At 72.8% G+C, this 102,512-nt stretch carries 85 protein-coding genes, 2 pseudogenes and 1 riboswitch (1 of these 88 running past the window's edge); of the genes and pseudogenes, 57 read left to right on the top strand and 30 right to left on the bottom strand.

What is annotated here, in order from left to right; all coding sequences use genetic code 11:
• Nucleotides 1-76: 76 nt before the first annotated feature.
• The 5 genes from BIV25_RS00970 to tsaE all read left to right on the top strand — a co-directional run bounded on the left by BIV25_RS00970 (nt 77) and on the right by tsaE (nt 6,002).
• The gene (locus BIV25_RS00970; protein ID WP_079176354.1) at nt 77-1,513 is read left to right on the top strand and encodes an NAD(P)H-hydrate dehydratase; all 1,437 of its coding nucleotides are present in this window, start codon (nt 77-79) and stop codon (nt 1,511-1,513) included.
• Nucleotides 1,514-2,008: 495 nt separating this feature from the next.
• On the top strand, nt 2,009-2,923 hold the full coding sequence (locus tag BIV25_RS00965; RefSeq protein WP_071370125.1) for a L,D-transpeptidase family protein: 915 nt from the start codon (nt 2,009-2,011) through the stop codon (nt 2,921-2,923).
• A 36-nt stretch (nt 2,924-2,959) separates the two neighbouring features.
• Nucleotides 2,960-4,123, top strand: a complete 1,164-nt coding sequence (gene alr / locus BIV25_RS00960) for an alanine racemase (RefSeq protein ID WP_071370124.1) — start codon at nt 2,960-2,962, stop codon at nt 4,121-4,123.
• 135 nt (nt 4,124-4,258) lie between these two features.
• Nucleotides 4,259-5,524 carry an alpha/beta fold hydrolase gene (locus BIV25_RS00955; RefSeq protein ID WP_071370123.1) on the top strand — a complete coding sequence of 422 codons (1,266 nt, stop codon included), beginning with the start codon at nt 4,259-4,261 and terminating at the stop codon, nt 5,522-5,524.
• Nucleotides 5,481-6,002 (top strand): tRNA (adenosine(37)-N6)-threonylcarbamoyltransferase complex ATPase subunit type 1 TsaE, encoded by a 522-nt coding sequence (gene tsaE / locus BIV25_RS00950; RefSeq protein WP_079176353.1) that lies wholly within the window; start codon nt 5,481-5,483, stop codon nt 6,000-6,002. Before BIV25_RS00955 ends, tsaE begins: the two co-directional genes overlap by 44 nt.
• 326 nt (nt 6,003-6,328) lie before the next feature.
• Here tsaE and BIV25_RS00945 read toward each other — a convergent pair whose 3' ends face one another.
• Entirely contained in the window at nt 6,329-6,883 is a 555-nt protein-coding gene (locus BIV25_RS00945) for a L,D-transpeptidase (protein ID WP_071370121.1), read from the bottom strand.
• Nucleotides 6,884-7,006: 123 nt separating this feature from the next.
• On the opposite strand from BIV25_RS00945, the gene tsaB reads away from it, so the two are divergent.
• The 4 genes from tsaB to BIV25_RS00925 are packed head-to-tail and all read left to right on the top strand — an operon-like array spanning nt 7,007 to nt 9,504.
• Entirely contained in the window at nt 7,007-7,663 is a 657-nt protein-coding gene (gene tsaB / locus BIV25_RS00940) for a tRNA (adenosine(37)-N6)-threonylcarbamoyltransferase complex dimerization subunit type 1 TsaB (protein WP_071370120.1), read from the top strand.
• Nucleotides 7,664-7,689: 26 nt separating this feature from the next.
• Nucleotides 7,690-8,169: a ribosomal protein S18-alanine N-acetyltransferase gene (gene rimI, locus BIV25_RS00935; protein ID WP_071370145.1), complete on the top strand. Its 480-nt coding sequence runs from the start codon at nt 7,690-7,692 to the stop codon at nt 8,167-8,169.
• A complete protein-coding gene (tsaD, locus tag BIV25_RS00930; protein WP_071370119.1) occupies nt 8,162-9,250 on the top strand; it encodes a tRNA (adenosine(37)-N6)-threonylcarbamoyltransferase complex transferase subunit TsaD in 1,089 nt (362 codons plus the stop codon). Before rimI ends, tsaD begins: the two co-directional genes overlap by 8 nt.
• Nucleotides 9,247-9,504: a hypothetical protein gene (locus BIV25_RS00925; RefSeq protein WP_071370118.1), complete on the top strand. Its 258-nt coding sequence runs from the start codon at nt 9,247-9,249 to the stop codon at nt 9,502-9,504. The genes tsaD and BIV25_RS00925 overlap by 4 nt, the downstream gene beginning before the upstream one ends.
• Before the next feature lie 198 nt (nt 9,505-9,702).
• On the opposite strand, the gene BIV25_RS00915 is transcribed toward BIV25_RS00925, so the two are convergent.
• Nucleotides 9,703-10,557, bottom strand: a complete 855-nt coding sequence (locus BIV25_RS00915; protein WP_071370117.1) for a hypothetical protein — start codon at nt 10,555-10,557, stop codon at nt 9,703-9,705.
• Between the two features lie 413 nt (nt 10,558-10,970).
• On the opposite strand from BIV25_RS00915, the gene BIV25_RS00910 reads away from it, so the two are divergent.
• The 4 genes and pseudogenes from BIV25_RS00910 to BIV25_RS00895 all read left to right on the top strand — a co-directional run bounded on the left by BIV25_RS00910 (nt 10,971) and on the right by BIV25_RS00895 (nt 15,366).
• Nucleotides 10,971-12,002, top strand: coding sequence for a LacI family DNA-binding transcriptional regulator (locus tag BIV25_RS00910; protein WP_071370116.1), 1,032 nt, complete (start codon nt 10,971-10,973; stop codon nt 12,000-12,002).
• Nucleotides 12,003-12,278: 276 nt separating this feature from the next.
• Entirely contained in the window at nt 12,279-13,337 is a 1,059-nt protein-coding gene (locus BIV25_RS00905) for an LCP family protein (protein ID WP_177235111.1), read from the top strand.
• A gap of 99 nt (nt 13,338-13,436) precedes the next feature.
• Nucleotides 13,437-13,790, top strand: coding sequence for a YciI family protein (locus BIV25_RS00900; protein ID WP_071370115.1), 354 nt, complete (start codon nt 13,437-13,439; stop codon nt 13,788-13,790).
• 289 nt (nt 13,791-14,079) lie between these two features.
• Nucleotides 14,080-15,366, top strand: a pseudogene (locus BIV25_RS00895) (RNA polymerase sigma factor).
• Nucleotides 15,367-15,382: 16 nt separating this feature from the next.
• On the opposite strand, the gene BIV25_RS00890 reads toward BIV25_RS00895, so the two are convergent.
• Nucleotides 15,383-16,546 (bottom strand): class I SAM-dependent methyltransferase, encoded by a 1,164-nt coding sequence (locus BIV25_RS00890; RefSeq protein WP_071370143.1) that lies wholly within the window; start codon nt 16,544-16,546, stop codon nt 15,383-15,385.
• Between the two features lie 91 nt (nt 16,547-16,637).
• Between BIV25_RS00890 and BIV25_RS00885 the strand changes: the two genes are divergently transcribed.
• The 4 genes from BIV25_RS00885 (at nt 16,638) to groL (ending at nt 20,773) form a co-directional block, all read left to right on the top strand.
• Entirely contained in the window at nt 16,638-17,582 is a 945-nt protein-coding gene (locus tag BIV25_RS00885) for a polysaccharide deacetylase family protein (protein WP_071370114.1), read from the top strand.
• A gap of 44 nt (nt 17,583-17,626) precedes the next feature.
• Nucleotides 17,627-18,499, top strand: a complete 873-nt coding sequence (locus BIV25_RS00880) for a polysaccharide deacetylase family protein (protein WP_371272970.1) — start codon at nt 17,627-17,629, stop codon at nt 18,497-18,499.
• 224 nt (nt 18,500-18,723) lie between these two features.
• Nucleotides 18,724-19,032 carry a co-chaperone GroES gene (gene groES / locus BIV25_RS00875; RefSeq protein ID WP_057584642.1) on the top strand — a complete coding sequence of 103 codons (309 nt, stop codon included), beginning with the start codon at nt 18,724-18,726 and terminating at the stop codon, nt 19,030-19,032.
• A 118-nt stretch (nt 19,033-19,150) separates the two neighbouring features.
• The gene (groL, locus tag BIV25_RS00870; protein WP_071370113.1) at nt 19,151-20,773 is read left to right on the top strand and encodes a chaperonin GroEL; all 1,623 of its coding nucleotides are present in this window, start codon (nt 19,151-19,153) and stop codon (nt 20,771-20,773) included.
• 75 nt (nt 20,774-20,848) lie between these two features.
• Here the strand turns inward: groL and BIV25_RS00865 are convergent, their stop codons facing one another.
• The 3 genes from BIV25_RS00865 to BIV25_RS00855 all read right to left on the bottom strand — a co-directional run bounded on the left by BIV25_RS00865 (nt 20,849) and on the right by BIV25_RS00855 (nt 23,194).
• Nucleotides 20,849-21,556 carry an ester cyclase gene (locus tag BIV25_RS00865; protein ID WP_071370112.1) on the bottom strand — a complete coding sequence of 236 codons (708 nt, stop codon included), beginning with the start codon at nt 21,554-21,556 and terminating at the stop codon, nt 20,849-20,851.
• Between the two features lie 120 nt (nt 21,557-21,676).
• Nucleotides 21,677-22,450, bottom strand: coding sequence for an SDR family oxidoreductase (locus tag BIV25_RS00860; RefSeq protein ID WP_071370111.1), 774 nt, complete (start codon nt 22,448-22,450; stop codon nt 21,677-21,679).
• Nucleotides 22,451-22,525: 75 nt separating this feature from the next.
• Nucleotides 22,526-23,194 (bottom strand): MOSC domain-containing protein, encoded by a 669-nt coding sequence (locus BIV25_RS00855; RefSeq protein ID WP_071370110.1) that lies wholly within the window; start codon nt 23,192-23,194, stop codon nt 22,526-22,528.
• An 80-nt stretch (nt 23,195-23,274) separates the two neighbouring features.
• Here BIV25_RS00855 and BIV25_RS00850 point away from each other — a divergent pair, with 80 nt between their 5' ends.
• Complete coding sequence (locus BIV25_RS00850) at nt 23,275-24,216, top strand: LysR family transcriptional regulator (RefSeq protein ID WP_071370109.1); 942 nt, start codon at nt 23,275-23,277, stop codon at nt 24,214-24,216.
• Nucleotides 24,217-24,281: 65 nt separating this feature from the next.
• Here the strand turns inward: BIV25_RS00850 and BIV25_RS00845 are convergent, their stop codons facing one another.
• Nucleotides 24,282-24,611, bottom strand: a complete 330-nt coding sequence (locus BIV25_RS00845) for a WhiB family transcriptional regulator (RefSeq protein WP_071370108.1) — start codon at nt 24,609-24,611, stop codon at nt 24,282-24,284.
• Between the two features lie 381 nt (nt 24,612-24,992).
• On the opposite strand from BIV25_RS00845, the gene BIV25_RS00840 reads away from it, so the two are divergent.
• The 4 genes from BIV25_RS00840 (at nt 24,993) to BIV25_RS00825 (ending at nt 29,767) form a co-directional block, all read left to right on the top strand.
• A complete protein-coding gene (locus BIV25_RS00840; RefSeq protein ID WP_003948568.1) occupies nt 24,993-25,604 on the top strand; it encodes a response regulator transcription factor in 612 nt (203 codons plus the stop codon).
• A 665-nt stretch (nt 25,605-26,269) separates the two neighbouring features.
• Complete coding sequence (locus tag BIV25_RS00835) at nt 26,270-26,857, top strand: sigma-70 family RNA polymerase sigma factor (RefSeq protein WP_071370107.1); 588 nt, start codon at nt 26,270-26,272, stop codon at nt 26,855-26,857.
• A gap of 163 nt (nt 26,858-27,020) precedes the next feature.
• Nucleotides 27,021-28,526 (top strand): IMP dehydrogenase, encoded by a 1,506-nt coding sequence (gene guaB / locus BIV25_RS00830; protein ID WP_071370106.1) that lies wholly within the window; start codon nt 27,021-27,023, stop codon nt 28,524-28,526.
• A 116-nt stretch (nt 28,527-28,642) separates the two neighbouring features.
• A complete protein-coding gene (locus BIV25_RS00825) occupies nt 28,643-29,767 on the top strand; it encodes a GuaB3 family IMP dehydrogenase-related protein (RefSeq protein ID WP_071370105.1) in 1,125 nt (374 codons plus the stop codon).
• A gap of 60 nt (nt 29,768-29,827) precedes the next feature.
• Here BIV25_RS00825 and BIV25_RS00820 read toward each other — a convergent pair whose 3' ends face one another.
• The 3 genes from BIV25_RS00820 to BIV25_RS00810 all read right to left on the bottom strand — a co-directional run bounded on the left by BIV25_RS00820 (nt 29,828) and on the right by BIV25_RS00810 (nt 32,704).
• Complete coding sequence (locus BIV25_RS00820; protein WP_071370104.1) at nt 29,828-30,973, bottom strand: RNA polymerase sigma factor; 1,146 nt, start codon at nt 30,971-30,973, stop codon at nt 29,828-29,830.
• Nucleotides 30,970-31,389 carry a YciI family protein gene (locus BIV25_RS00815; protein WP_071370103.1) on the bottom strand — a complete coding sequence of 140 codons (420 nt, stop codon included), beginning with the start codon at nt 31,387-31,389 and terminating at the stop codon, nt 30,970-30,972. Before BIV25_RS00815 ends, BIV25_RS00820 begins: the two co-directional genes overlap by 4 nt.
• A gap of 106 nt (nt 31,390-31,495) precedes the next feature.
• Nucleotides 31,496-32,704 (bottom strand): nucleotide sugar dehydrogenase, encoded by a 1,209-nt coding sequence (locus tag BIV25_RS00810; protein WP_071370102.1) that lies wholly within the window; start codon nt 32,702-32,704, stop codon nt 31,496-31,498.
• A 279-nt stretch (nt 32,705-32,983) separates the two neighbouring features.
• On the opposite strand from BIV25_RS00810, the gene BIV25_RS00805 reads away from it, so the two are divergent.
• The 5 genes from BIV25_RS00805 to BIV25_RS00785 all read left to right on the top strand — a co-directional run bounded on the left by BIV25_RS00805 (nt 32,984) and on the right by BIV25_RS00785 (nt 43,412).
• Nucleotides 32,984-34,690, top strand: coding sequence for a glycerol-3-phosphate dehydrogenase/oxidase (locus tag BIV25_RS00805; protein WP_079176352.1), 1,707 nt, complete (start codon nt 32,984-32,986; stop codon nt 34,688-34,690).
• Between the two features lie 165 nt (nt 34,691-34,855).
• Entirely contained in the window at nt 34,856-36,901 is a 2,046-nt protein-coding gene (locus BIV25_RS00800) for a serine/threonine-protein kinase (protein WP_107485828.1), read from the top strand.
• 163 nt (nt 36,902-37,064) lie between these two features.
• Nucleotides 37,065-39,719 (top strand): protein kinase, encoded by a 2,655-nt coding sequence (locus BIV25_RS00795; RefSeq protein ID WP_071370141.1) that lies wholly within the window; start codon nt 37,065-37,067, stop codon nt 39,717-39,719.
• A 162-nt stretch (nt 39,720-39,881) separates the two neighbouring features.
• Nucleotides 39,882-41,576, top strand: a complete 1,695-nt coding sequence (locus BIV25_RS00790; protein WP_071370099.1) for a serine/threonine-protein kinase — start codon at nt 39,882-39,884, stop codon at nt 41,574-41,576.
• Between the two features lie 102 nt (nt 41,577-41,678).
• On the top strand, nt 41,679-43,412 hold the full coding sequence (locus BIV25_RS00785) for a serine/threonine-protein kinase (protein WP_071370098.1): 1,734 nt from the start codon (nt 41,679-41,681) through the stop codon (nt 43,410-43,412).
• Nucleotides 43,413-43,498: 86 nt separating this feature from the next.
• On the opposite strand, the pseudogene BIV25_RS46185 reads toward BIV25_RS00785, so the two are convergent.
• Nucleotides 43,499-44,344, bottom strand: a pseudogene (locus BIV25_RS46185) (AraC family transcriptional regulator); the annotation flags it as partial.
• Nucleotides 44,345-44,429: 85 nt separating this feature from the next.
• Here BIV25_RS46185 and BIV25_RS00780 point away from each other — a divergent pair.
• The 4 genes from BIV25_RS00780 to BIV25_RS00765 all read left to right on the top strand — a co-directional run bounded on the left by BIV25_RS00780 (nt 44,430) and on the right by BIV25_RS00765 (nt 50,126).
• Entirely contained in the window at nt 44,430-45,341 is a 912-nt protein-coding gene (locus tag BIV25_RS00780; RefSeq protein WP_071370097.1) for an MBL fold metallo-hydrolase, read from the top strand.
• Between the two features lie 71 nt (nt 45,342-45,412).
• Entirely contained in the window at nt 45,413-46,543 is a 1,131-nt protein-coding gene (locus BIV25_RS54035) for a serine/threonine-protein kinase (protein ID WP_079176351.1), read from the top strand.
• A 136-nt stretch (nt 46,544-46,679) separates the two neighbouring features.
• Nucleotides 46,680-48,293: a succinic semialdehyde dehydrogenase gene (locus BIV25_RS00770; protein WP_071370096.1), complete on the top strand. Its 1,614-nt coding sequence runs from the start codon at nt 46,680-46,682 to the stop codon at nt 48,291-48,293.
• Nucleotides 48,294-48,347: 54 nt separating this feature from the next.
• Nucleotides 48,348-50,126 carry a GMC family oxidoreductase N-terminal domain-containing protein gene (locus BIV25_RS00765; RefSeq protein WP_071370095.1) on the top strand — a complete coding sequence of 593 codons (1,779 nt, stop codon included), beginning with the start codon at nt 48,348-48,350 and terminating at the stop codon, nt 50,124-50,126.
• 97 nt (nt 50,127-50,223) lie between these two features.
• Here the strand turns inward: BIV25_RS00765 and BIV25_RS00760 are convergent, their stop codons facing one another.
• Complete coding sequence (locus BIV25_RS00760; RefSeq protein ID WP_071370094.1) at nt 50,224-51,294, bottom strand: LAETG motif-containing sortase-dependent surface protein; 1,071 nt, start codon at nt 51,292-51,294, stop codon at nt 50,224-50,226.
• Between the two features lie 248 nt (nt 51,295-51,542).
• On the opposite strand from BIV25_RS00760, the gene BIV25_RS52270 reads away from it, so the two are divergent.
• A complete protein-coding gene (locus BIV25_RS52270) occupies nt 51,543-51,665 on the top strand; it encodes a hypothetical protein (RefSeq protein WP_256255497.1) in 123 nt (40 codons plus the stop codon).
• Nucleotides 51,666-52,042: 377 nt separating this feature from the next.
• Here the strand turns inward: BIV25_RS52270 and BIV25_RS00755 are convergent, their stop codons facing one another.
• Nucleotides 52,043-52,327, bottom strand: a complete 285-nt coding sequence (locus tag BIV25_RS00755; RefSeq protein ID WP_071370093.1) for a chorismate mutase — start codon at nt 52,325-52,327, stop codon at nt 52,043-52,045.
• A gap of 282 nt (nt 52,328-52,609) precedes the next feature.
• Here BIV25_RS00755 and guaA point away from each other — a divergent pair, with 282 nt between their 5' ends.
• Nucleotides 52,610-54,190: a glutamine-hydrolyzing GMP synthase gene (gene guaA / locus BIV25_RS00750; RefSeq protein WP_071370092.1), complete on the top strand. Its 1,581-nt coding sequence runs from the start codon at nt 52,610-52,612 to the stop codon at nt 54,188-54,190.
• Between the two features lie 20 nt (nt 54,191-54,210).
• Here the strand turns inward: guaA and BIV25_RS00745 are convergent, their stop codons facing one another.
• A complete protein-coding gene (locus BIV25_RS00745; protein ID WP_177235110.1) occupies nt 54,211-54,684 on the bottom strand; it encodes a pyridoxamine 5'-phosphate oxidase family protein in 474 nt (157 codons plus the stop codon).
• Nucleotides 54,685-54,824: 140 nt separating this feature from the next.
• Between BIV25_RS00745 and BIV25_RS00740 the strand changes: the two genes are divergently transcribed.
• The 3 genes from BIV25_RS00740 (at nt 54,825) to BIV25_RS00730 (ending at nt 57,856) form a co-directional block, all read left to right on the top strand.
• On the top strand, nt 54,825-55,619 hold the full coding sequence (locus BIV25_RS00740; RefSeq protein ID WP_071370091.1) for a class II aldolase/adducin family protein: 795 nt from the start codon (nt 54,825-54,827) through the stop codon (nt 55,617-55,619).
• A gap of 222 nt (nt 55,620-55,841) precedes the next feature.
• Nucleotides 55,842-57,122 (top strand): hypothetical protein, encoded by a 1,281-nt coding sequence (locus tag BIV25_RS00735; RefSeq protein ID WP_071370090.1) that lies wholly within the window; start codon nt 55,842-55,844, stop codon nt 57,120-57,122.
• Between the two features lie 209 nt (nt 57,123-57,331).
• Nucleotides 57,332-57,856, top strand: a complete 525-nt coding sequence (locus BIV25_RS00730) for a TQO small subunit DoxD (protein ID WP_071370089.1) — start codon at nt 57,332-57,334, stop codon at nt 57,854-57,856.
• 23 nt (nt 57,857-57,879) lie between these two features.
• Here BIV25_RS00730 and BIV25_RS00725 read toward each other — a convergent pair whose 3' ends face one another.
• Both BIV25_RS00725 and BIV25_RS00720 read right to left on the bottom strand, forming a co-directional pair.
• Complete coding sequence (locus BIV25_RS00725; RefSeq protein ID WP_071370088.1) at nt 57,880-58,089, bottom strand: hypothetical protein; 210 nt, start codon at nt 58,087-58,089, stop codon at nt 57,880-57,882.
• The gene (locus tag BIV25_RS00720; protein ID WP_071370087.1) at nt 58,076-59,521 is read right to left on the bottom strand and encodes a PspC domain-containing protein; all 1,446 of its coding nucleotides are present in this window, start codon (nt 59,519-59,521) and stop codon (nt 58,076-58,078) included. Before BIV25_RS00720 ends, BIV25_RS00725 begins: the two co-directional genes overlap by 14 nt.
• Before the next feature lie 211 nt (nt 59,522-59,732).
• On the opposite strand from BIV25_RS00720, the gene BIV25_RS00715 reads away from it, so the two are divergent.
• Entirely contained in the window at nt 59,733-61,019 is a 1,287-nt protein-coding gene (locus BIV25_RS00715; protein ID WP_071370086.1) for an ATP-binding protein, read from the top strand.
• Nucleotides 61,016-61,726, top strand: coding sequence for a response regulator transcription factor (locus BIV25_RS00710; RefSeq protein WP_071370085.1), 711 nt, complete (start codon nt 61,016-61,018; stop codon nt 61,724-61,726). The genes BIV25_RS00715 and BIV25_RS00710 overlap by 4 nt, the downstream gene beginning before the upstream one ends.
• Nucleotides 61,727-61,797: 71 nt before the next feature.
• Here the strand turns inward: BIV25_RS00710 and BIV25_RS00705 are convergent, their stop codons facing one another.
• The gene (locus BIV25_RS00705; protein WP_071370139.1) at nt 61,798-62,859 is read right to left on the bottom strand and encodes a C40 family peptidase; all 1,062 of its coding nucleotides are present in this window, start codon (nt 62,857-62,859) and stop codon (nt 61,798-61,800) included.
• Between the two features lie 475 nt (nt 62,860-63,334).
• Between BIV25_RS00705 and BIV25_RS00700 the strand changes: the two genes are divergently transcribed.
• Nucleotides 63,335-63,688: a hypothetical protein gene (locus tag BIV25_RS00700; protein ID WP_071370084.1), complete on the top strand. Its 354-nt coding sequence runs from the start codon at nt 63,335-63,337 to the stop codon at nt 63,686-63,688.
• On the opposite strand, the gene BIV25_RS50180 is transcribed toward BIV25_RS00700, so the two are convergent.
• Together BIV25_RS50180 and BIV25_RS00690 are read right to left on the bottom strand one after the other, a co-directional pair.
• Nucleotides 63,666-63,950, bottom strand: a complete 285-nt coding sequence (locus tag BIV25_RS50180; protein WP_143076557.1) for a hypothetical protein — start codon at nt 63,948-63,950, stop codon at nt 63,666-63,668. The two genes, BIV25_RS00700 and BIV25_RS50180, sit on opposite strands and share 23 nt — an antisense overlap.
• A gap of 167 nt (nt 63,951-64,117) precedes the next feature.
• On the bottom strand, nt 64,118-65,314 hold the full coding sequence (locus tag BIV25_RS00690) for an NlpC/P60 family protein (RefSeq protein ID WP_071370082.1): 1,197 nt from the start codon (nt 65,312-65,314) through the stop codon (nt 64,118-64,120).
• 7 nt (nt 65,315-65,321) lie between these two features.
• Nucleotides 65,322-65,494: riboswitch (cyclic di-AMP (ydaO/yuaA leader) on the bottom strand.
• Between the two features lie 211 nt (nt 65,495-65,705).
• Here BIV25_RS00690 and pcrA point away from each other — a divergent pair.
• Nucleotides 65,706-68,198 (top strand): DNA helicase PcrA, encoded by a 2,493-nt coding sequence (gene pcrA, locus BIV25_RS00685; RefSeq protein WP_071370081.1) that lies wholly within the window; start codon nt 65,706-65,708, stop codon nt 68,196-68,198.
• 73 nt (nt 68,199-68,271) lie between these two features.
• Here the strand turns inward: pcrA and BIV25_RS00680 are convergent, their stop codons facing one another.
• Both BIV25_RS00680 and BIV25_RS00675 read right to left on the bottom strand, forming a co-directional pair.
• Nucleotides 68,272-69,705, bottom strand: coding sequence for a M23 family metallopeptidase (locus BIV25_RS00680; RefSeq protein ID WP_071370080.1), 1,434 nt, complete (start codon nt 69,703-69,705; stop codon nt 68,272-68,274).
• Between the two features lie 213 nt (nt 69,706-69,918).
• A complete protein-coding gene (locus BIV25_RS00675; RefSeq protein ID WP_071370079.1) occupies nt 69,919-70,770 on the bottom strand; it encodes a triacylglycerol lipase in 852 nt (283 codons plus the stop codon).
• Nucleotides 70,771-70,996: 226 nt separating this feature from the next.
• On the opposite strand from BIV25_RS00675, the gene BIV25_RS00670 reads away from it, so the two are divergent.
• Nucleotides 70,997-71,419, top strand: a complete 423-nt coding sequence (locus tag BIV25_RS00670) for a cobalamin B12-binding domain-containing protein (RefSeq protein WP_071370078.1) — start codon at nt 70,997-70,999, stop codon at nt 71,417-71,419.
• Here BIV25_RS00670 and BIV25_RS00665 read toward each other — a convergent pair.
• Both BIV25_RS00665 and BIV25_RS00660 read right to left on the bottom strand, forming a co-directional pair.
• Entirely contained in the window at nt 71,395-73,080 is a 1,686-nt protein-coding gene (locus BIV25_RS00665) for a DUF5691 domain-containing protein (protein ID WP_071370138.1), read from the bottom strand. The genes BIV25_RS00670 and BIV25_RS00665 overlap by 25 nt on opposite strands.
• A gap of 50 nt (nt 73,081-73,130) precedes the next feature.
• Nucleotides 73,131-74,477, bottom strand: a complete 1,347-nt coding sequence (locus BIV25_RS00660) for an SWIM zinc finger family protein (RefSeq protein ID WP_071370077.1) — start codon at nt 74,475-74,477, stop codon at nt 73,131-73,133.
• Between the two features lie 132 nt (nt 74,478-74,609).
• On the opposite strand from BIV25_RS00660, the gene BIV25_RS00655 reads away from it, so the two are divergent.
• The 6 genes from BIV25_RS00655 to sucD all read left to right on the top strand — a co-directional run bounded on the left by BIV25_RS00655 (nt 74,610) and on the right by sucD (nt 83,204).
• On the top strand, nt 74,610-75,776 hold the full coding sequence (locus tag BIV25_RS00655) for an AAA family ATPase (protein ID WP_071370076.1): 1,167 nt from the start codon (nt 74,610-74,612) through the stop codon (nt 75,774-75,776).
• Entirely contained in the window at nt 75,773-78,313 is a 2,541-nt protein-coding gene (locus tag BIV25_RS00650) for a DUF5682 family protein (protein WP_071370075.1), read from the top strand. The genes BIV25_RS00655 and BIV25_RS00650 overlap by 4 nt, the downstream gene beginning before the upstream one ends.
• Complete coding sequence (locus BIV25_RS00645; protein WP_071370074.1) at nt 78,310-79,479, top strand: VWA domain-containing protein; 1,170 nt, start codon at nt 78,310-78,312, stop codon at nt 79,477-79,479. The genes BIV25_RS00650 and BIV25_RS00645 overlap by 4 nt, the downstream gene beginning before the upstream one ends.
• A gap of 118 nt (nt 79,480-79,597) precedes the next feature.
• The gene (locus BIV25_RS00640) at nt 79,598-80,524 is read left to right on the top strand and encodes a hypothetical protein (protein ID WP_143076556.1); all 927 of its coding nucleotides are present in this window, start codon (nt 79,598-79,600) and stop codon (nt 80,522-80,524) included.
• 585 nt (nt 80,525-81,109) lie between these two features.
• The gene (gene sucC / locus BIV25_RS00635) at nt 81,110-82,291 is read left to right on the top strand and encodes an ADP-forming succinate--CoA ligase subunit beta (protein WP_071370072.1); all 1,182 of its coding nucleotides are present in this window, start codon (nt 81,110-81,112) and stop codon (nt 82,289-82,291) included.
• Nucleotides 82,292-82,319: 28 nt separating this feature from the next.
• Nucleotides 82,320-83,204 carry a succinate--CoA ligase subunit alpha gene (gene sucD, locus BIV25_RS00630; protein WP_071370071.1) on the top strand — a complete coding sequence of 295 codons (885 nt, stop codon included), beginning with the start codon at nt 82,320-82,322 and terminating at the stop codon, nt 83,202-83,204.
• 107 nt (nt 83,205-83,311) lie between these two features.
• Here the strand turns inward: sucD and BIV25_RS00625 are convergent, their stop codons facing one another.
• A complete protein-coding gene (locus BIV25_RS00625) occupies nt 83,312-84,157 on the bottom strand; it encodes an RNA polymerase sigma factor (protein WP_071370070.1) in 846 nt (281 codons plus the stop codon).
• Nucleotides 84,158-84,253: 96 nt separating this feature from the next.
• On the opposite strand from BIV25_RS00625, the gene BIV25_RS00620 reads away from it, so the two are divergent.
• Nucleotides 84,254-86,032, top strand: a complete 1,779-nt coding sequence (locus BIV25_RS00620) for a DUF6350 family protein (RefSeq protein ID WP_071370069.1) — start codon at nt 84,254-84,256, stop codon at nt 86,030-86,032.
• A 27-nt stretch (nt 86,033-86,059) separates the two neighbouring features.
• Here the strand turns inward: BIV25_RS00620 and BIV25_RS00615 are convergent, their stop codons facing one another.
• Complete coding sequence (locus tag BIV25_RS00615) at nt 86,060-86,920, bottom strand: hypothetical protein (RefSeq protein WP_071370068.1); 861 nt, start codon at nt 86,918-86,920, stop codon at nt 86,060-86,062.
• A gap of 269 nt (nt 86,921-87,189) precedes the next feature.
• On the opposite strand from BIV25_RS00615, the gene purN reads away from it, so the two are divergent.
• Both purN and purH read left to right on the top strand, forming a co-directional pair.
• The gene (purN, locus tag BIV25_RS00610) at nt 87,190-87,828 is read left to right on the top strand and encodes a phosphoribosylglycinamide formyltransferase (RefSeq protein WP_071370067.1); all 639 of its coding nucleotides are present in this window, start codon (nt 87,190-87,192) and stop codon (nt 87,826-87,828) included.
• Nucleotides 87,825-89,423, top strand: coding sequence for a bifunctional phosphoribosylaminoimidazolecarboxamide formyltransferase/IMP cyclohydrolase (gene purH / locus BIV25_RS00605; protein WP_071370066.1), 1,599 nt, complete (start codon nt 87,825-87,827; stop codon nt 89,421-89,423). Before purN ends, purH begins: the two co-directional genes overlap by 4 nt.
• Nucleotides 89,424-89,483: 60 nt before the next feature.
• Here the strand turns inward: purH and BIV25_RS00600 are convergent, their stop codons facing one another.
• The 4 genes from BIV25_RS00600 to BIV25_RS00585 all read right to left on the bottom strand — a co-directional run bounded on the left by BIV25_RS00600 (nt 89,484) and on the right by BIV25_RS00585 (nt 93,061).
• A complete protein-coding gene (locus BIV25_RS00600) occupies nt 89,484-89,969 on the bottom strand; it encodes a hypothetical protein (RefSeq protein ID WP_256255495.1) in 486 nt (161 codons plus the stop codon).
• Between the two features lie 100 nt (nt 89,970-90,069).
• Nucleotides 90,070-91,647, bottom strand: coding sequence for a protein kinase (locus BIV25_RS00595; protein ID WP_071370065.1), 1,578 nt, complete (start codon nt 91,645-91,647; stop codon nt 90,070-90,072).
• Nucleotides 91,644-92,381: an FHA domain-containing protein gene (locus BIV25_RS00590; RefSeq protein ID WP_071370064.1), complete on the bottom strand. Its 738-nt coding sequence runs from the start codon at nt 92,379-92,381 to the stop codon at nt 91,644-91,646. The genes BIV25_RS00595 and BIV25_RS00590 overlap by 4 nt, the downstream gene beginning before the upstream one ends.
• A gap of 137 nt (nt 92,382-92,518) precedes the next feature.
• Nucleotides 92,519-93,061, bottom strand: a complete 543-nt coding sequence (locus BIV25_RS00585; RefSeq protein ID WP_071370063.1) for a hypothetical protein — start codon at nt 93,059-93,061, stop codon at nt 92,519-92,521.
• A 265-nt stretch (nt 93,062-93,326) separates the two neighbouring features.
• Here BIV25_RS00585 and BIV25_RS00580 point away from each other — a divergent pair, with 265 nt between their 5' ends.
• The 4 genes from BIV25_RS00580 (at nt 93,327) to BIV25_RS00565 (ending at nt 97,549) form a co-directional block, all read left to right on the top strand.
• The gene (locus BIV25_RS00580; protein ID WP_071370062.1) at nt 93,327-94,184 is read left to right on the top strand and encodes a bifunctional methylenetetrahydrofolate dehydrogenase/methenyltetrahydrofolate cyclohydrolase; all 858 of its coding nucleotides are present in this window, start codon (nt 93,327-93,329) and stop codon (nt 94,182-94,184) included.
• Complete coding sequence (locus BIV25_RS00575) at nt 94,171-94,644, top strand: DUF3017 domain-containing protein (RefSeq protein ID WP_071370061.1); 474 nt, start codon at nt 94,171-94,173, stop codon at nt 94,642-94,644. The genes BIV25_RS00580 and BIV25_RS00575 overlap by 14 nt, the downstream gene beginning before the upstream one ends.
• Before the next feature lie 145 nt (nt 94,645-94,789).
• A complete protein-coding gene (locus tag BIV25_RS00570) occupies nt 94,790-96,124 on the top strand; it encodes a helix-turn-helix domain-containing protein (protein WP_071370060.1) in 1,335 nt (444 codons plus the stop codon).
• Nucleotides 96,125-96,559: 435 nt separating this feature from the next.
• Nucleotides 96,560-97,549, top strand: coding sequence for a malate dehydrogenase (locus BIV25_RS00565; RefSeq protein WP_071370059.1), 990 nt, complete (start codon nt 96,560-96,562; stop codon nt 97,547-97,549).
• Between the two features lie 109 nt (nt 97,550-97,658).
• On the opposite strand, the gene BIV25_RS00560 is transcribed toward BIV25_RS00565, so the two are convergent.
• On the bottom strand, nt 97,659-98,513 hold the full coding sequence (locus BIV25_RS00560) for a hypothetical protein (RefSeq protein ID WP_071370058.1): 855 nt from the start codon (nt 98,511-98,513) through the stop codon (nt 97,659-97,661).
• A 222-nt stretch (nt 98,514-98,735) separates the two neighbouring features.
• Between BIV25_RS00560 and BIV25_RS00555 the strand changes: the two genes are divergently transcribed.
• The 3 genes from BIV25_RS00555 to BIV25_RS00545 form a co-directional block, all read left to right on the top strand.
• Nucleotides 98,736-99,227, top strand: a complete 492-nt coding sequence (locus tag BIV25_RS00555) for a MarR family winged helix-turn-helix transcriptional regulator (RefSeq protein ID WP_071370057.1) — start codon at nt 98,736-98,738, stop codon at nt 99,225-99,227.
• 180 nt (nt 99,228-99,407) lie between these two features.
• Nucleotides 99,408-100,928, top strand: coding sequence for an aldehyde dehydrogenase family protein (locus BIV25_RS00550; RefSeq protein ID WP_071370056.1), 1,521 nt, complete (start codon nt 99,408-99,410; stop codon nt 100,926-100,928).
• Nucleotides 100,929-100,971: 43 nt separating this feature from the next.
• Nucleotides 100,972-102,512, top strand: partial view of a GMC family oxidoreductase gene (locus tag BIV25_RS00545; RefSeq protein WP_071370055.1) — the 5' portion only. Its footprint extends 16 nt past the window's final position; 1,541 of the gene's 1,557 nt are visible here — the first part of the coding sequence; it begins with the start codon at nt 100,972-100,974; its stop codon lies beyond the right edge, outside the window.

Raw genomic sequence — 102,512 nt, 5'->3', positions numbered from 1 at the left:
GTCAGGGGTGGGGTGGTGCCGGGGCCCGGGCAGGGGTGGGTGTGACGGGTGGGGGGTGCGGGGCAGACTCGGTGCCATGCGTACTGCGTACAGCGTGGAGACGGTAAGGGCGGCCGAACGGGCCCTCATGGCACGGCTGCCGGAGGGCGCGCTGATGCAGCGGGCCGCCGCGGGACTGGCCGCGGCCTGCGCGGAACTGCTCGGACGGGTGTACGGCAGCCGGGTGGTGCTGCTCGTGGGCAGCGGGGACAACGGCGGGGACGCGCTGTACGCGGGGGCCCGGCTGGCCCGGCGCGGAGCCGGCGTCACGGCCGTGCTGCTGGCGCCCGAGCGGGCGCACGCCGGGGGACTGGCCGCACTGCGGCGGGCGGGCGGCGCGGTCGCGGCCGACTCCGCCGCCACGGCCGAGGAGTTGATCGAGCGCGCCGATCTGGTCGTGGACGGGATCGTCGGGATCGGCGGGAAGGGCGGGCTGCGCGCCGAGGCGGCGGCGCTCGCCGAGACGGCCGAGCTGTCCCGGGCCGCCGTGGTGGCCGTGGATCTGCCCAGCGGGGTCGAGGCCGACACCGGGGAGGTGCGCGGGGCCGCCGTGCGGGCCGATCTGACCGTCACCTTCGGCACGTACAAGCCCTGCCTGCTGGTCGATCCGGCGCGGGAGTACGCCGGGGTCGTACGGCTCGTCGACATCGGGCTCGAACTGCCCGGCGAGGGCGAGCTGGAGGCCTTGCAGCACGCCGACGTGGCGCGGCTGCTGCCGGTGCCGGGGGCGGAGAGCGACAAGTACCGGCGGGGCGTCGTCGGGATCGCGGCCGGGTCCGCGCGCTATCCGGGGGCGGCCGTGCTCGCCGTGTCCGGGGCGCTGCGGGGCGGGGCCGGAGCCGTACGGTACGTCGGTCCCGCCGGGGACGCGGTCATCGCGCGCTTCCCCGAGACGCTGGTCTCGGACCGGGGGCCGGCGAAGGCGGGGCGCGTGCAGGCGTGGGTGACCGGACCCGGCGCCGGGGAGGACGCGGCGACCGTGGCCGAGGTGCTCGGCGCCGACGTGCCGGTGCTGCTCGACGCGGACGGGCTGCGGCTGGCCGAGCGGGACGCGGTGCGGGGGCGTACGGCACCGACGCTGATGACCCCTCATGCCGGGGAGGCGGCCGCGCTGCTGGGGGTGCGGCGGGAGGAGGTCGAGGGCCGCCGGCTGGCGGCCGCGCGGGAGCTGGCGGCGGTGTACCGGGCGACCGTGCTGCTGAAGGGGTCCACGACGCTGGTCTCCGACGCCGGGGGCGGCGCGGTGCGGGTGAACGCCACGGGCACCTCCTGGCTGGCCACGGCGGGCAGTGGTGACGTGCTCTCGGGGCTCGCCGGGTCACTGCTGGCGGCCGGCCTCCGGGCGCTGGACGCGGGGAGCACGGCCGCGTATCTGCACGGTCTCGCCGGAAGGTTCGCGGCGCGGGGGGCTCCGGCGGGGGCGCACGACGTCGCCGGGCGGATCCCGGAGGCGTGGCGGGATGTGAGGTATTGAGGGGTGGGCGGCGGCGTCGGCAGGTCGGTGGTGGGCCGGTCGGGGCGGGGCGGGCTCCTCAGGCGCGGCGGCACCGTCGGTGTGCCGGTGCCGGGCCGGTTGCGGCGGGAGGTTCGCGGCGCGGGGGGCTCCGGCGGGGGCGCACGACGTCGCCGGGCGGATCCCGGAGGCGTGGCGGGATGTGAGGTATTGAGGGGTGGGCGGCGGCGTCGGCAGGTCGGTGGTGGGCCGGTCGGGGTGGGGCGGGCTCCTCAGGCACGGCGGCACCGTCGGTGTGCCGGTGCCGGGCCGGTTGCGGCGGGAGGTTCGGGGCGCGGGGGGCTCCGGCGGGGGCGCACGACGTCGCCGGGCGGATCCCGGAGGCGTGGCGGGATGTGAGGTATTGAGCGGATCCGTGACGCCGGGCGATCCGGCTCGGCGGGGTCCTGAACCGCTCGGGTGACCCCGTCCGCGCGGCATCGCCGAACCGGCGGGGCCGCACGTTTGGCTGATCGCATGATCAGCAGACGAATCGCGTCCCGGGGTGTCGCCGTGCTGCTCGCCACCGTGACGGCGCTGCCGGCCGGCACCCTCGCCGCGGGCGCCGCGCCCGCCCGGGTGGCCAGGCCGGCACCCCCCGCCCCCCGCACCGAACCCGAAACCGAACTCGTCCCCGGTGTGGCCCCGGTCGGCCAGCCCGGGCAGATCGACACACCCGACCAGGTGCTGGCGCCGGACGTGTACGCGCCGACCCCCCGCGAGGACCGCATCGAGCCCAGGCAGGCGGCGGCCGGGGCGTACGACCTCATCGAGTACGTGCCGCTCTCCGACGCCGTCGCCAAGGTGTCGTGCAGCAAGCAGACCGGGCCGTACCAGCGCCAGGTCGAGCGCTGGCTGAAGCTGAGGGTGGACGGCAGGCAGTCCGCCGCCGACTGCAGGGCCGTCCGCGCCTTCCAGCTGAAGTACAAGATCAAGCCCGCGAGCGGCTTCGCCGGGCCCGTCACCTGGGCGACCATGATGCTGGTCTCGGCCCGGAAGGACCCGAACGCGGACCGGAAGTGCCCCGTCCGGTCGTACACCGTCGCCTGTGTCGATCTGGACCGGCAGCTCACCTGGGTGCAGCGGGGCTCCCGGGTGGTGTTCGGGCCGGTGCCGATGCGCAGCGGACGCCCGGGGCACCTCACCCGCAAGGGCTGGCACACGGTCTACTGGCGGCACAAGAACCACGTGTCGAGCCTCTACCACCAGCCCATGCCCTACGCCCAGTTCTTCGACGGCGGCGAGGCCTTCCACGCCGTCTACGGCACCGTCTACACCACCGTCGGCTCCTGGGGCTGCGTCAATCTGAGGCTCGGCGACGCGAAGACACTGTGGGGTGTGCTGAAGAAGGGCGACCACGTCTATGTGTGGGGGCGCAGGCCCGGTACCTGAGGAGCCGGCGAGGTCCTCTGAGACACTGGGGGCGCCATGAGTGAGACAGCAGCTGAGCCGACCGCCCCCCTGCGCGCCCGCGCCGAGATCGACCTGGGTGCCCTGAGCGCCAATGTGCGCACCCTGCGCGCCCGGGCGAAGGGCGCCGCCGTGATGGCCGTCGTCAAGTCCGACGGGTACGGCCACGGGGCGCTGCCGTGCGCCCGCGCGGCCCTCGCGGCGGGCGCGACCTGGCTCGGTACGGCCACGGCCGAGGAGGCCCTCGCACTGCGCGCGGCCGGGCTGCCCGGGCGGATCCTGTGCTGGCTGTGGGTGCCCGGCGGGCCCTGGCGGCAGGCGATCGAGGCCGACATCGACGTGTCCCTGAGCGGGATGTGGGCGCTGCGCGAGGCCGTCCTGGCGGCCCGCGCGGCCGGCCGGCCCGCGCGGGTGCAGCTCAAGGCGGACACCGGGCTCGGCCGCAACGGCTGCCAGCCCGGGGCCGACTGGGCCGAGCTGGTCGGCGCGGCCCTCGCCGCCGAGGCCGAGGGACTGGTGCGGGTCACCGGACTGTGGTCGCACTTCGCCTGCGCGGACGAGCCCGGGCATCCGTCCATCGCCGCCCAGCTCGACCGGTTCCGGGAGATGGTGGCGTACGCCGAGGAGCAGGGGGTGTGCCCCGAGGTGCGGCACATCGCCAACTCGCCCGCCACGCTGACCCTTCCCGAGACCCACTTCGACCTGGTTCGCACGGGTATCGCCGTGTACGGCATCTCGCCGAGCCCCGAGCTGGGCACGCCGGCCGACTTCGGACTGCGCCCGGTGATGACGCTCAGCGCCTCCCTCGCCCAGGTCAAGCACGTCCCCGGCGGACACGGCGTCAGCTACGGCCACCACTACGTCACACCCGGCGCGACGACCCTCGGCCTGGTCCCGGTCGGCTACGCGGACGGCATCCCGCGGCACGCCTCCGGCACCGGTCCGGTGCTGGTCGACGGCAAGTGGCGCACGGTCGCCGGACGGGTCGCCATGGACCAGTTCGTGGTGGACCTCGGCGGCGACGAGCCCGCGGTGGGCAGCGAGGCCGTGCTGTTCGGGCCCGGTGACCGCGGCGAGCCCACCGCCGAGGACTGGGCGCAGGCCTGCGGCACGATCGCGTACGAGATCGTCACGCGCATCGGAACCCGCGTTCCCCGCGTCTATGTGAACGCGGACATGTGAACGAGTCCCCGGGAACGGGGAAGACTCCGTTAGTCCGTTGGGCGGAACGCGACCCGTATCACGTGTAACACCGGTCATACCTGTTACGGCGGCGACAACGGCACCATCGATCGCACCCGGCGAAGAGGAGCGGCAGTGAGCGAGAGCAGTGCGGAGGCCGTGGCGGGCGTCATCGCCTCGGCGGCCGCCGCCTCCGCGGGAGCGGCCGGCGGCTGGCGCCGGGCGACCGGCATCGCCGGTGCCGCGATAGGCGTGCTCGCGGCGGGCGCGGCGGCCGGCGTCGCGGTCGAGCGGATGACGGTCGGCCGCGGCATGCGCCGCAAGGCCCGGCTGGCCCTGGACTCCGCGGGCCCCTACGGCACCCTGCGCGGCACCCCCGGCAAGGCGATCGCCGACGACGGCACCGAGCTGTACTACGAGGTCGAGGAGGTCGAGCCGGACACCGGCCCACACGTCTCGCCGCGCCGGCGAAGGCTGTTCGGCCGCAAGGCGCCCGCTCCCGTCACCGTCGTCTTCAGCCACGGCTACTGCCTCAACCAGGACTCCTGGCACTTCCAGCGGGCGGCGCTGCGCGGCGTCGTGCGGACCGTGCACTGGGACCAGCGCAGCCACGGCCGCTCCGGCCGGGGGGTGGCCCAGACCCGGGACCGGGTGCCGGTCACCATCGACCAGCTCGGCCGTGATCTGAAGGCGGTACTCGACGCCGCCGTACCGGAGGGGCCGGTCGTGCTGGTCGGGCACTCGATGGGCGGGATGACGACGATGGCCCTCGCCGCCCAGTACCCGGAGCTGATCCGGGACCGGGTCGTCGCCACCGCCTTCGTCGGCACGTCGTCCGGACGGCTCGGCGAGGTGAACTTCGGGCTGCCGATCGCCGGTGTCAACGCGGTGCGCCGCATCCTGCCGGGCGTGCTGAAGGCGCTCGGGCAGCAGGCGGAGCTGGTGGAGAAGGGGCGCCGGGCCACCGCCGAGCTGTTCGCCGGGATCATCAAGCGGTACTCGTTCGCCGGGCGGGAGGTCGATCCGGCCGTCGAGCGGTTCGCCGAGCGGATGATCGAGTCGACGCCGATCGACGTGGTCGCCGAGTTCTACCCGGCCTTCACCGACCACGACAAGACCGAGGCCCTCGCCTCCTTCCAGGACATGCCCGTGCTGGTGCTGGCCGGGGTGCAGGACCTGGTCACGCCCAGCGAGCACAGCGAGGTCATCGCCGACCTGCTGCCCGAGTGCGAGCTGGTGCTCGTGCCGGACGCCGGGCACCTGGTGATGCTGGAGCACCCGGAAGCGGTCACCGACCGTCTCGCCGACCTGCTCACCCGCGCCGGTGCCGTGCCGGCAGGGGCTACGGTTAGTGGCTATGGAACGACCGGCAGCACCAGCAGCACCGCAGGGCCCCGTTGAGACGCGGCTGACGATCACCTCGCCCGAGCAGATGCGGGAGCTGGGCCGCCGGCTGGCCAAACTGCTGCGCGCGGGCGACCTGGTGATGCTCAGCGGGGAGCTGGGCGCGGGCAAGACCACGCTGACCCGCGGGCTCGGCGAGGGCCTGGGCGTGCGCGGCGCGGTCACCTCGCCGACCTTCGTGATCGCCCGCGTCCACCCCTCTCTCGGCGACGGCCCGCCCCTGGTCCACGTCGACGCCTACCGGCTCGGCGGCGGCCTGGACGAGATGGAGGACCTGGACCTCGATGTCTCGCTGTCCGACTCGGTGATCGTCGTGGAATGGGGCGAGGGCAAGGTCGAGGAGCTGACCGAGGACCGGCTCCAGGTCCTCATCCACCGCGCCGTCGGCGACACGACCGACGAGGTACGGCACCTGACCGTGACCGGACTGGGAGAGCGCTGGGCGGAGGCCGGCCTGGAGACGCTGGCCGCCTGAGCCTCCGCCTGGGCGGGGAACATCAGGATTCCGACAGGCCGTCGGCAAGATATTGCGCAGGACGTCCCGGGCGTGGTCATATGGTACCCAGCCCGTAGTTAGGCGTACCTAACTTCGCCCGCCCCCGCACCTCAGGAGGCGTCCATGACCGCGACCGGCCCCACCCGGGTCTCGATGCACGAGCTGCTGGCGTCCTGCGCGGCGGCGGACGCAGTCTCCAGACCGCCGGAGCGCCCCGAAGGGGCGCGGGGAACTGCGCGAGAAACCACGACGCGGCCGCACCCGCACGACGGCCTCCCCCGATCCCCCGCGGAGCGCCCCGCCGCCTAACGGATCACGACGACCGGCACCCCGATCGTCGCGAACTTCCACATCTCCTCGCCGTCCGCCCGGTTCTCCCGGACCCCTCCGGTCCGCACACCGGGATCGGCCGGAGGCGGTGTGCCCACCGCCGCGCTGAAGCCGATCGCCAGCCCGTCGACACTGGTGAACCGCACGACGTGCTCGATCGGCGCGCCGTCGGTGCCGATGACCGCGCTGGAGCGGGAGGTGATCCAGTACGAGCCGGGCGGCGGGTCGACGGTGCCCGGGTTCACCGCGAAGGTGCGCTCCACCCGGTCCGTGCGGTCGACCAGCCAGACCCGGTCGTCGTCCAGCGAGTACACGACCCGTTCACCCCTGCCGGAGCCGCTCGGCAGGGCCGTCGGGTGCCGACGGTCCCGGGGTGCCTTGCCGGGGGTGACCGAGGGTGAGGCCGTCGCCCCGGGCCGCCCGGCCGGGCTCACCGGCCCGGCCGTGTGGGCCTGGTAGGCGAGGAAGCCGACGGCACCGACGGCCAGCGCGGTGAGGCCGGCCACGATCCCCGAGCTGGTCCCTGCCACGTGTCTCACCTCTGCCTCGGTCCGCCCTCATGCGATATGTCGTACTTCGTACAGACCGTAGCAGTCAGTGACCGTCCGACCGGGACGGCGATGCCCGAGCCGTCGGCGCCGTAGGCTGTTCGCGTGCTCTTGCTCGCTCTGGATACCGCAACACCCGCTGTCACCGTCGCGCTGCACGACGGCACGGACGTCGTCGCCTCGTCGTGCCAGGTGGACGCGCGCCGGCACGGAGAGCTGCTGCTGCCGGCCGTCGACCGGGTCCTCGCCGAGGCCGGACTCGCGCTGGAGGCGGTCACCGGCATCGTCGTCGGCGTCGGGCCCGGCCCCTACACCGGTCTGCGCGTCGGTCTGATGACCGCCGACACCTTCGGCCTCGCGCTCGGCGTCCCCGTGCACGGCGTGTGCACGCTGGACGGCCTCGCCTACGCCGCCGACATCGAGAAGGGCCCGTTCGTCGTGGCGACCGACGCCCGGCGCAAGGAGGTCTACTGGGCCACGTACGCCGACTCGCGCACCCGGCTCACCGACCCGGCCGTGGACCGGCCGGCCGACATCGCCGAGCGGGTCGCGGGGCTGCCCGCGGTCGGCGCAGGAGCCCTGCTCTACCCGGACACGTTCCCGCACGCTCTCGAACCCGAGCACGTCTCCGCCGCCGCGCTCGCCGCGCTGGCCGCCGAGAAGCTCGCCGCGGGCGAGGAACTGCCCGCCCCCCGGCCGCTGTACCTGCGCCGCCCGGACGCGCAGGTGCCCAAGAACTACAAGGTGGTCACCCCGAAGTGACCGACGTGACCGTGCGACTGCGCGAGATGCGCTGGTGGGACATCGACCGGGTCCTGGAGCTGGAGAAGGACCTGTTCCCCGAGGACGCCTGGTCCCGGGGCATGTTCTGGTCCGAGCTGGCCCACTCCCGGGGCCCCGAGGCGACCCGCCGCTACCTGGTCGCCGAGGGGGAGGGCGGGATCGTCGGGTACGCGGGCCTCGCCTCGTCCGGCGAACAGGCCGACGTGCAGACCATCGCCGTCGCCCGCGAGCAGCAGGGCACCGGCCTCGGCGGGCGGCTGCTGGCCGAACTGCTGCGTGCGGCGACCGCGTTCGAGTGTCACGAGGTGATGCTGGAGTGCCGGGTCGACAACGTCCGCGCCCAGAAGCTCTACGAGCGCTACGGCTTCGAGCCCATCGGCTTCCGGCGCGGTTACTACCAGCCGGGCAACGTGGACGCGCTCGTCATGCGTCTGATCACCGACCAAGCCACCGAAGAAGCGACCGAAGAGAAGAACCATGGCTGACGAACCTCTCGTCCTCGGCATCGAGACCTCCTGCGACGAGACCGGCGTCGGCATCGTCCGGGGCACCACCCTGCTGGCGGACGCCGTCGCCTCCAGCGTCGACGAGCACGCCCGCTTCGGCGGTGTCGTCCCCGAGGTGGCCTCCCGCGCCCACCTGGAGGCGATGGTCCCCACCATCGACCGCGCGCTGAAGGAGGCGGGCGTCTCGGCGAAGGACCTCGACGGCATCTCCGTGACCGCGGGCCCCGGCCTCGCGGGCGCGCTGCTCGTCGGCGTCTCGGCGGCCAAGGCGTACGCCTACGCCCTCGGCAAGCCCCTGTACGGCGTCAACCACCTCGCCTCGCACATCTGCGTCGACCAGCTGGAGCACGGCCCGCTGCCCGAGCCGACCATGGCCCTGCTGGTCTCCGGCGGCCACTCTTCGCTGCTGCTGTCGTCGGACATCACCTCCGACGTACGGCCCATGGGCGCGACCATCGACGACGCGGCCGGCGAGGCCTTCGACAAGATCGCCCGCGTGCTGAACCTGGGCTTCCCCGGCGGCCCGGTCATCGACCGGTACGCGCGCGAGGGCGACCCGACGGCGATCGCCTTCCCGCGCGGCCTGACCGGTTCGCGCGACCCCGCCTACGACTTCTCCTTCTCCGGCCTGAAGACGGCCGTGGCCCGCTGGATCGAGGCGAAGCGCGCGGCCGGCGAGGAGGTCCCGGTCCGCGACGTGGCCGCCTCCTTCCAGGAGGCCGTCGTGGACGTGCTCACCCGTAAGGCGGTCCGCGCCTGCAAGGACGAGGACGTCGACCACCTGATGATCGGCGGCGGTGTCGCGGCCAACTCCCGGCTGCGTGCCCTCGCCCAGGAGCGCTGCGAGGCCGCCGGGATCCGGCTGCGCGTCCCGCGTCCCAAGCTGTGCACGGACAACGGCGCGATGGTGGCGGCCCTCGGCGCCGAGATGGTCGCCCGGGGCCGCGCCGCCTCCGGCTGGGACCTGTCGGCCGACTCCTCCCTGCCGGTGACGGACACCCATGTCCCCGGCGGCCACGACCATGTGCACGAGGTCAGCAAGGAGAACCTGTACTCGTGACGGTCGCGCTGATGTGGGAGGCCCGGGCCGTCGCCGGCCGGGGTGAGGAACTGCTGGCCTGGGTCCGCGAACAGCCGCTCGCCGCCGAGCCGTTGCGCCGCGAGACCCTCCGGGCGCCGCAGGACCGGGTGCTGGTCATCACGTGGTGGGACGCGCCGTACGACGCCGAGCTGCCCGAACTGCCCGAGCCGGACACGGAGTTGGTGACCCGGGGCGTGCATCGCTGGCGGTTCGAAGCAGTGGCCGAGGGCTGAGGTTGAGAGGTCCGGCCGAAGTGCGCTATGATCATCACACAGCGAACGGCCGGAAACCGGAAACGGAAACCGACCCGGACGCAGTGCGTTGGTGGTCCAAGGAAAGACGTCCCGCTTCCTGCGGGGAGATGCAGGTGCAAGGCCTGCCCGGCGCTCCAGAGAAACCCCGCCCCGGATCTTCCGGGGCGGGGTTTCGCGTTACCGGCGCCCGGCCCGCTGCGGCCGCGGCGTCTCCGCCTGAGGGGTCGGTACCGCCGCCCGCCGTTCCTTCAGCTGCGCGTACGCCATCATGCCGAACAGCACGGCCAGCAGCACCGCCGAGGAACCCGCCGTACCCAGGTCGAGCCCGCCCTTGGCGACCGGCTTGGTCAGCAGGTCGCCGGCCGTGGCGCCGAGCGGGCGGGTCAGGACGAAGGCGATCCAGAAGAGCAGGACGTTCGGCACCGCCGGGACCTTCATCAGGGCGACGAGGAGCAGCAGGAGACCGGTCACCAGCGCGGCACCGCCCAGGTAGCCGAGGCCCGAGCTGTCGGACAGGAAGTCGCCCATCGAGGTGCCCAGCGTGTTGGAGACCAGGATCGCCGACCAGAAAAGGGCCTCGCCGCGGAACGTGACGATCTCGGTGATCTGGAAGGTCATCCCGCTCAGCTTCCAGCCGAGGAAGATCAGCAGCAGGAGGGAGATCAGGATCGCGGCGCCCTCCGGGTAGCCGAGGCCGAGGCCCTGCGGGCCCCAGCCGAGCGAAGTGGCGCCGCCGGAGAGGTACTTGGTGCTGTCGTCCCGGTTCATGAAGTCGGACATGGTGGTGCCGGCCATGGAGGTCGACAGGATCACGGTCCAGTAGAAGAACGGGTTGTAGCGCGTCGAGCGGAGCTGGATCACCAGCGTCACCACGAAGACCGCGAACAGGGCGATCGTGGTGAGGAAGTAGCCGAGCCTCAGGGTCTGGGCGAACAGGTCGCCCGCGGTCTCGCCCAGGGTCGTCGCCGCGATCTTCATGATCCAGAACGCGAGTGTGACCTCGGGCAGCTTCTTCATGACGGATTTCGTCATCGGGGACGTCGTCGAAGGCATCGTCGTCAAGGGTGCTCCTGTGGGGGGAGTCGCGTGCGGCCCGACCCTCCCAGGGGCAACCTGAACGCTTCCTGAACACGCGCGGCACAGGGCTTGCTTTTTGCCAAGGTTCGCGCTGTTCGCGCACGCCTCGTCGGACGGGACCTCGCAGCGCAGCCGCCGCTGTGCCCCCACCACCCGGACCGGCCCGGTCGGTTCGAGCCGGGCGGTGTGCCGTACGTCCGTGCCCGAGGGCCAGCCGCAGCTCCAGCGCGCCCGGCTCCACCACCCGCACGCCCGTGCGGTCGGTGAAGGAGGATCGCGAATGTTTCGTAAATTATCTCGAATGTTCCGGGAATCTATGGCGCGCACCGGCCTTCGTCAAGAGGCCCGGCCGGGATACGATCCCGGGCATGAAACCTTCGAAGCCCACAGAAACCCAGACGGCGACCCTCGCCGAAATCGCCCGTGAGGCCGGGGTGTCCGCTCCGACTGTTTCGAAGGTGCTCAACGGCCGTGCCGATGTCGCCCCGGCGACCCGCACCCGCGTCGAGGAGCTGCTGCGCGCCCACGGGTACCGGCGCCGGCGCGCCGAGGCGTCCCGCTCCCCGCTGATCGACCTGGTCTTCCACGAGCTGGAGAGCGCCTGGGCGATGGAGGTCATCCGGGGCGTGGAGAACGTGGCCCGGGACGCCGGGCTGAGCGTCGTGCTGTCGGAGTCGGCCGGGCGGCTCACTCCGGGCCGGACCTGGGCCGACCAGGTCGCCGCGCGCCGCCCGCACGGCGTGGTCCTCGTACTGTCCGGGCTCGACGAGTCCCAGCGGGCGCTGCTGACCAGCCGGTCCATCCCGTTCGTGGTGATGGACCCGGCCGGCGACCCGGGCCCCGACGTGCCCTCCATCGGCGCCACCAACTGGCAGGGCGGCCTCGCCGCCACCCGCCACCTGGTCGAACTCGGCCACACCCGGATCGGTGCGATCAGCGGCCCGTCCCGGATGATGTGCAGTCGCGCCCGGGTCGACGGCTACCGGGCCGCACTGGAGACGGCCGGGCTGCCCGTCGACCCCTCGCTGATCGTGGGCGGCGACTTCCACCACGACGCCGGCTACCGGCTCGGCCTGGAGCTGCTGCGCCGCCCCGACCGGCCCACCGCCGTCTTCGCGGGCAACGACCTGCAGGCGCTCGGCCTGTACGAGGCCGCCCGCGAGCTGGGGCTGCGCATCCCGGAGGACCTCAGCGTGGTCGGCTTCGACGATCTGCCGGTGGCCCGCTGGGTGGGCCCGCCGCTGACGACCGTACGGCAGCCGCTGACCGAGATGGCCGAGGCGGCCGCCCGGCTGGTCCTGGAGCTGGGGCGCGAGCAGGCGGAGCGGGCGGCGACCCGGGTGGAGCTGGCGACGAGCCTGGTGGTGCGGTCGAGCACGGATGCGCCTGCGGCGGTCTGAGCGGGTCCGGCGAAGTCCGGTGCGGTTCGGCGGCGCCCCGAAGGGCGCGGGGCTCCATCGATACGCGGCTCCGCCGCGTGGGCGCGACCAGCCGCGACGGACCCGCGGATGACCGACGGCACATTGCGGCACTTCCAGCGGAGCGCTCAGCGGCGCCTGCCGAGACGTCAGTCGGTCGGGCGGCCGAAACATGCGGGATGAGAATTTCCGAAGAAAACCGACTCCCACCGCTTCCGCTAACAGTCCCCTAATAATTCGGACTTACCTTCCTGTGCCGTGACGCGACACGAGGGGCACGGCGAGCAGGACGACACGGGCAGACCGGCGGGCCGGCGGTCGAGAGCGCTGAAGATCGTCGGCCTCGCTCTGGCGGGGGTGCTGGTGCTGTGCGGGGGCACCGTCGGCTGGGCGTACTGGCATCTCGACCACAACATCCGAAGCGTCGACGTCGACGGCGCGCTGGGCGGCGACCGCCCCGCCCGGCCGATGACCGCCCCGTCCCCCTCGGCCTCCGCCTCCCCGCTGCCCTCCGGCGCCCTGAACATCCTCGTCCTCGGCTCGGACTCGCGCAGCGGCACGGCCAACCGCAAGCTGGGCGGCGGCGACAGTTCGGGCGCCCGCTCGGACACGGCGATGGTCGTGCACATCGACGCGGGCCGGACCCGGGCCACCGTGGTCAGCATCCCGCGCGACACCCTCGTCACCCGCCCGTCCTGCCCGCTGTCCGCGGGCCGGTCCACGGCGGTGGCGTACGGCGCGATGCTCAACACCGCCTACGAGGTGGGCGGTCCGGTGTGCGCCGTGAAGACCGTCGAGTCGATCACCGGCGTCCGCATGGACCACTTCATGGAGATCGACTTCTCCGGCTTCGCCAAGCTGGTGGACGCCCTCGGCGGGGTCGATGTCACCACCGACCAGGACATCCACGACGCCGACAGCCACCTCGACCTCGCCGCCGGCGCCCACCACCTCGACGGCACGCAGGCCCTGGCCCTCGCCCGCACCCGGCACGGCATAGGGGACGGCAGCGATCTCGGCCGGATAGGGCTCCAGCAGAAGCTGGTCAAGGCCCTGCTGGAGCAGATGGCGAGCACCAGCCTGCTCACCGACCCGGCCCGGCTCTACCGGGTCGCCGACGCGGCCACCGCCAGCCTCACCACGGACACCGGCCTCGGCTCCCTGAACGCGCTGATGAGCCTCGGCGAGAGCCTGAAGGGCCTGACCGCCGGCCAGGTGACCACGGTGATGATGCCGGTCGTCACCGCCCCCTCCGACCCCAACCGGGTGATCGCGAAGGAGCCGGCGGCGAGTGCGCTGTGGGCGTCCCTGCGCTGAAGAAAATATTTCCGGAGGTGTGTCGATTCCCGGTCTCTCCGTTCGACGCATGGGTGAGTGGCGGGGACGGACCCCACCACCCGGACCGAAGGAGTCACCATGCCCCGCTATCTGTCGATCGTGCACATCGACGAGTCCACCGCCCCCGCCGGCCCCAGCGAGGAGCTGATGCAGCGGATGGGCCAGTTGATCGAGGAGGTCACCAAGGCCGGCGTGATGCTGGAGACCGCCGGGCTGACCCCCGCCGTCCAGGGCACCACGGTGCGCTGGCAGGGCGGCAAGCTCTCCGTCACCGACGGGCCGTTCACCGAGTCCAAGGAGGTCGTCGGCGGCTACGCGATCATGCAGTGCAAGGACAAGGCCGAGGCCGTCGAGTGGGCCAAGCGGTTCCTGAAGGTGCACGAGGACTACTGGACCGTCTCGTGCGAGGTGCGGGAGATCGCCGAGGCCTAGGGTCTGTCGTCACATCACCGCCTGCCGCGCGGCGTCCGGTACGCACCGGACGCCGCGCGGCCCGCCCGCCGGGCGGACGACGGGAAGGTGACGACAGGGCCCAGGGCTTGCCCGGCGGGTCATGGCGCAGACGCGAGGCCTGGCACGCCCTCCCCCAGGGGGCACCCCCAGCGCGGGAGGGACCCCACGGCCCCGCTCGCCTGGCTGATCGGCGCCGTTGCTGGCCTGCGCCTTGATCCGCCGGACAGGACCTCGTGTTCGCTGGCCCCCCGGCAGCATGGGGTGTTGCATGTGGGCTGTGGAACCACAGCCCACCCCGGCACGGGCCGGCACCCCGGACCCCGCTGCGGCGCACGCCATCGAGACCGTCTTCCGGCTGGAGTCCCCGCGCGTCGTCGCGGGCGTGGCCCGGATCGTCCGGGACGTCGGCATCGCCGAGGAGCTGACCCAGGACGCCCTGGTCGCCGCCCTGGAGCGGTGGTCCCGCGACGGCGTGCCCGACAACCCGGGCGCCTGGCTGATGGCCACCGCCCGGCACCGCGCCGTCGACCTGATCCGGCGCCGCGAGACCTACGCCCGCAAGCTCGCCGAGATCGGCCGGGACCAGCCGGCGACCGTGCCGGCCGAGGAGCCGGCCGACCCGGACGACATCGACGACGACCTGCTCCGGCTGGTCTTCACCACCTGCCACCCGGTGCTCTCCCCGCAGGCCCGCACCGCGCTCACCCTGCGCCTCGTCGGCGGCCTGACCACGGCCGAGATCGCCCGCGCCTATCTGGTGCCGGAGCCGACGATCGCCCAGCGCGTCGTCCGCGCCAAGCGGACCCTCGCCACGAGGAACGTCGCCTTCGAGCTGCCGTAGGGCCCCGACCGCGAGGCCCGCCTCGGCTCGGTCCTGGACGTCATCTACCTGATCTTCAACGAGGGGTACGCGGCGACCGTCGGCGACGACTGGCTGCGCCCCGCCCTGTGCGAGGACGCGCTGCGCCTGGCCCGCGTCCTGTCCGCCCTGATGCCCAAGGAAGCGGAGGTGCACGGCCTGACCGCGCTGCTGGAGTTCCAGGCGTCCCGCACGGCCGCCCGCACCGGCCCGCAGGGCGAACCGGTCCTGCTGGCGCAGCAGAACCGCCGCCGCTGGAACCGGCGCCTCATCGCCCGCGGCATCCACGCCCTGGACCGCGCCACCGCGGCGGGCGCCCCGGGCCCGTACGCCCTCCAGGCGGCCATCGCCGCGTGCCACGCGCACGCGTACCGCTACGAGGACACCGACTGGCGTGCCATCGCCACCCTGTACGCCCTGCTGGCGGCCCGTGCGCCGTCCCCCGTGGTCGAACTCAACCGCGCGGTCGCAGTGTCGATGGCCGACGGCCCGGCGGAGGGGCTGCGGCTGGTCGACGCGCTGGCCGCCGACCCCGCCCTGCGCGACTACCACCTGCTCCCCAGCGTCCGCGCCGACCTCCTGGCCCGCCTCGGCCGCACGACGGAGGCCCACGCGGAATTCACCCGGGCGGCGGCTCTGGCGCGCAACGCGCAGGAACGGGAACTGCTGCTGCGCCGGGTCGCCGAACTGCCGTAACCAACAGGGCGCGGGGCTAGGCAGGATGCCCCACGAGCATCGTCGGTGCTCCTGCCACCCGGGTCAGGAACACCGTCGCCGCGTTCGGTCCCTGTGGCTTCACCTTCTTGCGCAGTTCCTCCGGCTCGACCGCCGACCCGCGCTTCTTCACGGTCAGCGTGCCGACCTCGCGCTCGCGCAGCAGGGCCTTCAACTTCTTTACGTTGAAGGGGAGTTGGTCGGTGATCTCGTAGGCGGTGGCGTACGGGGTCGGGCGCCGCTCGTCGGCGGTGACGTACGCGATGGTGGGGTCGAGCAGGCCGCCGTCCAGCTCCTGCGCGACCTCGGCGACCAGATGCGCCCGGATCACGGCGCCGTCGGGCTCGTACAGGTACCGCCCCACCGGCCGGACGTCCGGGTCGGGCAGCCCCCGGCCGGGCAGGGTGCGCGGGCCGGGCAGCAGGGTGGCCCGCACGGCGCCCGGCGCGCCGGTGCCGAACCACAGCACCGCCTCCTTCACGTCCCCGCCGTCGGAGATCCACTCGGCCTCGGCCTCGGCGGGGACCGCCTCGTGCGGGATGCCCGGAGCGATCTTCAGGGCGGCGCGGGGAGCCGTACGGGCCGTGCCCACCGCCCAGGACAGGGGCGGCGAGTACGCCTCGGGATCGAAGATCCGGCCGCGGCCGCCCCGCCTCGCCGGGTCGACGAAGACGGCGTCGTACCCGGCGGTGTCCACCTCCGTGACGTCGGCCTCGCGGACCTCGATCAGGTCGCCGAGGCCCAGCGCCTCGGCGTTCGCCCGGGCCGTGGCCGCCGTCACCGGGTCCCGGTCCACGGCGAGCACCCGGATCCCGGCCCGGGCCAGCGCGATCGCGTCCCCGCCGATCCCGCAGCACAGGTCGGCGACGCAGGTCACGCCGAGCGCCGTGAACCGCTCGGCGCGGTACGCCGCCACGGCGGCCCGCGTCGACTGCTCGACCCCGTTCGGCGTGAAGAACATCCGCCCCGCGTCCGCCGCCCCGAACTTCGCCGCCGCCCGCTGCCGCAGCCGGGCCTGGCCGAGCGCGGCCGACACCAGCTCGGCCGGGTGGTCGCGGCGCAGCCGGGTGGCGACGGCGAGTTCGTCCGCCGGTGCGGTGTCGCGCACCTCGTCGAGGAGGGCGCGGCCTTCGGGGGTGAGCAGGAGAGCGAGGTCGTTCACCGGGTCATTGTGGGCCAGTCGGTGGACGGCGCGCCTGCGGGCCGCGGTGTCGGCCGGGGATCCGGGTGCGCTCCTGGGAGGATCCGGCATCATGCGAGCAGTCGTACAAAAGGATAAAAATGGGTCGCGCTGCGGGCGCCTCGCCCTCGGCTGCGGAGCCGCCGCCCTGGCCTCCGCCGCTCTCCTCTCCGGCTGCGCCGGCCCCGCCGAGGTCCGTCCCGTCCAGACCCGCCCCGCCGGGACCCGCCCCGCACCCGGCGGCCGGGGCGCCCCCGAGCAGGCCCTGATCCTGCGGGCCCGGCAGGCCGCCGAGCACGCCCGCCTCGTCGCCGCCGCCAGGCGCTGGGGTCTGAACGAGGTCCCGCTGACGCCCCCGCCGCCGCCCAGGGTGAAGCCGGAGATCAGGGCGCGGGCCGGCTTCGAGGTGAAGCACCAGGTGGACTGGGACCTGCCCCCGGTCTTCACCACGATCCCCACCGACCAGAAGATCGTCTTCCTCACGATCGACGACGGCTCGGAGAAGGACCCCCGCTTCCTGCGCATGATGCAGGACCTGAAGATCCCGTACACCGCCTTCCTCAGCAACTACCTGGTGAAGGACGACTACGGCTACTTCCGCACCATGCAGGCCGAGGGCCACACCCTCAACAACCACACCCTGCACCACCCCTACCTGCCGAGCCTGTCCTACGAGGACCAGAAGGCCGAGATCTGCGGCATGCAGGAGATCATGAAGAAGCAGTTCGGCAGGGCGCCCACCGTCATGCGCTTCCCGTACGGCAACTACAACCAGGACAGCCTGCGCGCCGCCAAGGCCTGCGGCATCAGGTACGCGCCGATCTGGAACGAGGAGGTGTACGTCGACCACTGGGAGTACCGCGAGGACGACCAGAAGATGCGCCGCGGCGACATCGTCCTCACGCACTTCCGCGGCCGCTCCGAGTGGGACGGCACGATGGTCGACGACATGCGCCGCTTCCTGAACAAGGTCACCCGCGAGGGCTACGCCGTGGCCCGCCTGGAGGACTACCTGTGACGCGCGGGAGGAGCCCATGGGCCCGGCCCCACCGGCGAACTCCCGTGCCCGCGCCCGGTCCTGTCCCCGGCGGCGCCCCCGCCCGCCGCACGCGCCGGGCGCTGACCGCCGCCCTCCTCCTTACGGGGTGCACCCTCCTCACCGGCTGCGCGCAATCCGTCGATCCCATCGAACGCCTCGGCCGCAAGGCCGCCGAAGAGGTCCGGCCGCACGCCCCGCAGGGCCCCGACACGGACCGGCGCTACCGCCGCTGGGGCCTTTCCGAGCCCCTGGCCCGCCCGCCCCGGCCGGACGCCCGCACCCTCGCCCTGAGCCCGCACAGCGCCGGCCGCTCCCTGCCCCGGGTCATGGACCACGTCCCCACCCGTGACCCGGTCGTCTTCCTCACCTACGACGACGGCGCCGACAAGGACCCCCGCTTCGTCGACATGGTCCGCGAACTGCGGCTGCCGGTCAGCATGTTCCTCACCGACAGCGTGGCCGGCCCCCGGTACGACCACTTCGCCCGCCTGCGCGAGCTGGGCGCCGGCATCCAGAACCACACCCTCGACCACCGCGTCCTGGCCGGACTGCCGTACGCGGGCCAGCGCGCCGAGATCTGCGGTCAGCAGGACCGCCTCAGGTCCCGGCTCGGCCTGCGCGCCCGCCTCTTCCGCCCGCCCTACGGCTCGTACGACACGACCACCCTGCGCGCCGCCACCGACTGCGGCATCTCCGCGTTCGTCCTGTGGCGCGCCGTCACGACCCCGGCCGACCTGGCCTACACCCGGGGCGAGCACCGCCTTCGCCGGGGCGACATCGTCCTGGTCGGGCCGGACGAGACGACGGGCCGGACCCTGCGGGACCGCACGATCAGGGTGCTGCGCAGGGCCCAGCAACGGGGGCTGACGGTGGGGCGCCTGGAGGACTACCTGTAGGCGACCGCGGAGGCGGTTCCGGATCGTCCTTCGGCCGACGCGCCGCACGGATTAGCAGTCCGCTTGACCGAGTGCTAATCGCGGTCATAGTCTCGGCTCTGGCACTCGACGCGTGAGAGTGCCAAACACGCGACGGGCAGGTCCGGCACCCGCGACGACGGATCCACCTGGTCGCCACCTCAGACAGTTAACCCCGTGAGATCTCCGAAGGGGGAGGTCGGATCGTGACGACCACCAGCTCCAAGGTTGCCATCAAGCCGCTCGAGGACCGCATCGTGGTCCAGCCGCTCGACGCCGAGCAGACCACCGCCTCTGGCCTGGTCATCCCGGACACCGCGAAGGAGAAGCCCCAGGAGGGCGCCGTCCTCGCCGTGGGCCCGGGCCGCTTCGAGAACGGCGAGCGTCTTCCGCTCGACGTCAAGGTCGGCGACGTCGTCCTGTACAGCAAGTACGGCGGCACCGAGGTGAAGTACAACGGCGAGGAGTTCCTCGTCCTCTCGGCTCGCGACGTGCTCGCGATCATCGAGAAGTAATCACCTCGAGCATTCCACTGCTCTGAGCTGCGCCCCTGGCCCCCGCGACCGATAAGAAGCCGGGCGCCCGGGGCGCAGCTTTTTTCACCCACAGATTTCCGAGAGGGCTTCCGCTGTCATGGCGAAGATTCTGAAGTTCGACGAGGACGCCCGTCGCGCCCTTGAGCGCGGCGTCAACAAGCTGGCCGACACGGTGAAGGTGACGATCGGCCCCAAGGGCCGCAACGTCGTCATCGACAAGAAGTTCGGTGCCCCCACCATCACCAACGACGGTGTCACGATCGCCCGCGAGGTCGAGATCGAGGACCCGTACGAGAACCTCGGCGCGCAGCTGGTGAAGGAGGTGGCGACCAAGACCAACGACATCGCGGGTGACGGCACCACCACCGCCACCGTGCTCGCCCAGGCGCTGGTGCGCGAGGGCCTGAAGAACGTCGCCGCCGGCGCCTCCCCGGCCTCCCTGAAGAAGGGCATCGACGCCGCCGTCAAGGCCGTCTCCGAGGACCTGCTCGCCACGGCCCGCCCGATCGACGAGAAGTCCGACATCGCCGCCGTCGCCGCGCTGTCCGCCCAGGACCAGCAGGTCGGCGAGCTCATCGCCGAGGCGATGGACAAGGTCGGCAAGGACGGTGTCATCACCGTCGAGGAGTCCAACACCTTCGGTCTGGAGCTGGACTTCACCGAGGGCATGGCCTTCGACAAGGGCTACCTGTCGCCGTACTTCGTGACGGACCAGGAGCGCATGGAGGCCGTCCTGGAGGACCCCTACATCCTCATCAACCAGGGCAAGATCTCCTCCATCCAGGACCTGCTGCCGCTGCTGGAGAAGGTCATCCAGGCCGGCGCCTCCAAGCCGCTGCTGATCATCGCCGAGGACGTCGAGGGCGAGGCCCTGTCGACCCTGGTCGTCAACAAGATCCGCGGCACCTTCAACGCGGTCGCGGTCAAGGCCCCCGGCTTCGGCGACCGCCGCAAGGCGATGCTCCAGGACATGGCCGTCCTCACGGGCGCCACCGTCATCTCCGAGGAGGTCGGCCTCAAGCTCGACCAGGCCGGCCTGGACGTGCTGGGCTCCGCCCGCCGCGTGACGGTCACCAAGGACGACACCACCATCGTCGACGGCTCCGGCAAGACCGAGGACGTCCACGGCCGCGTCGCCCAGATCAAGGCCGAGATCGAGAACACCGACTCCGACTGGGACCGCGAGAAGCTCCAGGAGCGCCTCGCGAAGCTGGCCGGCGGCGTGTGCGTGATCAAGGTCGGCGCCGCCACCGAGGTGGAGCTGAAGGAGAAGAAGCACCGTCTGGAGGACGCCATCTCCGCGACCCGCGCCGCGGTCGAGGAGGGCATCGTCTCCGGTGGTGGCTCCGCCCTGGTCCACGCCGCCAAGGTCCTCGAGGGCAACCTCGACAAGACCGGCGACGAGGCCACCGGTGTCGCGGTCGTCCGCAACGCCGTGGTCGAGCCGCTGCGCTGGATCGGCGAGAACGCCGGCCAGGAGGGCTACGTCATCGTCTCCAAGGTCAAGGACCTGGAGAAGGGGCAGGGCTACAACGCCGCCACCGGCGAGTACGGCGACCTGGTCAAGGCCGGCGTCATCGACCCGGTGAAGGTCACCCGCTCCGCCCTGGAGAACGCCGCCTCCATCGCCTCCCTGCTGCTCACGACCGAGACCCTGGTCGTCGAGAAGAAGGAAGAGGAGCCGGAGGCCGCGGGCCACGGCCACAGCCACGCCCACTGAGGCGAACGCTCGTCAGCGAAGGCCCGGCGCCCCGGAAGGGGGCCGGGCCTTCGCCCTGTCCGCCGCCGCGCCGGGCTACTGCTCCAACTCGTCCAGCGCGCCCAGCTGCTGCAGCAGCCCCAGGGTGTCGTGCTGCCACCAGGTCTCGGCGATCTTGCCGTCGGTGCCGAACCGGAACATCGTGGTCCCGCTCATGGCGACCTGCCGGCCGGTGGGCGCGATCCCCAGGAACTCGCCCTTGTGCGTGGCGCTGCCGGTCCAGCGCGCGCAGGCCCGCTCGCCCTGCACGAGCAGGTCCTCGATCGTGAACGTGAGGGCGAAGCCCGCGCGCCACATCCGGTACTCGGCACGGGCGTTGTCCAGCCCCAGGGTGTCCTGCGGGTTGAACGGGTCGTGGCTGTGGATGTCCTCGTCCAACAGGTCGTTGAGCGGCGGCAGTTCGCCCGGAGCCGTCAGCGCCGCGAAGAACCGCCGCACGGTCTCCTCGGCCAGCCGCTCGTCCCGCACGACGTCCAGGTCCGTGAACGTCGGCATCCCGTCGCACAGGGCGAGAAGCCCCTGGAAGACGCGGTCGGTCTCCGGGAGGTTCGAGTTCCGCATCGCCTCCTCGTACGACGGGAACTCCACGAACTCCACGATGTGCGACGCGTCCGAGCGGTCCTTGCCGACCAGCGCGTGCGTCGCCGTCCGCCTCCCCTTGGTCTGCGCGACCCAGTCGTCCAGGAGCCGGTTCATCTCGTCCAGCCGGCTCGTCCTGCACTCGATGAGTTGTACGAAGGTCATGACGCCGCCTCCCGGCCCCCCTGGCCCGGTTTCCGTCACGCCCATTTTCGCCCCGTTCGCGCAGCGGGGCGACGGCGTCGTCCGGGCCGGCCCGGGGACCACCCCGTGCCCGCCCGGGGGCTACTGCGGCCCGTACTTGCGCCCCGTCTTCGAGGTGACCCCGCCCAGCAGGCCCCGGGGCGTGACCTTCACCAGGCCCATCAGCGCCTTGTACCTCGGGTCGGGGATCGACAGCGACTTGCCGCGCGCCAGATCGGCCAGGGCCGCCGCGACCAGCTTGTCCGCGTCCAGCCACAGCCAGCCCGGGATGTTGTCCGTGCCCATCCCGGCCCGCTCGTGGAACTCGGTGCGCACGAAACCGGGGCACAGGGCCATCAGCCGCACCCCGCTGCCGGCCAGGTCCCTGGCCGCGCCCTGGGTGAACTGCACGACCCAGGCCTTGGAGGCGCCGTAGGTGCCGCGCGGCACGAAGGCGGCCACGGAGGCGACGTTGACGATGCCGCCGCGGTGCCGCTCGCGCATCGCCTCGGCCGCCGCCGACGTCAGCCGGAGCACCGCCTCGCAGTGCACCTTGAGCATCTTCAGCTCGTCGGCCATGGACACGTCGAGGTAGCGCCCCTTGTTGCCGAAGCCGGCGTTGTTGACCAGCAGGTCGACCGGGTTCTTCCGGTCGCCCAGCCGGTCCGCCACCGACTCGATGCCCTTGTCCTCGGACAGGTCGGCGCTCAGCACCTCGACCTCGATGCCGTGCCGGTCGTGCAACTCGGTGGCCTGCTCGCGCAGCCGCTTGGCGTCCCGCGCCACCAGGACGAGGTCCTGCCCGTCCGCCGCCAGCCGCCGCGCGAACGCGGCACCGATCCCCGCGGTCGATCCCGTAATCAGAGCCGTTGTCATGGCCCAAGGGTAGTGACCCGGACCGACAGCCTCCGCTGCCGCGGGCCCCCGCGCGGGAACCCGGCTGACAGCCGCTCAGCCCCGCTGCTGCGCCACGTACTTGCGCGCCCGCGCCAGGGCCTCCGAGTGCAGCGCCTCGCCCGCCGCGAGCAGCTGCGGCAGCAGCTCCCGCTCGGTGGTGGCCGCGCGGAACTCCATCGCCGCCGTCACCCCGTGGTCGGGGCGGTGCACGATCTCGACCGGATCGCCCGAGCGGATCTCGCCCGGTTCGATCACCCGGAGGTAGGCCCCCGTCGCGGCCTTCCGGGTGAATCTCCTGACCCAGCTGCGCTCGCCCAGATGGCCCTGGAACGTACGGCACGGGATCCGGCCCGAGGTCACCTCCAGGACCAGCTCGGCGCCGACCCGCCAGCGCTCGCCGATCAGTGCCCCGGAGACGTCCAGCCCGCGCGTCGTCAGGTTCTCCCCGAAGCAACCGTTGGCCAAAGATCTGCCGAGTTCGCGCTCCCAGTCGTCGAGATCCTCGCGTGCGAACGCGTACACCGCCTGCTCGTCCCCGCCGTGATGGCGCAGGTCGCACACCGCGTCCCCGGCGAGCCCGCTCGCGCCGGTCCCCTTGGGGCCCGGCGCCGTCACCCGCACCGGACCGTCGGCCGGCTTCTTGTCGATGCCCGTCACGCCCTGCGCCTGGTCCGTGTACGGCACCGGCTGCGGGCGGCCCAGATTGACCGAGAGAACCTTCATGGGCGTACGGTACGGGAGGCCATCTCAAAGCGTCGAGCGAATATCGGGCGCGATCTCCAAGCAGGGCTTATACTCGAAAGGTGATCGAGGCCCGCCATCTCCGCGTCCTGCGCGCCGTCGCCGCCACCGGTTCCTTCTCGGCGGCGGGGCGCGAACTGGGCTGCACCCAGCCCGCCGTCAGCCAGCAGATGAAGGCCCTGGAGACCTCGGTCGGCACCCCGCTCCTGGTCCGCACCGGCCGAGAGATGCGCCTGACCCAGGCCGGCGAGGCCCTCGTCCGGCACGCCTCCGGCATTCTCGCCGGGCTCACCGCCGCCGAGGAGGAGGTCGCCGCCATCGCCGGCCTGCGCGCCGGCCGGGTCCGGCTGGTCTCGTTCCCGAGCGGCAGCTCCACCCTGGTCCCCACCGCCCTGGCCGCCCTGCGCGCCGCCCACCCCGGCACCCGCGTCTCCCTGGAGGAGGCCGAGCCCCCGAAGTCGGTCGAGCTGCTCCGCGAGGGTGACTGCGACCTGGCCCTGGCCTTCCGTTACGCCGGGGCGGCCGCCGCCGAGGACTGGGACGACCTCGTCGTACGGCCCCTGCTGACGGACCGGCTGGTCGCGCTCGTGCCCGAGCGGCACCGCCTCGCGCGCGCGGAGAGCGTCGCCATCGGCGAGCTGGCCCACGAACCCTGGATCGCGGGCTGCCCGCGCTGCCGGGGCCAGCTGGTCGAGGTCTGCGAGGGGGCCGGCTTCACCCCGCGCATCGACTTCGCCACCGACGACTACCCGGCGGTGGTCGGTCTGGTCGGAGCGGGCCTCGGCGTGGCCGTACTGCCGCAGCTCGCGGTGGAGTCGGTGCGGCCGAGGGGCGTGCGCACGGTCCGGCTGGAGCCGGCGGTACGGCGCGAGATCGTCGCCCTCACGCTGCCCGACCTGGCCCAGGTGCCGGCCGTGGCGGCGACCCTGGAGCAGCTGGCCCGCGTGTCCCTGCGCGCACAGGGGCACACGCAGGGCCACGAGGGCACGCCCACGCGCGCGTAGGCGGCGCGGCGGCACCGGTCACGGGCGCATGTGGTCGTGCCCGAAATAGTTGAAGAAACGTTCCTTCAGTGACTCGGGGCGGTGTTCCCGCTGGTGGTCGATGCCGACACCAGGCGGTTGCGAGCCCGCCCCATCAACTCTTCACGCTCGTCCTCGGTCAGGCCGCCCCACACGCCGTACGGCTCGCGCACCGCCAGCGCGTGCGCCGCGCACTCCGCACGGACAGGGCACCTCATGCAGACCTCCTTGGCCGAGTTCTCACGAGCGCTCCGAGCCGCCCCGCGCTCACCCTCCGGGTGGAAGAAGAGCGAGCTGTCCACCCCGCGGCAGGCAGCCAGCAGCTGCCAGTCCCACAGGTCAGCGTTCGGTCCGGGAAGGCGGGAGAAATCTGCCATTACGTGACCCCTTGTAGCCGTTCTGGGCGGATACGGTGCCAACGACCGTACATCTCCGGTCTAAGGAGATGAAAATATGACTCATTGCGAATCTAGCCTCGGACATCCCGAAACGGGAAGAAAAGCGGCCGAATGGGGCACGGGTTGTGATGAAAAGTTGAGGGTCTGTTGGTCGCGTCTGCACCGTGTCGAGACCCTCACGTAGAGTGCCGATGACCGTATGCAGCCCCGTAACTCTTTCGAGTGACCGTCGTTGAGAGTGTGGAGGCGGTTGAGAACACCGGCACTCGGGCAGGCGTCCGGGGCGGTCGACCGCACAGGTGACGATTCCGTACCAGCCTGGAGGCTCAAGGTGACGCGCATCAGCTGCGGAGGGCGGTCATGACTTCCGTCCTCGTCTGCGACGACTCCCCGCTTGCCCGAGAAGCGCTGCGCCGCGCGGTCGCGACCGTGCCCGGTGTCGAGCGCGTGACGACGGCGGCCAACGGCGAGGAAGTCCTCCGCCGCTGGGGCGCCGACCGTTCCGATCTCATCCTGATGGACGTGCGCATGCCCGGCCTGGGCGGCGTGGAAACCGTCCGCCGGCTGCTGTCCGCCGACCCGGGCGCGCGCATCATCATGCTCACCGTCGCCGAGGATCTCGACGGCGTGGCCCTCGCGGTCGCCGCCGGCGCCCGCGGGTACCTGCACAAGGACGCCTCGCGCGCGGAGCTGCGCGCCACGGTCACGCAGGCGCTGGCCGACCCGACCTGGCGGCTGGCCCCGCGTCGGCTCCGCTCGGCCGAGATGGGTGCCGCGCCCACGCTCACCGCGCGCGAGATCCAGGTGCTGGAAGGCATGAGCCACGGCCGCTCCAACGCGGAGATCGGGCGCGAGTTGTTCCTCTCCGAGGACACGGTCAAGACGCACGCGCGCCGCCTGTTCAAGAAGCTCGGCGCCTCGGACCGGGCCCACGCCGTGGCGCTCGGCTTCCGCTGGGGACTGGTCCGGTAGCCGGTGCCCGGCCCCGCGGGGCCGGGCGGGACCGGTCGGCCCCGGGCGGTTCGCCCGAGGCCGGCGACGGCCCCGCCGCCCCGGGCAGCCGCCGCGCGCGCACCGGGACTTGACGCGCCCCCGGGAGCGCTCGCGAACACCCCCGGACGCGTGTCCCGGCCGCCCGGGGGAGTCGTTGTGAGGCGTCGTCACGGGGTGGACCCGGTCACATTTGGGGGCGTCTGCGCCGACTCGTCGGCAGGGTGGTCCCCCGCGTGCGGGACCTTGATCGTGCGCCGCGTGACGGGCGCCGTCACGCACCGGTCCGCAGGAGCGACGCCGCCCGGCAACGCCCAGGTCGGCGGGGTCCGCCGGTCCGGAGCGGAGCATCCAGGGCCGGTGTCGTGCGGGGCCGTTCGGGGTACGGGCGCACGAGTGGCGTGCCCCGGGCGTACGCCCTCGTCGGACATCTCGGCGAGTGGCGCGCAAGGCGGCCCGCCGTACGCGCGACGCTCGTTTCGGCGCGGATGCCGCATCCTTGAGATGTGGAGTCTCTCGGGGACGAGTCGGTCGAGCGGAAGGGGAGGGCGCAGGAGATGAGTGCCGGCGCACCTGCTCATAACGCTTCGGTGCACAACCACGAGCACAATGCGACGGACCGGACGGCCGCAAGGCACCATGGACCGATGCGCGACGAGGATGCGGGCACGGCCCAGGGGGCGATCGGTGCGCTCGTGCATCGTGCCGTCGACGGGGACGAGCAGGCCACGCACGATCTGCTCGCCCATGTCCACCCCTTGGCGCTGCGCTATTGCCGCACCCGGCTGTCCCGGCTGCCGGGCGACGCGCGTCACTTCGTCGAGGACCTCGCCCAGGAGGTCTGCGTCGCGGTCCTGCTGGCCCTGCCGCGCTACCGCGACACCGGCCGCCCCTTCGAGGCGTTCGTCTTCGCCATCGCTTCGCACAAGGTGGCCGACCTCCAGCGTGCGGCGATGCGTCACCCGGGCTCCACGGTCGTCCCCTCGGACGAGATGCCGGAGCGCCCCGACGACTCCCTCGGTCCCGAGGAGCGCGCCCTGCTCAACAGCGACGCCGCGTGGGCCAAGAAACTGCTGGCCAACCTCCCCGAGAACCAGCGCGAACTGCTCCTGCTGCGCATCGCCGTGGGCTTGACCGCGGAGGAGACGGGACAGATGTTGGGAATGTCACCCGGCGCGGTCCGGGTCGCCCAGCATCGCGCGCTGAGCCGCCTGAGGGCGCTCGCCGAGCAGTGACACCTTGAGCGGAGCCCCTGCAGCTCCCCTTGTTGAACCGTCACGCTTCCGCTTCCGTACGAACATACGAAGCCTGAAGCCACCCCGTACCGTGGAATTTGCTAGCGGCGCTTCCCGTTAGCATGGACATCCGCACCGATCAAGGCCATTTGGGGAAGGTGTCATGACTGCCAACGTCGACGGAGTGCCCGGAAAATTCGCGACACTCGGGCTGACCTACGACGACGTGCTGCTGCTGCCGGGCCCGTCGGACATGGCGCCCGACGAGATCGACACCGCCTCGTACGTCTCCAAGAACGTGCGGGTCAACATCCCGCTGCTGTCCGCCGCCATGGACAAGGTGACCGAGTCCCGCATGGCGATCGCGATGGCCCGCCAGGGCGGCGTGGGCGTGCTGCACCGCAACCTCTCCATCGAGGACCAGGCCAACCAGGTCGACCTGGTGAAGCGCTCCGAGTCCGGCATGGTCACCGACCCCATCACCATCCACCCGGAGGCCACGCTCGCCGAGGCCGACGCGCTGTGCGCCAGGTTCCGCATCAGCGGCGTCCCGGTGACGGACGGCGACAAGAAGCTCCTCGGCATCGTCACCAACCGCGACATGGCCTTCGAGAGCGACCGCAGCCGCCGCGTGCACGAGGTCATGACCCCGATGCCGCTGGTCACCGGCAAGGTCGGCATCTCCGGCGCCGAGGCGATGGAGCTGCTGCGCAAGCACAAGATCGAGAAGCTGCCGCTGGTCGACGGCGGGGGCGTCCTCAAGGGCCTGATCACCGTCAAGGACTTCGTCAAGGCGGAGCAGTACCCGAACGCCGCGAAGGACTCCGAGGGCCGGCTGCTGGTCGGCGCGGCGGTCGGCGTGGCCGGTGACTCCTACGAGCGCGCCCAGGCCCTGGTCGAGGCCGGTGCCGACTTCATCGTCGTGGACACCGCGCACGGCCACTCCCGTCTGGTCGGCGACATGATCGCCAAGATCAAGTCGAACTCCTCCGGCGTCGACGTCATCGGCGGCAACGTCGCCACCCGCGACGGCGCCCAGGCGCTGGTCGACGCGGGCGCCGACGGCATCAAGGTCGGTGTCGGACCGGGTTCCATCTGCACCACGCGCGTGGTCGCCGGTGTCGGCGTCCCGCAGGTCACCGCGATCTACGAGGCCGCGCTCGCCGCCAGGGAGGCCGGTGTCCCGGTCATCGGCGACGGCGGTCTGCAGTACTCCGGCGACATCGCCAAGGCCCTGGTCGCCGGCGCCGACACGGTGATGCTCGGCTCGCTGCTCGCGGGCTGCGAGGAGTCCCCGGGCGAGCTGCTGTTCATCAACGGCAAGCAGTTCAAGTCGTACCGCGGCATGGGCTCCCTGGGCGCCATGCAGACCCGCGGCGACCGCAAGTCGTTCTCCAAGGACCGCTACTTCCAGGAGGGCGTCGCCTCCGACGAGCAGCTGATCCCCGAGGGCATCGAGGGCCAGGTGCCCTACCGCGGCCCGCTGGCCTCCGTCGTCCACCAGCTGGTCGGCGGCCTGCGCCAGTCGATGTTCTACGTCGGCGGCCGGACCGTGCCGGACCTCCAGTCGGGTGGCCGGTTCGTGCGGATCACCTCGGCGGGCCTGAAGGAGAGCCACCCGCACGACATCCAGATGACGGTCGAGGCGCCGAACTACAGCAGGAAGTGACGCACGCGCACGCGTGACGGCAGGAAAAGGGCGGCCCCGGAGCATCCGGGGCCGCCCTTGTCGTACCCGTCGGCGATACTGGGAGACGCTGAAACGCATCAGGGAAAGGCCAAGACGTGACTGAGATCGAGATCGGGCGCGGCAAGCGCGGCCGCAGGGCGTACGCCTTCGACGACATCGCCGTCGTCCCCAGCCGCCGTACGCGGGACCCGAAGGAGGTCTCGATCGCCTGGCAGATCGACGCCTACCGCTTCGAGCTGCCCTTCCTGGCCGCCCCCATGGACTCGGTCGTCTCCCCGGCCACCGCGATCCGCATCGGTGAGCTGGGCGGCCTGGGTGTCCTCAACCTCGAGGGCCTGTGGACGCGGCACGAGGACCCGCAGCCGCTGCTGGACGAGATCGCCGGGCTGCCCGCCGAGCGCGCGACCCGCCGCCTCCAGGAGATCTACGCCGCGCCGATCAAGGAGGAGCTGATCGGCGCGCGCATCAAGGAGGTGCGCGACTCCGGTGTGGTCACGGCGGCCGCGCTCTCCCCGCAGCGCACGGCCCAGTTCTCCAAGGCGGTCGTGGACGCGGGCGTGGACATCTTCGTCATCCGCGGTACGACGGTCTCGGCGGAGCACGTCTCGTCCTCGCACGAGCCGCTGAACCTGAAGCAGTTCATCTACGAGCTGGACGTCCCGGTGATCGTCGGCGGCTGCGCCACGTACACCGCGGCCCTGCACCTGATGCGCACGGGTGCGGCCGGTGTGCTGGTCGGCTTCGGCGGCGGCGCCGCGCACACCACGCGCAACGTGCTGGGCATCCAGGTCCCGATGGCCACGGCCGTCGCCGACGTGGCCGCGGCCCGCCGGGACTACATGGACGAGTCCGGCGGCCGGTACGTGCACGTGATCGCGGACGGCGGCGTCGGCTGGTCCGGCGACCTGCCCAAGGCGATCGCCTGCGGCGCCGACGCGGTGATGATGGGCTCCCCGCTGGCCCGCGGCACGGACGCGCCCGGCAAGGGCCACCACTGGGGCATGGAGGCGGTCAACGAGGAGCTGCCCCGCGGCCAGAAGGTCGACCTCGGCACGGTCGGCACGATCGAGGAGATCCTCACCGGCCCGTCCCACACCCCCGACGGCTCGATGAACTTCTTCGGTGCCCTGCGCCGCGCCATGGCCACGACCGGCTACAGCGAGCTGAAGGAGTTCCAGCGGGTCGAGGTCACCGTCGCGGACAGCCAGCACCGCCGCTGACCCGTACGACGCCGAGGGGTCCCGTCCACCGGTGTGGAGGGCGGGGACCCTCGAGGCCTGTCAGTGACCCCGGCGGGCGTTGAGCCGGGCGGCCTGGCGCGTCAGGTGGTCGCGTTCGGCGAGATGGGGTGCCCGGTGGGCCGCCTCGGCGTACAGCCGTGCCGCCGTCGCCAGATCGCCGTCGCGCTCGTGGAGGTACGCCGCCACGGCGGTGTGGCGGGGCAGCGAGTCGTCCAGCTCCGCGAGTGCCGCGAGGCCGGCGCGCGGCCCGTCGGCCTCGCCGACGGCGACCGCGCGGTTGAGCCGGACGACCGGGCTGTCGGTGAGACGCGCGAGTTCGTCGTACCACTCGACGACCTGCACCCAGTCGGTCTCCTGCGCCGTGGGCGCGTCCGCGTGCAGCGCCGCGACGGCGGCCTGGGCCTGGAACTCGCCCAGCCGGTCGCGGGCGAGGGCCGACTGCAGGATGCCGACGCCCTCGGCGATCAGTGCGGTGTCCCACCGGCCGCGGTCCTGCTCCGCGAGCGGTACGAGGCTGCCGTCGGGCGCGGTCCGCGCGGCGCGCCGGGCGTGGTGGAGCAGCATCAGGGCGAGCAGCCCCGCCGCCTCGGGGTGGTCGACCCGGGCCGCGAGCTGCCGGGTGAGCCGGATGGCCTCGGCGGCGAGGTCGACGTCGCCGGAGTAGCCCTCGTTGAAGACCAGGTAGAGGACGCGCAGCACGGTGGCCACGTCACCGGGCTGGTCGAGGCGCACGCCGGAGACGGTGCGCTTGGCCCGGCTGATCCGCTGGGCCATGGTCGCCTCGGGCACCAGATAGGCCTGGGCGATCTGGCGGGTGGTCAGCCCGCCGACGGCGCGCAGCGTGAGCGCGACCGCGGACGACGGGGTCAGCGAGGGGTGGGCGCAGAGGAAGTAGAGCTGGAGGGTGTCGTCGGCCGCGGGCGCGGGACCGGCGGGCGGTTCCGCGTCGACGCGGTCCTCACGCCGGCGGCGCGCGGTGTCGGCGCGGGTCGCGTCGAGGAACCGGCGCCAGGCCACGGTGACCAGCCAGCCCTTGGGATCGCGCGGCGGCTCGGCCGGCCAGACGCGGACCGCCTCGACCAGCGCGTCCTGTACGGCGTCCTCGGCCGCCGCGAAATCTGCTCCGCGGCGGACGAGGGCGGCGAGCACGCCCGGCGTGAGGCTCCTCAGCAGGGCCTCGTTCATGTGTGAGGGCACCCCGTGATGGTGGGCGACGCGGTCAGGAACGGGCGCACCTCCAGCCACTCGTGGATCGGCTGCCCGCCCGCGCCGGGGGCGGCCGACAGCTCCCCGGCCAGCTCCACGGCGCGGTCGTAGCTGTCGACGTCGATCACCATCCAGCCGGCGATCAGGTCCTTGGTCTCGGCGAACGGGCCGTCGGTGACCGGCGGGCGCCCCTCACCGTCGTAGCGGACCCATGCCCCTTCGGGGGCGAGTGCCTGGCCGTCGACGAACTCGCCGGTCTTTTCGAGCCGGTCCGCGAAGTCGCTCATGTACTGCATGTGCGCCGAGATCTCCTCCGGCGTCCACCGGTCCATCGGCACGTCGTTGACCGCAGCCGGGGCGCCACGGTAGTGCTTCAGCAGCAGGTACTTGGCCATCGTGTCTCTCCTCGCCGGGTGCGACCCATTGTGGTCGCGTTCACCCCGGGGACGGAGCCGGGCACGGGTTCTCGACATCGCCGGCCGAGATTTTTTTCGGCCCCGCTCAGAGCCGGTGCGCCGCCCCCGTCGGCGTGGCGCCCCGGGTGTCCAGGAGGAGCTGGGCCTTCACCGACAGGCCCTGCAGGTCGTACGTGCGGTGCTGCTGGAGCAGGATCGTCAGGTCGGCTTCGGCGGCCGCCTCGTAGAGCGAGTCCGCACGCGGGACCGGGCGGTCCAGGACGTTCCACGCGGCCACGTAGGGGTCGTGGTAGCTCACCGAGGCGCCCATCTCCATCAGCCGGATCGCGACCTCCTGGGCCGGGGTGGCCTGGAGGTCGGCGAGGTCGGCCTTGTAGGTGACGCCGAGCAGCAGCACGCGCGCGCCCCGGGCGGACTTGCCGTACTCGTTGAGGAGGGTGGCGGCGCGCTGGACGACGTAGCGCGGCATGCGGTGGTTGACCTGCTGGGCCAGTTCCACGATGCGCAGCGTGCGGGTGGCGTGGCCGGTGAGGTCCTGCGGGACGCCGTGCCCGCCGACGCCGGGGCCGGGGCGGAAGGCCTGGAAGCCGTAGGGCTTGGTCTCCGCGCAGCGGATGACGTCCCAGAGGTCGACGCCCAGCTCGTAGCAGAGGACGGCCATCTCGTTGACGAGTGCGATGTTGACGTGCCGGAAGTTGGTCTCCAGCAGTTGCACGGTCTCCGCCTCGCGCAGTCCGCGCGCGCGGACGACCTTGTCGGTGATCCGGGTGTAGAAGGCGGCGGCCGACTCGGTGCAGGCGGGGGTGAGGCCGCCGATGACCTTGGGGGTGCCGGCGGGGGTGTGGTCGCGGTTGCCGGGGTCGACGCGGCTGGGCGCGTAGGCGAGGTGGAAGTCGCGTCCGGCGCGCAGCCCCGAGCCCTTCTCCAGCAGCGGCCGCAGGAACTTCTCCGTCGTGCCGGGCAGGACGGGGGACTCCAGGATGACGGTGGTGTGCGGGCGCAGCCGTTCGGCCAGGGTGCGGGCGGCCGCCTCCACCTGGCCGAGGTCGAGCCCGCCGTCGGCGTCGCGCGGGGTCGGCGCGCAGATCACGGCGGTGCGCACCCGGCCGAGCTGGGCGGCGTCGGTGCCGGGCCGGAAGCCCGCGGCGTGCATCCGGCGCAGCTCGGCCGGGCTGAGCGAGCCCACCTCGGGGCCGGTGGCGTAGCCGATGGTGGAGATGCCGGCGGCGACGGCGGCCTGGGCGAGCGGCAAGCCGTAGGGACCGAGTCCGATGACGGCGAGGTCTGCGGGCATTGGCGTGAGCCGTCCTTCCCAGTAGCCGAAGCGGGACAGGTGCGCAACCGCTGTGGACAGCCTGAGCGGGCACGATGTCAGCCTAGGTAGAGATATGACCGTTATGTGTGATTGTGTTCGTGTGTCTTCCGAGGGTTGTGCGCGAGTTGTCCACAGGTTGGAAGTCCGTGGTGGCTGAAGCCGGGCAAGCCGGTCAGAATTTGGGCATGAGGAGGGATGAACCGGGCTTCGCCCGCCGGGTGCGGCCGACGCGAGCGAGTGCGACAGCGGGAGGCAGCGGTGAGGACAGCGACTCTGGGGCCTGAGCAGCGCGCCGAAGCGCTGGCGGCGATGGCGGAGCGGGAGCTGGACGTGCTGGTGGTCGGCGCCGGGGTCGTCGGTGCCGGTACGGCGCTGGACGCGGTCACGCGCGGTCTGTCCACCGGTCTCGTCGAGGCCCGCGACTGGGCGTCCGGCACCTCCAGCCGGTCCAGCAAGCTGATCCACGGCGGCCTGCGCTACCTGGAGATGCTCGACTTCACCCTCGTACGGGAGGCGTTGAAGGAGCGCGGGCTCCTGCTGGAGCGGCTCGCCCCGCACCTGGTCAGGCCGGTGCCGTTCCTCTACCCGTTGCGGCACAGGGGCTGGGAGAGGCTCTACGCCGGCTCGGGCGTGGCCCTGTACGACGCGATGTCCATGGCGCGCGGACACGGCCGGGGCCTGCCCCTGCACCGGCATCTGACCCGCCGTCACGCCCTGCGCGCCGCCCCCTGCCTGAAGAAGGACGCGCTGGTCGGCGCCCTGCAGTACTACGACGCCCAGGTGGACGACGCCCGCTTCGTGGCCACCTTGGTGCGCACCGCCGCGTCCTTCGGCGCGAAGGTGGCCAACCGCGCGCGCGTGACCGGGTTCCTGCGCGAGGGCGACCGGGTCGTCGGCGCGCGTGTGCAGGACGTCGAGGGCGGCGGGGAGTACGAGATCCACGCCCGGCAGATCGTCAACGCGACGGGCGTGTGGACCGACGACACCCAGGCCATGGTGGGCGAGCGCGGCCAGTTCCACGTCCGCGCCTCCAAGGGCATCCACCTCGTCGTGCCCAAGGACCGCATCCACTCCACCAGCGGTCTGATCCTGCGCACCGAGAAGTCCGTCCTGTTCGTCATCCCCTGGGGCCGGCACTGGATCATCGGCACCACCGACACCGACTGGGACCTCGACAAGGCCCACCCGGCCGCCTCCAGCGCCGACATCGACTACCTGCTGGAGCACGTCAATTCGGTGCTGGCGGTGCCGCTCGGCCGGGACGACGTCCAGGGTGTGTACGCGGGTCTGCGCCCGCTGCTCGCCGGGGAGTCGGACGCCACGAGCAAGCTGTCCCGGGAGCACACGGTCGCCCATCCGGCGCCGGGGCTCGTGGTCGTCGCGGGCGGCAAGTACACCACCTACCGCGTGATGGCCAAGGACGCCGTCGACGAGGCCGTGCACGGTCTGGACATGCGCGTCGCCGACTGCGTGACCGAGGAGACCCCGCTGCTGGGCGCGGAGGGCCACCAGGCGCTGTGGAATGCACGCGCGCGCATCGCCGCCCGCACCGGAGTGCACGTGGCCCGCGTCGAGCATCTGCTGAACCGGTACGGCTCGCTGGCCGAGGAGGTCCTGGACCTCGTCGCCGCCGACCCCGCGCTGGGCGCGCCGCTGACCGGCGCCGACGACTATCTGCGCGCCGAGGTGGTCTACGCCGCCTCCCACGAGGGCGCCCGGCACCTGGACGACGTCCTCACCCGCCGCACCCGCATCTCCATCGAGACCTTCGACCGTGGCACGCGCTGCGCCCGCGAGGCGGCCGAGCTGATGGCGCCGGTCCTCGGCTGGGACAAGGACCAGATCGAGAGAGAGGTCGAGCACTACGACAAGCGGGTGGAGGCCGAGCGCGAGTCCCAGCTCCAGCCCGACGACCTGACGGCGGACGCGGCCCGGCTCGGGGCACCGGACATCGTGCCGCTGTAGCCACGTCAGGCACTGAAGCCGCGTCAGAGTGCCGGTTTCTCCCTTCTTGCGACCCCTCATCCCGATAAGCGGAACAGCTGCTTCAGGTAGGCCCCCTGGGCGTCGGGCACTTGTCGGGTGAGAGACAATGGAGGCTCTGTCAGGGCGGGTTGCATGAGGGGACGCATGTCGGAGGCGGAGCGGGCGGGCACTTCTCGTCAGGAGACTCGTCAGGACAAGAGCGAGCGTCGTCTCCTCGCCGGGCGGTACCGGCTGGGAGATGTGCTGGGCCGCGGCGGCATGGGCACCGTGTGGCGGGCCGATGACGAGACGCTGGGCCGGACGGTGGCCGTCAAGGAACTGCGGTTCCCGTCGAACATCGACGAGGAGGAGAAGCGGCGCCTGATCACGCGCACCCTGCGCGAGGCCAAGGCGATCGCCCGGATCCGCAACAACAGCGCGGTGACGGTCTTCGACGTCGTCGACGAGGACGACCGGCCCTGGATCGTCATGGAGTTGGTGGAGGGCAAGTCCCTCGCCGAGGTCATCCGCGAGGACGGCCTGCTGGAGCCGAAGCGCGCCGCCGAGGTCGGGCTCGCCGTCCTCGACGTGCTGCGCTCGGCGCACCGCGAGGGCATCCTGCACCGGGACGTGAAGCCGTCCAACGTGCTCATCGCCGAGGACGGCCGGGTCGTGCTCACCGACTTCGGCATCGCCCAGGTCGAGGGCGACCCGTCCATCACCTCCACCGGCATGCTCGTCGGCGCCCCCTCCTACATCTCCCCGGAGCGCGCCCGCGGCCACAAGCCCGGCCCGGCGGCCGACCTGTGGTCGCTCGGCGGCCTGCTGTACGCGGCGGTGGAGGGCACGCCGCCGTACGACAAGGGCTCGGCGATCGCCACGCTCACCGCGGTGATGACCGAGCCGCTGGAGGAGCCCAAGAACGCGGGCCCGCTGCGGGACGTCATCTACGGCCTGCTCACCAAGGACCCGGCCAAGCGGCTCGACGACGCCGGTGCCCGCTCCGAGTTCAACAAGGTGATCCGCCGGCCCGAGCCGGAGCCGATGGACGCCACGCGGGTGGTTCCGCTGCCGCCGCAGCCCGGACCGGCCGAGGGCAGACGGAGCGAGGAGGCCGCGGACAAGCTGCGCGGCGCGCTGCGTTCGGTCCGCAAGGCGGCGGGCGCCGCCTCGGCCGCGGCCGCGACGCGTTCGCGGAGCGGCGGCGACACCAGCACGCCCCCCGCGGCCGCTCCGAGCGGTACGCGTGGTGCGAGCGGTTCCGCGGGCGCGACCGGTCCTGTCACCGGCGGTGCCCGGCCCGGTGCCGCCGGCGCCGGACGGACCGGTGGGCCCGCGGCGGGTGGCGCGCGGCAGACCGGTGCGGCCTCGGGCGCCGCGGGCGGGCCGAACTCCGGCGTGAGCAAGCCGAGTTCGGGCTGGCCCGTGATGCCGCCGCCGGACCTGGACCTGCCGCCGCGGCCGGTGCCGAGGGCGCCGCTGACCGACGTGGTGCCCCGGCGCACGCTGGTGATCATCGCCGTGGTGGTCGCCCTCGCCGTGCTCGGCACCGTGCTCGCCGTCGCCCTCAGCGGCGGCGACAAGAGCGACAACGGCAGCGGGGCCAAGGCGGCGGCGAGCGCGTCCACCAAGGAGGACCGCGGCACGGGCGGCGCCGCGCGGGCGGAGGGGTCGGGCCCGTCGTCCGCCGGCGGCACGCCGTCGGACAACCGGACCGACGGCGGCGCGAGCGCGTCCGCCGACAGCTCCGGCTCGTCCGCCGCGAAGGGCGGCGGCAGCGCGCCCGCGGTGTCGACCCGCAAGGGCGGCCAGGGCTACTCGATCGGGCTGCCCAAGGGCTGGTCGTACGGGTCCAGCGACAGCGCCGGTGACCGCTACACCGGCCCCGACGGACAGAAGCTGCTCGTCGCGTGGACGACCACGCCCAAGGACGACCCGGTGGCGGACTGGAAGGACCAGGAGCGCTACATGGTGCGTTCCCAGTACCACAAGGTCCGCATAGAGAAGGCGGACTACCGCAACTGGAACACGGCCGACTGGGAGTTCACGTACGTCGACGGCGCCAAGTACCACACCATCGACCGGGGTTTCGTCGTCAACGGCAGCCTCGGCTACGGCCTGATGTACACCGCGAAGGACGCGGACTGGGACAGCGCGCTGCGCAAGGACACCTGGAAGACGCTGACGGCGTCCTTCACACCCAAGTCGTAATCACCGTACGGCGGTTTGGGGCGTCACAATCCGGCATCCGCTCAATGCGGGTTGCCTCCGGCACGTATCGTGAATGGTCGCGGACCGTACGCAGCCGCATGAGCGTGCGAAACGGGGCGCGAGGCGAACGGATGTGACCAACCGGGCGGCCGGGGGAGGCAACGTGGACGACTACGCGGGTCGGGTGCTCGCCGACCGCTACCGCCTGCCGCTGCCGCCCTCCGACGAGTACGAACTCACCGAGACCCGCGCCTTCGACACCTACAGCGGGCAGGAGGTCCTCGTCCGGCAGGTGCCGTTGCCGGAGGTCGTCGAGGCCGAGGTGCTCGACGCGGAGGGACTGCCCGAGGGGTTCACGGCGCGCGAGCGCGGGGCCCGGCGGGCGGCGGACGCCCGTACGGCCACCCGCCGGCCCGCCGATCCGGCCGTACGACGCGCCGTCGAGGCCGCGCAGGCGGCCGCCCGCATCCCCGATCATCCCCGGCTGGACCAGGTCTTCGACGTGTTCGCCGAGGGCGGGTCCCTGTGGATCGTCAGCGAGTGGGTCGCGGCGCGCCCGCTGTCCGCGTTCCTCGCCGAGCAGCCGCTGTCCCCGTACCGGGCGGCCGAGGTCGCCTCCGACGTCCTCATGGCGCTGCGGGTGCTGCACGCTCACGGCTGGGTGCATCGCAACATCACGGCCCGTACGGTGCTCGTCTGCGACGACGGCCGCGTGATGCTGACCGGGCTCGCGGTCGGCGCGGCGGAGGAGGCACTGAGCGGGTACGACCCGGTACCGGGCCAGGACGGGGTACCGGGCCCGGAGCGGGTCGAGCCGGGGACCGGTGCGGCGTCCACCGACGGGGGCGGGGGAGCCGCCGCGTCTTCCGGCGGCCCGGTCGGAGGTGTTCCGTCCGCCGACGTCGATCCCGAGGCGGCGCGCCGGGCGGCGATCCAGGCGAGGGCGGCCGGCGGCCTGCCGTCCGCCGAGGGGACGTCGGGCGGCGCCGACACGGCCGGACCACCGGCTCTGGAGAGCGGAGCGAGCGGTACAGACGGGGCGAGTGGGGCGAGCGGGGCCGACATCCGGGCCGCTCGCGCCGGGGCCATCGCCGCGTATCGCGCGGGCGCGCGTGCTGCCGCCCGGGTGCAGGAGTCCCGGCAGGCCGACCGCCCCGCACTCCCCGGCGCCCGCCCACCCGCCGACGCCACCACCGCGTACGGTGCTGATTTCGGCCGCCAGGTCCGAGACCCGTCCGCTCACGGTGCTGATTTCGGCCGCCAGGTCCGAGACCCGTCCGCTCACGGTGCTGATTTCGGTCGCCAGGCCCGCGATCTGTCCGCCCAGGGTGTCGATGTCACTCGGCGGGCTCCGGATTCGTCGGTCTACGGTGCTGATTTCGGTCGACAGGCCCGCGATCTGTCGGACCGCGGCGCCGATTTGCCCCGGCAGGCTCCGGATTCGTCCGTCCACGGTGCTGGTTCCGGTGGTCGGGGGCGGGGGGTGTCCGCTGATGGGGCTGAGTCGGGTGGGCAGGCCCGGGACCTGTCCGCTGTGCTTGTCGGGCCTCCGCGGGGGACCGTGAGTGCCCTGGCGGCCGAGAGGGCGCGGCAGGTGCGGATGACGGTGGTCGGGCCGGTGACCGAGCGGTGGGCGCCGGAGCAGGCCGGGCCCGTGCACGAGAACTGGCAGCTGGCGGCGCCGGTCGGGCCCGCGACCGATCTGTGGGCGCTCGGGGCGTTGCTGTTCCGGGCGGTGCAGGGGCATGCGCCGTACCCGGAGGAGTCGACGGCCGAGCTGGTGCAGCTCGTGTGCGCCGAGCCGCCCGCCTTCGCCGAGGAGTGCGGCCCGCTGCGGCCGGTCGTGGAGTCGCTGCTCCGGCAGGATCCGACCGAGCGGCTCGACGTCGAGGAACTGGGTGGCTGGCTGCGGTCGTTGGTGCGGTCCGCGCCCGAGCCCGACGCCGGTACGCACGTGGTGACCGTGCCGCCCAGCGACCCGAGCCGGCTGCCGATCGTCCGGCGCCGGGGCGAGCTGGTGCGGCTGCGGCGCCGGCGCGACCGGACGGCGGAGACCTCGCCGCACGGCCGGCACAAGCGGTCCCCGGAACGGAGCAGGGGCGAGGCGCGTTCGCCGCGCAGTCTCGGCCGGACCCTGCTTGTGCTGATCCTGCTCCTGCTGGCCGGTGCGATCGCGTTCGCGATGCTGTTCCTGCCCAAGCAGGGGCACGACGGAGCGGCGGGCGGCGACCGGACCGGCAGCGTGGGCCAGACCGGCCCGGCGCCCTCGCGCACCCCGCAGCCCTCCTCCGGGCAGTCCGCGGACGGCGGCCCCTCCGCGTCCGCGCCCGGCACCGAGACCCAGACCGGGGGCGATCCGAGCGTCTCCGCCGGCTTCACGCTGCGCACCGACCCCGGCGGTTTCAAGATCGCCGTGGCCAAGGGCTGGGGCCGCACCCCGAAGAACGGCAGCGGGGAGGTCGTGTACGCGCAGGGGAACTTCGAGCTGATCGTCGTCCCGGGGCGGGACAGTGCCGCCGGATACGGCAGCGACCCGATGGCGTACCAGCGGGACAAGGAGAGCGAGCTGCAGCCGTACCGGGACTCCAGCTGGGCCACGGCCACCGGGCTGCGGACCATCGAGGTGGGCGGACGGACCATGGCCGAGGGGCAGTTCACCTGGACCGACGGGCAGGGACGCGACCTGTTCGTGCGCAACATGGCGATCCTGCTGAACGGCCGTTACCACGTCATCCAGGTCCGCGGTCCGGAGTCCGAGCGGGACCAGGTGACCCGGTTGTACGAGCAGGCCACCGCGACGTACACCTACACCGGTTGAGCACCGCGTGCACCGATTGAGCGCGCCGGGTGACCGACGGGAAGCGGCTGGGCGGGCGTCAAGCGTCACAGTGCTGTCACCTTGGTACCCCGCTGGTTCCCTGCAGGCAGACCGGTCCTTAGTCTGGCCCTGTCAAGAGCATTGCGGGGCAACGTGAATCAGATGCAGGGCCTGCTCATAGCGGGCCGCTACCGGCTTGCCGATTCCATCGGCAGCGGAGGCATGGGCCGGGTGTGGCGCGCCCACGACGAGGTGCTGCACCGGACGGTCGCCGTCAAGGAGTTGACGGCGGCTCTCTATGTGTCCGACAGCGACCGGGCCGTGCTGCTCGCCCGTACCCGGGCCGAGGCCCGGGCCGCCGCGCGCATCAACCACTCCGCCGTCGTCACCGTGCACGACGTCCTCGAACACGACGGCCGCCCGTGGATCGTCATGGAGCTGGTCGAGGGCAACTCACTGGCCGACGAGGTCAAGGAGCGCGGCCGTGTCGAGCCCCGGGAGGCCGCGCGGATCGGCCTGTGGGTGCTGCGGGCGCTGCGCGCCGCGCACTCCGCCGGTGTGCTGCACCGGGACGTCAAGCCCGGCAACGTGCTGCTCGGCAAGGACGGCCGGGTCCTGCTCACCGACTTCGGCATCGCCCAGATCGAGGGCGACTCCACCATCACCCGCACCGGGGAGGTCGTCGGCTCGGTCGACTACCTGGCGCCCGAGCGGGTGCGCGGCCACGACCCGGGCCCGTCCTCGGACCTGTGGGCACTCGGCGCCACGCTCTACACGGCCGTCGAGGGCCGCTCGCCCTTCCGCCGCACCTCGCCGCTGAGCACCATGCAGGCGGTGGTCGAGGAGGAGGCCGCCGAGACACGGCACGCCGGTGCGCTCGGCCCCGTCATATCCGCCCTGCTGCGCAAGGAACCCGACCGGCGGCCGGGTGCCGAGGAGGCGGAGCAGCTGCTCGCCGAGGCGGCGGAGGGCCGTCGGCCGGACGCGGCCCAGGCCTTCGTCCCGACCCAGAACTCCGGCCTGCACACCAGCACCGGCTCCTCGGGCTACGGCACCGGCGCGACGGTCCCCGGCTACGACGCACCGGCCACGCCGGGCGCCGGGCGCTCGATGACCGGGCCGACGGCCGTGGCCCCCGCCCCGCCCGGACCGGCGGGACAGACCACGGCCGCGGGCCGCGGCGGCGCGGGACGGGGCCGTCCCCGGCGCCGGCTGCGCACCCTCGCCCTCGTCGTCGCGACGGCCGCCGTGCTCGGCGGCGGCGCGGCGGTCGCCGTCCAGGAGTGGGGCGCGACGGCGAGCAGCGCCGCCGGGTCGAGCGGCGGCGCGGGCCCGGTCACCGACCCCTCCGCGAGCGACACGAGCACGCCGGGCTCCGACGGCGCGGTCCCCGCCAGCTGGCGGACGTACACCGACCCGCTCGGTTTCAGCCTCTCCCTGCCCAAGGGCTGGAAGCGGAAGGTCTACGAGATCCAGGGCGATCTCAAGCAGGTCGACTACAGCCCGGACGACGGCAAGCACTTCGTGCGCATCGCCATCGACGGCTCCCCGGACTTCAAGGACGCCAACGCGCACCAGCTCGATCTGGACCAGCAGCTCAGCAAGCGGCTCATCGACTACAAGCGCGTGCAGCTGGAGAAGAACATCTACCGCGACCTGAACGGCTCGGTCTGGGAGTACACCTGGACCGCGCAGTCGAAGGACACGCCCTTCCCCGGACCGCGGCGCGCCGTCGAGGAGACGTACTACTCCCGGGACGGCATCGAGTACGCGATCTACATCTCCTCTCCCGCGGCGGACTGGGCGAAGACGGGCAAGCAGTTCAAGGCGGTTCTCCAGGGCTGGCAGCAGCCGTAGCGGCAGCGCCGGCCGATACGGCCGAAAACCGCTGGTCGATCGGTACTGCTTGGCTGATCGGTGTCCCGGAGCGCGCGGGTCCGGTGCGGCATGATGGGGCGCATGGGGACCGAGGGCGCCGACTTCCGGGTGATCGCGGGCCGTTACCGTCTGGAGGCACGCATCGGGCGCGGCGGCATGGGCGTCGTGTGGCGGGCGAGCGACGAACTGCTGGGGCGCCGGGTCGCGGTCAAGGAGATCCTCGCGGACGACGCGCTCCCGGACGACGACACGCGGCGCCGCCAGGACCGTACGTTCCGCGAGGCGCGGGCGGTCGCCCAGTTGCGGCATCCGCACATCATCGTCGTGCACGACGTCGTGGAACAGGACGAACGGCCCTATCTGGTCATGGAGTTGGTCGAGGGCGGCTCGCTCGCCGACCGGATCTCCCGGTACGGCCCGGTCGACGCCGCCGAGGCAGCGCGCATCGGTGTCGCCCTGCTCAGCGCGGTGCGCACCGCGCACGAGGCGGGGGTGCTGCACCGGGACATCAAGCCCGCGAACGTGCTGATCGAGTCCGGCACCGGCCGGGTCGTGCTCACCGACTTCGGCATCGCACAGGTCGCGGGCGCCACCACGCTCACCGAGACGGGCTCCTTCGTCGGCTCGCCCGAGTACACCGCGCCGGAGCGGATGTCGGGGGTGCGCACCGGGCCGGAGTCCGACCTGTGGTCGCTGGGCGCGCTGCTGTGCACGGCGCTCAGCGGCGAGTCGCCGTTCCGGCGCGACTCGATCGGCGGCATCCTGCACGCCGTCGTCGCCGCCGAGATCCGGCCACCCGCCGAGGCGGAGCCGCTGCTGCCCGTCGTACGGGGGCTGCTGGAGCGCGACCCCGACCGGCGGCTCGGCGCGGCCGACGCCGAGGAGATGCTGCGGACGTACCTGGAGACGGGACGGACGCCGGACGCACCCGGCGCGGCCGCCGCGGCGGACGGGGCGCGCGGCCACCGGACCGGCGGGGGGCGTGCGGCACGGCCGGGGACGGGCAGCCGTACGGGACATCGCACGGGGAGCCGTCCGGCCGGGGCGGTGGCGGCCTACTCGCCGACCCGGCCGGACGTGCCGCGTTCGCCCGCCGCTCCCGCGCCCCCGGCCGGACCGCCGCCCCGGACCGCGACCCGCGGCGTGCTGATCGCGGCGGTGCTCGTCGCCGCGCTGGCCGGGGCCGGCGTGTCGGCCGCCCTGCTGCTGCACGGGGACGACGCGGGAGGGGGCGGCAGCCCCGGCGGTACGGCGACGTCCCCGGCGACCGGCACCGGTGGCGGCAGCACCGGCACCCGCCCGCCCTCGCCCTCATCCTCGCCGCCCGCCTCGCCGGGGCCGACGCGCACCGACTCCCGTACCGCGCCCTCCGGTTACCGCACGGCCCGGGACCCGGCCGGATTCTCCCTCGCCGTGCCGGAGGACTTCACCCGCAGCCCGCAGGGCGAGCGCGTCTTCTACCTTTCGCCGGGCGGGATCTTCCGCCTCGGCATCCGGGCCGGCGTGGCCCGGCCGGGCGGCCCGCAGGCGGCGATGGAGCGGTCGGCGGCCGACGGCCCGCACACGAACCCCGGTTACCACGACGGCCGGGTCACCCACGCCGTGCACGCGGGACACCCGGCCGCGCTCTGGGAGTTCAGCTGGGACGGCTTCAGCGCGGCGGAGGGCCCGCGGCACACCTACGACCTGTGCTGGGAGGAGGCCGGGCGGCTGTACGACGTGTGGGTGTCGGCGCCGGTCGGCAAGGTGCGCGAAGCGCGGGAGTACTTCGACGTGGCACTGGACACCTTCTCGGTCACGGCTTCGGCCTCGTGACGCGAAGCTCCGGCCGGCGGGGCGCCGAGGCTCCGGTAGCGGCCCGGGGTGATGCCGAACTCCCGGCTGAAGGCGTGCGAGAGGGCGTACGGGCTGCCGTAGCCGGTCTCGCGCGCCACCGTCGCGAGCGGTGCGTCGGTGGCGCGCAGCCGGGTCGCCGCCAGGGTCAGCCGCCACCAGGTCAGATACGCCATCGGCGGGCGGCCGACCAGTGTGCTGAAGCGGCGCGCGAGGGTGGCGCGGGAGACGCCCGCGCGGGCGGCCAGCAGGTCGTTGGTCCAGGGCGTCGCCGGGGCGCAGTGCAGGGCGTGCAGGGCGGCGGCGGTCGCGGGATCGGCGAGCGCCGCGGGCCAGCCGCCCGTGCCCGCACGGGCCGCCCAGGCGCGGATCATGTAGACGAGCAGCAGGTCCAGCAGGCCGGGCAGGACCAGGCTCGCGCCGGGCCGGCCGCCGTCCGCGTCCAGCTCCCCGGCCAACAGGCCTACCGCGGAGCGCAGTTCGGGCGAGCCCGTGTCGCCATAGGGCAGGTGCACCAGTTCGGGCAGCTCGGCCAGCAGGGGGTGGGTCCGGCTGCGGTCCAGACGGTACTTGCCGCACAGCAGCCGCACCTCGGGCCCGGCGCCCGGCAGCACGAGATCCGTTTCCGGCACGTCCGTCAACAGTCGCGCCCGGCGTGCCGCGCCCGGCCCCGCCGCCGCGTCCGCCAGCACGTGTCCGGTGCCGTGCGACACGAGCACCACGTCACCGGCGCCCAGGGGCACCGGCGCGCCGCCGTCGTCCGGCAGCAGGGTGCAGGCGCCGGCCAGCACGACGTGGAACCCCACGCCCTCGTACGGCGCCAGCCGCACCGCCCAGTCACCGCTCACCCGCAGCCTGCTGGAGGAGGGCCGACCCACCCGGACGGCCGAGATGGCATCGCTGACCACGTCCATGGACACCAGCGTATGAGACGTCGGCGTATCCGGCAGAGCCGGACGAGCATCGGACTGCTCATCTCGCGCTCCTAGGGTGAGGGGCATGAGCGAAGACAGCGTGCAGAAGTTCCTGATCGGAGACGTCGAGGTCCTGCGCATCGTCGAATGGCGGGGGCCCTTCGCGCCCGCCCGGCAGCTTGTCCCGGACAGCCGCCCGCAGGTGTGGCGGGAGCACGAGGAGCAGCTCGCCCCCGGCCACTGGGATCCCGGCGCCGACCTGGCCCTGGTGGCGGTGCAGACCTGGGTGGTGCGCAGCGCCGGGCGGACGGTCCTGGTCGACACCGGTGTGGGCCGGGACCGCGAGCGCCCCGGCAACCCCTTCTTCCACCGGCGCGCCGACGACCTGCCCGCGCGGCTGCGCGCGGCCGGGGTGGAGCCCGACGCCGTGGACGTCGTCGTCAACACCCACATCCACGGGGACCACGTCGGCTGGAACACCCAGGCCGTCGAGGGCTCCGGAGCATGGGTGCCCACCTTCCCGCACGCCCGCTACCTCCTCCCGGCCGCCGACGACCACCACTTCGGACCCGGGGGCGGGTACGGCGGCGGGGTCCGCGTCGACGACCGGCTGCTGTACGAGGACAGCGTGGCGCCCGTGCACCGGGCCGGCCTGGCCGAGCTGTGGGAGGACACGTACCGCGTCGACGAACACCTCGTGCTGGAGTCCGCCCCCGGCCACACGCCGGGTTCCTCGGTCCTGCGGGTGGGGTCCCGCGGCGAGCGTGCGGTGTTCGTCGGCGACCTCCTGCACAGCCCGGTGCAGATCCTGCGCCCCGAGTGCAACAGCTGCTTCTGCCTCGACCCGCGGCAGGCGGCCGCGACCCGGCGCCGGGTGCTGGAACGGGCGGCCGCCGAGCGGGAGTTGGTGATACCGGCGCACTTCGCGGGCGGCGGCGGGGCCGTGGAGGTGCGCACGGCGCCCGGGGGCTTCGCGCTGCACCGGTGGGCCGCCTGAACTGCCGCCCCCGCGCGGGGCGCTGACCGCCCGCTTCGACAACGGCCTGGTGCACACGGTACTCATGGGGCATGACTGAAGACGGCGAACACCCGCCCGGCGCACGTCTGATCGGTGGCCGCTACCGGCTCGCCGGCCGCCTCGGCTCCGGGCCCACCGGAACGGTCTGGCGCGCACTGGACGAGGCCGGGCAGGGGCAGGTCGCCCTCAAGGAGCCACTGCTGCCCGGGGATCCGGCCGACGACGAGGAGAGCCGGCGTACCGCCCACCGGCTCACCACGGAGGCCCGCGCCGCCGCCCGGGTGCGCCACCCCTGTGCCGTCACGGTGCTGGACGTCGTCACCGAGGGCCATGTCCCGTGGGTCGTCATGGAGTTGGTGGAGGGCGAGTCGCTGCGCGAGGTGCTGCGGCGCGGCCCCCTGCCGCCCGTCGAGGCCGCCCGGATCGGGCTCGCCGTCCTCGGTGCCCTGCGCGCCGCGCACGCCGTCGGCATCGTGCACCGGGACGTCAAACCGGCCAACGTGCTGCTGGAGTCCGGCACCGGGCGGGTCGTCGTCACCGACTTCGGCACCGGCGACGGCCACCCCGGCGAGGCGCCCGCCGGGTTCGTCGCCCCCGAGCGCGCCGCGGGCCCCGGCGCCGGACCGGCCTCCGACCTGTGGTCCCTGGGCGCGCTGCTGCGGGCCGCGGTAGGGGAGGAGGCCGAGACCCACGAGGTCATCGCGGCCCGCGAAGCCACCGGGGTCAGCGGCGCCACCGGGGTCTGCGGGGCCGACAAGGCCGCAGAGGTCACCGGGGTCACCGGGGTCATGGGGATGACGGGGGCCCGCGAAGTGGTGGGGGCCCGCGGGGGCGACGGGGACGGCAAGGCCCACGAGGTCATCGCGGCCCGCGAAGCCACCGGGGTCACCCAGGCGCGCGAGGTCACCGAGGGCACCGGCCCGGTGCGGCTGGGGGCGCTCGGACCCCTGCTGGAGCGGCTGCACGCCGCCGAGCCGGCGGCCCGCCCCGACGCGGCGGAGGTCGCGGCCGCACTCCACGACTACCTCGGGCTCACCCCCGTACCGGAGCCCGTGCGGCCGCAGGCCCCACGGGAACCGGAGGCCGTGCGGCAAGGCCAGGCAGCCGCGGTCGAACCGCGTCGCCGCACCCCGCGCACCACCCTCGGCCTGCTCCTGGCGAAAAAAGCCGGACTCGAATGATCGTTCTGTTCGGCCGGGCGTCAACACCCTGATCAGCACATTCACTGCCAGTGATCACTGGCAGTGTGTGAGCAGGTCGTGAATCCCCGTTACCGCCGGGTACACAAAGGCTGCGCTCCGGCATACCCTGCGCCTCATGACGGACACGCAGGCCTCGGACATCGCCGGTACCAACCCCCTCGCGCCCGCCCCCGAGGGCGCCCGCACCGCCGCCGACGTGGTCACCCCGGAACTGGTGGCCCGGCTCACGAAGGGCGTGGTCGGCTCCGGCCGGACCGCCAACCACACCCCGTTCACCGGCGAGAAGCTGGCCGATCTGCCCGAGTCCACCCCCGAGGACGTGGAGAAGGCCTTCGAGGCCGCCCGCGCCGCGCAGTCCGTGTGGGAGAAGACCCCGGTGGGGCAGCGGGCCGCCGTGCTGCTGCGCTTCCACGACCTGGTGCTCCAGCGGCAGGCCGAGGTCCTCGACCTCATCCAGCTGGAGACCGGCAAGGCCCGGCTGCACGCGCACGAGGAGGTGCAGGCCGTCGCCGTCGCGGCCCGCCACTACGGCCGCAAGGCCCCCGCCTATCTGCGGCCCAAGCGGCACACCGGCGCCATCCCGACCCTGACGAAGGTCACCGAACTGCGCCACCCGCGCGGGGTCGTGGGCCAGATCGCCCCCTGGAACTACCCGCTGGAGCTGTCCGTCGGCGACGCCCTGCCCGCCTTCGTGGCCGGCAACGCGGTGGTGATGAAGCCGGACACGGAGACCTGCCTGACGGCGCTGTGGGCGCGCGACCTGCTGATCGAGGCCGGTCTGCCCGAGGGCGTCTTCCAGGTGGTGCTGGGCGAGGGCCCGGTGGTCGGCCCCGAGGTCGTCCGGCACGCCGACTACGTCTCCTTCACCGGCTCCACCCGTACAGGGCGCGAGGTCGCGCAAGGTGCGGCGGCCCGCCTGGTCGGCGTCTCCCTCGAACTCGGCGGCAAGAACGCCATGCTGGTGCTGGACGACGCCGACATCGAGAAGGCCGCCGCCGGCGCCGTACGCGCCTGCTTCTCCTCGGCCGGACAGCTCTGCATCTCCATCGAGCGGCTGTACGTCCACGAGTCGGTCGCCGACGCCTTCCTGGAGCGCTTCGCCGCCCGCACCCGGGCCATGCGGCTCGGCAACTCCCTCGCCTACGGCGCCGACATGGGCTCGCTGGTCGGCGAGCGCCAGCTGAAGACCGTCGAGCGGCATGTCGAGGAGGCCGTCGCCAAGGGCGCGAAGGTGCTCGCGGGCGGCAGGGCCCGCCCCGACATCGGCCCCTACTTCTTCGAGCCCACCGTCCTGGACGGCGTCGAGGACTCCATGACCGTCTGCGCGGAGGAGACCTTCGGCCCGGTCGTCTCGGTCTACCGCTTCTCCTCCGACGACGAGGCGGTCGAGCGCGCCAACGCCACGCCGTACGGCCTGAATTCGTCGGTCTGGACGACCAGCGCCCGGCGCGGCCGCGAGGTCGCCGCCCGCCTGCGCACCGGCACGGTCAACGTCAACGAGGGCTACGCGCCCGCCTACGGCAGCGTCCAGTCCCCGATGGGCGGCATGAAGGACTCCGGTCTCGGCCGCCGGCACGGCTCGGAGGGCATCCTCAAGTACACCGAGGCCCAGACGGTGGCCCAGCAGCGGCTGCTGCCGATGGCGCCGTCACTGGGGATGGACGACGCGCGTTACGCCCACTTCATGAGCACGAGTCTTCGGGTGATGAAGGCATTCCGGTTCAGGTAATTCCCGTATCCCCTTGACGCCTTGACGACCCCGCCGACTCAACGAGGAGTACACGTGCCGCACGACGCCCACGACTACGACGTCCTGATCGTCGGCTCCGGATTCGGCGGTTCGGTGTCCGCCCTCCGCCTGACCGAAAAGGGTTACCGGGTAGGCGTGTTGGAGGCCGGCCGCCGCTACACCCGCGAGGCCCTCCCGAAGAACTCCTGGGACCTGAAGAACTACCTCTGGGCCCCGAAGCTCGGCCTGTACGGCATCCAGCGCATCCATCTGCTGGGCAACGTGATGGTGCTGGCCGGCGCGGGCGTGGGCGGCGGCTCGCTCAACTACGCCAACACCCTGTACGTCCCGCCGAAGCCCTTCTTCGACGACCCGCAGTGGAAGGACATCACCGACTGGCAGCAGGAGTTGCAGCCGTACTACGACCAGGCCCGGCGCATGCTCGGCGTCCGCCTCAACCCGACCATGACGCCGTCCGACGTGCACCTGAAGGCGGCGGCCGAGCGGATGGGTGTCGGCGACACCTTCCATCTGGCCCCGGTCGGCGTGTTCTTCGGCGACGGCAAGGACGCCGACGGGACGACGGAGGCGAGCCCGGGGCAGGAGGTCGCCGACCCGTACTTCGGCGGAGCCGGCCCGTCCCGCAACGCCTGCACCGAGTGCGGCGAGTGCATGACCGGCTGCCGCCACGGCGCGAAGAACACCCTCAACGAGAACTACCTCCACCTCGCCCAGCAGGCCGGCGCGGTGGTGCACCCCATGACGACGGTCGTGTCCGTCACGGACGACTCGCGCGGCGGGTACGCGGTGGCGACCCTGCCGACGGACCGGAAGAAGAAGGGCGAGGGCCGGCTGTTCACCGCCCGCAGGGTCGTCCTCGCGGCCGGCACCTACGGCACACAGACCCTGCTGCACCGGATGCGGTCCGGCGGCCAGCTGCCGTACCTGTCCCAGCGCCTCGGCCACCTGACCCGGACCAACTCCGAGGCGCTGGTCGGCGCGCAGACCGACAACCGCCGCTACCGCAAGGCGCACGGCACGGCGGCGGCCGACTTCACCCAGGGCGTCGCGATCACGTCCTCGATCCACCCGGACGAGAACACGCACATCGAGCCGGTCCGCTACGGCAAGGGCTCCAACGCGATGGGCGGCCTGTCGATCCTCCAGGTGCCGTACGCCGAGGGCTCCTCGCGTGCGCTTGCCTGGCTGACGAACGCGGCCAGGCACCCGCTCCTGGTGCTGCGGTCGCTGTCCAACCGGCGCTGGTCGGAGCGGACCATCATCGGCCTGGTCATGCAGTCCCTGGACAACTCGCTGACGACCTACCTGAAGCCGGACGGCGTCGGCAAGGGCCTGCTCACCGCCCGCCAGGGCCACGGCGCCCCCAACCCCAAGCAGATCAAGGCCGCCACCGAGGCCGCGAGCGTGCTCGCCGCCGAGATCAACGGCTTCGCCGGCAGCAACGTCGGTGAACTGATGGGCACCCCGCTGACCGCGCACTTCCTCGGCGGCTGCCCCATCGGCGACTCGGCGGAGACCGGGGTGATCGACCCGTACCACCGCCTCTACGGCCACCCCGGCATCTCGGTCGTGGACGGCGCCGCGGTCTCGGCGAACCTGGGGGTGAACCCCTCGCTGACGATCACCGCGCAGGCCGAGCGCGCGATGTCGTTCTGGCCGAACAAGGGGGAGGAGGACCCGCGCCCGGCACCGGGAGCGGCGTACGAGCGCCTGAAGCCGGTCGAACCGCAGTCCCCGGCGGTCCCGCAGGACGCCTTCGGCGCGCTGCGACTGCCGTTCCTGGGCATGCCGGCGGTGCCGCCGAAGAAGTAGCGCGACGCGTACGAAGGGGCCTGCACCCCCCTCCTGGCGCAGGCCCCTTCGGCAGGGCGGAAGCGAGGGGCGCCTCCGCCCGCCGGCTCCGCCGCGTTTAGGCGGCGGCGTCCGAACCGGCGCCCTTGCGGCGGCGGACGGAGAACATCACTCCGGCACCGACGACGACGGCGACCCCGCTGACGAGGGCGATCGTCGGCAGCATGGAGCTGGAACCGGTGTGCGCGAGGGTGCCGGTGGGCACGATCTCGGTGGCACCGCCCTGCGGCTCCTTGCCGCCGGCCGGCGTCGTGCCCTTGCCGGGCTTGGCCTGGCCGGGGCTCGGGTTGCTGCTGCCCGGCTTGAGCACGGTGAAGTCGTAGAAGCCGAACGAGCTGTGCACGCAGTTCTTCTGTGTGTCGACGTAACCGCCGAAGCCCATGCTGAAGCCGTCGCCGGCGGGAGCCTGCGCGGTGATGTCGACGCGCAGCTTGATGCCGACCGTCTGCTTGGGGCCCAGGGGGGTCGTGCCGAAGTACAGCCCGTTGCCGACCGTGTCGGCCATGGACTCCCAGGACTTGGTCTTGGGGTTGAAGAACTCGAGCTTGGCGTAGGTGCTCAGCCAGTCCTTCTCGTTGTCGCTCGCCGTGTCGTTGTCGACGGTCGCGAGCCACTGCACGGTGCCGAGCGACTGGTCGCTGTGGTTGGCGGCCGTCATCGTGAAGTTGTGCCAGCCGCTGCCCGCGACGATCTTGCCGGGCAGGCCGGAGACGTCGATGCTCAGCTGGGAGTCGGGGTCGACCATGTTGTCGTCGACCGGGCAGTCGCTGGGGATGGCGGTGGGCATGGCGGTGGGCTCGGCGCTCCGGCTCGGCGAGGCGGATGCCGACGAGCCGGTGCTGTCGCTCGGCGTGGCGGAAGCGGACTCGGCGGAAGAGGCGGAGGCGGACGCCGTGGCAGAGGCCGAGTCGGAGGGCGAGCCGCTCTCCCCGGCCGTCGCGCTGCTCTGGCCGGAGGGCGAACTGCTCGCTCCGGTGTCGCCGTCGGACGCGCTCTCGCCGGCGGCCGGGCTGCTCGCGGACGACGCGCTCGGCGGCTCGTCGGCGAACGCGGCGGGGGCGGAAAGCAGGGCGGTCGGAGCTATGACCGCCGTCGCGGCCATGGTGACCATGGCGCGGCGAAGCTTCATGAAGACCTCTGTAGGGCAAGCGTGCCGCGGCAGGGCAGCACGTGTCGGGAGGCCTCCGCGTGTGGGGCGCGGGCGTGGCCGTTGGTTTGCGTAAGGGAGACCTGCGGCCGCGGTGGACGGTTGCGCTCACCCTGTCTTCTTCTTGTGTGACGTGGATCATGTTTTGGAACGCGTCGGACCGTGGTGCCGTCGCGGTCGCCGCATGTGCGCACCGGGGGTCGGCGGCCGGTCGTCGGCACACCGCTTCCGTGAACGCCACCGAGGCGGCGGCGAAGGGCGGTCACACCGGACCCCGGACCGCGCGCGGCGAGCTGCCCGTGCCGGGCGAGACGGGGGCGACGCGTCTGCGGACGGCAGCGATCCCCTGCTGACGTTCCTGCGGGAGGCGCGGCGAGACCTGTATGCCGTACGACTGGAATGGGGGCGTCTGTCTGCGGATCCGCGAGGGGAGTCGTCGCCGGACAGCCCTCTCTTGTGACGGCACTGGGGCTGAGACGGGGTTTTCCGCCGGTCGGCCCCGGGCGTCCCCGGGGCCGACCGTTCTCTTGGGTGACCGGGCTGCTGTCCCCTGCCGTCCGGTCACTTTCCGGAGCGAGGTCCCACGGTGTACGGCACGACCCGTACGCCTCATCGCTCCGGCGAGCCACGCGTGGTTCTGTCGGGCCCGCCCCTGGCTGGCACGGACAACCCCTCAACGAAGCGGTGTGCGGGCCGGTCACGCGCCGTACGGGTGAGACGGCGGTCGAATTCAGATGCGACCCCGGCACAGTTCGAGCAGGGTCATGGCGAGCGGAGTGCCGGGCTTGCCGAGGGCCTCGCGGTAGCGGCCGAGGATCTCCATCTCGCGGGACAGGTGCACGCGCCGCCCGCCGGAGGCGATACGGGTCTGCTGCACGACGGCGGAGACGGCCATCCGCTCCTGGATGAGGCCGATGATCCGGTCGTCGAGCACGTCGATGCGCTCACGGGCGCCGGCGATGGTCGCTTCCGGAGTCTCGGGGGCTGCCGTGGATTCCGGGGAGGTGGTGGTCATGTTCGGGGCTCCTGTCGGGGAGGAGACCCGGAACGACAGAACCCGGAAAACGTCAGGCGCCCCGGGCCTTGTCGGCCCGGGGCGCCTGGGAAGTCGCTTGGCTTTCGCTCAGCTCAAGCAGCACGACCATGGCAGCCGGCGGGCCGGTTGCCATAGGTAAAGAGGAAGGTCGAGTGCGCGAGCATGCGGTCAGTATGCCACGGCGCCTGAGCGGAGAGGTCCGACCCCCGCCCCGTTAGAATCGGAACCACAGACCCCCGCCCGACCACCAGAAGGCACCCCGTGTCATCAGCGAACACCGCTGCCGCCGCCCCCGACACCGTCCTGGTCGTCGACTTCGGTGCGCAGTACGCCCAGCTCATCGCCCGTCGCGTCCGCGAGGCGCGGGTCTACAGCGAGATCGTGCCGAGCACCATGCCGGTCGAGGAGATGCTCGCCAAGAACCCCGCGGCGATCATCCTCTCCGGCGGCCCCTCGTCGGTCTACGAGACGGGCGCCCCCCGCCTCGACCCCGCGCTCTTCGAGGCCGGCGTCCCCGTCTTCGGCATGTGCTACGGCTTCCAGCTGATGGCGCAGGTCCTCGGCGGCACGGTGGACAACACCGGCGCCCGCGAGTACGGCCGCACCGACCTGCACGTCTCCAAGACGTCCTCCACCCTCTTCGAGGGCACCCCGGCCGAGCAGCACGTATGGATGTCGCACGGCGACGCCTGCTCCGCCGCCCCCGAGGGCTTCTCGGTGACCGCGTCCACGGACGTCGTCCCGGTCGCCGCCTTCGAGAACGACGAGAAGAAGCTCTACGGCGTCCAGTACCACCCCGAGGTCATGCACTCCACGCACGGCCAGCAGGTGCTGGAGCACTTCCTGTACCGCGGCGCGGGCCTGACCCCGACCTGGACCACGGGCAACGTGATCGAGGAGCAGGTCGCCGCGATCCGCGAGCAGGTCGGCGACAAGCGCGCGATCTGCGGTCTGTCCGGCGGTGTGGACTCCGCCGTCGCCGCCGCCCTCGTCGCGCGCGCCATCGGCGACCAGCTGACCTGCGTGTACGTCGACCACGGTCTGATGCGCAAGGGCGAGACCGAGCAGGTCGAGAAGGACTTCGTGGCCGCGACCGGCGTCAAGCTGGTCGTCGTCGACGCCGAGGAGCGCTTCCTGACCGCGCTCAAGGGCGTCTCGGAGCCCGAGGAGAAGCGCAAGATCATCGGCCGTGAGTTCATCCGCGTCTTCGAGCAGGCGCAGGCCGAGATCATCGCCGACGCGGGCCCGGCCGTGGAGTTCCTGGTCCAGGGCACCCTGTACCCGGACGTGGTCGAGTCCGGCGGCGGCACCGGCACCGCCAACATCAAGTCGCACCACAACGTCGGCGGCCTCCCCGAGGACCTCGAGTTCCAGCTCATCGAGCCGCTGCGCAAGCTGTTCAAGGACGAGGTCCGGATGGTCGGCCAGGAGCTGGGCCTGCCGGACGAGATCGTCCAGCGCCAGCCCTTCCCGGGCCCGGGTCTCGGCATCCGTATCGTCGGCGAGGTGACGAAGGAGCGTCTGGACCTGCTCCGCGACGCCGACGCGATCGCCCGCGAGGAGCTGACCGCGGCCGGCCTGGACCGCGACATCTGGCAGTGCCCGGTGGTCCTGCTCGCCGACGTCCGCAGCGTGGGCGTCCAGGGCGACGGCCGCACCTACGGTCACCCGATCGTGCTGCGCCCGGTCTCCTCCGAGGACGCCATGACCGCCGACTGGTCCCGGCTGCCCTACGACGTCCTCGCCCGTATCTCGACTCGCATCACCAACGAGGTGCGGGACGTCAACCGCGTCGTCCTCGACGTGACCTCGAAGCCCCCGGGCACCATCGAGTGGGAGTGACCGGCTGACTCCCATGACCCCTATGCGCGCCTGACCGTGCGCAGGGGCGCACCGGGCTTCCAGACCTGGACGACGAGGTACCGCTCGTCCTCGACGTAGGTCCGCACGACCTCCGTCAGCTCGGTACGGAAGAGGTGGAACGGCTCCGGCGGTTCCACCTCTTTCGCGTATCCGGACTTCCGCCCGCCCTCGACCTCGTACGCCCGCCCCGCGATCCGTACGTCCCCGCCGCCCATCTCCGTACCCTCACCCGGGTTCGCCTGCAGCGCGAAGCGCGGATCGCGCCGCAGGTCGAGGGCCTTCAACGAGCCGTCCATCATGCCCAGCCACAGCTCGCCGCCGCGGAAGTCGGCCTCCAGCCCGCAGGTGCGCGGCGAACCGTCCTTGCGGAGGGTGGCGAGCACATGATGCCGGTGGGCGCGGAAGCGCTCCTCGGTGATCCGGGCCAGCTCGGGTTCGGCGGAGGCGAAGGCCTCCCAGTTCACAGACGTCATACGCGACAGTCTCACCGGCAAACCGGACAACCTCTGTCGTGTATTCGCTGCGTACGTCATCTTTACAAAACGGCTCTGCCCTTTTGCACTGACCGAGGGTAACTTCCGGCCCAGACCGCAATTCCAGCGCTGGAGGATCTATGCACGGGCCGACCTCGCCCCTGCCGCTGCCCACCGACCAGCTCCGCTTCGCCATGCCGCCGATGCACGACTCGGCGGAGGACGAACGCCGGCACCGCAAGGAGCGACTGGCCGGGGCCCTGCGGGTCTTCGGGCGCAGCGGTTTCGAGGACGGGGTCTCGGGCCACATCACCGCACGCGACCCGGAGTTCACCGACTGCTTCTGGGTGAACCCCTTCGGCATGCCGTTCAGGCACGTCACCGTCAGCGATCTCGTCCTCGCCAACCAGGACGGCCAGGTCGTCGAGGGCCGCTATCACGTCAACCAGGCCGCGTTCACCGTCCACGCCCAGGTCCACGCCGCGCGCCCCGACGTCGTCGCCGTCGCCCACTGCCACTCCGTGCACGGCCGCGCCCTCGCCGCGCTCGGCGAGCTGGTCGACCCGATCACCCAGGAGAGCTGCGCCTTCTACGAGGACGTGGCGCTCTACGACGCCTACAGCGGCGTCACCGTCGACGCGGAGGAGGGCCGCCGCATCGCCACCGCCCTCGGCTCCCGCAAGGCGCTCGTCCTGCGCAACCACGGACTGCTCACCGTCGGCGACTCGGTGGACGCCGCCGCCTGGTGGTTCCTGTCCATGGAACGCTCCTGCCAGGTGCAGCTGATGGCGAAGGCGGCCGGCCGGCCGGTCCTCATCGACCACAAACTGGCCGTCGCCACCCGCGAACAGCTCGGCGGCGACCTCGTGGCCTGGATCAACTACCAGCCGCTGTGGCAGGACATCAGCCGCAGCGAACCGGACCTGCTCAGCTGACCCCCCTGAGCACGACCGCCTCCGTCCACGCAGCGGGAATTCTCCCGGCGGGGTCAACACGCAGGACCTCACTTCACCCGCCCTGACCCGGTGTGACAAGCCCGGACGGCCTGCCGTAGGGCACAATTCGCTGACGGAGCGGGGGAGTTGTACGGCACCGGGACGGCCTGCCGAGGAGCCGTCGGCCGTGTCGACGAGTCGTGTGGAAGGCGGGCGTCCGGCGTGGCGGTGCAGGAGGCGAGACAGGACACGGGTGCCGACGGGACCCACGAGGGCGGCTGCACCTGCGAGGACTGTCCGCACGGCGCCCGCGAGGGGCACCGGCGGGCCGTCGCCGCGTTCCTGCGCCGACGGGACGAGTTCGCCGCCGGGCAGGGGCTGCCGGCGGCCGTTGCACACTCGGCCTCGGCGTCCCGCCAGTGGGTGTCGGAGGAACTGACCCAGCGCGCGGAGTCCGTCGCGGAGCGCGGCCGCGCCGAGGGCGAGGCGTGGGTCGCCGGGCTGTGGCTGCGTACGGTGGTCGTGGTGTGGGGCGCGGTCGTCGTCCTGCTGCTCGGCGAGGCGCTCACCGCGATCGGCCCGGGCTGGACCACCGCCCGCACCGCGGCCCTGCTCGCCGCGCTCGTCGTCGCCGGCGCCCTGACCACCGCCGGCCGGCTCCACCGCGCCCGCGGCGGAGCGCTCGCCCCGGTGATCGGCGAGGACAACCGGATGTCCACCTCCCGCACGGTGGCCGCCGCCTGGGTGCTGTTCGTCGGCTACGCCGTGCTGCTGCTGGCCGCCCGGCTCGCCGCCGCCTCCGACCACGCCGAACGCGACGCGCTGATCTCGGGCCTGGACCTCGCGCGCGGCACCGGCGTGGTGACCGTCCTCGGTGTGGTGTGCGGCATCGCCGTCCTGGTCCGCCGGGTGGTGGCGCTGCGCATCCTCGCCCAGCGGCTGCAGAAGGTCCCCGCCCACCGGCCGCGCGCCGCCGACCTGCTCACCGACGACTCCGGCCGGGGCGCCTTCAGCGACATCCAGTACGCCGTCATCAGTGCCGTCGCCCTGGTGTTCGCCGCCGTACGGCTCGCCCGCCGCCCCGGCCAACTGCCCGATCTGCCCTGGGGGCTGGGCGTGATCGTGCTGATCTCGGCCGCCACCTACCTGGCGGGCAAGTACGCCGAGGGTGGTCGCCCGGTCGTCCTCTCCGTGGTCCGCGCCCGCGAACCCGGCGACCTGGACGGGCCGATCCGCACCGGCGACGACATCGAGATCCGTGGCGCGGGCTTCGTTCCGCCCGGGGCCCGGACCGCGGACCGGCTCTCCCGCATGGTGGTCCGTATCGGCACCGTCGATGTGCACGTCCCTCTGATCCCTGTCACGGGCGGTTTCCGCAACCCCACCGACACCGTCCTGACCGTCCCCGTACCGGTCGAGGTCGAGCCGGGCTCGGTGGAGGTCCAGGTGGTCACCGCGGCCGGGGTGGCGACCAATCGGTACACGGTCCAGGTGACGGAGTAATCCGGCCCGCTGCCGCAGCACCGTCATGTCCGCCTCCCTCCTTTCCTTTCCTTCGCTCTTCGTTCGTGTTCTTCGGCGCTTTCGCGTGTCCGCTTCGCACACACACCCGAATTTCGGAAAACCTCCGGGCAGGGGATTGAACCGGCCCTGTCCGCCGTACGTATCGTCGAGTGAGGGGTGGGACGGCGGGCGAGAGGCGGCTGGCGGCGATGACTCACGGCATTCGGACGGACACGCACATGAACCGGCTGAACGGCCCCCGCGGCTGGCGGGACATGGCCACCCACTACGCCCTCCTCCCGCTGCGCGTCTTCCTCGGCGTCACCTTCGTCTACGCCGGCCTGGACAAGCTCACCGACAGCGCCTTCATGAAGGCCGGCGGCACCGGCTCGGTCGGCGAGACCATGCGTGCGGCCCGCGACTCCGCCGCCATCCCGGCCCTGGTCGACATGGCCCTGAAGAGCCCGGTCGGCTTCGGCTACGCCATCGCCTTCGGTGAACTGGCCGTCGGTATCGGCACCCTGCTCGGTCTGCTCGCCCGGCTGGCCGCGCTCGGCGGCGCGCTGATCTCGCTCAGCCTGTGGCTGACCGTGAGCTGGGCGACAACCCCCTACTACTACGGCAACGACCTCGCCTACCTGATGGCCTGGCTCCCCCTGGTCCTGGCCGGTGCGCCCTACCTCTCCCTGGACGCACTCTGGCGACCCCGACGACGGCAGGGCGGATACCGGTAGGCAGGCCCGTGGCCAGGCTGCCGTCAGTCGCGCTCCGTACCGCTCCGCCTGCGTATCGCCCGGGCCACGCTCCCCGCCACAGCGGCCAGGAACAGGCCGGTCACGACCAGCGGTGCGATCGCGAACCACGGGGTCTTCCACAGCCCGCCCGCGGCTCCCGCGTAGACCGCGCCGGCGGTGGTGAGGAAGAGCCCGGCGATCAGCCTCCCGGGCTGGAACTCATGACGCAGCACGGCTGACCTCCACCTGTCCCGCACCGACCCCGAGCTCGAGGTCCAGCGTGCCGGCGCTCTCGGCGCCCTTGGCCGGTGCCAGTGTCACGTTCTCGAGCCTGCGTGGCCGCACGTCCACGTCCCTCCTGTAGTCCCCCGGCAACCGGATGTCGCCGACTCCCACCTCGATGTCCATCCGCACGGTCCCGCCCGCCGGCAGGATCACCCGCAGCTGCCCGGCGCCCACATGGGCGTTCGTCGTGACCGTCTCTCCCTTGGCCGGGCGTATCCGGGTCAGGTCGAGGGTGCCCCGGCCGGTGCCGAGGTCGTAGCGCGGCTGAAGCTGCGCCGTCGCCGCGGGCGTCCAGGAGGTGTCCCTCCAGTGGGTCGTGATGTCCTTCGGCATGGCCGTCGCCCCGGCGAGCAGCACCGCCGTGACCAGCGCCAGGAACACCGTCCCGGCGCCCGTGCGCCCCAGGAAGGAGCTGAGCGCGAGCCCTAGGCCGAAGACCGCCAGCGCGCAGGCGAGACCGGTCTGGAGGCTGGTGCCCAGCGGGTGTGTGTCCCAGGTGAGCCTCGTGCCCAGGCCGCCCGCCACCAGGGCGAGCAGGAACAACCAGCCGCCGATCCAGCGCGGTCCGCGGGGTCTCGGGGGTGCGGCCGGCCGCGGCTGTATGGATCCGGTGTGCGGCCACGGCGTCTCGATGCGGACGTCGACGACCGAGGTCAGGTCACGATCGCGGGCGTCGCCGGGCCCCCACAGATAGCCCGTGCCGCCGACATGGGTGCCGTCCTTGACAATCGGGTCCCGCCACCAGGACGGATAGGTGGTGACGACCGGCGGCGCCTGGGCCTCCGGCGGGGCGTCGGCGGCGGCCTGGGCGGCGAGGGGATCGGGGTCGGCGCCGCCGCGGCGCCGCGACCAGTACCCGGCGCCCGCCAGCAGGAGAGAGAGCACCGCGGCGAAGGTCAGCACCCCGCCGTTGCGCAGCAGGGTCAGGAAGATCCCGCAGCCGACCAGGGCGAACAGCACGGCGGCGAGCGCCTGCCCGTCGACCCGGCCGGTCAGGAGCTTGCGCAGCTCGTTCTCCTCCTCGTCCTCGAACGGCACGAGGAGCCAGACGAAGCCGTAGAAGATCAGGCCGATGCCGCCGGTCGCGGACAGCACGGCCAGGGTGATCCGGAAGATCACCGGGTCCATGTCCGTCTGCCGGCCCAGGCCCGCGCACACGCCCGCGATCATCTTGTGCCGGCGGTCGCGCCGGAGCCGGTCGAAAGCCGTGACGGCCTGCTGCTCCTGCTCCTCTTCCCCGGCGGGGGAGTCGGTGCCGGGGCCGGCCGCTCCCGTCTTCCGTGTCGCGGCGGGCCCGGCATCCGTCGGTCCGGTGCCCGGGGCCGGGCGCGGGCCGGGGCCGGGTCCCGGACCCGTCGCGGCGTGCTCGTGATCCGTCATGTGTCCATGGTGACGGCCCGGCCGTCGCGGCGGCAGTCGGGACGACCCTGGGCGAACCCTGAATTCGGCCCTGAGAGGGGGCGGGGAACCGTTCGACCGGCGCCGGACCGTCGTCGCCCGGCGCTCCCCGACCCGGCTGCGCCGAAGATCAGGGGCTTCTCGGGGGCCGACCCTGATGCCTGGTCCCGCCGGCCATGTGACCATCGTTGGCATGCCGGAAGCCGCAAGCCTGCCAGTCGACGACCCGCGGCCGCCGCGCAAGCTCTACCGCAGCAGCGACGGACGCTGGCTCGGCGGAGTGGCGCGGGGTCTCGCCGGGCATCTCGGGCTGCCCGTCATCTGGGTGCGGCTCGTCTTCGTCGGCCTGTTCATGGCCAACGGCCTCGGCGCGCTGCTGTACGCGGCCTTCTGGTTCTTCGTTCCCCTCGGCGTCGGTGGCGTCGGTGGTCACAGGCCGCCGGTCGCCGCGGAGACCGCGTCGGGCGGTCGCCGCAGACTCGTGGCCCGCAGGCCGGACAAGGGGCAGATCGTCGCGCTGCTCCTCATGGTCACCGTGTCCATGGTGTTCGTGGGCAGCGTCAATCTGACCAGCGCCGCCAAGGCGTACCTGGTGCCCGCCGTGCTCGTCGCGGCCGGTGTCGCCCTGGTGTGGAGACAGGCGGACAACGCCCGCCGGGCCCGCTGGGTCGAGGTCGGCCGCCGGCGCCGTACGCTGACGCTGCTGCGCGCGGCCGCCGGCGTCCTGCTCGTCACGGCCGGTGTCTCCGCCGTCTTCGTGCTCCAGGGCTCCGCCGCCCACCTCGGCGCGGTCCTCCAGGCGGCGCTCGCCGTCCTCGTCGGCATCACGCTGCTCGCCGGTCCCTATCTGGTCCGCATGACCCAGGACCTGTCGGAGGAGCGCCTGATGCGCATCCGCGCCCAGGAGCGCGCCGAGGTCGCCGCGCACGTCCACGACTCCGTGCTGCACACCCTCACCCTGATCCAGCGCAACGCGGACAACGCAGGCGAGGTGCGCCGGCTCGCCCGAGCCCAGGAGCGCGACCTGCGCACCTGGCTGTACAAGCCTGAGGGCACCGGCAAGGACGAGGCCGACGAGCCGGACACGGTCGCCGAGGCGGTGCGGCGCAGCGCGGCCGAGGTCGAGGACAAGCACGGTGTGCCCATCGAGGTCGTCGTCGTCGGAGACTGCCCGCTGGACGACAGGACCCGTGCGCAGATGCAGGCCGCGCGCGAGGCGATGGTGAACGCCGCCAAGTACGGTGGCGAGGGCGGTGCCGTACAGGTCTATGCCGAAGTCGAGGGGAGGACGGTCTTCGTGTCCGTGCGCGACCGCGGCCCGGGCTTCGACCTCGACGCGATACCCGCCGACCGGATGGGCGTCAGAGAATCGATCATCGGCCGCATGGAGCGCAACGGCGGCACGGCCCGGCTGCGGGCGGTGCCCGGCGGTGGCACGGAGGTCGAGCTGGAGATGGAGAGGGCGGAGAAGACGTCATGAGCGACGCGACCGAGACGAACGGCACGACGGGGGCCGGCGCGGCCGGACGGCATGTACGGGTCGTGCTCGTGGACGACCACCGGATGTTCCGGGCCGGTGTCCAGGCGGAGATCGGGCAGACGGCGGAGACCGGGGTCGAGGTGGTCGGCGAGGCCGCGGACGTCGACCAGGCGGTCACGGTCATCACCGCGACCCGGCCCGAGGTGGTGCTCCTCGACGTCCACCTGCCGGGCGGCGGCGGCGTCGAAGTGCTGCGCCGGTGCGCGGCGTTGATGGCGGACGCCGAGCAGCCCGTCCGCTTCCTCGCGCTGTCCGTGTCGGACGCGGCGGAGGACGTGATCGGTGTGATCCGCGGCGGCGCGCGAGGCTACGTCACCAAGACCATCACGGGCACCGACCTGGTCGCCTCGATCTTCCGGGTGCAGGAGGGCGACGCGGTCTTCTCGCCGCGGCTGGCCGGGTTCGTCCTGGACGCCTTCGCCTCCACCGACGCCGCGCCCGTGGACGAGGACCTGGACCGCCTCACCCAGCGCGAGCGCGAGGTGCTGCGGCTGATCGCCCGCGGCTACGCCTACAAGGAGATCGCCAAGCAGCTGTTCATCTCGGTGAAGACGGTCGAATCCCATGTCTCGGCGGTCCTGCGCAAGCTCCAGCTGTCCAACCGCCACGAACTGACCCGCTGGGCGACGGCACGACGGCTGGTCTGACCCGGGCCGGCCCCCACGGGCTCCCGGGCCGGCCCCCACGGGCTCCCGGGCCGGCCCCTACGGGCTCCCCCTCACACCACCCGGGCGGCCCCCGCGAACGGCATCAGGCCGATCGGGGCCAGCCGGACCGGCGCCGAGGGGTTGGGAGCGTGGATCATCTGCCCGCTTCCCACGTAGATGCCGACGTGGCTGACGCCGGCGTAGAAGAACACCAGGTCCCCGGGGCGCAGTTCGGAGCGGGAGACGCGTCGGCCCGCGTCGATCTGGGCGTAGGTGGTGCGGGGCAGGGAGATGCCGGCGGAGCGGTAGGCGGCCTGGACCAGACCCGAGCAGTCGAAGGCGTGCGGACCGGTCGCGCCCCACACGTAGGGGCTGCCGAGCTTGGCGTAGGCGTAGGCGACGGCCGCCGCCGCACGCGTGTCAGGGGCCGTGGCGGACCCGGCCCGCGCCAGGGCGTCCCGGACGTCCGAGGCGGACCGGGAGGCGCGCTCCCGGGTGCCGTCGTCGCCGGTGACCTCGGACCGCTGCTGCGGCGTGAGCCGCGCCAGCAGCCGCCGGGCATCTCCGAGTCTGCCGGTGATCGCCGCCTTCTGTCGCCGCAGTTCGGCCTGCCGGGAGCGCAACGACGTCAGCTGGACGCGCGCCGCGCCGCGCAACTGCTCGATCTCCCGCAGCTGTTCGCGTACCCGGGACACGGCGGCGGTCTGCCGGTCGCCGGCCCGCTCGGCGAACGAGGCGTCGGCCAGGTACCGGTCGGGTTCGTCGGAGAGGGCCAGCTGCCAGGCGGGGGAGAAGCCGTCGGCGCGGTACTGCGCCGCGGCGAACGAACCGAGCGCCTCACGGGCCGAGTTGAGCCCGTTCTGCCTGCGAGCGGTCTCGTCGCGCAGGGCGTTGAGCCTGTGCAGGGTGGCGTCCGTCGTCTCCTTGGCGCCGTCGTACTTCTCGGTCGCGGCCTCGGCCTGCCGGTACAGCGCGTCCACCCTGGCCTTCACCTGCGCGGGTGTCGGCGGGGGCTCGGCGTGCGCCGAACCGCCGAACCCCGTCGCCGTGGCCGCGCCCGTCAGGGCGAGCGTGGCAGCGGTCCGGGCCGTGGGGCCGATCGGGCGTTGCCGGGGCTTGCGGTGCGCTGCCACCTGGACCGTCACGTCCTTCCGTGCGACTCGACACGACTCGACGGCCGAGCGGCCCGTGTGCCGCGCGGTCCGGCCGAGCGGTGCGTGCGTCCGGCGGCGGCCCGCACGGGGGAACGGGCCGCCGCCGGACCCTTCTCGGCGGTGGTGCCCGGTCGCCGCCCCTGGCCCGGGCGGCGATGGGAAGCCGGTCACCTGGGGGAGGACGCTAGGCCGGAGTGTGACGAGCAGGTAACGCAGTGTGCAGAACTGGCGTCGACAGACCAGTAAGTGACCGTATGTGATCGCACGGCCGACCCGGAGTCGATCTCTTCACACAGCGTGATGACCGATGCGCGGAAAGCGGGAAAGGCGCGAGGCGTGAGGTGCTATGGGCCGCATATATGCAAGACCGAGAGTGGGTGGCGGCCGGGCGTGGACGGCTGTGCCCGGGGCCCGGTGACTGGCGACCGAATCGCCCGGATTAGGCTCCGGCCTCATGGACGTACTCATCCATCTCTTCGTCGGCCTGCACATCATCGGCATCGCCGCGCTGCTCGGCGGCTTCCTCACCCAGATGAAGGCGATGGGCCAGGGCACGGCCCGCTTCGTCCCCGGGATGCTGCACGGCGCGCTCACCATGCTCGTCACCGGAGTGGTGCTGGTCGGCCTCAACCAGGCCGGCGACCACCACATCAACACCATCAAGATCGGTCTGAAGCTGGCGCTGCTGATCGTGATTCTCGGCCTGGTCTACGTCAAGCGTGACGAGGAGAAGGTCGAGAAGGGCGCCTTCGGGGTCGTCGGCCTGCTGACCATGGCGAACATCTTCATCGCCGTCCTGTGGACCTGACGGCCGCACGGGCCGTGCGCACCTCGGCGGCGCCGACCGCGGGCCACGCCGCCACCGCCACCCACGCCAGCACCCGCCCCGGCCACCGGAGCGACGGGACGCCCACGGCGGCCGCGACGGACAGCGTCGCCGTCGCCGTCGTCCCGATCGAGAACACCGTCGGCCACCGCCGTACGTCGTAGCAGGGCCGGAGCCGCGCCGCCCCGGCCGCCGACAGGACGACGTACCAGGCCAGGGTCGGGACGAGCAGCGCGACCGTCACCGCGCACAGTAGGTGCCGCGCAGAGCCGAGATGCCGGACACGCGCCGATGCCAGGCAGCCGTGCGGGCCGGGCTGGGAAGGGCACGCGCGTGTGGGCGTGGAAACAGCCGGTACGCGCGCGTGGCCGGGACGGCACCGGCCACGCGCGCGTGAAACCGGAGCGGAGCTCAGCCCGGGCGGACCACGCTGTGGATGATCGATTCGCCGCCGTAGTACACCGATTCCTCGCGGACGTAGGCGCCCGGCTTGGGGGCGTGGATCATCATGCCGTTGCCGATGTAGAGACCGACGTGGCTGATGTCGTCGTAGAAGAAGATCAGGTCGCCCGGGCGCGCATCCGCCAGGGAAACCGTGGTGCCGGCGTTCACCTGGTCGTACGTGGTGCGCGGGAGCGAGACGCCGGCCGCCTTCCAGGCGGCCTGGGTCAGGCCCGAGCAGTCGTAGGAGCCCGGCCCGGTGGCGCCCCACACGTACGGCTTGCCGATCTGAGCGCGGGCGAAGGCGAGGGCCTTCTCGGCCTTCGTGTCGTAGGAACTGGTCGACCCGGAGGATCCCGAGGACCCCGAAGAGGTGGAGCCCGTCGAGCCCGTGGACGTGGACCCGCCGGAGCCCGACGACGAGCCGGACGAACCGCTCTGCTGCTCGGCCTGCGCCGCGGCCTGCTGCTTCGCCAGCTCGGCCGCCTTGCGCGCCGCCTCCTGCTGCCTGGCCTGCTCGATCTGCGCGAGCCGCGCCTTCTCCTGCGCCGTCAGCTGCGAGAGCAGCTCGCGCGCGGAGGCGAGTTTCTTCTGGACGGTCGCCTTGGCCGTCTGGAGGTCCTGCTGCGAGGTGGTCAGTGTCTGGAGGCTCTCGGCGGCCTCCCGCCGCTTCTTCATCGTGGCGGCCTGATCGCCGATGTAGGCGTCGACCGCGCTCTTCTCGCGCGTGGTCAGCCGGTTCATCAGCTGGGTCTGGTCGAAGTAGTCTTGCGGGCTGTTCGCCAGCAGGAAGGTGGCCGTGCTCGGCGCGGCGGCGCCGGTGCGGTACTGGGCCGCGGCGAACGAACCCAGCTCCTCGCGGGCCTTGTTGAGGGTGTCGGTGCGGCGGGCGACCTCCTGGCGGAGGGCGTCGACGTGGCCGCGCTCCCTGCCGGTGCGCTCCTTGGCCGCGTCGTACTTCTCGGTCGCCGACTCCGCCTGCCGGTAGAGGTCGTCGACCTTCTTCTCCACCTCCTCCAGGCTCGGCCGGGTGTGGCCGGTGCTCGGGGCGGCCTCGGCGGTCTGGGACAGCATGGCTATGGAGGTGAGGGCGGCGGTGGCGAGAGCGGGGGTGCGTATACCCGACGCGGTGGTCCCGCCGGGGCGCGGCTTGCGGTGCGACGCCAAGGGAGGCGACTCCTTCCAATGGTCCGCCTACCGGGTTAGCTGTCGGGTTCGGGCGGTGGTTCGGAAGGGTTGCCCTACGGCGTCGTCCCGGACGGGAGTCGGCCGATTCACCCCAGGTTCGGTGGGTCCCCGGCTCCGGGCGCCCCGTACGGGACGGGCCGGACTCGGCGGGAGCCGCGCACGCGGCCCGACGGCAACCTAGCCAACTCGTGTGGCTAGTGTGAAGGTTGGTGCGTGATATGTCCGATACATTTTCGTGATCCGAGACGGGAATCACGTCCGTGTCATCGGGCGATTCCGCTGTGTAGGGGATGTTCGCCCCTCCGCGCGCGGGGTCTTCTTCCCGGGACGGCGACCGGTTGTCGGTGGGGCGCCCTAGACTCGGAGAGCGATGAGCAGCCTCTTTGACGACAGCTTCCTGGCGGACCTCCAGCCCCCGCGCGGGCGTGACGAGGAGCCTCCGCCGCCGCCCGAGGACGACCACGCTCCGGAGCCGCTTCCGGACGATCTGTTCGGCGGGAAGTTCGACGTGCCGCCGGACCGGGACTCCTACTACCGCGACGGCGCCCCCCGCCCCGCCCTCGACGCGGCGGCGCTGCTGGAGGGGCTGAACGACAACCAGCGCGCCGCGGTCGTGCACGCCGGCTCCCCGCTGCTCATCGTCGCCGGCGCCGGCTCCGGCAAGACCCGTGTGCTCACCCACCGCATCGCCCACCTGCTCGCCGAGCGGAGCGTGCACCCGGGCCAGATCCTCGCGATCACCTTCACCAACAAGGCCGCGGGCGAGATGAAGGAGCGCGTCGAGCAGCTCGTCGGCCCGCGCGCGCACGCGATGTGGGTGATGACCTTCCACAGCGCGTGCGTGCGCATCCTGCGCCGCGAGTCGAAGAGGCTCGGTTTCACGTCGTCGTTCTCGATCTACGACGCCGCCGACAGCAAGCGCCTGATGGCCCTGGTCTGCCGCGACCTGGACCTCGACCCCAAGCGCTTCCCGCCCAAGTCCTTCAGCGCCAAGATCAGCAATCTGAAGAACGAGCTGATCGACGAGGAGGACTTCGCCGCCCAGGCGGCCGACGGGTTCGAGAAGACCCTCGCCCAGGCCTACGCGCTCTACCAGTCCCGCCTCCGCGAGGCCAACGCGCTCGACTTCGACGACCTGATCATGACGACGGTCAACCTGTTGCGCGCCTTCCCGGACGTCGCCGAGCACTACCGCCGCCGCTTCCGGCACGTCCTGGTCGACGAGTACCAGGACACCAACCACGCCCAGTACGCACTGGTCCGCGAGCTGGTCGGCACCGTCGAGCGCGCCGACGAGAACGTCGCCACCCCGCCGGGCGAGCACGACCTCCCGCCCGCCGAGCTGTGCGTCGTCGGTGACGCCGACCAGTCGATCTACGCCTTCCGGGGCGCGACGATCCGCAACATCCTCCAGTTCGAGGAGGACTACCCGAACGCGACGACGATCCTGCTGGAGCAGAACTACCGCTCCACGCAGACGATCCTGAGCGCCGCCAACGCGGTCATCGAGCGCAACGAGTCCCGCCGCCCGAAGAACCTGTGGACCAACGCGGGCGCCGGCGCCCAGATCACCGGCTACGTCGCCGACACCGAGCACGACGAGGCCCAGTTCGTCGCCGATGAGATAGACCGCCTGGTCGACGCGGGCGACGCCAAGGCGGGCGACATGGCCGTCTTCTACCGCACCAACGCGCAGTCCCGTGTCTTCGAAGAGGTCTTCATCCGCGTCGGCCTGCCCTACAAGGTCGTCGGCGGCGTCCGCTTCTACGAGCGCAAGGAGGTCCGGGACGTCCTGGCCTACCTGCGCGTTCTCGCCAACCCCGAGGACTCGGTGCCGCTGCGCCGCATCCTCAACGTCCCCAAGCGGGGCATCGGCGAGCGCGCCGAGGCGATGATCGACGCCCTCTCGCAGCGCGAGAAGATCAGCTTCCCGCAGGCGCTCAAGCGCGTGGACGAGGCCTACGGCATGGCCGCGCGCTCCACCAACGCGGTCAAGCGGTTCAACACGCTGATGGAGGACCTGCGCACCATCGTGGAGTCCGGCGCCGGACCGGCCACGGTCCTGGAGGCCATACTCGAACGCACCGGATATCTGGCCGAGTTGCAGTCCTCCACCGACCCGCAGGACGAGACCCGCATCGAGAACCTCCAGGAACTCGCCGCCGTGGCCCTGGAGTTCGAGCAGGAGCGCGCGGAGGGGGAGCAGGGCACGCTGGCCGACTTCCTGGAGAAGGTGGCCCTCGTCGCCGATTCCGACCAGATCCCCGACGAGGACGAGGAAGGCGCCGGCGTCATCACGCTGATGACCCTGCACACCGCCAAGGGCCTGGAGTTCCCGGTCGTCTTCCTGACCGGTATGGAGGACGGCGTCTTCCCGCATATGCGCGCCCTCGGCCAGACCAAGGAACTGGAGGAGGAGCGGCGCCTGGCGTACGTCGGCATCACGCGCGCGCGTGAGCGGCTGTACCTCACCCGGTCGTCCATGCGCAGCGCCTGGGGCCAGCCGTCGTACAACCCGCCCTCCCGCTTCCTGGAGGAGATCCCGACCGCACACCTGGAGTGGAAGCGGACGGGCGCGACGGCGCCGGTCTCCTCCGGCCCGGCCTCCGGGATCGCCGCCTCGCTGTCCTCGTCCCGCTCGCGCTCGTCGGCCGCGGGCGCGTCCGGGTTCGCCACGCGGCGTACGACGGACAAGCCGGCGGTGTCGTTGGCGATCGGCGACCGGGTCACCCACGACCAGTTCGGGCTCGGCACAGTCGTCGCGGTGGCGGGTGCCGACGACAAGGCCCAGGCGACGATCGACTTCGGCGACGGCAAGCCGAAGCGCCTGCTGCTGCGGTACGCGCCGGTCGAGAAGCTGTAGGAGCGGCGGACGGTGTGGGCCCCGCCGGTCCGGCGGGGCCCACACCGTCAAGGCTCACGTCGGGATACGCGGCTCAGGTCGGGTCCAGGTCGTGGCTGCGCAGCCACGGCAGCGGGTCCACGGCCGCTCCGCCCGCCGGGTGCACCTCGAAGTGCAGGTGCGGGCCGGTGGAGTTGCCGGAGTTGCCGGAGTAGGCGATCGGCTGGCCGGCCTTGACGGACGTACCCGAGGGGACGCGGTAGCTGGACAGGTGGCAGTACCAGGTCTCCGTGCCGTCCTTCGCCGTCAGTATCAGCATGTTGCCGTAGGCGCTGTTCCACTTGGTGGTGACCGTGCCGTCGGTGGCGGCCATCACCGTGGTGCCGTAGGAGACGGGGAAGTCGATGCCCGTGTGCACCGACATCCAGTTCACGCCCGCCTGGCCGAAGTAGGCGCTGAGCCCCTTCTGCAGGACCGGCAGGACGAACTTGGGGCGCAGCCGCTCCTTGAGCGCGGCCTCCGCGAGGGCCTTCTTGCGGTCCTGGTCCTGCTGGTTCTTGAGATCGATCCGCTCCTGCGTCCGGCTGGCCCGGTCGGCGAAGTCGTGGGCGTCGGCGGAGAGCGTCTTGAGCTGGGCGTCCAGCTTGCTGTTGGCGATCGCCGGCTTGACCGCGTGCGCGTCCGAGGCGGTGGCGGTGGTGTCCTTGACGTCGTCGCTGAACGCGCCGACCGAGGCGACGGCGATCCCGGCGACGCCCATCACACAGGCCGAGGGCACGGCGACGGTCAGCAGCGCGGAGCGCTTGGCGGGCGTACGGCGCCGGGACCGCGCGGCGTTGCGCGCGCCCGCGCGGGTCGTCGGCGTTCTCTCTTCCTGGTCCTCCAACAGGCCGTTCACGGCGGCCGGTTCATCCGTTCCGGTGCCCACCGGACCGTCGGCGCCGTACCCCGTCTGAGGGAAGGCCGCGGTCGGGTCGCCGACCTGCTCGAACGTGGCGGTGGCCTGCTGGTCGAACGGCTCTCCGGCCTGCCCGGGGGAGTTCCACTGGGTGGCGTCGTACGCGCCGGTCTCGAAGCTCTGGGTGTCCCACTCCCACTGCTGGGTCATGCCGCCGGGCTGCTCGGGCTGCAGCCAGCCGCTCGTGTCCCACTCTCCGCCGGTGTCATGGCCCGTGGCCTGTGGTGGGACGGTCCAGGCGGTGGCGTCGTGCACGCCGGAGTCGTAGGCGGCGTGGTGCTGGGCCGCGTACGCGTCGTAGTACGGCGTCGTGCCCGTCTGCCACTGCGTCGTGTCGTAGGCGCCGGTGGTCTGTGCGCCGGGCAGGCTGCCGAAGAGCGGGTCGCCGTGGAAGGTGCCGGTGGTGTCGTGGGCGTGCGCAAAACCGGTGGTGTCGTAGCCGCCGTACGTGGTGAAGTCGCCGTAGGGGGCTTCGTGCGTCCCGTACGGCGTGTGGCCGTAGTGCGCGGAGGAGGCGTCGGAAGCCGGGGCCGGGGTGGTCATGATCCCCGGCGGGTGACGGTCGTTCACCAACTTCTCTTTCGCCTCGACAACAGGGGCTGCCAGAGCAGTGCGGCGACTGTACCCGCCGGTACCTGGGCGCGACAATCTTCAGCCGGTTTCGCGTTGGCCGGAAACGGGCAATCGGCGGTCTTTCGGGGGACGCCGGACACGAGTTTGGCCGAGAGTTCGATGTGCGTTCGACGTGGGGTGACTGTCGGTCACCTCAAGGCCATCCGTGGGTCACGCCACCGTCAGACCGCCGGCGAGCGCGTCCCCGGGGTGCGCCGTGTCGAGGGCCTCGCGTATTCCGGCCGCGACCGCGGGGTGCACGGGCAGGGCGAGATGCCCGATGCCGGTCACCTGGACGTTCTGCACATCGAGGTCGGGGTGGTCGAGGCAGGCCGACTCTACCGGATCCATGATGGTGTCCAGATCGCTCCAGAAGCTGACGAACCGCGTACGGCAGCCGGGCGCGGGCCGGGTCAGCTCCTCGATCACCCCGGAACCGGGCCGCATCTGGCGCACGATCGGATGGGCGTCGGCGAGCGGCGCCACCCGGGTCCCCGCGTGCGGGGTGCCCAGGGTGACGAGGGTGCGCACCCGCAGATCGCCGCCGAGGCGCTGGACGTAGTACCGCGCGATCAGCCCGCCGAGGCTGTGGCCCACGATGTCGACGCGGGCGCTGCCGGTGCGCTCGCAGATCTCCTCGACATGCCGCCCGAGCAACTCGGCCGCGGTGCGGATGTCACAGGTCAGGGGTGAGTAGTTGAGCGACTCGACGCGCTGCCGGCCGTGCTGGGCGAGGCTGCGGCGCAGCAGGACGAACACCGAGCGGTTGTCGATGAAGCCGTGCAGCAGAACGACCGGCGGGCCGGAGCGGACGGGAAGCCGGGCGGTGCCGTCCTGCGCGGGCAGGGCCGGGGAGCGGCGCTCCTGGATCAACCCGGTCGGATACAGCAGGAGGTGGCCGGCCAGGATCGCGGCCTCGAGGGCGGTCGCCTTGAGCAGCGCCATGGACAGTCCGGCGAGTCTTCCCGGCCACAGGCGCCGGTAGATCGCAAGAGAGAGTGGCAGTAATCCGGTGACCTTCATGGGCCGACCTCCTGTCGGCACGCCGGAGGACGGCTCCGTCCCCCCGTGTGCCCTCATGTCCCACCGTGTGATTTCCCCCTCGCTGCGCACCGTAAAACTGCCGGTTGCGGGATGCTGGAGATAACGTTCGTTCACTTCGCGACGGGTGGCGGAACGCGCCAAAAGTGCGGTACTTGTCGTTGTGGCCGGAAGCGATCGCTTCCGGGATCGTCTGATGGAGGCAGTGATGGGTGTGGCAGCCGGTCCGATCCGCGTGGTGGTCGCCAAGCCGGGGCTCGACGGCCACGACCGTGGTGCCAAGGTCATCGCGCGTGCCCTGCGCGACGCCGGTATGGAGGTCATCTACACCGGCCTTCACCAGACGCCGGAGCAGATCGTCGACACCGCCATCCAGGAGGACGCCGACGCGATCGGCCTGTCCATCCTCTCCGGCGCCCACAACACGCTGTTCGCCGCGGTGATCGACCTGCTCAAGGAGCGCGAGGCCGAGGACATCCTGGTCTTCGGCGGCGGCATCATCCCGGAGGAGGACATCGCGCCGCTGAAGGAGAAGGGCGTCGCGGAGATCTTCACCCCCGGGGCGACCACGGCGTCGATCGTGGAGTGGGTGCGCGAGAACGCGCATCAGCCGACCGCGTCCGGCGGCTGAACCGACGGCCCGTCCGGGCGGGGTACGCGGGGGACGCCGGGCGGTGCCAGCTCGTCCGCCATCGCCGCTCGCAGCCGCAGCGTCGTGACCAGCCGCTGGAAGGCCTCCGCCCAGTAGCCTCCGGCTCCCGGCGCCGCGTCCTCCCGCTCGTCGGGTATCGCCAGCAGTCCTTCCAGCCGCGCGGCCTCCGCCGGGTCCAGGCAGCGCTCGGCCAGTCCCATCACCCCGCTGAAGCTCCACGGGTAACTGCCCGCGTCGCGCGCGATGTTGAGCGCGTCCACGACCGAGCGGCCCAGCGGCGGCGCCCAGGGCACGGCGCACACCCCCAGCAGCTGGAACGCCTCCGACAGACCGTGTGTCGCGATGAACCCGCCCACCCACGCGGCCCGTTCCGCCGGCTCCAGGGCCGCCAGCAGCTTCGCGCGCTCCGCCAGGGACACCGCCCCCGGCCCGCCCGCCTCCGGCGCCGACGGCGCGCCGAGCAGGGCTCTTGACCAGCCGGCGTCCCGCTGCCGCACCGCTGCCCGGCACCAGGCCGCGTGCAGTTCGTCCTGCCAGCCGTCCGCCACGGGCAGCGCCACGATGTCCCGCGCGGTGCGTCCGCCGAGCCGCTCCGGCCAGCTGTCCAGCGGGGCGGCCTCCACCAACTGCCCGAGCCACCATGAGCGTTCTCCTCTGCCTACGGGAGGTGTGGCCGTCACACCGTCGCGCTCCATGCTCGAATCGCACTCGAACGGCGGCTCGACCGCGATCGCCGGCACGGGTCCCGTCCGGTCGAGGGCCACGCAGGCCGCCGCCCGTACGGCCATGCGCGCGGCCAGCGCCGAGTGCGGCAGCGCCGACAGCAGCTCCGCGGCCGTCGCACGGACGTTGCGGCTGCGGTCACCCAGTGCCTGCTCCAGAAACGGCTCGTCCCCGGCGGCGAGGCCCGCGCGCAGTGTGTCGAGGAACATCAGCCGGTCCTCCGCCCGTTCCTTCGGCCAGGTCGACGCCAGCAGGTCACGCGCGAGCGCGGGTTCACGCGCGCGCAGTGCGCCCAGCAGCGCCACCCGCTCGGCGAACAGCCCCTCCTGCCACAGCCGCTCCACCGCCTCGGCGTCGCCGGGGCCGGGCAGTGCGGCACCGCCGCCGGGGGCCGCGCGCAGGGCGAAGCGCCAGTCCGTGTTCAACCGGGCCAGCCACAGGGCGCGCGGACCGGCGAAGGCCAGCGCCGCCGGACGCAGGTCGGTGCGCCCCCGGGCCGCGTCCAGCAGGGCGGGCAGCGCCTGCGGGGGCGCCGCGTACCCGTGCTCGACGGCCGCCGCGAGCCACTGCGGGAGCAGCTCCATGAGGTCCGGGGCGCTGCCCCGCCGCCCGCCGCTCGCCGCGCCGGAGCGGTCGGCCAGCAGCGAGGCGAGGCGGCGGGCCGCCGCGGCGGGCAGGACCGGGCGCGGGTCCTCGGGCGCCGGCTCCGGCCGCCGGGCCGCGCGCGCGGGGCGTAGCCCGGCCCGCCGCCGTACGGTCGCGACGGCGGCTGCGTCCAGCAGCGCCGTCGGAGCCTCCCGGCCGGGCGCGGCACCCGCCCAGGGGCGCCGGTCGGTGCCGAGCAGGGCGGCGGTGAGCAGGTCGTCCCAGGAAACCGTGGGATCCGCGCCGGTCCGGGCGGCCGATGTCGCGTTCATGTCGTCCCCCTCCTGATGGCTCAGGGCGTTCCGTTCCGTCTCGGACCGGCTCAGCACAGCGGCACCGCCTCGTCCGCCCCCGCCGCCCAGGCGGTGAGCGGAGTGAAGCCGCGGTGGCCGCATTCGCCGAAGACCGTCACCGGGGCGCCGCCGGACAGGGCGGTCAGGCGCCACAGGCCGGGGCGGGAGCGGGCGGTCCGGGTCAAGGGCAGGGCCGTGTCCGTGTCGGCGTCGGCCAGCTGCCACGTGCCGCCGTCGGGGACCGGGATCACCCGCTCCAGCGTCACCGGGACCGACTCCAGCCAGGGATCGTCGCGCAGCGCCGCGCCGTACCGGTCCGCCGCGTCCGCCGTCGACACGCCCGGCGGGCGGAACGCGGCGGGAGCCGGCGGGGCGTGGCGCTCGCCCAGGCTCGCCCGGGCCCGGCCGGCTCCCGGGTGACCGGACAGCTCCGCGTCCAGCGCCAGCCCGACCGGCAGGGACAGCTCCGGGGCCCGGCCCGCGGGGCCGTACGACAGCAGCAGCCGGGCGTCGCCCGAGGCGGCGCCGTACAGCCAGATCCGGCGGGTCGTCAGCTTCGCGTCCACCGTGTCGTACTGGGCGAGGACCAGCCAGCGGTCGCGCACCGGCGGGCCGTCCGCCGGTGCGGGCAGGCCGAGCCGGGAACGGACCGTGGCAGCGAGGGCGTCCGGCAGCGTGTGGCGGCGCAGCCAGCCCTGGTCGAGCAGATGCAGCAGCGCGCACTCCTCCAGCAGCCGGGCCGGCCAGCCGGGCCCCGACGCCGGTATCGCCCCCAACTCCCGGGCCCGCGCCGCGAGTCCGGGCGCCTGCGCGTCGACCATGCGGGCCGCCGTCTCCTCCCACGCCCCGTACCCCGCCTGCTCGGCCGAGGCCAGGCCGCCGCGCAGCAGGTCGGCGAGGCGCTGCTCCAGCTCCGTCGCGCCCGCGGTGACCCGCTCGGCCCGCCGCTCGGCCCGCCGCCGCGCCGCCTCGGGATCGGCGGGCCCCGACGCGGAACCCCCGTCGCCCCGGGCCGGTCCGCCCTCGGCCCGGCCGCGTCTGCCGGCGAGCCACTCCCCGGCCCACCCCGGCGGTCCGGCGGACGCCGGCACCGCGCCGTCGCCGCCCGCCCACAGCAGAAGCAGCCCGAGCGCGTGCTTGCACGGGAACTTACGGCTCGGACAACTGCACTTGTACGCCGGTCCGGCCAGGTCCACCACCGTCTGGTACGGCCTGCTCCCACTGCCCCTGCACAGTCCCCACACCGTCCCCTCTCCACTGCCCGTCTCGGACCACGGACCGGCCGTGCCGAGCTTGCTCCCCGCTGTGCGTGACGCGGCGTCAGGCGCCAGTGCCAGCACCTGCTCAGCGGTCCGGCGCACCCCCTGCTCAGTCATGTCTCCGACGGTAGGTCCCGCCACTGACAATCGGCCCTGCGTGGACGTTTGTGCAGGTCAGAGCGATTGTCAGTGGCGTGGTGCACGGTGGATGCCAGATCCGAACCGGCCGAGCTGGAGGGGGCCTCAGCCATGTCTGTGTCCGTGGAAGCGACGTCCGTCGAAGTGACGTCCGGCGAAGCGAGCGGGAGCGAGGCGACGGCGAGCGGAAGCAAGGATCCGCAGCCGCTGCGACCGCACGCCGAGCACGCCTTCGCCGCCGAACTCGCCGCGCTCGCCCGGCAGGACGACCGCCCGCGCCCGGCCCGCTGGAAGCTGTCGCCGTGGGCGGTGGCGACGTACCTGCTCGGCGGCACCCTGCCGGACGGCACGGTGATCACACCCAAGTACGTGGGCCCGCGCCGCATCGTCGAGGTCGCCGTCACCACGCTCGCCACCGACCGCGCCCTGCTCCTGCTCGGTGTCCCCGGCACCGCCAAGACCTGGGTCTCCGAGCATCTCGCGGCCGCGGTCAGCGGAGACTCCACCCTGCTGGTCCAGGGCACGGCGGGCACCCCGGAGGAGGCGATCCGGTACGGCTGGAACTACGCCCGTCTGCTCGCGCACGGCCCGAGCCGTGACGCCCTCGTGCCCAGCCCCGTCATGCGCGCCATGGCCGAGGGCATGACGGCGCGCGTGGAGGAGCTGACCCGCATCCCGGCCGACGTGCAGGACACGCTGATCACGATCCTGTCCGAGAAGACGCTGCCCGTCCCCGAGTTGGGCGAGGAGGTCCAGGCGGTCCGCGGCTTCAACCTCATCGCCACCGCCAACGACCGTGACAGGGGTGTCAACGACCTCTCCAGCGCCCTGCGCCGCCGCTTCAACACCGTGGTGCTGCCGCTGCCGGAGAGCGCCGAGGCGGAGGTCGACATCGTCACCCGCCGGGTCGAGCAGATCGGCCGCTCCCTCGACCTGCCGGCCGCGCCCGACGGCATCGAGGAGATCCGCCGTGTCGTGACGGTCTTCCGCGAGCTGCGCGACGGCGTGAGCGCCGACGGCCGCACGAAGCTGAAGTCGCCCAGCGGCACGCTGTCCACGGCCGAGGCGATCTCCGTCGTCACGAGCGGGCTCGCCCTGTCCGCCCACTTCGGCGACGGCGTGCTGCGCCCGGGCGACATCGCCGCCGGCATCCTCGGCGCGGTCGTCCGCGATCCGGCGGCCGACCGGGTCGTCTGGCAGGAGTACCTGGAGACGGTCGTCCGCGAGCGCGAGGGCTGGACGGACTTCTACCGCGCGTGCCGGGAGGTGAGTGCATGAACGACACGCGCCGGCCCGGGGCCCACGCCCCCGGCCCCCTCCTGCTCGGTGTGCGGCACCACGGGCCCGGCTCCGCGCGCGCGGTGCGGGCCGCGCTGGCCGCCGCCCGTCCCCGAGCCGTCCTCGTCGAGGGCCCGCCCGAGGCCGACGCGCTGATCCCGCTGGCCGCCGACCCCGGCCTGCGGCCCCCGGTCGCCCTGCTCGCCCACGCCGTGGACGAGCCCGGCCGCTCCGCGTTCTGGCCGTTCGCCGAGTTCAGCCCCGAATGGGTGGCGATCCGCTGGGCCCTGGAGCAGGGCGCCGCGGCCCGCTTCATCGACCTGCCGGCCACGCACACGCTCGCGTGGCAGGGGCGGGACGCGTCTGCCGACGGGACCGGGGAAGGGGAGGCCCCGGCCGAGGCAGGCGGCGAGGAGGGCGTGGGGGCCGCGGGCAGCGAGGAGAACGCGGGCGCCGCGGGCGAAAGGGGTGACGCGCAGGGCGTCGGCGGCGCTCCCGGAGCCGGTGGTCCGGCCCGCCAGGTCAGGGGCGATCCGCTCGCCGTGCTCGCCGAGGCCGCCGGGTACGACGACCCCGAGCGCTGGTGGGAGGACGCCGTCGAGTACCGGGGCCCGGGCGGGCGGGATCCCTTCGCGCCGTTCGCCGCACTGGAGGACGCCATGGGCGCGCTGCGCGAGCGGTACGGCGCGGGCGGGCACGCGCGCGACCTCGTGCGCGAGGCGCACATGCGGCTCCGACTGCGTGCCGCGCGCAAGGAGTTCGGGGACGACGTGGCAGTGGTCTGCGGGGCCTGGCACGTGCCCGCACTGCGCGCGAAGACCACCGTCACCGCCGACCGTGCCCTGCTGAAGGGGCTGCCCAAGGTCAGGACGGACCTGACCTGGGTGCCGTGGACGCACCGCAGGCTCGCCCGGGCCGGCGGCTACGGCGCGGGCATCGACTCGCCGGGCTGGTACGGCCATCTGTTCCACGCCCCCGACCGGCCGGTCGAGCGGTGGCTGACCAAGGTGGCGAGGCTGCTGCGCGAGGAGGACCGGATCGTCTCCTCCGCCCATGTCATCGAGGCCGTCCGGCTCGCCGAGACCCTGGCCGCGCTGCGTGGCCGCCCGCTGCCCGGGCTGAGCGAGACCACCGACGCCGTGCGCGCGGTGCTGGGTGACGGCTCCGAGGTGCCGCTGGCGCTGGTGCACGACCGGCTGGTCGTCGGGGACGCGCTGGGAGAGGTGCCGGAGTCGGCCCCGGCGGTGCCGCTCCAGCGCGACCTGGTCCGGCAGCAGCGCTCGCTCCGGCTCAAACCGGAGGCGCTGGAGCGGGAGTTGGAGCTGGACCTGCGCGGGGAGACGGACGCCGCCCGCAGCAGACTCCTGCACCGGCTGCGGCTGCTCGGCGTCGGCTGGGGCGTGCCCGCCCGGTCGCGGGGGAGCACGGGCACCTTCCGGGAGACCTGGCGGCTGCGCTGGGAGCCCGAGCTGTCGGTGCGGGTCGCCGAGGCGGGCGTGTGGGGGACGACCGTACCGGGCGCCGCGCGGGCCAGGGCGGAGGCGGACGCGGAGTCCGCGCGCAGCCTCGCCGAGGTCACCGTGCTCGCCGAGCAGTGCCTGCTCGCGGAGCTGCCGGAGGCCCTGCCCGTGGTCATGCGGGTGCTGGCCGACCGTGCCGCGCTCGACACCGACGTCGGCCGGCTCGCCGAGGCCATGCCCGCGCTCGTCCGCTCGCTGCGCTACGGCGATGTGCGGGGCACCGACACCGGCGCGCTGGCCGGGGTCGCGGCGGGCCTCGCCGAGCGGATCTTCGTCGGCCTGCCACCGGCCTGCGCCGCGCTCGACACGGACGCGGCGGAGGAGATGCGCGGCCATGTGGACGCCGTGCACGCCGCGGTGGGGCTGCTGGCGGAGACACCGGCCGCCGCGAGCACCGGCGGCGGGAGCGGTGGCGCGGGCGATGGCAGAGGCGCCGGATCCGGCGGGCTGCGGGACCGGTGGCGGGCCGTGCTGCGGGCGTTGGCGCTGCGTGACACGGTGGCCGGCGTGCTGCGGGGCCGGGCGGTGCGGCTGCTGCTGGACGACGGCGTCCTGGGGCCCGAGGAAGCGGCGCGGCTGATGGGGCTCGCCCTGTCGCCGGGGACACCGCCCGCCGACGCGGCCGCCTGGATCGAGGGTTTCGTCGGCGGCGGGGGCGGGCTGCTGCTGGTGCACGACGAGCGGCTGCTCGGCCTGGTCGACGGCTGGCTGACGAGGGTGCCGGCGGAGGCGTTCACGGACGTACTGCCGCTGCTGCGACGCACGTTCGCGGCGTACGAGCCGGGAGTGCGCAGAACCCTCGGCGAACTGCTCCGGCGTGGACCGGGCGAGCGGACCGCCGGCCGGGCGGCAGGGCCGGGGACGGTACCGGGCTTCGCCGCAGAGCCGGACCCCGAGCGTGCCGACGCCGTGCTTCCGGTGCTGCGGCTGCTGCTCGGCCAGGATCCTGGCCCGGACCGGTACGGGCGGCCGAGGGGGACGACCGACGACAACAGCTTCGCGGGGGTGGGCACATGACAATCGAACCGATCACCGGTGACCCGGCGCAGGAGCGGTTGCGGCGGTGGCGGCTGGTGCTCGGCGGGGAGCAGGCCGACGGGACCGGATGCGCGCTGTCCGGTCGGGACGCGGCGATGGACGGCGCGCTCGCCGCGCTCTACGGCAAGGGGGACAAACCGCAGGCGGGGCGCGACCGTTCGGCCGGTCTCGGGGCCTCGGCGCCGTCGGTGGCACGCTGGCTCGGCGACATCCGCCGCTACTTCCCGTCCTCCGTCGTCCAGGTCGTGCAGCGCGACGCCATCAACCGGCTCGGTCTCTCCGCCCTGCTGCTGGAGCCGGAGATGCTGGAGGCGGTGGAGGCCGACGTGCATCTGGTCGGCACGCTGCTGTCGCTCAACAAGGCGATGCCGGAGACGACGAAGGAGACGGCGCGCGCGGTCGTCCGCAAGGTCGTCGAGGACCTGGAGAAGCGGCTCGCGACCCGCACCCGGGCCACCCTCACCGGTGCCCTGGACCGCAGCGCCCGGGTCAGTCGCCCACGCCACCACGACATCGACTGGAACCGCACCGTCGCGGCCAACCTCAAGCACTACCTGCCCGAGTACCGCACGGTCGTGCCGGAGCGGCTCATCGGATACGGGCGGGCCGCGCGGTCGGTGAGGAAGGAGGTCGTCCTCTGTATCGACCAGTCCGGTTCGATGGCGGCGTCCGTGGTCCACGCGTCGGTGTTCGGGGCGGTGCTGGCCTCGATGCGGTCGATCAGCACCCGGCTGGTCGTCTTCGACACGGCGGTGGTCGACCTCACCGACCAGCTGGACGATCCGGTCGACGTCCTCTTCGGTACCCAGCTCGGCGGCGGCACGGACATCAACCGGGCGCTCGCCTACTGCCAGGCGCAGATCACCCGTCCCGCCGAGACGGTGGTCGTGCTGGTCAGCGACCTCTACGAGGGCGGCATCCGCGACGAGATGCTCAAGCGGGTCGCGGCGATGAAGGCGTCCGGGGTGCAGTTCGTGGCGCTGCTCGCACTGTCGGACGAGGGTGCGCCGGCGTACGACCGGGAGCACGCGGCGGCGCTCGCCGCACTCGGCGCACCGGCCTTCGCCTGTACGCCCGACCTGTTCCCCGAGGTGATGGCGGCGGCCCTGGAGAAGCGACCACTGCCTATACCGGACACCGCGTGACAGGAGGAGCGAAAGGGGATATGGCTACCCATCGGTAACACGGGGCTTGCGCGGACTTGGGGGTGCCGTGAAGGATCGGTGGAGTCCCTGCCATGCCGATCCGAGGACGTTAGTCTCCTTGACCTTTTCCGCCGCCCTCCTTGGAACCACCGTGCGTGTGCTGCGTACGGCGGCCGGGCGGCGTGCGCTCCAACTGGCGCTGCTGGTCGGCGGGTTGTTCGCGCTGGGGTTCGTCTTCGGTGAGCAGGCACACGCGGCCGACGGGGCGGTGGTGCGGGGAACGGCGACGTCCGTGACGTCCGTGACGTCCGCGGCGCCCGTGACGTCCGTACTGCCCCTGACGTCGTCGCACCCCGGGACGACATCGTCGGACTCCGGGACGGCCGCGCAGGACGTGCAGGGCGCACGAGGCGTACAAGGCGTGGTGTCCACGGTGACGGGCACGGTGTCCACGGTCACCGAGGCCGTGCCCGCGGTGAACCGGACGGTGTCCACGCTCACCGGAACGCTCACCGGAACGGTGTCCACCGTCGCCCGGACCGTCGAGGGCACGACCGGCCGCGTCCTGCCGCCCTCCCTCCCGCTGCCGGACCCGACGCAGGCGGTGCCGCGCCCGCAGGGGCAGGGCACCGCTACGGCGAGCCGGCCCGCGAGCCCCGTCGCCCCGTCGGCCCCGGCGCACCCGCATCCCCGCACCGACGCCGCGGCCGTAGCCCCGGCCGTGCCGGCGCCGTTCACCTCGTACGGTCCGGAGGCCACCTCCCTGTCTCCGTACTCCCCGTACCCCCCGCACCCCGCGCGTTCCTCCGCGCACCACGGCACCGCCGACGCCGTCGCGGGCCCCGGCCGTCCCGTGCCCGCCGGTACCCCGAACGGCGTACCGGGCAAGCAGGCGACCGACGGGACCGCGTCCCGTCACGCCGACGCGTATGCCGTCGCCCTCGGTCACCGTGCCCCTCTGCGGCTCGTGCCCGGCACCGCCGTGCGCACCGATGCGCCCCGCACCCGGGAACGGCACCGGGACATCCCCGTCTTCCCCGGCTAGACCCGTACGCCCCTGCTTCGGGCCCCGCCGGTCGCCGATGACCGGTCACCGCCACCTGATCGCCTCCGATCACCGGTGATCCGTCGTTGCTCCGTCGCTGATGCGTCACTGATCCATTGCTGATCCGTCTCTGATTCATCACCGACCGATACCGCAGGGGCCCGACCCGCTTCCGTGAGGTGTCCGGACCCGGACGGCCGAATGCCGTCGGACCGTTCGGGTGGGGCCCCACGGGTGAGGCGGCCGGTCCCCATATGGGGTGGAGGCCGGCCGCCACGGTCCCGGAACCACCGGGGCCGGCCCAGAGGCCTCACCGGGCCAACCCCAGCCCGGTGAGGCCTCGCACATCGCGCCCGGGCACGGCACGCCGTGCCACGGAACCCGGCATCATGTGACAGGTATCACCGCTCGTGTGTGACCCTCGATTTAGGGAGCCCCCGCGAGCGGAGATAACCTGCGAGACGGACATGCCGCGCGCTCGGACACCGTGTGCGCCTCCCTTGTGACAAGCGGACGTCACGTTGCCCTTCGCGGCACGCCCACGCATCCAACGAACCGCGAGATCACTGATAGGGACGGAAGCGCGTGGACCTGTTCGAGTACCAGGCGAGGGACCTCTTCGCCAAGCACGATGTACCGGTGCTGGCCGGTGAAGTCATCGACACGCCTGAGGCGGCCCGCGCAGCCACTGAGCGCCTGGGTGGCAAGTCCGTCGTCAAGGCTCAGGTGAAGGTCGGTGGCCGTGGCAAGGCCGGCGGCGTCAAGCTGGCCGCCTCCGTGGACGAGGCCGTCGAGCACGCCAACAACATCCTCGGCATGGACATCAAGGGCCACACGGTCCACAAGGTCATGATCGCCGAGACCGCCCCGGAGATCCTCGAGGAGTACTACGTCTCCTTCCTCCTGGACCGCGCCAACCGCACCTTCCTCTCCATCGCCTCCGTCCAGGGCGGCATGGAGATCGAGGAGGTGGCGAAGGACACCCCGGAGGCCGTCGCCCAGACGCCGATCAACCCGATCGACGGTGTGACCCCGGAGAAGGCCCGCGAGATCGTCGAGGCCGCCAAGTTCCCGGCCGAGGTCGCGGACAAGGTCGCGGACGTCCTCGTCAAGCTGTGGGACACCTTCATCAAGGAGGACGCCCTCCTGGTCGAGGTCAACCCGCTGGCGAAGGTCGCCTCCGGCGACGTCATCGCCCTCGACGGCAAGGTGTCGCTCGACGACAACGCCGAGTTCCGTCACCCCGACTTCGAGGAGCTCCACGACAAGGCCGCGGCCAACCCGCTCGAGGCCGCTGCCAAGGAGAAGAACCTCAACTACGTCAAGCTCGACGGCGAGGTCGGCATCATCGGCAACGGTGCGGGTCTCGTCATGAGCACCCTGGACGTCGTCGCGTACGCCGGTGAGAACCACGGCAACGTGAAGCCCGCCAACTTCCTGGACATCGGCGGTGGCGCCTCCGCCCAGGTCATGGCGAACGGCCTGGAGATCATCCTCGGCGACCCGGACGTCAAGTCCGTGTTCGTCAACGTCTTCGGTGGCATCACCGCCTGTGACGAGGTCGCCAACGGCATCGTCCAGGCCCTGAAGCTCCTGGAGGACCGCGGCGAGAACGTCTCGAAGCCGCTCGTCGTCCGCCTCGACGGCAACAACGCCGAGCTGGGCCGCAAGATCCTCACGGACGCCAACCACCCGCTGGTGCAGCGCGTCGACACCATGGACGGCGCGGCCGACAAGGCCGCCGAGCTGGCCCACGCCGCCAAGTAAGCACTCAGGACGAGGACACCAACACACCATGGCTATCTGGCTCAACAAGGACAGCAAGGTCATCGTCCAGGGCATGACCGGCGCCACGGGCATGAAGCACACCAAGCTCATGCTCGGCGACGGCACCAACGTCGTGGGCGGCGTGAACCCCCGTAAGGCCGGCCAGAAGGTCGACTTCGACGGCACCGAGGTACCGGTCTTCGGTACGGTCGCCGAGGCGATCAAGGAGACCGGTGCGAACGTCTCCGTGATCTTCGTGCCGGAGAAGTTCACCAAGGACGCGGTCGTCGAGGCCATCGACGCCGAGATCCCGCTGGCCGTCGTGATCACCGAGGGCATCGCCGTGCACGACACGGCCGCCTTCTGGGCGTACGCCGGCAAGAAGGGCAACAAGACCCGCATCATCGGCCCGAACTGCCCCGGCATCATCACCCCGGGCCAGTCGAACGTCGGCATCATCCCGGGCGACATCACGAAGCCGGGCCGTATCGGCCTGGTCTCGAAGTCCGGCACGCTGACGTACCAGATGATGTACGAGCTGCGTGACATCGGCTTCTCGACGGCCGTGGGCATCGGCGGTGACCCGATCATCGGCACCACCCACATCGACGCCCTGGCCGCGTTCCAGGACGACCCCGAGACCGAGCTGATCGTGATGATCGGTGAGATCGGTGGCGACGCCGAGGAGCGCGCGGCCGCGTTCATCAAGGAGAACGTGACCAAGCCGGTCGTCGGCTACGTCGCGGGCTTCACGGCGCCCGAGGGCAAGACCATGGGCCACGCCGGCGCCATCGTCTCCGGCTCCTCCGGCACCGCGCAGGCCAAGAAGGAGGCCCTGGAGGCCGCGGGCGTCAAGGTCGGCAAGACCCCGACCGAGACGGCCAAGCTCGCCCGCGAGATCCTGGGCGGCTGACCTTCTCAGCAGCAGAGCACCGGTAGGCCCGTCCCCGCGGTGGGGGCGGGCCTGCCGCCGTTTCTCCCACCGCCCTCACCGTCCCCGCTGTTCCCGCTCGACGGGGTTCATCCGGCCAGCGGTACCACCCGCTCGGGCCCGCTCCGCTCCGACGCGCGCCGCAGCTTCGTCCGCAGGGCCTGCTGCGCCGGGGAGAGCGGACCGGGTGCCATCCGGGGCGGCACGCCGCCCACGGCCTGCGCGGGAGCGACCGGCGCCTCGTAGTGCGTCGGGGCGGTCCGCAGCGTGAGCGTCGTCGCGCCGATGATCGCCACGGTGAAGGTGATCGCCGCCCGGGTCCAGAAGGCGTTCCGGCGTTCGCTCACGGTCCGTACCGTGGCCGGCCTCGCGGCCCGCAGCCGTTCGGCCGAGGCCAGTCCGAGCAGCCGGCGGTGGAGGGAGCGGGGGTCGGCCAGTTCCGGGACGCGGTCCGCCAGGGCCTGCCGGGCATGGGTCAGCCGGTTGGCGGCCGCCGGGGTGCTGGCCTCCGTCTCCGCCGCCGTCTCCGGCAGGTCGAGGCCCACACCGTCGTAGAGCAGGAGGGTGCGCCGGTACGACGGCGGCAGCCTCAGCAGGGCGTGCAGCAGCGCGCGGTCGGCCGGGTCGGCGGGCGGCGGCTCCGGGTGCCGGTGGCGAGGGCGGAAGCGGTGCCAGGGGGAGAGGGCGCAGTCGTACGCCACCGCCCGTACCCAGCCCGCCGGATCGCGGTCCCGGGCCACCTCGGGCCAACGCTGCCAGGCCAGTTGGAACGCCCGCTCCACCGCCTCGCGGGCCAGCTCCCGGCGCCCGGTGAGCAGGTAGGCCTGGCGTACGAGGGCGGGGGCGCAGAACCCGTACAGCGCGTCGAAGGCCTGAGCGGGTGTCAGGGACTCGGGCGGAGAGACGGGCGAGGGAACCCGGGGAAGCGTCGTCACCGTGCACCCTTCCGTACGAAAATGAACATAAAAGTATATTGAGCGACACTACGGAGGTTCGCCTGTTACGACGGGAAAGCGTGTGTCGTTGGCAGCATGGCGGACGTGACCCTGATGACCGCTCGCCGCCGACCGTCGCTGTCGACCCTGCTGACCCGGCTGCGTGACCGCTCGCCCGGACTGGCCGCGAGCCTCCTGGGCGGCGCCGTCGCGGCAGGGCTGGGGCTCGGCTCGCTCGCCGTGCTCGTGATGGGGCTGTGGGTCCTGTCGCCGTATCCCGACAGCGGTCCGGGCGGCGCGCTGCATGTCGCCGCCGCGCTGTGGCTGCTGGCGCACGGCGTCGAACTGATCCGTACGGACACGCTCTCCGGTGCGCACATGCCCGTGGGGGTGACCCCGCTGCTGCTGCTCGCGCTGCCGGTGTGGCTGGTCTACCGGGCGGCCCGGGACGGCGTCGACGCGCCCGCCGACTCCGACTCCGGCTTCGACCTCCGCTGCGACGCCGACGCGCCGCCGCTGGTGCCCGCGCGCACGGTGTGGACGGGGGTGGTCCTCGGCTATCTCGCCGTCGGTGTCCCGGCCGCCCTGTACTGCGCGGGCGCGGAACTGCGGCCTTCGTGGCTGTGGGTGACGGTGTCCCTGCCGCTCGTCGTGGCGGTCACGGCGGCGGTGGGGGTGTGGACGGCGCACGGCCGTCCGCGTGAACCCGTGCTGAAGGTGTGGCGGATGCTGCCGGAGCGGCTGCGGCGGCCGGTGTCCGGCACCGACGGGTGGCGGCGGCTGGGCACGGCCGTACGGGCCGCCGGTGCGGCCGCGGCCGTGCTGCTCGGCGGCGGGGCGGCGCTGGTCGGGGCGTCGACGGTGTGGCACGGCGGGGCGGCGCGGGCGTCGTTCCTCCAGCTGACGGAGGGCTGGACCGGGCGGTGTGCCGTGCTGCTGCTCGGGATCGCGCTGATCCCCAACGCGGCGATGTGGGCCGCGTCGTACGCTCTCGGCCCCGGCTTCCTCCTCGGCGCCGGGCACCTGGTGCATCCCTTCGCCTCACATCCGGCCCCGCTGCTGCCGCCGTTCCCGCTGCTGGCGGCAGTGCCGGACGCGGGGGCCGGGTCGCGGCTGAACTGGGCGGCGGGGGCGGTGCCGGTGGTGGCCGGGCTGACGGCGGGGTGGTTCGTGGCGCGAGGCGCGCTGGAGCAGCCGGCACGGCCGGGGGAGCGGGCGTCGGCCCGCTGGTCGGCGGCGCGCACCGCCGGAGTGGTCCTGCTGACGGCGCTGGTCTGCGGGGCGGGCTGCATGGTCCTCGCCGAGCTGTCCGGTGGCCCGCTGGGCGTGGCGGCGCTGGCCCGCTTCGGGCCGGTGGGCTGGCTGACCGGGGGTGCGGCGGGGGCCTGGACGGCGGTGTTCGGGATGCCGGTGGCGCTGGTGGTACGGGCGTGGCGGCTGCGGACGTGGTGGCTGCGGGGCGGGGAGATTCCGGCGCAGGACGGGGGGAGAGGGCAGACGGAGGCCGAGGCGCAGGGGAAGGACAGGGCGGCGGCCAGGTCCACGGCCGCGAGGCCGGGGCAGCCCGAGACCGGCGACGGGGCCAAGGGCAAGGAGGCCGAGTCCGGGTCCGTCGTGCCCGGCGCCCCCGAGGAGGAGTTGTACGACTTCCTCCCGGCCGAGGACCCGTACCCTCCGGGCTGGCACGACGACCTCGCGCGCACCTCCCGCTGGGCGGCCCTGCACGAGACGGCCGCCCGGAGCGGAACGGCGGACGAGATCCCCGAGGTCACCGAGCCTGGAGCGGCCGACGAGTCCGGAGCGGCCGACGAGCTCGACGCGCCCGCACCGGATCCGGAGGACGTGCCCCCGCCTCCCCCCACCGAAGCGCCCTGACCCAACTCGCGCTCCGCAGGGGGCACTTCAGCTGTTCCCGACCCCCAGCACGCCGCGCAGCTGCTGCGGCAGCAGGGTGTCGCAGGACTGCTTGGCCTCGTGGGTCAGGGCGTCGTTCACGCATGTGTAGTAGTCGCGGTAGACGAACTGGACCGTGAAGGTCGAGGCGACGAGCATCAAAGCCAGGGACGCCGTCACCAGGCCGCCCACCGCCGCCGTTATCTGGGGGCGGCCGGCGCCGGGGGCCGGCGGGGTGTCCGGGCCCGGGGTGCGGGGCTTGGCGCGCAGGGCGCTGACACCCCAGTAGAGGGCCAGCACTCCCAGCAGCAGGGCCACGTACGGCCAGCTGAACAGGGCGAAGAAGACCGCCCACATGCCCGACAGGAGTGCGTAACGGGCGCGGCGCTGGGCCGGGTCCGTCGGGTCCCAGCGCATGCCGCCGCCGCTCTGGCCGCCGCCGGGGCCCTGGGAGCCGCCGCCGGGACCGGGCCGCTCGCCGAAGCCGCCGCCGGCGGAGCGGCCGGGCTGCCGGTCGCTCCACTGGTTGCCCCACGGGGAGCCGCGCTCGGGGCCGCCGCCCCGACCGCCGTTACCGGAGCCGCCGCCGGAGTCGCCCGAGCCCGAGCCCGAGCCCGAACCAGGGGATCCTGCGTGGTGCCGGGGCCGCCACGGGTTGTCCGGGGTGCCCTCCGGGGGCGGCGCGAAGGGGTTGTCGTCCTGCTGTCCCGCGCCGTGGCCCTCGCCGTGCCCCGCGCCGTCCTGGCCTGCGCGCGGAGCCTGCGGCGGCGAGGACGGCCGCTCTCGCAGCAGCGCGGCGCCGCGCTCGCTCTCGCCTCCCCGGGCCGGGCGCGGAGTGAACGTGCGGAGTCGCAGGCTGCGATCGGGCATCAAGAGAGCGTCTTCCCCTGGGTGAATTCGGCTGTCCGACGTGAGCTTCCACCCCGGAAACGCATGGCACAACGCGCGCGTTCCCGAGCCGGTTCCTCCCGAACGCTACCTTCCGGCCACGCCCCCGTCCCGAGGGGGCCGTCCAGTGTGCCGGTATCGTTGCTGGCGGTCGGCTGCTTCGTAGGGTTCCCCGTATCCAGGGGCGCGAAGCATTCGTACGAATGTACAAGACCGGGAAAAGCCGAACAGAACCGAGAAAGGGCCCCACCGTGGCCGCCACCCCCGCTGCCCCCGCGGTCAAGCGCCTCGTCGTGCTGGTCTCCGGATCCGGCACCAACCTTCAGGCGCTCCTCGACGAGATCGCGCGCACCGGAGCCGATCGGTACGGCGCCGAGATCGTCGCCGTAGGGGCCGACCGTGACGGCATCGAAGGGCTCGTCCGGGCCGAGCGTGCCGGGCTGCCGACCTTCGTGCGGAAGGTCAAGGACTACGGCACCCGGGACGAGTGGGACGCGGCGCTCGCCGAGGCCGTCGCCGCCCACGAGCCCGATCTCGTCGTCTCCGCCGGGTTCATGAAGATCGTCGGGAAGCGGTTCCTGGCGCGGTTCGGCGGGCGGTTCGTCAACACGCACCCCGCCCTGCTGCCCAGCTTCCCCGGCGCCCACGGCGTGCGCGACGCGCTCGCGTACGGCGCCCGGGTCACCGGCTGCACCGTCCACTTCGTCGACGACGGCGTCGACACCGGCCCGATCATCGCCCAGGGCGTGGTCGAGATCCGGGACGAGGACGACGAGAGCGCGCTGCACGAGCGCATCAAGGAAGTCGAGCGAAGGCTGCTCGTCGAGGTCGTGGGGCGCCTCGCCCGCAACGGCTATCGCATTGAGGGACGAAAGGTAGTTATCCAGTGACCGCCCAGACCAGCGACAGCAGCAGCAAGCGGACCATCCGTCGCGCGCTCGTCAGCGTCTACGACAAGACCGGGCTGGAAGAGCTTGCGCGGGGGCTGCACGAGGCCGGCGTCCAGCTCGTCTCCACCGGGTCGACGGCCTCCCGGATCGCCGCCGCCGGCGTCCCCGTCACCAAGGTCGAGGAGCTGACCGGCTTCCCCGAGTGCCTGGACGGCCGGGTCAAGACCCTGCACCCGAAGGTGCACGCGGGCATCCTCGCCGACCTGCGCCTGGACAGCCACCGCGAGCAGCTCGCCGAGCTGGGCGTGGAGCCGTTCGACCTCGTCGTCGTCAACCTCTACCCGTTCCGCGAGACCGTCGCCTCGGGCGCGAGCGACGACGAGTGCGTGGAGCAGATCGACATCGGCGGCCCGTCGATGGTCCGCGCCGCCGCCAAGAACCACCCCTCCGTCGCCGTGGTCACCAGCCCCGGCCGGTACGCCGATGTTCTCGCGGCCGTCAAGGACGGCGGCTTCGACCTCACCGCCCGCAAGCGGCTCGCCGCCGAGGCCTTCCAGCACACCGCGTCCTACGACGTGGCCGTCGCCTCGTGGTTCGCGCGCGGCTACGCCCCCGTCGACGAGTCGCGGTTCCCCGACTTCCTGGGCGCGACCTTCGCGCGCGAGAACACCCTGCGCTACGGCGAGAACCCGCACCAGCCGGCCGCCCTCTACACCGACACTGCATCCAGTAGCGGCTCCGCCGCGGGCGGCGGCCTCGCCGCCGCCGAGCAGCTGCACGGCAAGGAGATGTCGTACAACAACTACACGGACACGGACGCCGCGCGCCGTGCCGCGTACGACCACGACGAGCCGTGCGTCGCGATCATCAAGCACGCCAACCCCTGCGGCATCGCGGTCGGTTCGGACGTCGCCGAGGCGCACCGCAAGGCGCACGCCTGCGACCCGGTCTCGGCCTACGGCGGCGTGATCGCCGTGAACCGTCCGGTCAGCAAGGAGATGGCCGAGCAGGTCGCGGACATCTTCACCGAGGTCATCGTCGCCCCGGACTACGAGGAGGGGGCCCTCGAAGCCCTCGCCAAGAAGAAGAACATCCGCGTCCTGAAGGCCCCGAGCGCGCCCTGCAACCGGGTCGAGGCCAGGCAGATCGACGGCGGTGTCCTGCTCCAGGTCACCGACCGCCTCCAGGCCGACGGCGACGACCCGGCCAACTGGACGCTGGCGTCCGGCGAGGCCCTGTCCCCCGAGGAGCTGGCGGACCTCGCCTTCGCCTGGAAGGCCTGCCGGGCCGTCAAGTCCAACGCCATCCTGCTCGCCAAGGACGGCGCCTCGGTCGGCGTCGGCATGGGCCAGGTCAACCGTGTCGACTCCTGCAAGCTCGCCGTCGAGCGGGCCGGTGAGGAGCGCGCGCGGGGCTCCTACGCCGCCTCCGACGCCTTCTTCCCCTTCCCCGACGGCCCCGAGATCCTGATCGGCGCGGGTGTCCGGGCGATCGTCCAGCCGGGCGGTTCGATCCGTGACGAGCAGGTGGTCGAGGCCGCGAAGAAGGCGGGCGTGACGATGTACTTCACGGGTACGCGTCACTTCTTCCACTGACAGGCGAGGCGGTCTCCGGCCCTCCCCCGTGGGGGCCGGAGACCGCCTGGTCCGGTCGGCTCAGCAGGGGCGCAGGGAGTAGATCGGGTCCCACGTCGCCGTGCCGGCCTGGTAGGCCGTCGACGTCCAGCGGACGCTGCCGTCCTGGTTGAAGAACTTCGCGACCGTGCCGGGCGTCTGGTTGTTGGTGAACGGGCCGTCGCCGGTCCAGTTCGAGACGGTCCACGTCTGGCACTTGTAGAAGTCGAACTTGGTGCCCTTGACGATCATGCACAGGTGGCCGTAGTCGCAGGCCAGGTCCTTGGCGGTGATCCTGCCCTGCGGCGCCTTGGTGAGGGTCAGGCCGTCGTAGCGGACCTGGTCGGCGGAGGACGAGAGCACCTTCGGGTGCCCGGCGAGGACGTGGTCGGCGACCTGCTGGACGCTGGTGACCCGGGTGCCGTCCGGGGTGCTGTCGGCGACGGCCGCGACCGTGGAGCCGGCGGCGAGGGCGGTGGCCGCGACGAGAAGCGCGGCGGGCTTGACGATGTTCACGTGTTCCCCCATGTGAACGGTGCTGCATGAACGGTGTGGTCACTCCGCCGTGGCGGAGTGGTCCCCACCGTCGCAGCGCCCGCCGCCCGCGGGTACCTGTGAAGTCTCAGGGTCACTTCTTGCCGGGAGGCGCGTATTCCTTGAGGTAGTGGGCGACACGGGCGCAGTAGTCGCGGTACTTCGGGGGAACTCCGCCCGTGTCGTTCACCTTCTCCACCGACGTGCGGTAGCCGGCGGAGACCAGCACCCGTTTGTCCCCGGGCAGGCCGGACTTCAGATGGTTGTCGATGTAGCACAGGTAGCGGCCCATGGCCGGGACGGAGACGGAAGGGGTCAGCGGTGGCGTGGGGGTCGCGGACGCGGGGACACCGTCCTCCTGCATCCACCAGCGCAGGATGGCCGGGGTCCAGCGGGCGATGCCGAACTCCTGCTTGCCGGGGTCGGAGAGGTTCGGGTCGAAGTTGCTCTCGGACTTCAGCATCGCCGCGATGAGCGCGGGCGTCACATCGGGCTCGGAGCAGGCGTGGGCGGAGTCCACGATCAGACGGCGGTACTGCGCCGGAACGCCTTGGTCGGTGCGGAGTTCGGAGGCGCCGTAACGCGCCTGGGCGGCGGCCTGGGAGACACTGACGCCGCTCCCGTCCGAGCCTGCGTGCGTGCTCCCGTGTGCGCTCCCGTCGTCGGTCAGGGCACTGACGCCGTAGGCGAGGGCCGCGGCGGCGAGGACGCCCGCGACCGCCGCCGGCAGGCGTCTGCGGCGCCGGAGCAGGCGCGGCAGACGGGGCAGCCGCGACGGATCGCCCGTGCCCGCCGCCGCCTCGACCCGGCGCAGCAACGGCTCCGTCGTGATGCGGTCCGCGTGCGTGCGGGCCAGGCAGTCGCGGACGATCTCCCGCCAGGCGTCCGGGAGTTCGGGCGACAGGCGCAGCTCGTCGATGCCGCGCGCGTAGCTCATCGCCGCGTCGCGGCGGGCCGTCGGGGTGGCGCCGGGCAGCGGGAAGGCGCCGGTGAGGACGAGATGGGCGAGCACGCCGAAGGCCCAGACGTCGGCCGAGGGGCGGATACGGCGGCCGCGGTCGCCGATCTCCGCCCACAGCAGCTCGGGCGGGGTGTAGTCGGGGGTGGAGAAGGCGGGGGTGTAGGCGTGGGTGCCCTCCAGTTCGGCGGCCATGTTGAAGTCGCCCAGGCGGGCCGAACCGTCCGGCATGAGCAGGACGTTGGCCGGTTTCAGGTCTCCGTGGACCCAGCCCGCCGCGTGCAACTGGGCCAGGCCCTCGCAGATCTGGGCGAGCAGGGCGGGGCCGGCGTCCGGGCGCGGGGCGGCGGCGAGCAGGACGGACAGGGACCCCTCGGCCTTCTCCAGGACGAGGACCGTGGCGCCGTCGAGGACCGGGCGGCCGGGGTCGTCCACGACGAGCGTGTCGTACATGCGCAGCAGGCGTGGCCGCTCCAGGCGGCGGTACAACGTGACCTCGCGCTCCACGAGCTCGCGCAGATGGGACAGCTGGCGCGGGGTGTTGGTGCCGGTGGGCAGGAACTTCAGGGCGGCGGAGCCGGGGAGGTCCGGCGACCGCTCGGTACGACGGGCCGCGTAGACGCTGCCGAAGGCGCCCGTCGCGATCGGCTCGCGCACCTCCCAGACGCCGACCCGGTAGCCCTTGGGGACGGGGACGGCGTACGGCTCGGTCACCGGGCCGCCCGGCTCGCGGAGCCGGACAGGACGACGAGGTCGTCCTCCCGCACCACGTCGAAGCGGAGCGCCAGCGAGACCAGGGACTCCTTCTTGCCGTTGAGGCGCGGGCCCGGATCGGCGCTCTCCGGGCCGGGTTTGAGGCGCAGCTTCACGGCCAGGTAGTCGATGTTCCACTGCACCGAGGTGCGCGAGGCGGCCGGCCAGGCGGGGCGCAGCCGGTCCACGACCTGGTCGACCGTGGGCAACGGGGCGTGCGGGTCGCCGCGCAGCCGCGATTCGCACAGCGCGGCCAGGACGGCGAAGTAACGCTTCGTACGGTCGACGGAGAACGCGGCCGCGGTGGCCTCGCCGTCCGGCTCCGCGTCGTCGTCCAGATAGTCGTGGCGCGGCGCCCACACCTCGACGGGCAGCAGATCGCCGGCGGCGGGCAGCACGATCCGGGAGAACTCGAAGGGGACCGGCGCGTCGAGACGGCCCGGGCCGACCTTGATGTGCTCGCCGGCGCCCTCGGGGTTCTCCACGACGTACGTCTGCCGCGCGGACAGGTTGCTCAGTATCCAGAACGTGCCCTGCGCGACGATCTCGCCCGCCCGGCGGGAGACCCCGTCGTGCGGGATCGGCAGACCGCTGCCGGGGGCGCGCCCGAAACTGAGGCGCTCGCCGGGGGCGAGCCGGATCTGCTGGCGGTCGTCCTCCGTGGTCGGCGGAGGTACGACGATGATGCTGTACACGGTATGTCTCCCCGTGCCTGACGGTTAGCCGGGTCGGACAGTACGGCTACCCCGGGCAGCCTAGGGGGACACACCAGGGCCGCGCCTCCCCTTGACGGGTGAGACGCGGCCCTGATCGGTGAATGGCGAGAAATCGCTCAGTAGCGCGGGCGGTTGAACCACGCCCTGCCGTTGGCGCCGCCCACGAAGCAGGCGATCAGGATGCCGAGCACCAGGTGGATGATGCCGTAGATCGTGAACGGGAAGACGGCGATCACGCCGGTCAGTATGCCGAAGACCAGCGTCGTGACGCGCAGCCCGTTGCCGCCGGTGTTGAACTTCGACGCCAGCACGGCCGCCCACACGAGCCAGGCGAGCGCGAGCACCGCGAAGCCCCACATCAGACCGATCGGGTACTTGGCGAGGGCCGACGGCACGGAGCTCTCGTCGTTGGCTTTCTTGAGGGCGATACCGGCGAAGACGAAGGCCGCCACGCCGATCACCTGCAGGCCGACGATCACCCACAGCATCACGCGGGCCCCGCTGACGTTGCCCGGCATCGTGGTCATCGGGGCGCCCATGCCGTACGGCTGCTGGACCGGCGGCGCCGCCGGGTAGCCGTAGCCGGGCTGCTGCGGGTAGCCGTAACCCTGCTGCTGGGGCGGCGGGCCGTAGGGGTTGTTCGGGTCGCCGTAGCTCATGGCGGTGTTTCCTCCGTTTGGTCGAGTGCGGGGACGAGGCGCGGCACTTGCACGGAGGAAGCGTTTCTACAGATGCGGTCCGTCCCCCCGATGAGCTGCCCGCTGCACTGTGTCCTCATCGTTCTTGACCGGATATGGGCTTGTCCAGCCGAGGAGTGGAGGTGTTGTGCAAGTGCAACACAGTTGATCAACAGTTGGGCGGGATGGTACGTCGACCGGGTACCCGGATTGGAACCGGGGGCGGGTCATCCGCGAGGATGGGGGTATGACCGCCCAGATTCTCGATGGCAAGGCCACCGCAGCCGCGATCAAGTCCGATCTGACCGCCCGCGTGGCGGCGCTGAAGGAGAAGGGCGTCACGCCCGGCCTCGGCACGATCCTGGTCGGGGACGACCCCGGCAGCCAGAAGTACGTCGCCGGCAAGCACCGCGACTGCGCGCAGGTCGGCATCGCCTCCATCCAGCGCGAACTGCCCGCCACCGCCTCGCAGGAGGAGATCGAGGCGGTCGTCCGCGAGCTCAACGAGGACCCGGCCTGCACCGGCTACATCGTCCAGCTGCCGCTGCCCAGGGGCATCGACGAGAACCGCGTCCTGGAGCTGATGGACCCGGCCAAGGACGCCGACGGCCTGCACCCGATGAACCTCGGCCGCCTCGTCCTCGGCGAGCCCGCGCCGCTGCCCTGCACCCCCAACGGCATCCTCACCCTGCTGCGCCGGCACGGCGTCGAGATCAAGGGCGCCGAGGTCGTCGTCGTCGGGCGGGGCGTGACCATCGGGCGGCCGATGCCGCTGCTGCTCACCCGGCGCAGCGAGAACGCCACCGTGACCCAGTGCCACACCGGCACCCGCGACCTGTCCGCCCACCTCAAGCGGGCCGATATCATCATCGCGGCGGCCGGCTCCCCGCACCTGATCCGCGCCGAGGACGTCAAGCCGGGCGCCGCCGTGCTGGACGTCGGTGTCTCCCGCAACGCCGAGGGCAAGATCGTCGGTGACGTCCACCCGGACGTGACCGAGGTGGCCGGCTGGATCTCCCCGAACCCCGGCGGTGTCGGCCCGATGACCCGGGCGCTCCTGCTGGTCAACGTGGTCGAGGCGGCGGAGCGCAGTGCCGGCCGATGACGCCCGCGCGGGGGCCCTCACCCGCGCCGGCCGCGAGCCGCACCAGGATTCCGGCGAGCAGCCCGGGAGGACCACGCGCCGCTTTCCGCGGATCACCCGGGACACCGCCCGGCCCGAGGGCGGTGGCCGGGCGGCGTCGGGTGCCTCGCCGGCCCCCGCCCGGCAGTGGCCGATGCTGGTCGTGGTGGGCACGGTCGCGCTCGGCCTGCTGCTGACCGCGCTCGGCACGTTCCGCTCCGGCACCCTGCTGATCGGCGCCGCCCTGCTGGCCGGTGCGGTCATGCGCTGGTTCCTGCCGAGCGTCGGCATGCTCGCCGTCCGCTCCCGGTTCACGGACATCGTCACCTACGGCGTCCTCGGCCTCGCGATCGTCCTGTTCGCGATGATGGTCCAGCCGAACCCGTGGCTGCACGTCCCGTTCCTGAAGGATCTCCTGCACGTCACGCTCAGCAACACGTAGCGGCGCCCGGTCCGTCCGGATTCCGTGGTGCCGCGCGCCGTCCGTGCCCCCGCGTGCTCCCACTGCGGGAACTGGGATCCTTAGGCACGGCATCCTTGTGGGTAGCCAGGACGGGACGTACCGGGGGAGAGCAAGGGGGGAAGCGATGCCTCGTTGGAAGGACCTGCCCGAGGATCTGGACCCGCAGATCAAGGAATTCACCAGTCAGATACGGCGGTTGGTGGACCGCAGCGGGCTGAGCGTCGCCGCGCTGGCCGACCGTACGGGCTACAGCAAGACGTCCTGGGAGCGTTACCTGGGCGGCCGGCTCCTCGCGCCGAAGGGCGCGGTCGTCGCGCTCGCCGAGGTGACCGGCACCAGTCCCGTCCATCTGACCACGATGTGGGAACTGGCCGAACGCGCCTGGAGTCGCGCGGAGATGCGGCACGACCGCACCATGGAGGCGATCCGTATCTCCCAGGCCCGCGCGGCACTGGGCGAGTTCGGCGCGGCGGAGGCCACCGGGGGGCCGTCGGGGCAGGGGCTGTCGGGCCTGTCCGGCCGGAAGAACGGCAGCGCCACGGTGACTCCGGGCATCGCCGGACCGGCCGGTGTGTCGCCGACGATTCCCGTGCAGCCCTCGGGACCGGACGCGGACGTCCGGGGCGGGACGGGGCACGGTGCGGGCGGCGGTGCGGGCAGCGGCCTCGCCGACGGCGCGGCCAGCGGCGGCGGTTCGGCCGAGAGCACGGACGCGGGCTCCGAAGCGGCTCCCGGCCGCGGCTCCGTGAACTCCTGGGGCCTCGCCGGGTACCAGGGCCCGTCCAGGACGGGTGCCCGGCCCGGCGCGGGGACTGGGGCCGGCGCCGGCTCCGGCTCAAGTTCCGGATCCGGCTTGGGTGTCGGGGCCGGGGCGCGGGGCACCGGGGTGGCCGGCGGGGCCGTCCCGACGCCGGGCGGCCCGGCGTCGTACGACGCCGCACGGGCGCCCCGGCCCGCCGAGGGGGGCGGCAGGCGGCAGCAGGTGACGATGTTCCTCGCGGGGCTCGTCGGCGTGCTCGTCATCATCGGCGGCGTCTTCTTCTTCACCCACCGCGACGGCGGCAAGCACCCGGACGCGGCCAGGCCGCCGTCGCCCACCGCCGACCGGAACACGAGCCCGCCGCCCGGGGTCAAGTGCGCCGGCTCCGCGTGCACCGGCAAGGACGCCGAGGCCATGGGGTGCAGCGGCGAGCTGGTGAGCACCGCCAGGACCGCCGCCGTCGGCGCCGCCACCCTGGAGGTCCGCTACAGCAAGGCCTGCGGCGCCGCCTGGGGCCGGATCACCGGCGCCACGCGGGGCGACAAGGTGGAGGTCTCGGCCGGTACGGTCCGGCAGTCGGGGGAGATCACCGCCGTGGGCGACGCCATCGCGTACACCCCGATGATCGCCGTGAAGGACGCGGCTCAGGCGAAGGCGTGCGCGACCCTCGCCTCCGGGCGGACGGGGTGCACGAGGTGACGGGCGGACGCGGTGCACACCATGGCGAAACGGAAGGAACCGCACCCGCGTGACATCGTGCGGGTGAAATTCCGGTACGGCGTGCATGGCCCGGGGAATCCTGGGCACGCGAACGGTACCCCCACGGGAGTCCGGTCAGCCGGTACCTCCCCCCATCGGCGGCCGCCTTCCGTCCCCCCTCTCCCGGACCGGCGGCCGCCGCTTCGTGTGGCCAGGTCGGGGCCGGTACAGGGCAGTTCACGGCGGGATCGGGACCGGACGACGGCCGGGTTTCCGTCGGGTGGCCGCCTTGTGGGGCGAGCCACACGGCCCGGTACGTCTCGCATGCCGGATGCGCGATAGCCTGACCGCTGGATCGATCTCTTGACGCCAAGAGATCGATCATCCGCCCGGGGCCGGGAAGCCCCACCGCCAGCTGTCCTTACGGAGAACGCCATGACCCGCACTCCCGTGAACGTCACCGTCACCGGCGCGGCCGGCCAGATCGGTTACGCCCTGCTCTTCCGCATCGCCTCCGGCCAGCTGCTCGGCGCGGACGTGCCGGTCAAGCTGCGCCTCCTGGAGATCACGCCCGCGCTGAAGGCCGCCGAGGGCACCGCCATGGAGCTGGACGACTGCGCCTTCCCGCTGCTCCAGGGCATCGAGATCTCCGACGACCCCAACGTCGCCTTCGACGGCGCCAACGTAGCCCTGCTCGTCGGCGCCCGCCCTCGCACCAAGGGCATGGAGCGCGGTGACCTGCTGGAGGCCAACGGCGGCATCTTCAAGCCGCAGGGCAAGGCCATCAACGACCACGCCGCGGACGACATCAAGGTCCTCGTCGTCGGCAACCCGGCCAACACCAACGCGCTCATCGCGCAGGCCGCCGCGCCGGACGTCCCGGCCGAGCGCTTCACCGCGATGACCCGCCTCGACCACAACCGCGCGCTGACCCAGCTCGCGAAGAAGACGGGCACCACGGTCGCCGACATCAAGCGCCTGACCATCTGGGGCAACCACTCCGCCACCCAGTACCCGGACATCTTCCACGCCACGGTCGCCGGCAAGAACGCCGCCGAGACCGTGAACGACGAGAAGTGGCTGGCCGACGAGTTCATCCCGACCGTCGCCAAGCGCGGTGCCGCGATCATCGAGGCCCGTGGCGCGTCCTCCGCCGCGTCCGCCGCCAACGCCGCCATCGACCACGTGCACACCTGGGTCAACGGCACGGCCGAGGGCGACTGGACCTCCATGGGCATCCCGTCGGACGGCTCGTACGGCGTCCCGGAGGGCCTCATCTCCTCCTTCCCGGTCACCACCAAGAACGGCGTGTACGAGATCGTCCAGGGCCTGGAGATCAGCGAGTTCTCCCGCACCCGCATCGACGCGTCCGTGCAGGAGCTGGTGGAGGAGCGCGAGGCGGTTCGCGCGCTCGGCCTCATCTGAGCGACGCTCCCGGCGAGTTCGCCGCAGCGACCCCGTACGACCAGAGGCCCCGGAGCATTCCGGGGCCTCTGGCCATGTGGGACGCGCGACACGTCGGGTGCGGGTGTGCTCAGCGCACGTCGACGTAGTCGTAGGCGTCGGCGGCGGACGAGGTGCTGTTGCCCGCGTAGTGGAAGCGCCAGGTGCCGTCCGCCGAGGCGGTGACCGTGGTCTTCAGGTAGCCGCTGGACGACGACGTGACCGTCTTGACGGTGCTGTAGGAGCTCGCGCCCGCCTTCTTGAACTGCAGCTGGACGGACTGGCTGCCGTAGCCGTAGTGCTTCAGGTAGGTCCAGCTCGCCCGGTTCAGCGTGCCGGTGACCGTGATGGTCCTGCCCTTGGTGACCGGCTCCGGGCTCGCGTTGAAGCCGCTGAAGCTTGCGGCGCGCTTCACCCAGTGGTTCTTGTACGTGTTCTTCTGGATGTAGTCGGAGTCGTTGCCGACCGCCCACGCGGAGACGTTCCACCTGCCGTTCAGGGAGCTGTCGTACAGGTCACCGGCGGGATCGACCGTGATGGTGATCTTGCACGTGGCGGCGGTGGCGCTCCACTTGTCGCACGTGGCCTCCTGGTCCGTGGCGAGCACACCGTCCACGTCGGGGTTGTCGCCGTCGAGGGTGGTGCCGTGCCACAGGAAGGCGCCGGCGGTGTAGATGCCGGACGGGTCGTTCGCGGTCACGTAGATGTTGAAGGTCTTCTTGCCGACGCCCACGACGAGGTCCGTGTCGGCGTTGACGGTGACCTTGGTGACCTTGGTGTCGCCCTGGACGTCGTCGGCCGGGGCGGCGGCCACGGAGGGCGCCGCCGCCAGCTTCCCGGCGGTGCCTGCCGGGCTGTCGGCCGCGTGCGCGGCCGGGGCGACGAGAGAGGTGAGCGCCACGGCACCGGACACGGTCGCGGTGGCCAGGCTGGCTCGAATGCGCATCTGCGTTCCCCAAATGGACAGCGCGCCGCACGCTTGGTGGGGGTTGCGTGGCGGCACGACAGTGATGTGGAGCCTGTTGGCCCGGATGCGGAGACTCGCGAAGGTAAGAAACGGTTGTACGTGAGGTGAAGGAATTCCAAGCGCGGGGTGACCGTGCTCGGCTCTCACCCGTTCGCGGCGCGTGCGAGGCGCCCCGGTGCCGCCGCTCCTAGCGTGGCCCCCATGACGACCGTCCCCGTTTCCCCCGCCTCTCCCGCCCCTCCGGCGACCGCCGCCCCCGCGGTCGTCCAGCCCGTCGGGTACTGGACCTGGGTCGCCCACCAGGCCGTCGTACGCCATCTGCGCGGTGCGCTGGCCGGGATCGATCTCACGCAGCCGCAGTGGTGGGTCCTGAAGGACATCGCCGCCGAACACGCTCCCCGCACCCGGGCCGAGCTCCGGAATCGCCTGGCCGCGCACCTCGACGCCGGGCCGGAGGAGATCGGCCGGGCGATCGACGCCCTGACCGCGCGGGCGTGGCTGCGCACCGACGAGGCCGGGAGGGTGCGCGCCACCGACGCCGGACGCGCGGCCACCCGGCGTGCCGTCGACGTCCTCAAGCGGGTGCGCGCCGAGATCCACGCCGGCGTTCCGGAGGAGGACTACGCCACGACGCTGGACGTCCTGCGCCGCATGATCCGCAATCTCGGCGGCCAGGCCGAGCTGTATCCCTGACCGGCCCCGCTCAACCATTCGCCTTTTGTCCCTTTTCGGCCGCATTTTCAGTGACGCGGCGCACTTTCGGTCACCGATTACGCATGCCTTTCGTGAGGCCGGGGCAGGCGGACGCGGTCCCCGAGCGTGGCAGCTGTGTGACGCAGGGGCATGGATCAGGAACGGAAGGCAACACCGATCATGGCGAACGGAACGGCACGACAGGCCCAGGCGACCATCCACGCGGGGGGCGAGTGGCTGGCGGCGGTCTCGGGTGCGACACGCGAGATCCTGGACCCCGCGGACGCCCGGCCGTTCGCCGTGGTCGCCGAGGGCGACGAGAAGGATGCGGACAGGGCCGTAGCGGCGGCCCGGGAGGCTTTCGACCAGGGGCCCTGGCCCGCCACCCCCGTGGCCGAGCGCGCCGCGCTGCTGCGCCGCGTCGCCGACCTGCTCGTGCGCGACCGCGAGGCGCTCGGCCTGCTGGAGAGCCGGGACGCGGGCAAGACCGTGGAAGAGGGGCGCATCGACATCGACTGCGTCGCCGACGCCTTCCGCTACTTCGCCGACCTGGTCGCCGCCGAGGCGCCCGGCCGGGTCGTGGACGCCGGCTCCAGCGACATCCACAGCGTCGTCGTGCACGAGCCCGTCGGCGTCTGCGCGCTCATCACGCCCTGGAACTACCCGCTGCTCCAGGCCAGTTGGAAGATCGCCCCGGCGCTCGCGGCCGGCAACACCTTCGTGCTCAAGCCCAGCGAGATCACCCCGATGACCACCATCGCGCTGATCGAGCTGCTGGCCGAGGCCGGGCTGCCCGACGGCGTGGCCAACCTCGTCACCGGCCCCGGCCACACCGTCGGCGCCCGGTTCGCCGAGCATCCCGACGTCGACCTGGTCTCCTTCACCGGTGGCCTGGTCAGCGGTGTCAAGGTCGCCCAGGCCGCCGCGCCCACCGTGAAGAAGGTCGCGCTCGAACTCGGCGGCAAGAACCCCAACGTCGTCTTCGCCGACGCCTGTGCCACGGACGAGGGCTTCGACACCGCCGTCGACCAGGCGCTCAACGCCGCCTTCATCCACAGCGGCCAGGTCTGCTCGGCCGGCGCCCGGCTCATCGTCGAGGAGTCGGTCCGGGACCGCTTCGTCACCGAACTCGCCCGCCGCGCCCAGAAGATCAGGCTCGGGCGCGGCACCGCCGACGGCGTCGAGTGCGGCCCGCTCGTCTCCGCGCAGCAGCGCGAGAAGGTGGAGGGCTACGTCGCCTCCGCGCTCGCCGAGGGCGCGGTGCTGCGCTGCGGCGGCAAGCGGCCGGAACCGAGCGAGGTCCGCCCGGAGTCCGGGTACTTCTACGAGCCCACGATCCTCGACGCCTGCCACCGCGACATGAAGGTCGTCCGGGAGGAGGTCTTCGGACCCGTCCTCACCGTCGAGACGTTCCGCACCGAGGACGAGGCCGTCCGGCTCGCCAACGACACCGAGTACGGCCTCGCGGGCGCCGTCTGGACCACCGACGCGGGCCGGGCCCGCCGGGTCGCGGGGCGGCTGCGCCACGGCACGGTCTGGATCAACGACTTCCACCCCTACCTCCCGCAGGCGGAGTGGGGCGGCTTCGGCAAGAGCGGCACCGGCCGCGAGCTGGGTCCCGCCGGGCTCGCCGAGTACCGCGAGGCCAAGCACGTCTACCAGAACCTCGCGCCCCGGCCGGTGCGCTGGTTCGCCGGCTGAGCCCCTCAACGTCCCACGCAGCACGTCCTTTCGGAGTACCCCCATGTCCCACACCCCCTCCCACCTCTACGACTACGTCGTCATCGGCGGCGGCACGGCCGGCTCGGTCATCGCCTCCCGCCTCACCGAGAACCCCGACGTCACCGTCGCCGTCATCGAGGGCGGCCCCACCGACGCCGACCGCGACGACGTGCTCACCCTGCGCCGCTGGATGGGCCTGCTCGGCGGCGACCTCGACTACGACTACCCGACCGTCGAGCAGCCGCGCGGCAACTCCCACATCCGGCACAGCCGCGCCCGCGTCCTCGGCGGCTGCTCCTCGCACAACACCCTGATCTCCTTCAAGCCGCTGCCGTCCGACTGGGACGAGTGGGAGGAGGCCGGCGCCAAGGGCTGGGGCGCCGTGCCGATGGAGGCGTACTTCGCCCGGCTGAAGAACAACATCGTCTCGGTCGACGAGAAGGACCGCAACGCCATCGCCCGCGACTTCGTCGACGCCGCCCAGGCGGCGCTCGGCGTCCCGCGCGTCGAGGGCTTCAACAAGAAGCCCTTCACCGAGGGCGTCGGCTTCTTCGACCTCGCCTACCACCCCGAGGACAACAAGCGCTCCTCCGCCTCGGTGGCGTACCTGCACCCGGTGATGGACGAGCGGCCCAATCTCCACCTCTTCCTGGAGACCTGGGCGTACCGGCTGGAGCTGGACGGCACCCGCGCCGACGGCGTGCACGTGCGCACCAAGGACGGCGAGGAACTGCTGATACGCGCCCGGAGCGAGGTCGTGCTGTGCGCCGGCGCCGTCGACTCCCCGCGCCTGCTGATGCACTCGGGCATCGGACCCCGGGGGGACCTGGAGGCCCTCGGCATCCCGGTCGTCCACGATCTGCCGGGCGTCGGCGAGAACCTGCTCGACCACCCCGAGTCGGTCATCGTCTGGGAGACCCACGGTCCGATCCCGGAGAACTCCGCGATGGACTCCGACGCGGGCCTGTTCGTGCGCCGCGATCCCGGACACGCGGGCCCCGACCTGATGTTCCACTTCTACCAGATCCCGTTCACGGACAACCCGGAGCGACTGGGCTACCAGCGGCCGGAGTTCGGTGTATCGATGACCCCGAACATCCCCAAGCCGAAGTCCCGCGGCCGGCTGTATCTGACCAGCGCCGACCCCGAGGTCAAGCCCGCGCTGGACTTCCGGTACTTCACCGACGCGGACGACTACGACGGCCGGACCCTGGTCGACGGCATCCGCATCGCCCGCGAGATCGCGAAGTCCGAGCCGCTGGCCGGCTGGCTCAAGCGCGAGGTGGCCCCCGGCCCGGAGGTCACCGGTGACGAGGAGCTGAGCGAGTACGCCCGCACGGTCGCGCACACCGTCTACCATCCGGCCGGCACCTGCAAGATGGGCGCCGTCGACGACGAACTCGCCGTGGTGGACCCGGAGTTGAAGATCCGCGGCATGCGGGGCATCCGGATCGCCGACGCGTCCGTCTTCCCGGCGATGACCGCCGTGAACCCGATGATCGGGGTGCTGATGGTCGGGGAGAAGGCCGTCGATCTGATCGGGGACAAGGCCGTCGAGCGGGG

Origin of the sequence: Streptomyces sp. MUSC 14 (genome assembly GCF_001866675.1) — a bacterium.
Taxonomy (GTDB): Bacteria; Actinomycetota; Actinomycetes; order Streptomycetales; family Streptomycetaceae; genus Streptomyces.
This window is presented reverse-complemented; position numbering and strand designations above follow the sequence as displayed.

Coding starts and splice junctions, on each gene's coding strand:
- BIV25_RS00970 (WP_079176354.1), top strand. CDS start 77: ATGCGTACTGCGTACAGCGTGGAGACGGTAAGGGCGGCCGAACGGGCC.
- BIV25_RS00965 (WP_071370125.1), top strand. CDS start 2,009: ATGATCAGCAGACGAATCGCGTCCCGGGGTGTCGCCGTGCTGCTCGCC.
- alr (WP_071370124.1), top strand. CDS start 2,960: ATGAGTGAGACAGCAGCTGAGCCGACCGCCCCCCTGCGCGCCCGCGCC.
- tsaE (WP_079176353.1), top strand. CDS start 5,481: ATGGAACGACCGGCAGCACCAGCAGCACCGCAGGGCCCCGTTGAGACG.
- rimI (WP_071370145.1), top strand. CDS start 7,690: ATGCGCTGGTGGGACATCGACCGGGTCCTGGAGCTGGAGAAGGACCTG.
- tsaD (WP_071370119.1), top strand. CDS start 8,162: ATGGCTGACGAACCTCTCGTCCTCGGCATCGAGACCTCCTGCGACGAG.
- BIV25_RS00915 (WP_071370117.1), bottom strand. CDS start 10,557: ATGACGAAATCCGTCATGAAGAAGCTGCCCGAGGTCACACTCGCGTTC.
- BIV25_RS00910 (WP_071370116.1), top strand. CDS start 10,971: ATGAAACCTTCGAAGCCCACAGAAACCCAGACGGCGACCCTCGCCGAA.
- BIV25_RS00900 (WP_071370115.1), top strand. CDS start 13,437: ATGCCCCGCTATCTGTCGATCGTGCACATCGACGAGTCCACCGCCCCC.
- BIV25_RS00885 (WP_071370114.1), top strand. CDS start 16,638: ATGCGAGCAGTCGTACAAAAGGATAAAAATGGGTCGCGCTGCGGGCGC.
- groL (WP_071370113.1), top strand. CDS start 19,151: ATGGCGAAGATTCTGAAGTTCGACGAGGACGCCCGTCGCGCCCTTGAG.
- BIV25_RS00865 (WP_071370112.1), bottom strand. CDS start 21,556: ATGACCTTCGTACAACTCATCGAGTGCAGGACGAGCCGGCTGGACGAG.
- BIV25_RS00860 (WP_071370111.1), bottom strand. CDS start 22,450: ATGACAACGGCTCTGATTACGGGATCGACCGCGGGGATCGGTGCCGCG.
- BIV25_RS00855 (WP_071370110.1), bottom strand. CDS start 23,194: ATGAAGGTTCTCTCGGTCAATCTGGGCCGCCCGCAGCCGGTGCCGTAC.
- BIV25_RS00845 (WP_071370108.1), bottom strand. CDS start 24,611: ATGGCAGATTTCTCCCGCCTTCCCGGACCGAACGCTGACCTGTGGGAC.
- BIV25_RS00840 (WP_003948568.1), top strand. CDS start 24,993: ATGACTTCCGTCCTCGTCTGCGACGACTCCCCGCTTGCCCGAGAAGCG.
- BIV25_RS00835 (WP_071370107.1), top strand. CDS start 26,270: ATGCGCGACGAGGATGCGGGCACGGCCCAGGGGGCGATCGGTGCGCTC.
- guaB (WP_071370106.1), top strand. CDS start 27,021: ATGACTGCCAACGTCGACGGAGTGCCCGGAAAATTCGCGACACTCGGG.
- BIV25_RS00820 (WP_071370104.1), bottom strand. CDS start 30,973: ATGAACGAGGCCCTGCTGAGGAGCCTCACGCCGGGCGTGCTCGCCGCC.
- BIV25_RS00815 (WP_071370103.1), bottom strand. CDS start 31,389: ATGGCCAAGTACCTGCTGCTGAAGCACTACCGTGGCGCCCCGGCTGCG.
- BIV25_RS00810 (WP_071370102.1), bottom strand. CDS start 32,704: ATGCCCGCAGACCTCGCCGTCATCGGACTCGGTCCCTACGGCTTGCCG.
- BIV25_RS00800 (WP_107485828.1), top strand. CDS start 34,856: ATGTCGGAGGCGGAGCGGGCGGGCACTTCTCGTCAGGAGACTCGTCAG.
- BIV25_RS00790 (WP_071370099.1), top strand. CDS start 39,882: ATGCAGGGCCTGCTCATAGCGGGCCGCTACCGGCTTGCCGATTCCATC.
- BIV25_RS00785 (WP_071370098.1), top strand. CDS start 41,679: ATGGGGACCGAGGGCGCCGACTTCCGGGTGATCGCGGGCCGTTACCGT.
- BIV25_RS00780 (WP_071370097.1), top strand. CDS start 44,430: ATGAGCGAAGACAGCGTGCAGAAGTTCCTGATCGGAGACGTCGAGGTC.
- BIV25_RS54035 (WP_079176351.1), top strand. CDS start 45,413: ATGACTGAAGACGGCGAACACCCGCCCGGCGCACGTCTGATCGGTGGC.
- BIV25_RS00770 (WP_071370096.1), top strand. CDS start 46,680: ATGACGGACACGCAGGCCTCGGACATCGCCGGTACCAACCCCCTCGCG.
- BIV25_RS00760 (WP_071370094.1), bottom strand. CDS start 51,294: ATGAAGCTTCGCCGCGCCATGGTCACCATGGCCGCGACGGCGGTCATA.
- BIV25_RS00755 (WP_071370093.1), bottom strand. CDS start 52,327: ATGACCACCACCTCCCCGGAATCCACGGCAGCCCCCGAGACTCCGGAA.
- BIV25_RS00745 (WP_177235110.1), bottom strand. CDS start 54,684: ATGACGTCTGTGAACTGGGAGGCCTTCGCCTCCGCCGAACCCGAGCTG.
- BIV25_RS00740 (WP_071370091.1), top strand. CDS start 54,825: ATGCACGGGCCGACCTCGCCCCTGCCGCTGCCCACCGACCAGCTCCGC.
- BIV25_RS00730 (WP_071370089.1), top strand. CDS start 57,332: ATGACTCACGGCATTCGGACGGACACGCACATGAACCGGCTGAACGGC.
- BIV25_RS00720 (WP_071370087.1), bottom strand. CDS start 59,521: ATGACGGATCACGAGCACGCCGCGACGGGTCCGGGACCCGGCCCCGGC.
- BIV25_RS00715 (WP_071370086.1), top strand. CDS start 59,733: ATGCCGGAAGCCGCAAGCCTGCCAGTCGACGACCCGCGGCCGCCGCGC.
- BIV25_RS00710 (WP_071370085.1), top strand. CDS start 61,016: ATGAGCGACGCGACCGAGACGAACGGCACGACGGGGGCCGGCGCGGCC.
- BIV25_RS00700 (WP_071370084.1), top strand. CDS start 63,335: ATGGACGTACTCATCCATCTCTTCGTCGGCCTGCACATCATCGGCATC.
- pcrA (WP_071370081.1), top strand. CDS start 65,706: ATGAGCAGCCTCTTTGACGACAGCTTCCTGGCGGACCTCCAGCCCCCG.
- BIV25_RS00675 (WP_071370079.1), bottom strand. CDS start 70,770: ATGAAGGTCACCGGATTACTGCCACTCTCTCTTGCGATCTACCGGCGC.
- BIV25_RS00670 (WP_071370078.1), top strand. CDS start 70,997: ATGGGTGTGGCAGCCGGTCCGATCCGCGTGGTGGTCGCCAAGCCGGGG.
- BIV25_RS00665 (WP_071370138.1), bottom strand. CDS start 73,080: ATGAACGCGACATCGGCCGCCCGGACCGGCGCGGATCCCACGGTTTCC.
- BIV25_RS00660 (WP_071370077.1), bottom strand. CDS start 74,477: ATGACTGAGCAGGGGGTGCGCCGGACCGCTGAGCAGGTGCTGGCACTG.
- BIV25_RS00655 (WP_071370076.1), top strand. CDS start 74,610: ATGTCTGTGTCCGTGGAAGCGACGTCCGTCGAAGTGACGTCCGGCGAA.
- BIV25_RS00650 (WP_071370075.1), top strand. CDS start 75,773: ATGAACGACACGCGCCGGCCCGGGGCCCACGCCCCCGGCCCCCTCCTG.
- BIV25_RS00645 (WP_071370074.1), top strand. CDS start 78,310: ATGACAATCGAACCGATCACCGGTGACCCGGCGCAGGAGCGGTTGCGG.
- sucD (WP_071370071.1), top strand. CDS start 82,320: ATGGCTATCTGGCTCAACAAGGACAGCAAGGTCATCGTCCAGGGCATG.
- BIV25_RS00620 (WP_071370069.1), top strand. CDS start 84,254: ATGGCGGACGTGACCCTGATGACCGCTCGCCGCCGACCGTCGCTGTCG.
- BIV25_RS00615 (WP_071370068.1), bottom strand. CDS start 86,920: ATGCCCGATCGCAGCCTGCGACTCCGCACGTTCACTCCGCGCCCGGCC.
- BIV25_RS00600 (WP_256255495.1), bottom strand. CDS start 89,969: ATGGGGGAACACGTGAACATCGTCAAGCCCGCCGCGCTTCTCGTCGCG.
- BIV25_RS00585 (WP_071370063.1), bottom strand. CDS start 93,061: ATGAGCTACGGCGACCCGAACAACCCCTACGGCCCGCCGCCCCAGCAG.
- BIV25_RS00580 (WP_071370062.1), top strand. CDS start 93,327: ATGACCGCCCAGATTCTCGATGGCAAGGCCACCGCAGCCGCGATCAAG.
- BIV25_RS00570 (WP_071370060.1), top strand. CDS start 94,790: ATGCCTCGTTGGAAGGACCTGCCCGAGGATCTGGACCCGCAGATCAAG.
- BIV25_RS00565 (WP_071370059.1), top strand. CDS start 96,560: ATGACCCGCACTCCCGTGAACGTCACCGTCACCGGCGCGGCCGGCCAG.
- BIV25_RS00560 (WP_071370058.1), bottom strand. CDS start 98,513: ATGCGCATTCGAGCCAGCCTGGCCACCGCGACCGTGTCCGGTGCCGTG.
- BIV25_RS00555 (WP_071370057.1), top strand. CDS start 98,736: ATGACGACCGTCCCCGTTTCCCCCGCCTCTCCCGCCCCTCCGGCGACC.
- BIV25_RS00550 (WP_071370056.1), top strand. CDS start 99,408: ATGGCGAACGGAACGGCACGACAGGCCCAGGCGACCATCCACGCGGGG.